The sequence below is a fragment of the Chryseobacterium sp. HMWF035 genome (assembly GCF_003094695.1).
Taxonomy (GTDB): domain Bacteria; phylum Bacteroidota; class Bacteroidia; order Flavobacteriales; family Weeksellaceae; genus Chryseobacterium; species Chryseobacterium gambrini.
On record NZ_QEHP01000043.1, the window covers coordinates 1 to 114,188 of the forward strand.

Genomic DNA, 114,188 nt, shown 5'->3' on the forward strand with positions numbered 1-114,188 from the left:
AAAAACCAAAACAGAAATACAATTAATTGGAAATCAAATAGTTAAATTAAAAAAACATTATTCAAAATAATAAAAAAAATCTTCCGACCATGACTAGCTTCGCCACCGCCGAAATCCAGAAAAAGCGAGTAGCGAAAGCGGGAAACAGCTTCTAAAAATAAAAAAGACTATCTTATGTTCAGGATAGTCTTTTAAGGGATCGCATTTTTAGAGAATTAACACCCACACATTCCTTTTTCAGAATAGAGATAGGCTTTTTTCTTGTAAATAATTTTTATTGAATAGACTTTATTTTCAATACAGGATTCTCCATCCTTTAGCGACTTGGTTTCGCGGATGTAAATTTTATAGGTTTTGTTTCCAAAGGCTTCGGGATATTCTTTTGTTCCTTTGATGGAAGGAAAAATTTCATCTTTTCCGTTAAGATTAAATAAAGCGCCTTCGTCTTCGGATAAATTGGCAACCGGATTATTTTTTCCGTGGATATAGCAACCCGCATGCATTTTAGGATCTTTCAGATCGTGAAGAACCAGCTTCTGCGCAGAGAAATTAGTAATCAGGAAAAAGATGATTAAGAATAATATATTTTTCATGGCCAAACATTTTTAGTTAAAGGAAATAACTTAACCCTGCTTTATAACGGTTTAGTCTGTCGGGCAAGCCGTTGTATCCTCCGTTAATGGTTTTTGTGATTTTTTTGAAAACAACCAGATTATTTCCGGTATCAATGCTTTTGGTAATGTCAATCTGATCTGCCAAAGCATTTAATTTTCTGCTGTTCCAGAACCAACCCGCACTTTCTGCGGCATTCTTCAGTTGTGTATCATTGCATTTTGTCACATTTTTGCCTCCTAAGAATGTAGGATTTGTTACAAAATCAGTTCCCAAAGCTAAGGACACCGACTTATAATTTGCTCTTCCGGTAATCTGAATAAGCCCTCTTCCTTTAAATTTCACGCCATCTCCTTTCTGGGTATTTCCCAAATCTGCTCTTCCTTCATAGGCACTTCCGCTAGCAAGTTCTTCGGTGTAAAACAATCCGCCGCTTTCGTGGCCGACCTGTGCCAGAAAATTAAGCATTCGTGAAGGCGTGTTAATGGAAAACTTATCACATGTTGCTATAACGTACGGTAAGAATTTTGAAGCATAAGCAGATTTTGAGCAGGTAGCTTCTTTAAGTTGTCCCAATGTAAGCATGATTATTGTTTTTTAGATTGATAGTGTAAAGCTATTTCTAAAAAACAATAATTATTACAGTGAAATCACTATTTCCGGGTAAGGGTTTTTACGGAAATTGTAAATGATTACTCTTCGCAGGCTCTCCAAACGGCATCATTTTGAGGAACCTGAGCAACAATCTGAATATTCTCTTTGGTAACAGGATGGATGAATTCCAGTTTTCTGGCGTGAAGATTAATTCCGCCATCGGGATTGGAACGCGGTGATCCATATTTCAGATCGCCTTTGATGGGAACTCCTGTTTTTGACAACTGCGCCCTGATCTGGTGATGCCTTCCGGTTTCAAGATCAATTTCAAGAAGAAGATAATTGTCTAACGTTTTAATTACATTGTACGTAAGAATAGCTTCTTTTGCTCCTTCGGTTGCTTTTGGAAAAACAATGGCTTTGTTATTTTTTTCGTTTTTCTTTAAATAGTGAACCAGTCTCTGCGTTTTGGGAATCATCTCTTTTGCAACAACTGCCCAATATGTTTTTTTCACTTCACGGTTTTTCACCATTTGCGTGAGACGGGAAAGTGCTTTGGAAGTTTTAGCATAAATCACAAGACCCGAAGTCGGTCTGTCGATGCGATGAACCAAACCGAGAAACACATTTCCCGGCTTTTCATCTCTTTTTTTTATAAAATCTTTAATTAATTCTAATAAAGAATCATCGCCGGTTTTGTCGCCCTGTACAAGCTGTCCGACTTTTTTATTGATTACAAGAAGATGGTTGTCTTCATAAACAATCTGTTCCTCCATTTTTCTACTGACGATAATTGGATCTGTTGGCAAAAGAAATAATTACCCCTGCCAAAAGACCGATGGTTTTCATTCCTGTAAGATTCGATTCATAAGGTAAAAATGCTCCGATAATGCAAAGTGCAGCAGCGGCATACATCGGATAAACAAATTTCCTGTTAAGCAATAAAGAAGCCTGCAAAATGAAACTCACTCCTACGATGATGTAAAATATTCTCTTGGAAAGAAGTTCGTTAATATCCGGAGAAAAAAGATTAAACCATCCTACCGCAAGACAAACTACGGCTAGAATAGAAATAACCCCCTGAATGGTCTGAAGTTTCTGATGATCCATTAATAGCTTTCGTTTTGGTTAGGAAATTCCTGAGTTTTCACATCTTTTACGTATTGCGCAACTGCTCCGGTGATTTCTGTATACAAATCCAGATATCTTCTTAAAAATTTTGGGCTGAAGCCTTTGTTCATTCCTACCATATCATGGTACACCAAAACTTGTCCGTCGCAATGCGCTCCAGCTCCGATTCCGATGGTTGGAATAGAAATAGATTCGGTTACTTTTTTAGCTAAATCTGCCGGTATTTTTTCCAAAACCACAGCAAAACACCCCAATTCTTCCAAAAGTTGCGCATCAGCAATTAATTTTTCTGCTTCTGCCTCTTCTTTGGCTCTTACTTTATATGTTCCGAATTTATAGATCGACTGTGGTGTTAATCCCAAATGTCCCATCACAGGAATTCCTGCGTTGATAATTTTTTTGATTGATTTTGAAATTTCTTTCCCGCCTTCAATTTTCACTGCATGAGCTCCTCCTTCTTTCATCATTCTTACGGCAGATTCCAAAGCTTTTTCGGGATTACTCTGATACGTTCCGAAAGGTAAATCGGCAACTACCAAAGCTCTGTCGGTTCCTCTGACTACACTTTGAGAATGGTAAATCATCTGATCCAGAGTAATTGGCAATGTGGTTTCAAAACCCGCCATTACGTTTGCCGCAGAATCTCCGATCAAAACCGCATCAATTCCTCCCGCATCCACCATTTTCGCAGTGGTATAATCGTATGCCGTAAGCATCGTTATTTTTTCCTTGTCGAATTTCATTTTACGCAAGGTTTCAGTTGTAACTTTTTTAATTTCAGAATGAACAGACATAATGTATCTATTTTTTAAAAGTTAAAAGTCGGCATTTAGCCGACTTCAAGTTTGTATGATTTATAAAACTACGTGACCTAGTTTCATTAATTTGTCGTGGTTGAGAATTTTGATGTTTCTTCCGTCTACCTCGATGAGATGGTCTCCTTTGAATTCGGAGATCAGACGGATTGCACTTTCGGTTGCAGTACCTATGATATTGGCGATCTCTTCTCTTGTTAAAGAAATTTTGATAAATCCTTCCGGATCGACCCCTAATTTCTGTTCCAATAACAGAAGAATTTCCGCGAGTCTTTCTCTTACGGTTTTCTGAGCAAGGAAAGTAATGGTATTGGAAGATTCTCCCAGTTCATAAGCGATTTTCTGAAGCATCACGAAGGAAAGTTGGGAATCTACCTCCAACAGATACATAAAAATATCCGCCGGTAAAAAAGTAGCTTCAATATCCGTCATTGCTTCTGCTTTCGCCTGAAAATTTTCACCGCAAAGCAAAGAACGGTAACCGATGATGTCGCCTTCTTTAATGAATCTCAGAATCTGATCTTTCCCGAAAGCTCCCGATTTTGATAACTTCGCTGCTCCTTTTTCCAGAACGAACACGCCTTTTGGCGTTTCCCCGTCTTCGAAAATAGTTTCGTGTTTTTGAAAACTTAGTTTCTTTTTAGCGTTAATGTATTTTTCAAAATCAGCACTGGAAAGCCTTTCCTTGAATGATTTATCATTAAAAACTCTTGCGAACCTCTCCTCGATTGCAATTTGTTGTTCCTGCGACATTTTATATGACATTTATCACAAAAATAGAACTTTTTAACTCGATAAACAAAAAAAATTGTTATAATTTTGTAGTTCAATAATTTATGAAGGTGAGCGAGAACTGTTTTCATTGTGGTCAAGGGATCGAAAAAGAAAGAATTTTGTTTGATGAAAAGACTTTCTGCTGCAACGGTTGCAAATCTGTTTATGAAATTCTGAATACGAACAACTTAAGTAATTTTTATGAATTAAATAAACGTGCAGGAATCCGTCCGGACGAAAGTTCTTCACAGTTTGAATATCTCGACACTCCTGAAATTTTTGAAAAGGTAACAGATTTTTCTGAAGGAAGCACAAGTTTAGTCACCTTTAAAATTCCTGTAATCCACTGTTCTTCTTGTATATGGCTTTTGGAAAGTCTTCATACATTAAATAAAAACATCAAATATTCTCAGGTTAACTTCACCAGAAAAACCTTACAGATCTCTTTTAATCACAACGATTTAAAATTAAGCGAATTAGCTAATTTTTTAACGAATTTAGGCTACAAACCGGTTATCAGTCTGGAAACCGCCGATAAAAACGTTGAAAATTTAGACAAATCATTACTTGTAAAATTTGCCATCGCGGCTTTTGCCTTTGGAAACGGGATGTTCCTAGCTTTTCCTGAGTATGTAGGCGGAGAAGATTACTGGATGGAGCATTATAAAGGACTTTTCAGAGCTTTGATGTGTCTTTTGGCAATTCCTGTCGTAGTGTATTCTGCATCAGATTATTACAAATCGGCTTGGTACGGTCTGAAAAATAAAATCGTGAATATTGATGTTCCGATTGTTTTGGGAATTATTGTGCTTTTCGGACGAAGTTTATATGAAGTTGCCACGAATTACGGTCCCGGATATTTTGATACTTTGTGCGGACTTTTGTTCTTCATGCTTTTGGGTAAAATCTTTCAGAAAAGAACGTACAACGCGCTTTCATACGACAGAGATTACAAATCCTTCTATCCGATTGCCGTTACAAAAGTTGATTTTGAAGGAAAACAGGAAAATATTCTGCTTTCTGAGGTTAAAGTCGGCGATCGGATTTTGGTAAGAAATCAGGAGATTATTCCGGTAGATGCTATTCTGATTAATGGTGAAGGGAATATCGACAACAGTTTCATTACCGGAGAAAGCGAAAGCATCAGCAAACAGCCGGGAGATAAAATTTTTGCCGGAGGAAAACAGATCGGATCTTCGCTGGAACTTGAAGTGATTAAAAATGTCGACCAAAGTTATCTTACGCAGCTTTGGAATAAGGAAGCCTTCAAAAAACATGAAACCGGACTTGATACTTTAACCAACAACATCAGTAAATATTTCACTTTCATTATTTTAGGAATTGCACTGCTTTCGGCAATCTACTGGTACACTGTAGATCTGGAGAAAATGTTTCAGGTGATCTCTGCGATTCTTATCATCGCTTGTCCGTGTGCGTTGGCGTTGTCCGCTCCGTTTACATTCGGGCACATTATGAGAATTCTGGGCAGAAATAAATTTTACGTAAAAGACACTTTAACAATTGAGAAAATTGCTAAATTAGACACGATTGTTTTTGATAAAACCGGAACTATTACGCACAGAAAAAAATCAAATATCAAATTTGAGGGCGCTGAAATAAAAGAATTTGACTTACTGAATATCAAAACATTACTAAAAAACTCCAACCACCCGCTTTCAAAATCGCTGTACGAATTCATTGAGGTAAAAGATGAATATTTCCCGGTTGAAAATTTTCAGGAAATTTCAGGAAAAGGTTACGAAGCAAACGTACGGGGAAATGTTTACAAAATCGGTTCTGCGAGATATAACAATCAGGAATCAAAAAATCTTGAAACCGCAGTTTACATCAGTAAAAACAACGAATTTTTAGGAAAATTCATCTTTAAAAATGAATACCGCGAGAACTTAAAAGATTTGTTTAAAAAACTTACCCATTATAAAGTTTTTATTCTGAGTGGAGACAATTCTTCGGAGGAAAATCAATTAAAGGAATTGATTCCGAATTACAAAGGAATGGCTTTCAACCAAAATCCCGAAGACAAGCTGAACTATATCCAAAACCTTCAGAATCAGAACATGAAAGTTGCAATGCTTGGAGACGGGCTGAATGATGCCGGAGCTTTAAAACAAAGCAATGTAGGAATTGCGATTGCAGATGATTCCAACAGTTTTACTCCTTCTTCCGATGTTATTATGAATGGAGAAAAAGTTGTAAGCTTAGATAAATACCTGAATGTCTGCAAAGGATCTATCACGATTGTGAAAATCACATTTATAATCAGTTTTCTTTACAACATTGTTGGTTTAAGTTACGCAGTTACAGGACACATGCATCCTCTTTTCGCTGCTTTAATTATGCCTGCAAGTTCTATTACAGTGGTTTCATTCACTACACTTTCGACCTGGATTCTGGGAAGAAAATACTTCAAAAAAGGGGCTTAAAACAACTTATTTAGATTCGTTTTAAATTAGCCAAAAGCCGTATTTCGTGATGAAAGTCATTATTTTTCACTAAATTTGAAACCCGAAAATACGTTAATTTTGTTGTCTAATGGATATTCTATATTTAATGATCCTATGCAGTGTTTCTTTGGCTGCAGTTTTCCTGGTCGTGTTTATAGTGTATGCCAGAAAAGGACAGTTTGAAGATGATGAATCTCCGGCTGTACGAATACTCTTCGACTCCGATGAGATAAAGGAAAAAGAAGAATCTGGCAACAAAGAGGGCGATGATGAAAAAGGAGAAAATAAAAAAATTGAAGAAAAAAGTGAATAGTTGATATGGAAACACAAAAGTTTAGTTATGACAACAGTATTGTTCGGGCATTCCTCTATGCGACCGTTGCTTTCGGGATCATAGGATTTCTGTTCGGACTTACGGCGGCATTAATGCTTTTCTATCCTGAGCTTCCGGAATTCTTTTTTGGAACAGACGATACAACCATTAATAGTTTAGGTGGAAGTATCCAGGGATTGATTAATACTCATGGAGCGTTCGGGTTCGGAAGAATCAGAATGTTGCACACAACCACTGTAATCTTTGCGTTCGTAATGAATATCGTTTATGTGGGAGTTTATTACTCTTTACAGCGATTACTGAAAACTAGAATGTACAGTGATACATTGTCCTGGATCCACTTCTGGACATGGCAGATTATGATTCTTGTAACGTACGTTACGTTCTTTATGGGAATCAACACTTCTAAGGAATACGCAGAACACGAATGGCCGATTGATATCTTGATCGCATTCTCATGGATCATTTTCGGAGCCAATATGTTCTTAACGATTGCAAGAAGAAGAGTAAGACACCTTTATGTAGCCATCTGGTTCTACATCGGTACATGGATCGCAGTTGCAATGCTGCACATTTTCAATAACCTTGAGGTACCATTATCTTTCACAGGATGGAAATCTTATTCTGCTTATGCAGGGGTAAAAGATGCCATCGTACAATGGTGGTATGGTCACAATGCGGTAGCATTCGTATTGACGACTCCGGTTCTTGGTTTGATGTATTACTTCTTACCAAAAGCTGCAGACAGACCAGTTTTCTCGTATAAACTGTCTATCATTCACTTCTGGTCATTAATTTTCGTTTATATCTGGGCTGGTCCTCACCACCTTCAGTATACGGCTTTACCGGCTTGGGCACAGGCGGTGGGAACAGGTTTCTCTATCATGCTTATTGCTCCGTCTTGGGGAGGTATGCTTAACGGTCTTCTTACCTTAAGAGGAGCTTGGGATAAAGTAAGAGAAAATCCTATTCTTAAGTTCTTTGTTGTGGCAGTAACATGCTATGGTATGGCAACTTTTGAAGGTCCGCTTTTGGCGACAAAAAACATTAACAAAATCGGTCACTTTACAGACTGGGTTATCGGTCACGTACACTTAGGTGCATTAGGATGGAATGGTTTCATGGCATTCGGTGTAATCTATTACCTGATCCCAATCTTATGGAGAACGAAATTATATTCTACAAAATTAGCTAACTGGCATTTCTGGTTAGGAACATTAGGTATCATTTTCTATGCAGTACCAATGTATATTTCAGGTTTCACTCAGGGGTTAATGTGGAAACAGTTCAACCCAGACGGAACTTTGGTTTGGAAAAACTGGTTAGATACTGTAACAGCGGTTATTCCTTACTTCAAAATGAGATTCGTAGGAGGATTATTCTATCTTTCAGGAGCAATCTTAATGGTAGTAAACTTAGTGGCTACGGTAAGAAAAGGATCATTCCAGAAAGATGTACCTGCTGAAGCACCTGCATTGGCAAACATCAGCGGAAAACGTAAAGAAGGAGAAGGAACTCACCTTTGGTTAGAAAGAACTCCTGTATTATTAGGTATTTTATCTTTATTAACGATTTCAATCGGTAGTATGGTAGAAATTATCCCTACCCTGTCTCTTAAGAAAAGTGTACCTACTATTTCAGCAGTAAAACCATATTCTCCATTAGAATTAGAAGGTAGAGATATCTATATCAGAGAAGGATGTAACGCTTGTCACTCGCAAATGGTAAGACCATTCAGAGATGAGATCGTAAGATTTAACGGTAAAAACGGACAGTACTCTAAAGCAGGGGAATTCGTATACGACAGACCGTTCCTTTGGGGATCTAAGAGAACTGGACCGGATTTGCATAGAGAGGGTGGTAAAAACCCAAGTTCTTGGCACTACAAACATATGTATAACCCAAGATCTACTTCTGCAGGTTCTATCATGCCTCGTTACCCTTGGTTAATTGCAACTGATTTAGACAGATCTAAAATGGTTGACAAGATGAAGCTGATGAAGAGTGCTTTCGAAGTACCTTACACAAAAGCTGAAATTGATTCTGCCAACTCTTGGGCAAACAATCAGGCTTCAAAAATCGTAAGAGATATTATGTCTGAAGCACCGGATTTGAAGGAGGCTTATGCGAAGAGACCTAAAGGAGAATTAGAGAAAAAAGAAGTTGTAGCGCTTATCTCTTATCTTCAAAGATTAGGAACAGATATTAAGACAACTGAAATCAAAACAGCAAGTAATAACTAACATATTAAAAGGTTCACATCATGATACCTCAGAATTTTAAAGACATCTTATCCAATACCGAAAATGCTGGTTTTTACCAGACTTTGGCTCTGATTTTCTTTATGCTGTTCTTCATCGCTCTGGTAATCTATGTTTTTAGCAAGCCTAAAAAGTATTATAAAGAGGAAGAGGAAGCACCTCTGCAGGATGACAATGATGACGATTTTAATTTAAAAAATTAAACTACTTATTATGAAACAAAGAACACCGGTTGTTATAAACATTCTAATAATAATTGGACTTTTAATAGTTTTTTATTATCTGTTTGTACAAAGCTATGATTTCCTATCTTCTCCTTATTTCTGGGGAACTGTAGTAATCGGAGGTATTTTAGCTTATATCCACAGTGCAATCGGAGATTTAATTGAGAACAATAAATTCAAAAAATTATCTCCTGAAGAAAAGGCTGCTTATTTAGCTGAAAAGAAAGTACCTTACTTTACAAGATTATATAATGCAGCATTCAAGAAGCAATCTGCAGCAGAAGAAAAAGATATCCTTATCGACCACGGTTTCGACGGAATCATGGAGCTGGATAACCAATTGCCAAAATGGTGGGTAGGTTTATTCTATTTTGGGACTGCTTTTTGTATTGTGTATGTAGCAGCATTCTCTTTTACAGATTTCGCACATCCATTGAGCGAATATGAAAAGGAATACAAAGAACAATTGGCAGCAATTGAGAAATACAACAGTGAGCAGCCTCCGGTAACGATTGAGACCGCTAAATATTCTGCTGACAATATTGCTGAAGGAAAAGAATTGTTCAAAACAAACTGTGCATCTTGTCACAAGGAAGACGGTAGTGGAGGTATTGGTCCAAACCTTACGGATAACTACTGGATCAACCAGCCGGAGAAAACGTTATTCAAAAACGTATTCCATATGGACTGGAATGGTTCTCCTAACAATCCTGCGATGAGAGCATTTGGTAAGAACGGAGAGGTTTCGGGTGCTGAAATTGAAAAGATTGCAGCATATGTATATCACATCAACCAGGAATTACCTCCGGTAACACAGGCTCAAGGTGGTGCAGCTCCTCAGGGAACAGAGGCACATTGGGAAAAAGAATAATTTAACTTAAATAAATTAAAGCATATGAAAAACATAGTTTGTTATTAAATAAAAAATAGTAACGAATTATGTTTTTCTTTTTTTAAAAACTATCACAAATGTCAGATATAGAAGAAACAGAAGTACGCGGCGGACAGGGACAAGTTCTGGACCCTGAAACTTACAGAGATTCTATCGGGACAATGGAACAATCCGGTAAGAGGAAGTGGGTTTTTCCCAGAAAACCAAAAGGGAAATACACCAACTATAGAAACATTGTAAGCTATGTTTTACTGCTCATTTATTTTGCAGTGCCATTCATCAAGATTAATGGCAATCCTCTTATTTTATTTAATGTAATTGACAGGGAGTTCTTCATCTTTGGACAGCCTTTTTATCCACAGGACTTTTTCATCCTTACGCTCGGAGCAATTACTTCTTTAATATTCATCATCATTTTTACGATGGCCTTCGGAAGAATTTTCTGCGGATGGATCTGTCCTCAGACAATTTTTTTAGAATTTATCTTCCGTAAAATAGATTATCTTATTGAGGGAGACCGAAACAAGCAGATGAAGCTTGACCGACAGGAGTGGAACAGCGAAAAGATCTGGAAAAGAAGTCTTAAATGGACGATCTTCATGGTAATTTCATTAATCATTACCCACTTCATGTTTATGTATATTGTGGGATATGAAGAAGTGTTCAGAATAGTTTCTGAAGGACCGTTTGCCAATCCTACCAACTTTATTGTGATGATTCTTCTGACGGCAGCATTTTACTTTGTATTTGCATGGTTCAGAGAACAGGTTTGTACGCTGGTTTGTCCTTACGGAAGATTACAGGGAGTTTTAATTGATAAAGATACCATTAATGTTTTCTACGATTTTAAAAGAGGTGAAAACAGAGCGAAATGGAGAAAAGGAGAAGACAGAAAAGCCGCCGGAAAAGGGGACTGTATAGACTGCCATCAATGTGTGGTGGTTTGTCCTACAGGGATTGACATCAGAGACGGACAACAGCTGGAATGTGTAAACTGTACAGCCTGTATTGATGCCTGTGATGAAGTTATGGAAAAAGTAGGTCTTCCTAAAGGATTGATAAGATATGCCACTGAAAATGAAATAGAAAAAGAGGCCGAGTTTAAATTTACCGGCAGAATGAAAGGCTTTGCGGTGGTTCTTTTACTGCTTACAGGATTTTTAGGATATCTTCTGACGAGCAGAGCCGAATTGGAAGCCAAATTCATTAAGCCCGCGGGAAGTACTTTCTTCGTGAGAGACGGAAAAATTACCAATACTTACAATTATACCTTTTTAAATAAAACCAACGAGAAAAAAATTGTAACCATCAAAGTTATTGAGCCGAAACATGGAGAGGTGATCTACAGTGCATCTAGCAAGATTCCGGTAGACAGAGATAAAATTACCAAAGGAACCATCAATATCAGTTTTCCTGAGAATGAAATGACGCTGTCCAAGCAGAATATTACGATCGGGGTTTATGATATGAAGGGCAATCTGGTAGATTCATACAAAACATATTTTGAAGGACCATTCAAATTACAATTTTAATTTTTAGAAATGAAAAACTTTAATTGGGGACACGGTGTAATTATCGCTTTAGCGTCATTTATGATCTTTATTTTATCCATGATGTTTCTTTTTCCGAACGGACAGAAGAACTCTGAAATGGTAACCGATAATTACTATGAAGAAGAACTGAAATATCAGGACGTGATTGATGCTAAAAAACGGGCAGATGAATTAAAGGAAAAACCTGCTTACAGCCAAAATCCATCAGGGATCAGAATCACTTTTCCGAAAGACTACAATAATTCTAATACCAAAGTGAAATTTGTGCTGAACAGAACCGACGATCAGAATCTGGATGTTCACAAAACAGTTCAGCTCGATGCCAATCAGTCTTTTTTAATTCCTGCACAGGTTCTGAAATTGGGGAACTATACCCTTCGTTTGAACTGGACAAAAGATAAAACGGACTACAGAATGGATTATGATGTGATATGGAAATAGCACTTGTAATATCGGCAATCGGACTGGGTTTTGCATCAGGATTCCACTGTATCGGAATGTGCGGACCTATTGCATTGTCGATGGGATTAACAAAAAAACAGGCAACCAACTTTTATCTTCAGAATTTTACTTACCAGTTCGGGAGAATTTTTACCTATTCCCTTTTGGGAGCAATTCTGGGAATTATCGGGGAAGGTTTTGAAATGGCTGGTTTTCAGAGATATCTTACGATTGCTGTAGGAATTCTGCTAATCGTTATGGCTGTTTTTTCATTTGGGGGAAAAGATTTTGCTTCAAAAATTCCGTTTTTCTCGAAATTTTTATTCAAAGTAAAATCCAATCTGGGAAGACTGCTTCAAAAGGCAGACTACCGCTCAAGATTCACAACAGGTCTTCTGAACGGATTTTTACCCTGCGGAATGGTGTATATGGCTTTAACGGCAAGTTTAGCAAGCGGAGGAATATGGCAGGGCGCTTTATATATGGCTTTATTTGGTTTGGGAACACTTCCGTTTATGTTTGCAGTTGTTTTGGTCGGAAATCTCATGAATCAGGCTTTTAGGGTAAAAGTTTTAAAAGTGATTCCGATTGTGATGATTATTCTGGGCGGACTTTTTATTGTGAGAGGAATGGAACTGGGAATTCCCTACATTTCCCCAAGAGCGGAAGCCATGACCATTTCAAAAGATAATCAGGGAGACTGTCATTTGCCGGGAGATCACAGTACTCACGATCACGATAATACGAATTGTCATTAGTAGTAAATAATGGCTAAATTTAAAAGATTAAACCCTCTGGAGTCTATCCGGAGGGTTTTTAATTATAACTCTAAAAAGGATCAAACCGAAGATTAACATTATACAAATAATATACATAACAATTTATTAACACAAAAATTCTATTAAATACTTAATACAATTACTAATATTATTTTTTAAATACGATTTCATTATACAATCAATTTCGTATCTTTATTGTAACTAAAAATTTAATATATGTATATAAAGCTACATTTTCCCTCATTTCAGAAAATTCAAAAACATCAAACACTAGGCTACCTCCGTAAAATGGCATGTCATGCGTTTACAGTTGGTGCTATTTTATATTTCTCTGCAACGAAAGCCCAAACTTCAGTAACTGTTCCTAATTTGACTTCAACAGCAGCTTTTACAGGACCGTTTGCCAATTCTACCAGAACTTATCAACTGATTATTGATGACTCTCAGCTTACTGCTTTATCAGGAAAGTATCTTACTTCAATATCACTTAGGATTCCTACAAGCGCAGCCTCTGCATGGCCTGCCTCAAATACAACCTATCCAGATTATCAGATTTACCTTAGTAACGGCGTTGAGCCGGCTAACAGACAGCTTAATTTTGCAGCCAACGTAGTAGGAACGCAGACACAGGTTCGTTCGGGAAGTCTTTTAATACCATCAGGTGCCGTTACGAACAATGGAAGTTTCAGTTTTGATATAAATTTCAATACTCCTTATTTATATACAGGTACTAATCTTGTAATAGAAATACGTCATACCGGAAGCAACGGAACAACAACTTCTGTTGATGCAGTAGGAACAGGTGTTTCGGGATATGGTACACTTTTTACCGCTTGCTGGTCGAGCTCAACCTCTGTACTGCAAGGAAACTTTTCTTATGTGAAAATTAATTCCGGAAGCGTGCTAGGTGTGAAGTCTGTTGAAATAGATGGAGGCTCCTCTGTTTATCCTAATCCTGTTAAAGATCAGTTATATGTAAAATCAGCTAACGATATAGTGGAATTAAATATTTTCAATATGGTTGGCCAAAAAATTTATTCGCAAAAAAATTCAGTTAAAAATCCACAGCTGAATGCATCAGGTTTAGCCAAAGGAAATTATATTTTACAAATGATTGATAAAAACGGAAACTCAACGTCAACACGATTCATTAAAGATTAATCATGAATTCATTTCAAATGAAATCGTTTAGATAAACCAAATAAAAAAAAACCACTGAACAACAGTGGTTTTTATTGTATATAGACAAAAATTTTCTTTAGCTGATCAAATCAAACTTCGCATATTCAGCGACTTTCTTCGGAAGTTTAATTCCTTCCTCTGTCTGATTATTTTCCAGCAAAGCTGCCATAATTCTTGGTAATGCCATTGCGGAACCGTTCAGTGTGTGTACCAATTGAGATTTTCCGTCTGCTTTATAACGGCATTTCAGTCTGTTTGCCTGGAAGGTTTCGAAATTAGAAACAGAGCTTACCTCAAGCCATTTTTCCTGAGCTGCACTCCAAACTTCAAAATCATACGTCATGGCAGAAGCAAAACCAGTGTCTCCACCACAAAGTCTTAAAACTCTATATGGCAATTCAAGGTCGCTTAAGATTTCTTTGATGTGTTCTACCATTTCTTCTAATACTGCATAAGAATTTTCCGGTTTTTCAATTCTTACGATCTCTACTTTTTCAAACTGGTGAAGACGGTTCAAACCTCTTACATGTGATCCGTAACTTCCCGCTTCTCTTCTGTAGCATTGAGAGAATGCTGTATTTTTTACCGGCAGATCTTTTTCCTCAAATAATACATCGCGGTACAAATTCGTTACCGGAACTTCTGCGGTAGGAATCAGATATAAATCATCTAATCCGATATGATACATCTGCCCTTCTTTATCCGGCAACTGTCCTGTTCCGTATCCAGAAGCTTCATTTACAACGTGGGGAGGATTCACTTCCATGTATCCTTTTTCAATATTTTTATCAAGGAAATACTGAACCAAAGCTCTCTGCAATCTTGCACCTTTTCCTAAATATACCGGAAAACCTGCTCCGGCAATCTTTACGCCCAATTCAAAATCGATAAGATTGTATTTTTTTGCCAGTTCCCAGTGAGGAATTGCTCCTTCGCCAAGACCTTCCACATCGTGAGACTGATAAATGATTTCATTGTCATCCGCAGAAGCACCATTTTTCACTTTTTCATGAGGAATGTTCGGCAATTGATACAAAATATCCAGTAATGCTTTTTCTTTTACATCTAACTGTGCTTTCAATTCCGACGTCGACTCTTTGTACTGTGCTGTTTTAGATTTTGCGGATTCTGCTTCTTCTTTTTTTCCTTCTTTCATTAAAAGCCCGATTTCTTTGGAGATTTTATTGATTTCGGAAAGTTGGGAATCCAATTCAAACTGAATTTTCTTTCTTTCTTCGTCGGTAGCAATAGCCTCGTCTACCAACTCAAGATTCTTGAATTGTCTTTTTTTAAGACCTTCTAAAACGCGCTCTTTATTGTCGCGCAAAAAATTGACTTGTAACATTTTATTTAGATGTTAGTTATTAGAATGTTGAACATCAGAATGTCAACAGTTTTGCAAATGTATAAAATTATTTTACGATAGTAACAACATTCGGGGAACCCGGTGTTTTTGTAAACCTTAAAGTATCGTTGTAATAGACTTTCGAGACCTCAAAAACCGAAGGCGTCATATGATACTGGATTTTCAGGGTTTCGTTAATGGTATCCAAAATGGTATTATTAAGTCTTTTCACCAGTGAAACCGTGATCACCGACTGATAGGTCTTGTTATTCGGATCTAATGTATCCAGCCCTACTCTTTTGGCGCCTGCAATATATTCAATAAAAAGCGTGGAATCTGCCGTTGCCCGCAAAGTACTGCTTACCGGAGAAACATCTTTAGATCCATTAACATCGTTCAGAGAGTACGTAAAATAGGTCTGATCTTTTTTAGCATGAAACAGATCTCGTCCTGCTCCGTTCTTCATATAAACATTCAAAATCTGATCGATTTTCTGCAAATCTTCATCATCCGTTCTGCAGCTCAGAAAGGCACAAAAAATGACCAGAAATCCAAAAACAATATTTCTCATTTCCAACAAAGATAAAAACTTATTTTTATTTAGAACTTTAATTTTTTCTTTAAGAATTTATTTAAAAGCAAATTAATTTCAACTTTTGAAAGAATAAAATCCTGAAAACGAAATTCTGTCATCTGATAAAATCTCCAGAATAGAATCCCGGAAGAAATACAATATGAGACAGAAGTAATAATACATGCACCACGAATTCCCCATTTGGGAATGATGCAAAAAGAAGAAATTATTGTGAAAACAAGTCCTATTAAAGATTTTACATTTAAAATTCTTAATTTATTGATACCCGCAAAATAATGACCAATAATATTGCTTACCGCAATTGCCAGAATCCCTGGAGAGAGAAAAAGGATAATTTCTTTGGTCTGACTGAAATCTTTTCCAAAAATCATGGAATATAACTGCCCAGGAATAAGCAACATGGCTAAAATAAATGATAATGTAACTAAAAAACTAATTTTTAAAGAAACTTTGGTCTTTTCTATAGCTTCGTCTGCATTACTATTATTTAAAACATCCGAATAAAGAACTACCGATAGACTTCTGCTTACCGTCCATATTGCTTCGGAAAATGCTATTCCAACAGAGAAAATTCCCACGCTTACTACTCCTTTGAAATATTCGAGAAAATAAAAGGATAGTCTGTTATTTAAAAATTGTAAGAAAGCGCTAAGCTGAGTTTTCCAGCCATAATTGAATAATTTCCCGCCAATTTTTTTAGAGAATGAAATTCGTTTTAAGTCGCAAGTTTTAAAAACTTGAAAACTGCTTCCTAACAACAGAATGCCAAAACTCCCTATTTGTGCCAAAAAATAAGCATCTACTGAGGTTATTTTAATCAGATAAACTATAATCAGAATAAAAATAACATGTACAATCTGCTGTAATGCCGTATATATATTGAACATTCTGATATTTTGCTGACCTACAAATAAATTTACATTTGCAGCCAAAATGGATGATAAGACAGAGAGCATAATCAGATACCCAAAATATGCCGAAGCATTGTTAAATCTAAAGATTAAAGGAACTAAAATCCCAACTAAAACCGACCATAAATAAGCAAACGGTAAGATTTCCTCTGTTTTAAACTTTGAAGCGAAATAGCTCATGCTGCTCCCTACAAAAATATTCGCAAAAAAACTGATGACCGTAAGATCTGCGATTACTAAAGAAATGAAGCCTTTTCCTTCACTCCCCCACATATTTGTAGAGTAAATGACTAATCCGAAATTTAATATCAAAATTAAAAACCGTGATGCAAAGGTTTTAAGAATAGTATTTTGCTTCATCTTATTTTATTGAAGTTTTGATGAAGTTTAAGAATAAACTTTTAATAATATTCCAGTTATATTTTTTTTCATAAGCCAATCTTGCATTTTTTGCATGAAGCGAATATAATTCAGGATTATTAATATAAGTAAGAATACTATTCGCAATAGCATCAGAATCTTCAGGATTAACCAGAAAACCAAATTCTGAAACATTCAGATGTTTGCGTATGGCTTTAAGATCTGTATAAATTACAGGCTTTCCCGATGCCAAATAATAAAATATTTTTATTGGCAGACAATGATGATTTTCAGAATTCATCGTTCGAAGATCAAAACAAATATCGGCTTCGGAATACGCTTCTGTAAAAGTTTCGAATGAAGCAGATTTCTCTATTTTAATATGTTCAAACTGATATTTTTTAAGCTGCTCTGAGAAGTACTGTTCATCTTTTTCTTTTCTTGAACCTCCAATTAAAAGAATTGAAATCTCAAGTTCAGGTTTTTTCTTTCTTAAACAATCCACAGCGAGGAAAAAATTTCCCATGCCTTTTTCTTCTGAAAACTGACCGGTATAACAAAGTGTGATTTTACTGGGATCTAGTTTTTTAATATTCTGATGGATGTAAATTTCATCCGGATAATAAGGCAAAATAATTGCTTTTTTAAAAGGAAAAAAATAAGCCAGAGGAAATTTTTTGGTATCCTCTCCAAAAATAAAATAAGTACTCAAAAATCCTGCATATAACTGAATTAAAAAGAATTTAAAAGCGTGGAGGATATTTAAAGGAAAGGAAAAATTCTCTACCATCCTCATCGATGGATACCACTCCGTTATATCATATGCAATACTGATTTTTTTGCCTTTTTGGAACTTTTTAGCTGTAATCACCGCCAAAGGCTCAGAACAAATAATACAATCCGGCTGAAAAGAATTGCAAACTTTCTCAAAAGCTTTTCTCTTCTCTTCTATACTTTTTTCTAAGATGGAATAAGACTCTATTTCAATACCATCGATAATCCCTTTAAATTCTGAAGAAAGACTGCAAATTTTAACCTGATTTCCGTCATTAAGCAAAGCTTTTGCCTGATGATAGAAAATTCTGTCATCATCATAACGGTGAGCGGTTGTTAAGAATAGTATTTTATGCATCCTTTTTCAATCAGTTTCCAAAAGTTATCAAATATACACAAAGCAAAAAAAGTGGAGGAGCTCCACTTTCTATTTTATTAATGCTAATGAATTTTTATTTAATTCCAGCCGCCCAACTTCTATCGAATGGCAAAAGAAAATTCCCTATAAATTCGAGATAGGTATTTTTAGAAAAATCAAAAACCTGAATGTCTTTAGCAATTTCTCCGTTTCTTACTTTTGACTTAAAATCATTCAGTTTTAAAGTTTTCACTTCTCCGTTTTCTATAAAACTCGCTTTCATTCTATCGAATAATCCCAATTGATATTCTTCATCAATTTCTCTCATTACTTTCCCAAGCGCATCGATACTGCATCCGGAAGCCATTTCTTTCTCTTCATCCACACAGATGATGATAAACTGATTTTTTTCAATTTTAAAAGACGATGAAAGCGGTTTTCCGTGTGCTGCCCAAGTTGCCAGAAAATCAAAAAGTTTCTCTGTTATCTGTTTTGCTTCTTTTGTTTCAAAAGGTCTTGATGCGGGATATATTATTACTCTGTAGTCGTTTGCTTCTACGATATTAGATTCTTCAATCTTCATTTTAATCAATTTAAAAGGTAAAATTACGCAATTTTCCTGAGTTTGAAACCATTATACTTTTTACTTAAAGCATATAAGAATAATATTAACAGAAGCATAATATATCCGAAGAAAAATCTTAAGCCCGATGAATGTGGGAAAAATAAAAATCTAATATAGATATTTATTAATAAAAAAACAGCAAGTATTCTTATCCAGGAATCTTTTGAGAAATAAAATATCAGTCCAAAAAGTCCAAAAACCGTTAGCGTAACTTTTTTGAAATGAATAATTTTATCAAAAATCACAGTAAGATATTCCTTCAGTGTAAAATCTGGTGATGGATGAGAGATAAAAGCTCTTCTACGAATAAAAGTGTCATAAAACAAATGTTTCCAGCCTGGATATTGACATAGCTTAATAATTATAAGATATAAAATTAAAAGAACTATTCCCTGAATTATTAGACTAAAATCCAGCTTTTTATTGATGAAATATTCATAAAGAAAAAGAATTCCAAGATAACTTAAAGTGAAAGGAATATAATCCGGTCTTGTGAAAATTATGAAAAAAAGGATTAAAAACATAATCCAGTTATTCCATTTTTTTAATATTCCGATCATGAAAACCAATAAGATCTGGAAAATAAACATATCCGGTGTTGCGACTCTTGACATGTAGGTCATTGGAGGTAAAAGCATTATTCCTACGCATAATACAAAGGCAAAAATATAATTTTCAGGAAATATAATTTTCAGAATGTAAAAGAGCAACAATCCAGAAACAAAATAAGCAATAATACTTAAAAATGTCACTGAATCTGGCGAAGAAAAACCTGATTCATACAAAAGTAAGATTCCAAGATTATAACCAATTTTGATTTTGAAGTAGGGCAACTGTTCACTAAAAGCCTGTGTATTATTGGCAAAAGCCTGTCGCGCTTTGTCGGCAGGCTTTAATGTTCCTAAAATATCTTTAAATTGAAATTCAGGAGCTTTTTTCTGAATTTCTTCATAAGTGAGTATTCTGATTTTATTGGCAGAATCGGGGAATTTTAAGGAGTACAAACATCCGATATAGCCAGGCATATCCCAATCGTAAATCCTATTTTTATAGTTCCAAAAACTAAGGAAAATAAAAATAATAATTATCAAAAAAAAGGAGATCTTCCATTTTATTTTCATGGAAATATGAATTTTTAAAGCTTCTTATTTAAGATTATTATTATAAATCTTCGGCTTCCGCTAAAAGTTCTACAATATCTTTCACGGCAACTTCATCATTTTTATTGAAATGTTTTACACCGTCCGTCATCATCGTATTACAGAAAGGACATCCTGTTGCGATTACTTTAGGCTCGAAAGACAGAGCTTCTTCAGTTCTTTCGATATTGATGTCTTTTTTTCCTTTTTCAGGTTCTTTAAACATTTGTGCTCCTCCTGCTCCACAGCAAAGACCATTGGTCTTGCAACGTTTCATTTCTACCAGTTCGGCATCCAGTTTTTCCAATAAAAGTCTCGGCGCTTCATATTCTTCATTGGCTCTTCCCAGATAACAAGGATCATGAAAGGTAATTTTTTTACCGCTGAATGCGCCGCCTTCAATTTTCAGACGTCCTTCTTCCATTAATTTTTTAAGGAATTGGGTGTGATGCATTACTTCATAGTTCCCTCCTAAATTCGGATATTCATTTTTAAGCGTATTAAAGCAGTGTGGACAAGCCGTAACGATTCTTTTTACTTCGTAAGCGTTCAGAATTTCGATATTTGTTAATGCCATCATCTGGAAAACGAACTCATTTCCTGCACGTTTTGCAGGATCTCCTGTACAGCTTTCTTCCTGTCCGAGTACCGCGAATTCAACGCCTATTTTATTTAAAATTTTGCAAAATGCTTTCGTGATTTTTTTAGCGCGGTCGTCGAAACTTCCGGCACAACCTACCCAAAATAAAACTTCAGGCGATTTTCCTTCGGCAGCATATTCTGCCATTGTTTTTATATTGAAATCCATTTTATATCAGTTTATCAATATCACAATGTAACAGTTTTCAATGAAAAGATTGCTACATTGTTAAATTTTAGATTGTTACATTAATTAGTCTTTTGCCCAGTTCAGACGGTCTGCCTGATTGTATTGCCAAGGTGCAGCGTTGTTTTCTACATTTGTCATCATCAGGTTTAATTCCTGCGGTGCAGCAGATTGCTCCATAACAAGGAATCTTCTCATTTCGAAAATGATAGAAAGCGGATCCAGCAATACAGGACAAGCTTCTGTACATGCGTTACAGGTGGTACAAGCCCATAATTCTTCTTTGGTGATGTAGTCGTTCAACAGTTTTTTTCCGTCGTCTACAAACTTTCCGTTTTTATCAATGTTTTTGCCGACTTCTTCAAGACGGTCTCTTGTCTTCATTAAAATGGCTCTCGGAGACAATTTTTTGCCGGTAATATTTGCCGGACAAACCGCAGTACAACGACCGCATTCTGTACATGAATAAGCATTTAACAACTGAACCTGATTAAGATCAAAAATATCTTCTGCTCCGAATTTCGCAGGCGTTTCTGCCTCTCCTTCTGCCGGAGCTGCGTAAGGATCTGCATTCGGATCCATCATCAGTTTAATTTCTTTCGTTACAGATTCAAGATTATTGAATTTTCCTTTCTCTTCAAGGTTTGCATACCAGGTGCTCGGGAAAGCAAGAATGATGTGTAAATGTTTTGAATAATAAAGATAATTCATGAAGAATAATATCCCTACAAAGTGGAACCACCAAGCTGCTCTTTCAACGCCGAATAAGAATCCGTTATCAAAACTGAAAACTTCAAGGAACGGAACGAAAGTCATTTCGCTGATCGGGAAAGATCCTACTTTTACAAAATGACCGTAACCATTTGACTGGAGAATAAAGTCTGAAGCGTTCATGGTAAAGAAAGCCATCATCAAAGCAAATTCGATAATCAGAATCCAGTTTGCATCTTCTTTTGGCCAGCCTAAAAGTTCTTTCATCGTTAATCTTTTTACTCCGTAAAAATTTCTACGAATAAAAAATACAACAACGCCAATTACCACTAAAAGTGCCAAAACTTCTAAAGTAGCGGTAAAGAAACCATAAACGGTGCTTCCTAAAATGGTTGATAAAAATCTGTGTGTTCCGAAGATTCCATCCACTACAATTTCGATAAGCTCGATATTGATGATGATGAAGCCTACATACACAAAAAGGTGTAAAATTCCGGCTACAGGACGTTTTGTCATCTTACTCTGCCCCATTGCAACAGTTGCCATTGTTGCCCATCTTTCTCCTCTTCTGTCGCTGCGATTGATCTCACGTCCTAATCTGATGTTTCTATATATCTTCTGCAGACTTTTTACAAAAAGTCCAAAACCTGCAATTAATAAAATCAGAAAAATAATATTAGGGATATAATGCATGGTTTAAAAAATTAGTCTTTATTATTTTTTCCGAAAACGGAGAAGTTAACATATTTTTTTGGGTGCGCTTTCAAATCTTCGATCAAAGAATTAAGATTGTTTGAAGCGGCATTCAGGTTGTTGTAAAGCTGATCGTCTTTCATAATTTTCCCTAAACTTCCTTCCCCTCTGTCGATTCCTGAAACCACATTATTTAACTGTCCTACTGTAGCATCTAAATTAGCGATGGTAGCATTCAGTTTTTTAGTATCAATGCTTTCTGCTAAATTTCCATATTTATCCAAAGTAACTTTTCCGCTCTGCATGGTAAGACTTGCATCGTCCAATACTTTCTGAAGTTTAGGATCGTTGTGACCCACTAAGGAATTTACGCTTCCTGCCGTAGTCTGTAAAGCGGCAACCGTTTTGTTAAGATTAGCCAGTAATAATTTAATTTCCTGTCTGTTCTGCGCATCAACAAGCTGATTGGCATTCGTCATCAGAGAGTCTACTCTGTGTAAAACAACCTGTAATTGATCTTTTACAGGACCTACCTGTGAAGAAAGGCTTCCTAAAGTTCCTAATTTAAATGCCCCTTTTAAAGTATCTCCGTCTTTTGCCGTTGGACCTCCGTACATCAAGTTAATTCTCATTTCTTTTCCTCCCATTAAACTCGGTTCAAAAATTTCCAATGTTGAATTTTTTGAGAACTCAAAATTGCTATCAACCGTAATTTTTACAAGAAAATCGATTTTACCGTCCTTAGATGTATGAGGAATAATTTTATCAACCTGTCCTACCTTTAATCCGTTAATGGAAACAGGGGAAGATTGTGCCAATCCCTCGACGTTATCATATTGTGCGTAAAATATATTATCGGTAGTAAAAAGGCTTCTGCCTTTCATAAATTGAAAAAGCACCACAAAGCCGACAATGGCCAATAGTGCGATTACACCAGCTTTTAATTCTTTACTGAACTTCACTTGCTAAATTTTTTCTAATGAGCAAATATACTACATTTAAATGAATGTTTTTCTCTATTGCTCTGCGTTACACACAAAAAAAGCGGCAAAAACTTTGCCGCTTTTTATCTATCTGAAAAATTATTTTTATTGTTGCTGAGAACCTAGCTTGTTCCAGATCTCGATTCTGTAATCTTCGATATCCGAATTGTCTTGTAAGCTCTTTAACCAAGCCTGCCCGAACATTCCGCCGTTTCTCTGGGTAACAGATTCTGTAAACTGTTTAAGATCTCCGGGCTGCTTGTTTGTAATTTCGTTCTTTTTAACAAGAACATACACTCCTGTTCCTCCTTCAACCGGCTTAGAAAGTTGTCCTTTCTTCACTCCGAATGCAGCTCCGGCAACTTTTGGCTCCATAGAACCTGCTACTGAAGGATTTAATAAGTTAACCTGTGCAGATTGTTTTGTAGTTCCGAACTGCTTAGCGATCTGATCTAAATTTCCTGCTTTCGCGATTTTCTCAGAAATCTGTTTTGCAGCCAGTTTATTTTTAACCACTACTTCAATCTGATCTCTTACAGATTCCGGATCTGCAGTTCCTTTTTCCTGCTTCCCGTTTAAGTAAACTACAATTTTATCTCCTGTTCCGTCTACTGTAAACAATTCAGTATCTCCTTTTTCTCTTTTCTTGTCAAAAGCCCATGCAAGGATTTCCGGATCTTTGTCTGTTCCTAATCCCTGAAGCTGTCCGTCGAATCTCTTCGCCTGTTTAGGATTAGAGAACTGATAGTTTGCTTTTTTAGCAATATTCACGAAATCGTTGAAAGATTTCCCCTGAACCTGCTGAACGAATCTGCTTGCTTTTTTGTTTACTTCTGCTTCCGTAGCATCAGAAGGTTTAACCGCTTTTACCAAGTTTGCCACTTTATAAGCCATTGCTCCCGGTTTTTTATCTTCAATGTTGATGATATGATACCCGAACTGTGTTTCTACAACACCTGTCGCACCTTTAGGGTTTTCAGACAGGTATTTTAAGAACTCAGGAACGAAAGGTGTTTCAGGAGTTGTCCATCCTAAGCTACCACCTTGTGCAGCAGAATTTGGATCGTTTGATAATTTAAGGAATTCTGTAAATTTCCCCGGATTAGCTTTTACAATTGCTCCGATAGAATCTGCCAGTTTCTTAGCCTGTTCTTTGGATCTTGTAACTCCTTCTCCCGCAGGACTTCCTTTGAAAGCGATTAGAATATGTCTTGACAGTGTAGAATCTGAAGTCTTTTTATCTAAAAGTTTAGAAACTACATAAAAATTCTGCTCTTTGTAAGGACCAAAAGTCTGACCGATCGCTGCTGTCGGAAGCTGTGCCTGAATGGTCTGAGGCAATTGGTTTGGCTTCAGATACTGTGGATTGAATGGCATATCAGAATTCGCCATGATGAACATAGAGTCATTCTTTGTATTCTGGAAGTTTTCAGAACCTCCGCTTGCATCGCTTCCTACAGAGAATAATTTATTGATTTCTTTCTGAGCCGCCGCATCATCTGCAGGGCTTGGCTGAGAAGGGAAATAAACGATTCCTATATTTCTGCTTTCTTCCGCTTTGAACATTATCGGATGCTGCTTGATATAATTTGTTAAATCTTCAGTGGTAACTTTAATGTTGTTTTTTTGAAGATAAGCTGCATAATCTACTTTTACGAAATCGATATCAGCTAACTGATCTCTTTCTCTCATCAACTCTTCAGCTTCTTTTTTACCTGTAGTAATTCCTGTAGAAACATTAGCAAATACCTGTCTCGCCATCAATCTGTACTCGATTGATTTTCTGGTTTTCAACCATTGGTTGTACCCTTCCGGCGAAGCCGCTTTCATATCTTCTATCTGTTTTTTAAGCTCCTGGGTTTTGAAATTACCTTTCTCATCAAAAAACTGCTTCTGCTGTGCAAACATCTGATCGTACTGGATCTGGTTCCAGAAGTAATCGTCCGTCATTTCGAAGCCCATTTTCTCGAATTGCTGTTTGATCAGCTTCGATTGCACAAGCAATTGCCAAGCCTGCTCTTCAAGACCATTTTTTGGTTGACCTTGCTGTTCAGCCTGTTGTTGCAGTACGAAAAGTTGATCGTTAAACTCTTCACGGGTAATTTTCTCACCATTCACTTTTCCTAAAACATCAGGATTTTTACCAAAAACCTTATCAATACTGTCGGGGTTTACAAGGAACGCCAAAAGCGCCAGTGCAATTACTCCCATCAAAAGCCAAGGTCTACTCCTAATTTGTCCTAAAATTGCCATTATATAAATTATAGTTTTTTATCAGTTTGCGAAAATACACATTTTTAAGAAATTACGGAAATACAAGACCTTTATTTTAATTTTTAAAATTTAATTTTTATAAAAAAGGAAATTTTGACCGTATTTTTTAGTAAAAAACAAATGGCATAAGTCTTGTGCATTTTAAGCACACATAATATGGATTGCCTTTTCAAAACATATTATGAAATTTCACGTTAACGAATTAAAACGATAATGACAATTTGTCATTCGATTTACTATGACAGAATTTGAAGATATTAGTTTAGAAGAAATGATAAGCGACGGATTTGATATTGTAGCTCAGGAAATCAACATTGATGATCTTGCGGAAACAGAAAAAAATTCGGAGCAAAAGATATTCCCGATCCTTCCTGTAAGAAATATGGTGATGTTCCCCAATGTTGTGATCCCGATTACTGCCGGAAGAAAAGCATCTATCCAACTGTTGGAAGAAGCCCAGAAAAATGGCGATTTCATCGGAATCGTAAGCCAGAAAAATTCTGATCTTGAGCAGCCTTCCGAAAAAGATTTATACCAGACCGGAACTTTAGCAAAGATTATTAAAATCATCAAACTTCCGGAAGGAAATATTACTGCGATTACGAAAGGTTTTCACCGATTCAAAATCAAGAAAGTGATTGAAACACAGCCTTATTTTAAAGCAGAAATATCAAAATTAAAGGATTCCAAGCCTAAAAATAAAGAAGAATACGAAGCTTTACTGGAAAATGTAAAAGATCTTGCCCTGAAAATCATTGAGCTGGATCCTAACATTCCGAATGCCGCGAATTTTGCCATAAAAAACATCAACAACAATGATGACCTGTTGAATTTCATCTGCACAAATGCTAATTTCCCTTCTTCTGACAAGCAAAAGCTTCTGGAAGAAAAGAATCTGATGGAAAGAGCCAACAAGTGCTACGAGATGATGCATGAGGATTTCAGAAAGCTGGAACTGAGAAACCAGATCCATCAGAAAACTTCGAAGGATCTTGATAAACAGCAGAGAGAATATTTCCTGAACCAGCAAATCAGAACGATTCAGGAAGAATTGGGAGGCGGTACAGAAGGCGACATAGAAGATCTTATTAAAAAGGCGAGAGAAAAAAAATGGAGCGATGAAGTAGAAGAACATTTCCAGAAGGAAATCAACCGTTTGCAGCGTCAGAATCCTAATTCGCCGGATTACAATGTTCAGAGAAATTACTTGGATTTCTTTACGGATCTTCCTTGGGAAACATACACCAAAGATGTTTTTGATATTGCCAAAGCGGAGAAAATTTTAGATAAAGCCCATTTCGGTTTAGAAGATATCAAGAAAAGAATTCTGGAGCATATGGCTGTTTTAAAGCTTAAAAACAACATGAAATCCCCTATTCTTTTGCTTGTGGGACCTCCCGGAGTCGGTAAAACGTCACTGGGAAAATCTGTTGCAGATGCACTGGGAAGAAAATATGTAAGACTTTCTTTGGGCGGTCTTCACGATGAAAGTGAAATCCGTGGTCACAGAAAAACCTACATTGGTGCAATGGCGGGAAGAATTCTTCAGTCGATTAAAAAATCCGGAACTTCCAATCCTGTTATTGTTTTAGATGAAATGGATAAAATCGGACAGGGATTGCATGGTGATCCAAGTTCGGCGCTTTTAGAAGTTCTTGATCCTGAACAAAATAAGTCTTTCTACGATAATTTCTTGGAAATGGGGTATGATCTGTCTAAAGTAATGTTTATTGCAACGGCAAATTCATTATCTACCATTCAGACTCCTTTGTTAGACAGAACTGAAATCATTCAGATTGCAGGCTATACTTTAGAGGAAAAAATTGAAATCGCCAAAAGACATTTAATTAAAAAACAGCAGGAGGAAAACGGTTTGGATGCTAAATCTTTTAAACTCGGAAATACTGAATTAAAACATATTATCGAAGCACACACTTCGGAAAGCGGCGTAAGATCTCTGGAAAAAAGAATTGCAGGAATCGCGCGTTGGGTAGCTTTGCAGACGGCTTTGGTTAAAGATTACGATCCTAAAATCTCGATCGAAAAAGTGGATGAAATTTTAGGTGTTCCGAGACCGAAAAGCTTATCTGAAATTACAGGAGTTCCAGGGGTTGTTACAGGTCTCGCATGGACGAGCGTTGGCGGAGATATTTTATTCATTGAAAGTATTTTGAGCAACGGAAAAGGATCATTATCCATGACCGGAAATTTAGGAACCGTGATGAAAGAATCTGCGACCATTGCGCTGGAATATATTAAAGCGAAACATGATGAACTGGGAATTTCTCAGGATGACATCGAAAAGAAAAACATCCACGTTCACGTTCCGGAAGGCGCAACGCCAAAAGACGGACCTTCTGCGGGAATTGCTATGCTGACTTCTATGGTTTCTTCATTTAAAAATAAAAAAGTAAAACCTCATCTTGCCATGACAGGAGAGATTACTTTAAGAGGAAAAGTTCTTCCGGTGGGAGGAATTAAAGAAAAACTTCTTGCAGCTACAAGAGCGGGAATTAAAGAGGTTATTCTTTGTGAAGCCAACAGAAAAGATGTGGAAGAAATTAAAAAAGATTATCTGAAAAACCTGAATGTACATTATGTAAACAGAATGGAAGAAGTTATCGAAATCGCATTGGAGAAATAAATTCTTTTTCAATAAAATTTTAGAGTAAAAGAAAGTAATCTTTAAAAATAAATTTAACAGGCCATAGCAAAAACTCAATTGCTATGGCTTTTTTTCTTGTGTACACGGATAATTTTGAATTACATAAGTTCAGCAACAACTAATTAAAATTACAAATTCCTTAACTATAGAGAAAACAGATTAGAGGATTATTTAAAATATCGAAATTTTAAACAATTATTATCTACAGAACAACGAAATATTTCATAATTTTGTATTACACAAACACAAAATAATCGTATAAAAAAACATAATGTTACTAAAATTATATTCGGAAAAAAGATGTATAATAAATTTATTTCATATTTGAATGGATTGTTAGCTTCGCCTCTCAATCCCGAAGAAATTAAGATCATCAAAGAGGTTTTCAAACCTAAGACTTTATTAAAGAACCAGTATTTTCTTCAGCAAGGTGAAATATGTAAATTAACCGGATTTATCGTTAAGGGAGCTATCAAACAGTATTCTCTTGATGAAAAAGGTAAAGAAAAGGTTCTGGGTTTACTTATAGACAACTGGTGGGTCGGAGACAGGGAAAGTATGTTGAAAAATACACCTTCATCATATTATATTCAGGCATATCAGCGTTCCGAGCTGTTGATATTTACAAAAGAAGATTTTGAAGAGCATCTTATCAATCAGCCCTTTATTCTTGAAGCGCGCAGGATTCTTTTTGAAAGACAGTCTTTACAGCTTTTAAAACGGCTTTATGCGACCAATATGCTGCCTGCAAAACAAAGAATACAGGAACTTGAAAACTGTTATCCGGATTTTTTTCAGAAATTTCCGCAACATCTTATTGCTTCTTATCTTGGTTTAACCAAAGAAACTTACAGCAGGATTAAAAGCAATATGCTGAAAAACCAGTAAATTCTTGTAAATTTTATTCAGCATTATAAAAAACGTTGATTTAGATCAACGTTTTTTATTGATCTAAATCAACAATAATTTTTCTTTTTTATAAGCAACTTTGTGTAAGCAAAAACATTTTAAAGTTTCAGCTTTCAGTTAAAAACTTTAAAAATCTTACAGATTTTCACCAGCCACCAGACCCGACATTTAAGAAATTACCATCATCCATTGTTGGACGAAGCCCAAGTAGGTATTTGGCTGTATCAGATTATTTATAACAAATTGAAAAACTAGCGATGAAAACAAAAATTATTTTATTGTTCTTTGGTCTTCTTTCGTTTTTGCCAAACGCTCAAATAGGGATTTCGAAAGACACTTCTTTTCAACCGGATTCAAGAGCAATGCTGCATATTAAGCAGGATAATTTCGCGGCAAGAATTCCGAGATCCAATACAGCATTATCTTTGCCCGTCTCCGAAACGGCAACTACCGGAACAGGAACTCAGGGATCGATAATATTCAACCGAGAAACCGGAAGTATTGTACAGAATGACGGCACAACCTGGAAGATATCGGATCCTATTGTAAGCACCATGAAGAGCAATAAAATGGCAAGATTCATAAGATCCGGCGTTGTAACTTCATCATGCGGAACGTGCGGATTAGCCTGCGCGCTTACCGTAAGAACCTGCTCTACGGAAAATATTCTTTTTACAAACAGCAGTCCTGTTTTTAATGATATTTCTTCGAGTGTTGCTCTTGCCTCTACGAACAGCAATGTGATTAATATAAATGAAAAAGGTCTTTATAAGATTTCTTTTAAAAGCGGTGCGATTGATATAAGTACGCCTTTGTGTGCAGGAGTTGTTATCAATCTTCAATCGAGGGTAAATCTGGAATTAAGTTCTTCTACAGATGCAACGTGGAGACCTATTAATAATAATTCAAGCAGCTCAACATCCGGAGCCTTATCGGTAACTACCTTAGCTCCGGGTGCTATTGACGTGGGACAGGCACTTTCTTTTACCTACGTAGGCGTTTTCAATGCAGGTGATAAACTGAGACTGACAATGAACGGTACACAAAACATCGGAACGGGCGTGTGTACAGGAGTATTGGGAGGAAACAATATGTTTTTCTCTATGGATAAAACAGGAAACTCTGTTTCTGAAATTATTATAGAAAAAATAAACATGTAATGATGAAAAAAAATTTATTATTTGCCGTAATATTTTCCCTCCAGCTATTTCATGGACAAATAGTAATCGGCGGAAATGATATCAGTACAAAAAACATTGTAAAAATCGTGGATGGATCTAAAGGCGTTATTCTTCCCTTTTCCAATACCTATACAACCTTCCCGAAATACAATGTGTCTGCAACGGATATTTTTGATGATTATCCTAATCTTACAGGAAGTCTGATCTACAGTAAAAATGATGATCAGTACTATAAATACGACGGATATTCCTGGAATCCTGCAAGACAGATTCAGGCGATCTATCAGCCGAAAGCTTCCCGTTTAGGAGTCTCTTCAGGGACTACGATTCCCTGCATTTCATTTGGGATCGGATTCTGCTTCGCCGGAAACACGCCTACTTATCTGGCTGCAGATAACAGAAGCCAGGTGCTCGTAGACAATTTAACATTAAAAAACACAGGAAATGTAACTATAAAACAATCCGGCATCTACGATATTGCTGTTGCCTTAGGCTTTACAGGAGGTAGTTTCGGATTACAGGCAGGAATTACAGAATTTAAAATGAGTCTTCAGGTAAAATATACCTCAACATCAGATTGGGAAACGGTAGTTACCAAGACCAATTATTCTATTGTTTTTGTAATCGACACACAGGGAAACAAGACTTCAAGCTTTTCGCAAACCGTCTACTTACCTTCAGGAGCAGAGCTCAGAGTGGTTCCGGAAATCAGCTCAAATGCTATTTCGGGAGGCTCTTTATCTGCTTACGGAACAGATTCTAATGCTCTTTACTCGTATTTGGCAGCGCGTTTAATTAAAAACTATTAATGATGAAAAAAAATATTTATTTACTATTTATCTTTTTACTGAATATTTGCAGCGCTCAGATTAATTTCACCACCCTTACCAATCCCGACTCAAACGCGAACGGCTCTGATCAGGTAATGCTGTACATCACCAATGCTAGTGAAGCGACAGGAGTAAAAGGATTTGGTCTTCCCGCTGTAGATACTGAGATGGATCTGCCTTTTACAGGAAGTAACGCACCTTCTGCCAGAATAGAAAACCTGAGAGGAATGCTCTTATTTGTAAAGAGTACAGGACAGACGATGGTTTTTGACGGATTGGCATGGAGCAAAGCATTTGAAGTGGAATCTGATAATATTTCAAGATTTCAGATTAATTCTGTAAGTACAACTTCAGGATCAACTCTGCTTCCGATAAATTCTTTAATTGATAAACCGAATTTTCTTGCAGATCCGCTAAAGCTGAAAACGAATGTGGGAACTACAGGAGCCAATATCAACCGATTGTATATTCGGCAGACCGGATTATACAGAATTAATCTTAATCTTACCTTCACAGGTCCTGCAGGAACTTTCAGCAACAGACTCGGAGCAGGATTGTTTGTAAATGATGCGCTCCGATGCCAGTTGCTTGAAAATACAGTTAACTTCGACGGAACAAACAGGAAAATAAACCTTGATTTTTCCGTATACATGGTTCAGGGACAGTATATTACCCTGGAAACAGTTTCAGAAATAGGAGGAACTGTATCTTATACCGTAACCAATAACAGTTACGTTACCGTTGAAAAAGTTTTATAAATATCATTAAAATTATCACAAGTTCTCATTTTTGGGAACAAATTAAGGACAGAGACTTATTTCTGTCCTTTTTTCTTTGGTAAACTTAAGAATACAGAATCCAATAATAGTGATCTTATACATGGAATAATCAAGAACAATGAATTGAAATTATCTTAAACAAATTGAAAAATAACCCTTCTGTTACAAGTGTTTTTACTAATTTTATAGAAGTAAGATTTTAAATTATGAATACAGTTCGGCTCCCTTTTCTTGTAAAACTCACGCTGGTTATTATTTCCATCATTGGATTGGGATATCTTCTTGCTTTGGGACAGAGTATTTTAGCTCCGTTTTTTCTGGCATTTTTAATGGCGATGCTGTTTCTGCCGGTTGCCAATTTTCTGGAGAAAAGATTAAGATTTACAAGATCGATGTCGACCATTGCTTCTGTTTTAATGATGCTGTTCATTTTAACGGGGTTAATTTACTTTTTCGGATCACAGCTTTCGGATTTCAGTAAAGATATTCCACACCTTAAAAAGCAGTTTACCTCGGTTGCGGAAGATATTCAGCACTGGGTTTCCAGAACTTTTCACGTAAAAATAGATGAGCAGCTTAATTATATTGATCAGGGACTGAATAAACTTCTTTCTTCATCCGGCGTTATTCTGGGATTTACTTTTGGGATTTTTTCCTCGAGTTTAGGATTCTTTGTGTTTTTTATTCTGTTTTTTATCTTCATCTTGAATTACAGAAGAGTTTTAAACAACTTTATTATTACCGTTTTTAATGAAAAACATAAAGCCAGCGTTCAGGAAGTGGTAGGCGAAGTAAGAGTGATGACCAAAAAGTACATTATCGGATTGTGTCTTCAGATTTTAATCGTTTCCGTCCTTACTTCTATTGTTCTTACGATTCTGGGAGTAAAATACGCCATTCTTTTAGGAGTTCTTACGGGCTTGTTAAATGTAATTCCGTATCTGGGAATCTGCATCAGTCTTTTGATTTCATGCTTTATCGCTTTCGCAACCTCTACTCCATCTACCTGCATCTATGTGGCAATCGGCTATATTGCGGTTCATGTTGTAGACGGAAATATTGTTCTGCCATTTGTGGTGGGTTCCAAAGTAAAAATCAATGCTTTATTTTCATTTATAGGAATTCTTATCGGAGAACATCTTTGGGGAATTGCGGGGATGTTTCTGTGCATTCCGGCTATCGCCATCATTAAAATAATTTTCGAAAGAGTTCAGGGACTTCAGCCTTGGGGAAAATTGCTGGGTGAAGAAGAAAAGCCCGATAAAAAGAAAAAAACCTATAAAATTTCTAAGAACATTACTTTAAAGGAAATGGATTGATTATCAAGCATTAACTATAAAAAAGAAAGCCTTCAAAATCGAAGGCTTTTATTTTTACAATGCACAAAGCGGCTGTAATCCATTTGGGCAGGTTTCTGTACAGTAGATATACTGACCGCTGTCCGGACAATACCCTACAGGATCGCCAGGATTTCCCGGATCTCCTCCTCCACCTAAACAAGGATCGCCCGGCGGAATTTTACAAGGACATCCAACAGGTCCGATATCGCACTTTTCTGCGCCTCCGCCTCCTTTAATTTCTCTTAAATCTGCACGATTTAGTTTTTTAAGATTTTTCAGCATAATATTTAGTTTTATTTGTCTTGCACAACAAATATATTAAATCAATCCATATAATTCAATAAATATTTCTCAAAACCGAGAATTTATTTAAATTTTATTTCCTTTTTAATCAGCCGATTATATTTTTATTTAACTTTAATAAAAAATCATAACATGAAAATCGTAAAATTTATCCTTTCCCTTCTTTTCGGATTGATGTTCATTAATGCCGGATTAAACAAATTCTTCAATTATATGCCGATGGAAAAGCCGACTCCCGAACAAATGAAACTTTTTGCCGCATTTGGAGAAATCAGTTGGCTGATGCCGCTTACCGGAGTAGTTGAAGTTATCGGCGGATTGCTTTTTATTTTTCCTAAAACAAGGGCTTTAGGTGCCGTTATTATTCTACCGGTAATGATCGGAATTGTCTGTCATATCTTCACCTTAGACAAATCTCCCATGGGAATGTCAATTGCCGGAGTCCTTTTTCTGATCAATCTCTGGATGATTATCGACAATAAAGAAAAATATAAAACCTTAGTGAAATAAAAGATTGAATGGTCAATAGTGAATTTTGCTGCGCAAGTGAATTTTAAAATTGCCAAACAAAACGAATTGATCATTGATCATTCACTTTTATCATCATACAAATGCACTGAAACCTGTAATTGATCTTCCTACAATCAGGGAGTTGATTTCTTTTGTGCCCTCGTAAGAATAAATAGCCGGAGTCCTTTTCCTTATCAATCTCTGGATCATTATCGATAATAAAGAAAAATATAAAACTTTAGTGAAATAAAAGGCTGAATGGTCAATAGTGAATTTTGCTGCGCAAGTGAATTTAATCCATTGCCAAGCAAAGCGAATTGACCATTGACCATTGACCATTCTCTTTTAGATCATCATACAAATGCACTGAAACCTGTAATTGATCTTCCTACAATCAGGGAGTTGATTTCTTTTGTGCCTTCGTAAGAATAAATAGCTTCTGCATCAGCTACAAATCTTGCCACATCATATTCGAGCAGAATTCCGTTTCCGCCCATCACTTCACGCGCTCTGGAAACAATATCTCTGGTTCTCATGGTACAGAAAACTTTTGCCAGAGAAGCGTGTTCATCTTTTAAAATTCCTTCATCCTGCATTTCAGAAAGCCTGAAAACCATGGCCTGCATTGCCGTAAGATTAGAAAGCATCTCTACTAAATGTCCCTGAATCATCTGGAAGGAAGCAATCGGTTTTCCGAACTGTTCTCTTTTTCTGGTGTAATCCAAGGCACTTTCGTACGCTCCTCTTGCGCATCCTGTAGCCATCCATGCAACTCCCGCCCTTGTCATTCTTAAAACTTTTGCGGTGTCTTTAAAGGATTTGGCATTCTGCAACCTGTTTTCTTCTGTCACCAAACAATCTTTCAGCGTAATCAAACCATTCTGAACAATTCTCAATGCCATTTTTCCTCTGATTTTCTCAACGGAATACCCCGGATTGTCTTTTTCAACAATAAATCCTTTTACTTCGCCGTCATCTAAATCTCTTGCCCAGATAATAATTAAATCCGCAAACGTTGCATTTCCGATCCATTTTTTCTGTCCGTTCAGAATCCAGCCTTCAGATGTTTTTTTGCAGGTTACCGTTAATCCTCCCGCTGCTCCGGAACCTACTTCGGGTTCTGTTAATCCAAAGGCTCCGATTTTTTCAAACTTCTGCATCTGTGGAAGCCATTTCTGTTTTTGCTCTTCGGAACCGCAGATATATATGGAACCCATCGACAAACCGGACTGCACTCCGAAAAAAGTAGCAATAGAAGCATCAATTCTAGCCATTTCCATCGCAATAACACCTTCCATTAGAAAAGGCATTCCGGGACAGCCGTACCCTTCGTAAGTAACTCCGCAGATATTCAGTTTTTGAAATTTTGGAATCAGTTCGTGAGGAAATTCATCACGCAGCCAGTAGTGATTAACAAGCGGTTTTACTTCTTTTTCCATGAACGCTCTCACTTTTAACTGAATTTCCCGCTGTTCAGGACTTAATGTGTGATAGATGTCGTAGAAATCGCCGTCTATATCAGGAAGCTCTTTCTTCTTTTTATTCGGATCGAGCATTTTCATCATTCCGTTAAGCTGTTTATCGTCTAATTTGGAGAAATTTTCCATCAGCTTGGGAAGATTTACTTTTTGAGAAATAGCACTCAACTGATCAAAATCTATGAATCTGAATAATTCTATGGCGTTTCGGATTTTGGAAAAAGTATTTGACATAATAATTTGTTGTGTTTGATTTGTAAAAGAACAGCAAAAATTACTCCGAAAATGAGGTAGCTGAATAGCCCACAATTTACAAAACAATGAATTACAACCACTTAAAACAGAATTTCTCTTTACAGAATTTTTACGTTCCATTTTCAAATATTACAAACGATTCTGTCTGAACTTTGGGATAAGCAAAACATTAAAAAATCTATATCTATGAAAACGAAGTACATCGGACTAAGCATCGCAACAGCACTTTTACTGGGAATTTATTCATGCAAAAAAGGAGAAGTTTCTTCCGAAAATCTTGAAAAATATGCATCTGCTGATTCGGCAATAGCAATATCTTCGGACAGTGTTTCTTCTGTGGCAACCATGAAGGTAAAAGACAAGCAGTTCATTAAAACCGCAGACGTGAATATGGAAGTAAAAGATGTCTATGACGCGACCATATCCATTGAAAAATCCGTTCAGGAATTGGGAGGCTTCGTAACGCACAGCGACCTGAAAAGCAATGTGGTTTCTGAGGAAACCTACAATACATCGGATGAACAGGCAATGCTGATAAAAAAATATCAGTCTGAAAACACAATACAGGTAAGAGTTCCCACAGAAAAACTGGGCGAACTGCTGACTTTAATTAATAATAAAAAACTGTTCCTGAATGCAAGATCAATTAATGCGGAAGATGTAACAGCAAATATAAAATATTCGGCACTGGAAGCTCAGCGCAATAAGAAAACAACCAACAATATTGCTCAGATGAATGTAAATAAAGACAAAGTAACCATGAGCGATGAAAATATGAAGGAAGGAAATAGCCAGCAACTGGAAAGCATGAATATGACCGATATGCTGAAATACAGCATTGTTGACATTTACATTAAAGAACCCAAAATAAGAGTCGCAGAAATTGCAGTTACCAACACACAAAGCATAGACGATAAGTACAAATTTGATTTTCTGTACAGCGCAAAATCAGCTTTCGTGGAAGGATATTATCTGATCCAGAAAATTGTAGTAGGACTCATCACAGTCTGGCCAATTGTATTAATAGGAATTGCCGCTGTTTATTTTGTAAGAAAAAGAAAACCTGCTAAAAAACAGCCTACCACAGAAATTTAGCGATCCTAACTTCGGTTATCTATATATATTTTAAATTTTACAATAAACCTTCGGCAAATCCGGAGGTTTTTATGTTGAAAACTTTCTTTTCAGGATTTCCGGTTTTGTTGTATGGAGATGAAGAATCAATTCTCCGAATAATGTATTTGCCCATGCAAACCAAGCTCTTGTAAAGTCTTTCGGGTTATCTACATCAAAAGATTCGTGAATAAATCCGGTTCCGGCATGAGTGGCTTTCAGCATTTTAAGGCAGGAAATAATCTCCTCATCATTATCCGTTGTCAAAGCCTGCATAATCAAACCCAAAGGCCAGATTTTATGCTCTCCGATGTGCGGTCCGCCAATTCCTTTTGCAAATTTACCTTCGCTGAACCACGGATTCGCCTTGCTCAGAGAAAATTTTCGGGTATTTTTATAGATCTCGTCTTCTTTGGATCTGTAACCCAAATACGGAATGGATAATAAATTCGGGACATTGGCATCATCCATAAATAAAGCATTTCCGAAACCGTCGATTTCCAAGGCATAAATTTTCCCAGCTTCCGGATGATTTAAAACTGCATATTTCTGAATGGCTTCATCTACTTCTTTAGCTAAATTTTTAAATTGATCCGAAGAATTTTCATCTTTAAAAATTTCAGAAAAAATTTCCGCAGTTTCCCTCAAAGAAACTACCGCAAACATATTGGAAGAAATTAAAAAAGGATAAAAAGTCGCATCGTCCGAAGGTCTGAACATTGAATGAATCAGTCCAACTTTCTTTGTAGGATTTCCATAACCTCCGGCAAATTGTGTGTCCAGAGGATTTCCGTTGGATCGTTGAAATTTGTACGGACCTTTTGAATCTTTTCTTTGCTGTTCTTTAAAAGTCTGCAAAATTAAAAGCATCGCTTTTTTCCAGTCGGCATCAAAAACGGAAGAAAATCTCCTGTTATTTTACAATAGTTGTAAGATAATCTCATAACATAGCAAAGTGAATCGATCTCCCATTTTCTCTCATGAATTCCGGGTTTCATTTGGGTAGAATCATTTTTCCATTCACTTACTTTATTGGCATCATTGAAAAATGCATTGGCATAAGGATCAAGAAGAACGCATTCAACCTGCTTATTAATGACGCCTTTCAGAAGATTTTTCAGTTTTTCATCTTCGTTAGCGAGACTTAAATACGGATAAACCTGCGCGGAAGAATCCCGAAGCCACATCGCATCAATATCTCCCGTAATCACATACGTGTAAGGTTTATTGTTTTTCCGGTAAAATTTTACGGTTGTATCAAGCGTATTTGGAAAACAGTTTTCAAACATCCACGCCAATTCTTCATCAGCAATTGATTTTTTGATGGTCTTGATGGTTTTCTCAACAGCCTCAGAAGTGAATTTTCTTTCGCTCAAGGGCGGTCTTTTAGAAACGTAATCGTTTGCAAATAAAAATCTTGCAGAAACAGGCAAAGCAAAAAATCCTACTCCCAAAGATGACTTTTTAATAAAATTTCTTCTGTTCAGCATGATGTCATGAAATATTATGCCTAAAAATAAGCATTTTAAATTTTAAAAATTCATTTGTTACTCAACATACATTTGATTTTTAATCATCCATTAATATGATTGAACTAAAATTCCGTAAATTTGCAAATCAATAATTTTACATGAGGATTTGGAATTCAACAATCCTGAATCCGAAGTCACAAAACCTTAATTTCTAAAGATATGCTATCAAAAATAAATCCTACTCAAACCAATAGCTGGAAAGCACTTGACGACCAATTTGCGAATAATGATTTCGATTTAAGAAGCCTTTTTCAGTATAATCCGAATCGTTTCAATGAATTTTCAATCAAAAGACCTAATTTTTTGTTTGATTATTCTAAAAATTTAATCGATTCCAAAACGAAAAACCTCCTTTTAAATCTTGCGGAAGAATGCGAATTGAAAGATGCGATTTCCAAAATGTTTTCGGGAGATAAAATTAACGAAACGGAAGGAAGAGCAGTTTTGCACACTGCTTTGAGGGATTTTTCAGATAAAGAAATTCTGGTTGACGGCGAAAATATCAAGCCTCAGATCAAAAGAGTTCTGGATCATATGAAATCTTTTTCCGAAAGCATTATTTCAGGTGAACATAAAGGTTTTACAGGAAAAGAAATTACAGATGTGGTGAACATCGGAATCGGAGGTTCAGACTTGGGACCTGTGATGGTCGTTTCAGCTTTGAAGCATTTTAAAACAAGGTTAAACGTTCATTTTGTTTCCAATGTAGACGGAAATCATCTGGCGGAAACTGTGAAAACTTTAAATCCTGAAACAACATTATTTATCATTGCTTCCAAGACATTTACCACTCAGGAAACAATGACGAATGCCAACTCAGCCAAAGACTGGTTCTTAAAAGCCGGAAAACAGGAAGATGTGGCAAAACACTTTGTCGCTTTATCCACTAACGCACAGGCAGTTAAAGACTTCGGAATTGCAGAGGAAAACATATTCGAGTTCTGGGATTGGGTTGGCGGAAGATACTCATTGTGGAGTGCGATTGGCTTAAGTATCGTTCTTGCAGTGGGTTACGAAAATTTTGAACAATTATTAAGAGGAGCTTACGATACAGACCAACATTTCCAGACGGCAGATTTTGGAGAAAACATTCCTGTTTTAATGGGACTGATCGGAATCTGGTACAGAAATTTCTATGCAGCAACTACTCATGCGATTCTTCCATATTCTCAGTATTTAGACCGTTTTCCGGCATATTTTCAGCAGGGTGATATGGAAAGTAACGGAAAATGTGTGGACAGAAACGGTGAGTTTGTAGAATATGAAACCGGACCGATTATCTGGGGAGAGCCGGGAACAAACGGACAGCACGCTTTCTATCAGTTGATTCACCAAGGAACAGAATTGATTCCCGCGGATTTTATTGCGTATGCGAAAAGTCCGAATAAAGTTTCTGACCATCAGGATAAATTGTTGGCTAACTTTTTCGCTCAGACTGAAGCACTTGCCTTCGGAAAAACAGAAGAAGAAGTTGAGGAAGAATTAAGAAATTCAGGAAAATCTGATGAGGAAATTGATTTCTTGTTAAACTATAAAGTCTTCCACGGAAACACTCCAACTAACTCAATACTAATCAATGAATTAACTCCTTTTTCATTAGGACAGTTAATTGCGTTATATGAGCATAAAATTTTCGTTCAGGGGGTGATCTGGAATATTTTCAGTTTCGACCAGTTCGGTGTGGAATTAGGAAAAGTTTTAGCCAATAAAATTTTACCGGAACTTGAAAGCAACGAAACAGTTAGTTCACATGATTCTTCAACCAACGGATTGATTAATTATTATAAAGCAAACAAATAAATTATAGCTGATTTTCGTTAATTTTGATTAAAAATACAAAGATATGAGTACTATTACCATTCATCTTAAAAATAAAGAAGAAGAAACTTTAATGGAAAATCTTTTGAAAAAGATGAAAATCAGCTTTGAAAAAAATGAGGATGATTTTGAACTGACGGATGAAATGAAAAGGGTGATTGATGAAGCTTTAAAACAAGACCGATCAAAAGCAATAGATGGCAAAGAATCTTTAAAAAGAATCAGAGCTAAATATGGACTTTAATTATAAATTCTTGCCCACTGCCGAAAAAGATATTGAAGAAGCAACAAAGTATTATGCTGATATCTCGGTAAAAGTTTTAAAAAACTTCAATAAACAATTAGATCTGGCAATTGATAGAATAATTACAAATCCGTATTTTCAGAAAAGGCATAGAAATGTAAGAGCTTTCACTGTAAAGAAATTTCCTTACATTATTTTCTATGAAATTAGTGAAGATGAAAAAATGATTTATATCCTCTCCGTCTTCTGCACACACCAGAATCCGGAAAAATATCCATAAAAATCTAATAAAAAGTAATAAAAGTAAAAATGGCAGAAATTCTTGACGGATTAAAAGTATCCAAAGAAATAAAACAGGAAATCAAAGCTGAAGTAGAAAAAATTCTTGCCAGCAAGAGAAGAGCGCCGCATTTGGTAGCCATTCTTGTGGGAAACAACGGAGCAAGTAAGGCTTACGTAAATGCAAAAGTAAAAGATTGTGAAGAAGTTGGATTTCAATCGAGCTTAATTAAATTTCCAAGCACCGTTTCAGAATCTGAATTATTGGAAAAGATCGATGAATTAAATAAGTCGAAAGCAGTAGACGGATTTATCGTTCAGTTGCCTTTACCAAAGCAGATTGATCAGGAAAAAATCATCAACGCAATTGATCCGAGAAAAGATGTTGACGGTTTCCACCCTGAAAATTTCGGAAAAATGGCTTTGGAAATGGATACGTTCTTACCGGCAACACCGTTTGGAATTTTAACATTACTAGAAAGATATAATATTGAAACAAAAGGTAAAGACTGTGTAATTATCGGAAGAAGTAAAATTGTAGGAAGACCGATGAGCATTCTGATGGGAAGAAAAGATTTCCCGGGAAATTCTACGGTAACGTTAACGCATTCTTACACAAAAGACATCGAAGAATATACTAAAAAAGCAGACATCGTAATTACCGCTTTAGGTGATCCTCACTTTTTAAAAGGTGAAATGATAAAAGAAGGAGCTGTAATTGTGGATGTAGGTATTACAAGAGTAGACGACGATTCTCCAAAAGGATATTATTTGGCGGGTGACGTCGATTTCGACAGCTGTGCAGCAAAAGCAAGCTGGATCACGCCGGTTCCGGGAGGAGTTGGACCTATGACGAGAGCGATGCTGATGAAAAATACCATCATTGCTTATAAAACTTCGGTCTATAACGACTAATTTTAAAATGAATTTAACAGAAGAAATATTATTAAAAGAAGGTAAAATGCTCCCTGTAATGGAGCATTTTTACACTCTTCAGGGAGAAGGAGCGCATACCGGAAAAGCAGCCTATTTCATCAGATTAGGTGGTTGCGATGTCGGTTGCCATTGGTGTGATGTAAAAGAAAGCTGGGATCCGAATCTGCATCCGTTAATGAATGCAGAAGAGATTGCCGAAACCGCAGCTAAACACTGTAAAACGATTGTTTTGACGGGCGGTGAACCTTTGATGTGGAATCTTGATATTTTAACCGGAAAGTTAAAAGAATTAGGCTGTTCCATCCATATTGAGACTTCGGGCGCTTATCCTATGAGCGGACAAATCGACTGGGTTACGCTTTCGCCAAAGAAAACAGGACTTCCGAAAGAAGAAATTTACGCCAAAGCTCATGAGCTTAAAGTGATCGTTTTCAATAACAATGATTTTAAATTTGCAGAGGAACAGGCCGCAAAAGTTTCGGAAAACTGTACTTTGTATCTTCAGAGTGAATGGAGCAAAAGAGATGAAATGTATCCTAAAATTACAGACTTCATTTTAGAACATCCGGAATGGAGAGCCTCAGTTCAGACCCATAAGTACCTGAATATCCCGTAAAAAATATGTAACTTAGCCTTTCGTATCCGAAATACTGATAGATGCAGAGAATTCGATACTCCAGATACCTGAAATCGATCATCGTTTTGCTTGACCTTATGGTTATTGCATCTATTTTTATATTCTTTTTTCTGAGCAGAAATGAAAATTTAAAATACAATCAGGAAACCTGGTATCAGAATTTATTTTCTCTGGCATTATTATTTCTGTTCTGGATGCTTCTCAGCGGCAGGACAAAGATTTATAATATTCCGAGAAACCTTACTTATACTTTATTCTTAGAAAGGCTTTTAATTCATTTTTTGCTGTTTATTATCGGAGTTTTACTCATCGGAAAAGTTAGTTATAATGTATTTTTCAATTCAGATATTTACTGGCTTTCGTTTTACCTGTTCTTCTTTATTTTCCTTGCGAAATCTTTAATTTATTTTGGAATTAAATACTTCAGAAGTCTCGGAATCAACCACAGGAACGTCATGTTCCTGAGCGAAAACAGCTCTACAGAAGTTTTAAAGAATATTTTAAAGGAGAGAAGAGATTACGGTTATAAAATATTCGACTATAAAAATTCTGAAATTAAAGCTGAAGAACTGATTGATTTCTGGAAGACAAACGGAATTCATACCTTATTTATTCCGACCGAAAATATATACAACGAAAAACAGGAAAGAGAGATTTTCAGATTGGCAGAAGCCAATAAAGTACACATTTCCCTTATTCCAAGCATTGTTCAGAACAATTTTTTTCTGTATGATATTGGCTATATTCAGACGCAGCCTGTCCTCAATCAGGCAAAATATCCTTTAGATTATCATTCCAATTTTTTACTGAAAAGAACTTTCGATGTTATTTTTTCAGTAATTGTTTTGGTGGGAATCTGTTCTTGGCTTTTTCCGATCATTGCCATATTAATCCGTTCATCTTCTAAAGGTCCGGTTTTTTTCATACAGGAAAGATATGGTTTCCATGAAGAAGTTTTCAGATGCATCAAATTCAGAACAATGGTTGTGAACGATGAATCGTCTACCAAAACCACTTCGGAAAATGATTCCAGAATTACGAAAATCGGGAAATTTTTAAGAAAAACAAGCCTCGATGAAATGCCTCAGTTCCTGAATGTTTTGAAAGGTGAAATGTCTATTGTAGGGCCGCGACCGCATATGTTGGCTGTAGACGATTATTACAAACCTAAAATCGGAAGATACAGTTTAAGAAGTATGGTAAGTCCCGGAATTACGGGTCTTGCGCAGGTAAACGGACTTCGCGGTGATGCAGGAGATGTGGAAGTGGAAATGAACAAAAGAGTTTTGGCAGATGCTTTCTACGTAAGAAACTGGAGTTTCTTACTGGATCTTGTCATTATTTTGAAAACAATTTTATTGGTGGTAGGCGGAGATAAAAATGCAAAATAATGTTTTTGGTCTACATTATGATATACTAAATTTAATATTAAAACAGAGCTTCAGTCTTAGTCTCAAGTTTAATTTAATTCAATAAAAAAAGTCTAATTTAGCAGAATGTTAAAAAAGTTTTTTACAGCAGTCGGAGAATACATTCTTCTTCTTGGTAAATCTATTCAGAAGCCTCAGAAAATGAAGGTTTTCTGGAAGCTGTTCATGAGAGAAATCAACGATTTGGGCGTCAACTCTTTCGGGTTGGTGATCTTTACTTCAATATTCGTGGGAGCTGTTGTTGCCATTCAGATGTTCAACAATTTTGATGCTTCCGATTTCCCTATTCCTCCATCATTTGTAGGATATGCTACGAAAGCAGTATTAGTTCTGGAGTTTTCTCCAACCATCATCAGTTTGATCCTTGCCGGAAAAGTAGGTTCCTATATTGCTTCAAGTATCGGAACGATGAGGGTTTCCGAGCAGATCGACGCACTGGACATTATGGGAGTAAATTCCCCAAACTTTCTTATTTTACCTAAAATTATTGCCTGTGTTATTTTTAATCCTCTGTTAATCGCCATCAGTATTGTTTTTGGTATCGGAGGCGGTTATGTGGCTGGAATTTTAACGGGAAACTGGACAACCAATGATTATGTTGTGGGGATCCAGATGTATATGCCTAATCTGTTTATTTATTATGCATTTACCAAAACAATTGTTTTTGCCTTTATTATTGCTACAGTTCCATCCTATTTCGGATATAATGTAAAAGGAGGTTCTCTGGAAGTAGGTAGAGCGAGTACTCAGGCGGTAGTCTGGACGATGGTATTTATTATTCTTTCGGAATTATTATTAACCCAATTAATTTTAAGCTGATGATTGAGGTAAAAGATCTTAAAAAGAGTTTTGATGAAGTTGAAGTACTTAAAGGAATTTCAACAACTTTCGATAAAGGAAAGGTAAATTTAATTATCGGGCAGAGTGGTTCCGGAAAAACGGTTTTCCTTAAAAGTTTACTGAATGTTTATCAGCCGACATCGGGAGAGATTCTTTTCGACGGAAAAGACATCAATGTAATGACGCGTGAGGAAAAACAGCATCTTCGTTCAGAAATCGGGACTGTATTTCAGGGAAGTGCTTTGTTTGATTCTTTAACGGTGGAAGAAAATATTATGTTTCCACTGGATATGTTTACCAATTTAACATTCAGAGAAAAGAAAAAAAGGGTTTTTGATGTTATCGGAAGAGTACATCTGGATAAAGCCAACCGAAAATTCCCTTCTGAAATCTCGGGAGGGATGCAGAAACGTGTGGCAATTGCAAGAGCTATTGTCAACAATCCGAAATACCTTTTCTGTGATGAGCCAAATTCCGGACTGGATCCTTATACATCGAACGTCATCGATGATCTTTTGCTTGAAATTACCAAGGAATATAACACAACAACGATCATCAATACCCACGATATGAATTCGGTAATGACGATTGGAGAAAAAATTGTCTATCTGAGACTGGGAATTAAAGAATGGGAAGGAAATAAAGACGTTCTGATTACGGCAGGCAATAAAAACCTTATTGATTTCGTTTATTCATCAGAATTATTTAAAGAACTGAGAGAATATCTGCTTGAGAATAATAAAACTATTGATAATACCATTACAAAAATAGAAGATAATGAAAAAGGCACTTAGTATCGCATTAATAGGTTTTTCTATGTTTGCTTCTGCACAAATTTCCCTTGCAGGAAAAGCAAATTTAATTTTTCCTACGGGATCTCCTTCATGGAAAAACATTAAAGGAACCGTAAACCAGGCAATTGAAGGAGAAGGTAAAAATAATGTAGGCTTCAATATTGGTCTTTCTTTAAAAGCGAATCTTCCTGCATCGTTCTTTCTAATGCCGGAATTGTATTATACGACTTTTAAAAGTGATTTTACAGATCCTGCATCCAATACCACTTTCGATATTAAAAACAACCGTCTGGACTTACCTGTATTAATCGGACATAAAGTTTTAGGTGACTTTTTAGGAGTGTATGTAGGTCCTGTTGCAAGTTATAATTTAAGCAAAGAAGATACTTTTAACGATTTTCAGGAAAATGCAAAGGATAATTTTACAGTAGGCTATCAATTCGGGGCACAGCTTGAAATTAAAAAATTTCTTGTCAATGCCAAATATGAAGGAGCTTTCAGTAAAGATTCCAGAAACTTTATTAATAAGGTTTCCGGTCAGGAAATCAGATACGATAACAGACCTAACTTATTTATGGTAGGTGTGGGATATAAATTTTAACCGGCGAAAATAACAACTGATAAAAAAATCCTCAGATCATTAGATTTGAGGATTTTGATTTTCACGACTGCGAAGTTCTGCTTCACGTCTTGCAATTTCTGCAGCCTGCTGTTCAAGATCTTCCTTATCTTTCTGCAACTGCTTAAATTCTTTTCTTTTCTGCTCAGCTTTTATGGCACTTCCTTTACTTACATACCCTACCATTCCGCCGATAATTAAACCGATTCCAATCCCTCCTAAGATTCCCATAATATGAGACATCTGAAGATCATTAATGGTAAAATTATTAGACGTTAAATAAAAAAGCAGAATAGATAAGGCTAAAAGTACAAGCCCGATAATGGTTAAATTTTTCATAGTGTTGTGTTTAAGTGTTTAATTAAAAAGCCCCATCAAATTTATTAAAATTCAACAAGGCTTTTACTCAAGATTAAATTCTTTATGATTTATATTTTTCCACCTGCAGCCTTGTAATATTCTAAAGCTTTAGGCAAATTTTTATTAATATCCGAGATTCTTGTTTCAGGATTCGGGTGAGTGGAAAGGAATTCCGGTTGTCTTGCTCCTGTAGATGCAGCTTCCATTCTATTCCAGAAAGGAATTGCTTCTCTTGGATCGTAACCTGCCATTCCCATTAAATATAATCCCATCTGATCTGCCTCAGACTCCTGATTTCTTCCGTATTTCAATAAAGCAACCTGAGATCCAATTGGGTAAACCTGCTGGAAAACGCTCGCCCATTGAGAATTGGAAATAGATCCTCCCAAAATTTGTCCGCCATATTGTGCGATCATAGCCTGAGAAATTCTTTCGTTTCCGTGTCCTGCCAAAGCATGAGAAACTTCGTGTCCCATTACCACAGCCAAACCGTTCTCATTTTTTGTAACCGGTAAAATTCCTGTATATACGGCAACTTTTCCGCCCGGCATACACCATGCATTGAGCTCGTTGCTTTGAAGAAGATTAAATTCCCAATTGTAGTTCGCAAGATCTGCGGAACGCCCGATTTGCTGATAATATCTTTCGGCAGCAGATTTTATTCTGGAACCTACACTTACCACTTTTTTCGCATCTGCAGTTCCGGAAATCACTTTAGATTTTCCTAATGTTGTTTTGTATTCCTGAGCAGACATGGTCATAATTTCTGAGTTATTTGCCAGCTGCAGAGAAGATCTGCCCGTAATTGGGTTTGTAGTACAAGCAGCAACCGACAGGGCAACGGCTCCAATTCCAAAAATGTGTTTTATTTTCATAGTGCGAGTGTATACGTTCAACCTTTACAATTTTTGTTCCAAAATAATTTTAAACAATATATTTGCATATAATTTGCTATATAAATTTAACAATTATTTTAGTATTATGAAAAAGTATATTTCGATTATATTTGTTTTTGGATTTCTGATGATCTTCCAAAACTGCTCTTCTCAAACCGCTACAGATCCTTCCGCTGTAACAGCACTTGTGAATTCCGAAGACTTCTCGTTTCATGCAGAAAGAGCTACACCCACGAATTATGACGTTATTAATGTGATGGGTTCTCTTCCCAACGCTACAGCGTCGAGAATTCTTGATCTTTCGGGAAGCAATTATTCTATTGATCTGAGAAAAGATAAACTTGAGGTTGTACTGCCTTATTTCGGAAGAGTTTTTAATCCTACTTACGGAAATACGACCCAAAACAGTTACAGATTTACTTCAAAAGATTTTACCGTGACAAAGTCTCAGGGAAAAAAGGGAAAATGGATCGTAAAAATTAAAGTGAATGACCAAAGTTCTGTTGATGAAATCAATATTGAGGTTTTCAAAAACGGAAAGGCTTTTACTTCTATCAGAAGCAACGACAGACAGCCAATTTCGTATGACGGATATATTACGAAAAATGAAGAGGAGAAAGAAAAGCTTTAATTGAACTATTCTTTAGACAAAAATTTATCCACAAATAATTTTGCTTCGGTACTTGGATTTGAAATCATGGCTGAAGCATTTTTTTTGTGCAGAAGATATGCTTCTTCCACGGAATTATTTTTTTTCATCATGGACAGAATATATTCCTGAACCCAATATTCAAACCGTTTTTCTGCCTGTTGGATTCTTACCTCTTCGAAACGGTTGGTTTTCTTTTTAAGATTAATAAAATCATCAATCTTTTCAAAAACATCATTCAGACCTTCATTACTTAAAGCAGACCCCAGTAAAACAGGAATTTTCCAGTCTTTTTCTTTTGGTGGCATAAAATCTAAGGCTCTTTTTAATTCCAGTCTAGTATTTTTGGCTTTCTGAAGGTTGTCCTGATCGACTTTATTGATGAAAATAACATCCACCATTTCCATAATTCCGCGCTTGATGCCCTGAAGTTCATCTCCGCCGCCAATGATTTTTAAGAATAAAAAAACATCCGTAATATCGGCAACCAAAACTTCAGACTGCCCTACTCCAACGGTTTCTATTAAAATATAATCGTAACCTGCCGCTTCGCAGATCATCATGGTTTCAAAAGTTGTGTTTGCCACTCCGCCCAGAAATCCGGAACTCGGGGAAGGTCGGATAAATGCATTTTCTTCTTTGGCAAGTTCTTCCATGCGGGTTTTATCGCCCAAAATGCTTCCTTTATTGATGGCTGAACTTGGATCAATGGCTAAAACTGCCACTTTTTTGCCATTGGCAATGGCAAGTCTTCCGAAATTTTCAATGAAAGTTGATTTTCCGGCTCCCGGAACACCCGTAACTCCTACTCTGGTTGAGTTTCCGGTAAAAGGCATGATTTGTTTGAGGAGTTCTTCTGCCTGTATTCTGTGTTCGGCTTTTTTACTTTCAACTAATGTAATGGCTTTTGCGATCAGGCGTTTGTTTCCCGATCTTATTCCTTCTATTAGCTCTTCTGTAGAAAATTTCATTGTTTCAAAAATAGACAATTAAACGGGAATGGTCAAGAGGGAATTTATTGGATTACGGAATGTTTAAGTTGAGTTTTTAGGTTTGTCTTTCATTACAATGCATCAGAAATATTGTAACTGAACTCTGACCTAGCCCCGATTGGAGTATTTGTCTGAGCTCATTTTAGGGTTTCGGCGGCAGCTTCGCTGCCGCCGAAACCCTAAAATAGCGAGTACGGAAAGCGGGAAACAGCTTCAGATAAAATATTTAGAATTTAATTTACTCTAAACACCCCGTCAAAAATTCTTCCGAATTTTTGACTCCCCTCCCCTGGAGGGGAATTTCTTCGAATACTTTTTATTCATTTTATTATTAATAATTAAACATTGAAAATAAACTTTCTGACTCGTGTTGTAATTTTTATTTCTTCTAAATTATGTACAATTTTATCAATGGAAACGGTAATTTGCTACATTTGTTTGAATAAACAGTTAAAAAACATGAAAAAACTTATCGCTGTAGCATCATTTGCTGCCGTTTTACTGGCATCCTGTACTCCAAAAGCTTCAACAGCAACGGCTCCTGTAGCTTCGACTTCTACAGCAGAACAAATTGCACAAGGAAAAACAATTTTCGAAAACTCTTGCGGAAGATGTCACAAATTACCGAATCCGGCTTCCCATACTTCTGTTCAGTGGGTAGGAATTATGAATTCAATGGCTCCGAAAGCAAGACTTACCGATGAACAGCATCAGTGGGTGTACGATTATATCGTATCTGCAAAAAAATAAATCACAACAAAAAATAGTAATATGAAAAAACTGATTTTGGGTATGACGTTAGCTTCTGCAACCATCGTTGTATCGTGCGGACCAAAAAGTGTAGCGGTAACCGGACCAAAATACACCTCATCCGAACAATTGGCTCAGGGAAAAACCATCTTTGAAAATTCCTGCAACAGATGCCACAAATTGCCGGATCCTGCAAAACACGACGATCAGGGCTGGATAAAAACATTAAGCAGAATGGCTCCGAAAGCGAAATTATCGGAAGATCAGCATCAAATGGTTTATGATTATCTGATTTCAGCAAACAAAAAATAGGCTTCTTTTGAAGTCTATTTTTGTTTTGCGACTATGAGCTAAATGCTAATTGCAAAGATTTTTAAAAATTCAATGACAAAGTGTAATTGACGATTCATTATTCACTTATTTAATCATGATTCCCAAACCTGATTCTAAAGATAAAATAATTTTTCCGCTTTTCACAAAACTTCCTGCTGCATAATCATTTGAGATCAAATTAGCTCCGTCTAAATCGGCGTAATCTGCCATTCCTGTTAAATTACAGGCTGCAGAAATTCCCACGGTAGATTCCGTCATACAGCCGATCATGATTTTGTAATTCAATGCTCTTGCTTTTCTGATCATTTCTAAAGCAGGGGTTAATCCGCCACATTTCATTAATTTGATGTTGATGCTTTTATAATAGGAAATTAACTTGTCTAATGAATCCAAATTCTGACAATCTTCATCTGCCATCCAGTTTGCAAAAGATTGTTTTTCTAAAATTCTATAATTATCAATTGGTCTCGGCTGTTCCAGGTAAGAAAACTTCTGAACCTCATCATTTTCCTGAAGCCAGATACAATCTTCATCCGTAAAACTTGCATTGGAATCAAGAGCGATATGTCTGTTAAGTTTTAATAATTTTTCAACGTTGTTTTTATCTAAGCCTTTGCATTTCACTTTGAATTTATTCCATGAACTTTTTTCGATTTTTTCAATCTGATGATCGATTTCACCGACAGAAATGGTGATGGAACTTTCAACTAAATGATCTGATGGAAGATTATTTAATTCAATAAAACTTTTATTTTCCAGTTTGCCGAAAAGATCCCAATAAGCGCAATCTAATGCAGAGAGTAAAAACGGATGCAGATTTAAATTCAACAGATATTTGAAAAATTCTTCCGGATGAATAATTTTACAGTTTTGAATCTGAGGCTGAATTTCATTTAATCTTAAAACAAAGCTCCAAAGATCAATATTATAATAATCGATTGCGACACTTTCTCCGTAACCTTTACATTTATGATGAGATAATTCTATGAGCAAGGCTTCTCTTTTATCATAGTTCCCGTAAGCAATTGAAAATGTTTCTTTTAAATATAACGGTCTGCGTTCAAATCTTAATTCCATTATTAAATGTACAAAAAAGGAAGCCTAAATGACTTCCTTATTAAAATTATTTGATTGAATAATTTATCTAACAATCAGTTTTTCTGTCTGAGTTTTTTCACCCTGTCTGATGTTTACCATATAAACTCCTTTTTGTAATCCTCTGGTTGAAAATGCCTTTTTGGAAGTATTTTCACGCGTATCGGAGAATACTAATTTTCCTGACATATCGAAAAGTTTTACCTTAACGTCTTCCTTGGATTTATCAATATTTCCTACAAAGAATTCATCATAGGTAGGATTTGGAAAAACGACATATTTTGTTTCTGCGTTTCCGGCTTCCTGAGTTGCCAGTACAATATCACATTCTGCAGGATAGGTAAAACTTTCTACCTGATCTGTTCCTACGGTTTTGCTTCCGGCAGAAGCTCCTGTTCCCAAACCTCTTTTAGCAAAGGCTTTCCAGATCATACATTTGTCTGCTCCTCCTGTTTTAACCTGATCTGCCTGAAGAATGGCATCTCTTCCGTCAATAAATGTAGGACTGCAGGCCTGAAGTTTCAGCCCGTCCATTACCAATTGCAAAATTCTGGCATTTCCTGAATTCGGATTGGCTAAAACATCACTGTTATACCCATATTTTTCTACATATTTCCACGTAAGATCCCAAAGCATGGAAGCCCATACAAATCCTATCGAGTGAGAATCTGTCATAGAATTTGTATTGTTATATGTGTATCCGTTTACTGTAAAGTCCGGTGAATATTTTGCGGGTCTGATTCCGTTTCCTGTTGTTGCCTGTTCCGCAACATAGGTTGCCATTCCTCTTGCCAGAGAAGAAGTATCTCCCGGTCTGGTTGTAAGCATCAAGGCAAAATAATCTGACCATCCTTCTCCCATCTGTTCAGTAGAGTTGGTTGAAGAAAGACAACTGTATCCCTGTCCTGTTAGTCTGTTGGAAATTCCGTGACCGTATTCATGGGCAACAACTCCATTGTCTAAACTTGAATGTTTAAATCCGTTAAAATCATTAATTAAGGTAGCGTTTATTGTATTTCCTCCCGAAATCTGTGCTACTAAAAATTCTCCTTCGGTTTTCCCCATGTTAATTGAAGGAATTGTAACCTGATTTCCATAGGTTCCTGCTCCCATAGTTGTTGGAGTATCTGTACTTGGTCTGTAAACAATAACGCCTACTGCACCTGCATTCTGAGCGTTTAGAACTTTAAGACTGTATTCGCAGGTAGTACTGGTTACAACGGCGATTTTTCCTGTAAGACTTCCTGCTGCAGGTTGTGTACAGGCATCCGCCGGTGAAGAAACAGCAAGATTTCCTGTTACGGACTGACCTTCGAACAGCAAAGGGCCAAAAGAAGCGGCACCGGTTAAAACTTTTGGACGGCTTGCAACGGTAGAGGGAGAATTATACTGATAACGTGAAATAGGATCTGCGCTTGTCTGTGCTCTTGACCAAAGATACATCTGCATTCTTGGCGCAAGAAGGTAAGTTGTTCCGCTGATTACCGTTTCATATCCTGAATTGAAATTGGCGTTATTCAAGCCGCTTCCGTCGAATGCTTCTGCATTTACTGCATCTCCGCTAATTCCTCCGTTTCCAAAATTATTTGTTTGAAAATTTCTTGCCGACTCTGTAAACCCAAACTTGTAAAATACATCATGAACCTTATTGTTCATGTAAAAAAGATTGGTAATGGCTGCATCTTTATGCGTAAACGGATTGATGTATCTTCCTTCTGCGAATGTGAAGTCAAAATTTCTTGCAGCTCCGCCGTCCGGAGAATATCCCGGTGTGTTTGCATTTGCCTGATCGGAGTAAGCGTACACATTATTTCCTCTTGTATTGGTATAGCTTGCTGTGCCTGTAGAATGCCATCCTTCAGGTGACGCCGTGAGATCCCAAGGATTGTTTAAAACAGCGCGCGATCCGAAACTTGGAGCTTCTACCGGTAGAGGAAAAACATTATAAGTGGCATTAGACGGAACTAATAATGAAGTCGTTTTCTGAGAATCTGAGCTTTCAGTAGTAAATTTTACCGGTTCTGAATAAGAGTTCTCTTCACTGCTTTCGTTATGATCAAAATTACAGCTTACCGTAAGATTGTCTTTAGTAAGTATTTCTCCTGTGGAAGCATCTGCAATTACGTGCCATACATCTGAAGATTTCTTGTCTGATACAAAAATTTCTTTAGCCAGTACAAATACATTATTCTTTTCAAAATAAACATTGGGTAAGTACTCTATTCTTGAAATTTCCTTCAAGTTTAAATTTTGCTTCAGCGTTTCTTCAGGAATTCTTTCCTTCGGACTTCCCTGATTTCCGATAACAATCTCTTTTTTAAAATCATTTTTTTCAGAGATAATTTTTTCGTCTTTTATCAGAACCTTGCCTAAAGCATTGTACACACGAAGACCGTCGTAAGTCTGCTGTACGTTTACAATATTTGCACCAAGGCTTTTGGAATTGTCTTCATTAAGAATAATAAATCCGAGCTTATTATCAAAATTATTTTTCTGAGTAAGCTGCGCATTTTTTTTATAGTAATCCTGAATTAGTGATTTAGAATTTTGCGCATTTACTGTACTGTAAGCGAACATTACCGCTACAGAGAGTGGTATATAAAATATATTTTTATTCATGTGATTGATTTTAAGCAAATCTAAGATTTTTTATGAATGGCTGTCAAAAAAATATATTATGTTAAAAAGGAGACTTATTTCGTCTCCTTCTCTTTTTTCATCTTCTTTTTCTTCGGCATTTTCGATTTGATGAATTTCTTACGGTTCTTTACCACATTCAAACTGTATTCTGTAAAACAGTACTTTGCAGATTCATCTAAAAATTTCAGGGCATTCACAAAACTGCCGCGCTTTTCAGAAAGTAAAGATCTGTAAAACCATAAGGTTGCTTTGTCAATTCCCTTGATTTTCAAAGAATAATCGATCAGTTTTTCGGCTTCGTGATAATCTTCGTTATCCAGAAGACATTTAATATAATATTGCGGTGTATTAAGATTCGTCACATCACACTGCATGGCTTCTTCAAAGTACAGCTTTGCCTTTTCATAATAGGATAACATTTCGCTGTATATTCTTCCCATAAGACAAAGGCTGTCTGCATCTTCAGGATCGTATGACAGCGCATAGTTCAATGCTTCCAGACATTCCGGCAAACTGTACGGATAATTGTCTAAAGCCTCAAAATAGTATTTATTTTTAGTTAAGGTCATTGTTATAGTTTTTTAATTCATTTTTGAGCTGACTTCTCTGTTTTTTAAAAGATTTGTCTTCATAACTCTTTTTAAATCGGTTCCGGAAAATGTACGGATCGGATTTCCGCGCTGAACATTCAGATGATTGTTCCATGTTTCCTGCATTCTTTTTTGAAGCTGAATAATATTCTGTTCCAATACTTTTCCTTTTAATCTTGTGATGGAAAGTTTCTTATTCTCCAGTTGCGAACGCGAATCCTGAACGAAAACACTTTGTCCTGTCGGAATGTGCGTTGCGCGTACCGCCGTATTCACTTTGTTTACATTTTGTCCGCCGCTTCCCTGACTTCTGGTTGTCTGAAACTGAATGTCCTTTTCATTAAAATTGATTTTCTCCAATCCCTCCAGTTCAAAAACGCCGATAAACCAGTTGCTTCTTTTATGCAGTTTCCGGAATGTACTTTTGCCAATCCAGCAAATGCTTCCTAACCATGTACTTAAAAATTCATTGAGATTTTTTGATTGTAAAAGCAAAGTCACCGATTTCAAAGTAAGGTTTTCATCGCCATTTTCACGGTGAATAATTTCGTAATCTATGTTGTTATCTTTTGCCTCTTGAAGAAAATGTTTCAGAACTTTTGCCACCACCCATTGGCATTCTAAAGGTCCTCTTCCTGAGGTTATTTGTATGAGTTTTTCCATTTTTGTAAAATTTTTAAAATTGCCTCTCTGTTTTTGGCTTCTTTAATAAATGTCGGTAATCGTTCTACCATTCGCATTCTGTAAGGTAATCTTGTTCTTAAATCTGATGAAACATAATTTTCCATTTCCAACAGATGCTCTCTGTTTCTCGCCCAGAATAATTTCCCTTTAAAATCTGCCTGAAAATAATACGGACAACCGAAAACAGGATCGTGAATTAAACCTTCTTCTTTAGGAAAAGAATTCAAATACTTTTCAGTTTTTGGCTGAATCTGAAACCGGGAATCACAAGCATCACATTTTACATTACTGATTTTAGGCTTTTCTTTTAAGTTGCCTTGCTCATAACGAACGGGATGTGCACAAATCGGGCAGTAAAGATTGACAAAAGCTTTGTACACCACAAGATCTAATGCATTCTTCTGTAAATCGCAATGTCTGCATTTCAGAGCTGCCCGTTTATAATTGTGTTCATTTTCCACGACAGCATATTCACCGCAATCCGGACAGACTACGAGAAGGTTTTCGTAATATTTGAAATGTTCCTGCTTGTATATTTTTTTCATTTTGTGTAATTATTTCTAAAATGAGCGGGATAAATAAGATCTGAAAACAGACAATCAAAAACAGTCGGATCATCATTACAATCTGTAGAAACTGACTCTGCTTTTAACAGAGCCAAATCATCTTTAACTTCTTCGTAACCGTTTTGTTTCAATACTTTTAAAATTGAACTGTGTTTTTCTTTTTCATAAGGATCAACAATTATTAAAACTCGCTCTGTTTCATCTTCTCCTTTTCTAATTATTTCAAAGTTTTGGATATAATAAAGCTTTAAAAACCAATTAATCCAAACCTTACAACAGTGAAGAGGTTTTCCTGATTCTAAATATGTATCAAAATCCCAATCCTCATAACCTTTACTTTTATCTACCTCATCGATATCTTCATTCAAATAAAAATTCCAGACATCTGAAATGTCTCCCATTTCTTCTTTGGAAAATTTATCAGTTTCTGAAGACAAAGACTGAAAATGCACGACAATATTTAATTTTTCAAATTCATTTAAAAACAAATTGGTTACATTAGGGTTTTTCAAAAATTCGTTTGCTTTTTCTCTTAATAATTTTCTGTTATCAGAAAAATTCTGATTTATAAATTCGAATATTTCTTTTCTAATCTCGTCTTCCATCTTAATTTATTTCGGCATTTCACTTAATTTCGGATGACCAATAGGATCAATCCTTTTCTCCAGTAAATCTTTTGCAGCCATAACTGCCCAACATTTATCGCTGGAATGAATGTTTCTGTAAAACGTGAGCAAAACTTCAGGCTTTACGACGGTAAATCCGTTAGCTTCAACAGTTTCAAGATCATTTCTTTCAAAGAAATCGATTGTGATCCTGTGGAATTTTCCGTTTTCCAGCTCAACTGTTTTCTCATATCTTCGGAAATTCTCTTCGCTCTGAAGATGATCGTACCTTGTCCAGACTTTCTGAAAACCTTCCTGTTGAAGGATTATCACTACTTCTGCTACGTTTTCTTTTTTCACAAAGACATCAATATCCTTATGGTCGTGCGCGTGTTTGTATTCTTTATGCCCGATTTCAGACATAAAATGCCACGCCCAACCTCCTGAAATAATAATTTTATCTTTTAATTTTTCTAAAATTTCGAGTCCGCTCTGAATTCTGAATTCCGGCCAGACTTCACCGTATCTTTTTATATTATGTGGTGCTCCCATTTTTTTATTTTTGTTTTGTTGATGGTTGATAGTTTGTAGTTAAAATCCATCAACTAACAACCACAACCTATCAAACAATTCATTTATCCATTCTTACCATTCTCGGCTGAAAAGTTCCCAGAATATCCACCAGTTCACTTTGTGCATTCATCACTTCGTTGATGTCTTTGTACGCCATCGGTGCTTCTTCTGCATTTCCGCCTATTAAGGTGACATTCTTTAATTTTAATTCTTTTTTAATATCATTTTGAGTAAAAAGGCTTCTGCATTCGCCTCTTGAATGGGCTCTTCCGGCTCCGTGAGAAGCGGAATTCAGAGAATCCGGATTTCCTTTTCCGCGAACGATGAATCCTTTCGCCGTCATGGAACCGGGAATCATTCCCAATTCGTTTTCATTTGCCGGAGTTGCTCCTTTTCGGTGAACGATTACTTCTTTCCCGTTATGGATTTCTTTCCATGCAAAATTGTGATGGTTTTCGATCTTTGCTTTTACTCTTCCTCCGACTGCTTTTACCAGTCTTCTGTGAATATCGTCATGACACGCAGAAGCGTAATCTCCTGCAAGATTCATTGCGGTCCAATATTCTAATCCGAGGTGGGTATTCAGATCCAGCCATGCAAATTGTTGAGCTTCTTTTGGTAAAGGACACTGTTCTGCCGCAACTCTGGAATAATACTGAGCGATTTCTGCTCCCAATCCACGCGAACCGCTGTGCGAAAGGATTCCGAGGTATTTTCCTTTCGGAAGCCCGATCTGTTGGTCTTCTTCCGTAATTTCCACTTCTCCGAATTCCACAAAGTGGTTTCCGCCGCCGGAAGTTCCCATCTGTTTGATGGCTTTTCCTTTTAATCTTCTCAAAACCGGAATGAGATCGAAGGTGTCTCTGTCGAAAATCTCGTGGTCGACATGAGATTTGTGTGTTTCGTACATTCCGAATTTGGTATGTTCAGCAAGTGCTTTTTCATATTTGTCTCTTGCTCCTTCAAGATATGAAATGGGCGTATCCAAAATGCTGAGGCTCATTCGGCAACCAATATCCATCCCGACTCCGTAAGGAATTACGGCATTTTCTACCGCGAGAACGCCTCCGATCGGAAGTCCGTATCCGCTGTGTGCATCGGGCATTAAAGCTCCCTGTGTTGAAATTGGAAGCTTGAGTGCGGTGTATAACTGATTTTTTGCTTCATCTGAAATATTGTTTCCGAAAATATTGAATGTCGCCCGATGTGTATTGAGCATTCTTTTCTCGGTTTTCTTGGATGAAAGCAAAGCTTCCGCAATCTGTCCGAAGGTTAAATCTTTTTCAAAGTTTTCGGGATTCACCAGAATATCTTTTAGAATAGATTTTACGTGATGGATGTTTTTTGTGGCAAAGTTCCTTTTCATAACTTCCAGCGCGATGTTGACACTCTGGTTGTTCGGATAGCCTAATTTTAATATATCTTTTCCTTTAAGTTTTAAATTTCCCATTGTTTTTGTTTTAAAATTTTCGGACGTAGTCGTCCTCTAAACTTTCTGCAATCTCAGTTGCAGACATTTTGTAGTGAAAGTATCTTATACTTTTTATAAGATCAGTTTTATATTCTGTTTTCCATGAATTCGACTTTCCATAAAATTTTTTCTGAATAATTCCCTGAACTTTATATTGCTTTATATAATATTCTACTTCTGCATATTCTTTTTCCAGCTCTGCATTTACCGGTTTGTAATGCGTTATCATGTTGGGTTTTATTCTTAATATAAATCTCCATGGCTCGATAAAATCGTAATAGTCGTAATACATTTTACGAAAAGGACAATATTCTTTTCTTTTTAAAAAGTATTGTCTTTCCCGCTGAGTCAATTGGATCTTTGGATTGTTCCATTCATATGAAGAAAGAGACTTTAATTTTTGGTCTTTTTCTACATATATTCTGCGACCAAACTTTTTTTTCTTTTTTAAAAAATGCCGAACTTCCGAATACATGAATGTGTTTATCTTTTTTAGAATGCCTTCAAAGAATTCTGCATCTTTCGTTTGCTTTACATCTTCCGTTATGGCGAAAAATCTTACAAATCCTCTTTGATATGGTTCTTCTAAAGGAATCCAAGGAATATCTCTTTTAATTTTCCAAAGCTCATTCTTACGTTTATATTTTTTTCTGATCTGTTTTTCTACATCTTTTTTTATAATTCTTTTCCTGCTTCTCAGACTTCTTATTCGAGAATACAGAAGATGATCTTTTTCCATTTGTTTGCCGGATTTCAGAATTTCTGAACCATTTTTTGCATTAAACCATCTCCAACTAAAACTATAGTTGAATTTACTTTTACCATTCCTCGGTAAGATTTTTCTTACGATGAAATGATGATACGGATCCTTTTTTTAGCCCAGATTGCAGCGGCATCCTTTTTTGTTGCGATCGGAGCGAAGCGCAGGTCGTAATAAAAAAGATACAGCGGAAAGCTGGAAATAGCTTCAGATAAAAATCATCTGCTAATTCGAAAGAAATCCTAAATACTAAAAAGATTTTTCGGGAAAACTGTTTTTGAGTTTGAAATATTGCGCAATAAAAAACCCGAAATCTCTACGACTTCGGGTTTTGATATTTCATTGTACTGTTATTCTAAGAGTGTACCAAACCACGAAGCCTTGCCTTTGCAAAAGGCAATCCTACTGTTGAAAGCTGATTGGATATAAACATTACTTCGTTGTTTTTAAATGGTTAAACTTTATTTTACGTTGCAAATATATACATTTTTCTGAATATCAAAATTATTTTTCGGTTTTTTTATCGAATCTGTAATTTTTTTTTCATGGAGACTGCTCTTTTCAACAATCTCTCTTTGTGGCTTGAGAGCTAAAATGACAAAAAATAAAATTAATTTTACTAAAATAAATAAAAAGGTATAATATTTGCCTATAAAATTTTACATCTTAACAAATAATATTATGAAAAATTTCTTTAAACCTCTACTATTTTCGGGAGTTGCCATGCTGTGCATTATCTCCTGCGACGACAATGATGACAACATGATGACTGAGAAGACCACGTATGAACTGGTTTCTTCAGACAGTAATTTAAGCAGTTTAAAAGCTGCCATCGACAAAGCAGGTCTTTCTGCAACTCTTAACCAAAGCGGAACTTTTACATTATTCGCCCCAACAAATGCCGCTTTTGCAACTTTTTTACAGGCAAACGGATATGCAAGTCTTAATGACGTTCCTACGGCGGCATTAAAAACTTTGCTGATGAACCACGTTTTGAATTCTGAAGTAAAAGCATCAGCAATTTCTACCGGCTATGTTTCTACTCTTGCTATGGGATCTGCTTCTTCCACAAGACCGATCAGTATGTTTATCAATACGAATGGCGGTGTAAAAATTAATGGGGTATCGAATGTTGTTGCCACAGATATTGATGCCAACAACGGAGTGATCCACAAAGTAGATGCGGTAATCGGTTTGCCAACTATTGTTACTCATGCAACGGCAAATCCTCAGTTTACGTCTTTGGTTTCTGCTCTTACAAGAAGTGATATGCCGAATTTTGTTGGAATTTTAAGCGGAACTGCCAATTCTCCGTTTACGGTTTTCGCACCTACCAACAGTGCTTTCTCTTCTCTTCTTACTGAAATCGGAGCGGCTAATCTTGCAGCGATTCCAAAAACGACTTTGGAAAATACTTTGAAATACCACGTAGTTACCGGAGCCAATGTAGGATCTAATAATCTTACAAACAATATGATGGTTCCAACTTTCCAGGGTGGAAGTTTTAAGATTACCACAACGGGCGGTGCTAAGATTACAGATAACAACAACAGAGTTTCTAATATTATTGTAACCGACGTACAATGCAGCAACGGAATTATCCATGCAATTGATAAAGTTTTGCTACCCTAATTGTTTTTTTTTCATATAATATTTAGCAAAATAGGCTGCCTCATTTCTGAAGCAGCCTATCTTATTTTTTAATTTTTACATTTAATCTTTAGATCCCAGATCATCCATCGGATCGTCCATTCCTTTGATGATATTGGAATGGTAAACTCTTTCTGATCCTAAGAAGTAAATATTGTGTCTTGCTTTTGCTATAATTCCGTTATACTCTTCTTCCGTCATTCCTTCAGGAATATCTGTTTTTTCTTCCGCTGGTTTTCTGTATACCTGCAAAGCTCCGTTCTTATTCAGCACTGAATTTGCGGAAACCGCCTGTTCGAGATTATCGGCATAAACGATAACATTATTTTTTCCGATGCTGTGCTTTCTGTAAGCATTAAGCATTTCGTCGTCGTGGGCAAAAGTATATTCGAAAAATCCTTTGGTCTGCTCATCTTCCTGATAATTGTCGGTTGACAGTCCGCTTTCAAGGTTTGATCTGGAAATAATGATATTTGCTTCATCAAAGCCGTTTTCTTTTAAATCTTTTTTAATTTCTTCTGTATCTACCGTTACAGGAAATACGGAAACTACTGTATAAGCCATAATATTTTGTTTTGATTATGGAGTACAGTACAAAAGCTGTGCAACTTATCTGGTGAAAAGGTTAATTTAATTTAAAAATTTATCCAGAATATCTACTGCACACTTCGGAAGGTTGGTTCCCGGACCAAAAATGAAATCGGCACCGTTTGCATAGAGAAATTCGTAATCCTGCTGCGGAATTACACCTCCGACAACGATGGTAATATCGTCTGCCCCGAGTTTTTTAAGCTCTTCAACCACCTGCGGAACCAAAGTTTTATGACCTGCCGCCAAAGAAGAAACTCCTAAAATATGAATGTCATTTTCTACCGCCTGTTTTGCTACTTCTTCCGGAGTCTGGAATAATGGTGCCACATCCACATCAAATCCCATATCTGCAAATGCTGTTGCTACGACTTTTGCTCCTCTGTCGTGACCGTCCTGTCCCATTTTGGCAACCATTAATCGTGGACGGCGCCCTTCTTCTTCCTCAAATTTCTGAGTAAGATGTAAGGCTTTTTCAAAATATTCGTTTTTCCCTGCGTTCATGGCGTAAACTCCTGAAATTGTTCTGATGTTGGCTTTGTATCTTCCGAAGCTTTCTTCCATCGCATCGCTCATTTCTCCCAGCGTTACTCTTCTTCTTGCCGCTTCAATACATAAGGCTAAAAGATTTCCTTTTCCTGATTTGGCACTTTCACGGATCTCATTTAAAATCTGATGCACCGCCTCAGAATTTCTTTCTGCCTTTATTTTATTTAATCTTTCGATCTGCTTTCTGCGGACTTCCGTGTTATCGATGTCTAAAATTTCAATAGCATCCTGCTTTAATTCTGATCTGAAAGAATTAACCCCGATGATAAATTCTTCCCCGCTGTCAATTTTTGCCTGTTTTCTCGCTGCCGCTTCTTCAATCCTCATCTTCGGAATTCCGGCTTCAATGGCTTTTGTCATTCCGCCTTCCTGCTCTACCTCATCGATGTATTTCATCGCTTCTTCAATCATTTGCTGCGTTAAAGATTCAACCAGATTGCTTCCGCCCATCGGATCTACGACATCGCAGATTCCGCTTTCCTGCTGAAGAATAATCTGTGTATTTCTTGCAATTTTTGCTGAATAATCTGTAGGAAGTGCAATCGCTTCATCCAAAGCATTGGTATGAAGAGACTGTGTTCCGCCCAACGCTGAGGATAATGCTTCAATTGCGGTTCTGGTAATATTATTGAAAGGTTCCTGTTCCGTTAAAGACCAGCCTGAAGTCTGTGAGTGGGTTCTTAAAGCTAAAGATTTCGGATTCTGAGGGTTAAACTGCTTTAATAATTCAGCCCAGATATATCTTGCCGCTCTCATCTTTGCAATTTCCATGAAGTGATTCATCCCGATTGCCCAAAAAAATGAGAGTCTCGGTGCAAAATCATCAACATTCATTCCTGCTTTTATTCCTGTTCTTACGTATTCCAGACCATCGGCAAGTGTATAAGCCATTTCCAGAACCGGAGTCGCTCCTGCTTCCTGCATATGATAACCGGAAATTGAGATGGAATTGAATTTCGGAATATTCTGAGAAGTATATTCAAAAATATCGGCAATGATCTTCATGGAAGGTGCAGGTGGATAAATGTAGGTATTTCTCACCATGAATTCCTTCAAAATATCATTCTGGATGGTTCCTGAAAGCAAATCCTGAGAAACGCCCTGTTCTTCTGCCGCTACAATATAGAATGAAAGAATCGGCAGAACGGCTCCGTTCATCGTCATGGAAACTGAAATCTGATCCAAAGGGATTTCATTGAATAAAATTTTCATATCCTCCACAGAATCAATTGCTACTCCCGCTTTTCCAACATCGCCCACAACTCTCGCGTGATCGGAATCATATCCTCTGTGTGTCGCCAGATCGAAGGCAACGGAAAGACCTTTTTGTCCCGCCGCCAGATTTCTTCTGTAAAAAGCATTGGATTCTTCTGCCGTGGAAAAACCCGCATACTGACGGATCGTCCATGGTTTCTGAACGTACATCGTGGAATACGGACCTCTTAAATAAGGAGCAATTCCCGGAGAAGTCTGCGTTAATTCCTGATTTTTAACGTCTTCTGCCGTATAAGAAGATTTTAACTGTAAGCCGTCTTTCTCAAAAGGATAGACCTCTGTTTTCTTTTCGGTAATAGTGAATTGAGGAGTTTTATTCTGAACTGCCCTTCTCATAATTTCAGATTTAATAGATGGCTAAAATTACACATTTTTGAGGGAATATTTTTTAAATAAAAAAAGCGAAACTGCAAAACTGCAAAATTGCTTTTTATGTACTCACTAATCGTAATTTTTCAATATCAATTAAAGAAATAAGTACAAACTACAAATAACTGCTAAAACCTTCTTCTGAAATTTAATGAAGGGGAAAAACATTTCCATTCTGCAATGGCGGTTTTCATATCTGTACGTTATATTCTTCCAACTGTAAATTACATTCTTTCAACTGAAAGTAATATTTTAGCCCCTGTAAGTTATATTTTAGCCCCTGTAAGTTATATTCTTGCGCCTGTATTTTATATTCTCGCGTCTGTAAGTTATATTCTTCCTACTGTAAATTACATTCTTGCAACTGAAAGAAGTGTTTTAGCACTTGTAAGTTATATTTTTATACCTGTAAACCATATTGAGATATACAGAAGTATGGTTTTCATTAGATTCTATATTATTTAATACACTTTTTTACATTTTCAGGAATGTTAGATAAAAAAATAATCCGGATAAAGTTTATCCGGATCATTATTAGTTTTATGTTGAGACCATTATTTTTTGATCAACTTAGTACTGTAAGATTTTTCGCCATTTTTAATTGCAATTACATACACTCCTTTAACTAAACTGGATACATTAATAATCTGATTGCTAAGATCTCCCTGAAGTACCAATCTTCCATCGGCACTGTAGATTTTATATTCTGCTTTACCTTTGATATTCTTCACCCCAACAAAGTCTTCTGCCGGATTCGGATATATAGAGATATCGGATTCTGCATTATTTTTAACTTCATCCGTAGCAAGAACTGTATCGGTAATCTTCACTCTGAAGTCCATTGTTCCTCCTGCAGGACTTACAGAACCACAAGCTGAAGTAAGAGGCGTATTAAAATTACCCGCAACTCTCATTAAAGTCGTTTTATCTCCTGAATAAGCAGTTGTAGGAACTGTAAAGCTAGCAGAAACCGCTCTTACACCGGAAGCATTAGGCGTACCACTGTTTGAAAGAACTTTTTCTGAAGCTTCGAATACACCATTTCTGTTATAATCGATCCAAACATTAAGTCCCATCGGATTACTAACATAATCTGAAGTAGACAAACCATATACTGCTACAGAATATGCTGTTCCTTTCACAAGATTAATGACATTGGCAGGAACCTCAGTAATATCTTTATAAGATCTGAAAGTAGCATCTACATAATTAACATTCGCCAACTGAACACGCCCTATTGCTCCAAAGTAAGGAAGCGGACTGTTCAGTACGCAATAATCATATCCTGTTCTAAGACCTTTTGTTTTGAAAGTATAAACTCCTGAGAAAGTTCCGGGAACAGTATTTACCACTGCAGCAACTCTTACTTCATAGCTGGTTTCATCCTCAAGTCCAGTTAAAGAAATTGAATTAACACCGCTTGAAGCTGTCGTCCAGTTTGTATCGCCTACTTTTCTGTAGTTTACTGAATATGTTGCTCCGGGTACTGCATTCCATCCTACAATAGCCGATGTTCTCAGTACGTCCAGATCTCTTGTTTTCAAGCCTGTAGGCGCATTTGTAGTAGAGGTCGGCGCAGCCGCCACTGTAATTTGTGGAGAAACCGCATAGAATACATTTCCAATTGCGGAAATTCTTAATTTAACAGCACCAGTTAAACTTGCAGGCATTTGCCCTGTATAACTTCCAGTATTTGATGTTGATGCAACCAAATCCGTCCATGTAGTTCCATTATCCGTTGTATAATCTATCTTTACATTTGATACATTATATGGTGCAGCATTTGTATTTACCGCATCCCACAAGATTGTATTTGAAGCATTGTTGTAAAGTACTGTAGCATCAGTAATTCCATTAAATTTAAATGGTCCGTCGTTACCCACTGTAACTGTTGTTTCTGAAGAAGAAACCATTGGTCTTACCGGGTTTTCGTCTCTTACAGTAACTGCGTATTTTAAAACTCGGGGAATATAAGATACTGTTTCCCAATCAGTTTTATTAATTAAATTACCTGTCATTACAGTAGATAATTTAGGGAAATATCTTCTTCCGCTGGTTGTTCCAAAGTATGATCTTGTTAATGCTCCCACCGGATTGAATCCCCATCCGCTGTCTCCGGAAATAGAATTGGTTGTTCCTACAGTATCATACTGCTCCCAATTGTATTTAAACACATCATTCTGTGCATCAGTAGCTGAAGCTTCCAAATAATAAGCTGTTCCTTTAGGAATGGTGTAAGCTGTAAGAGGTGCAATAACCGGAGCTGTGTTTGTAGTGATCGTCTGTTCCGTACCACAAGCACTTTTGCTATCAAGATTTGTTAGAATCTGATCAATTGATGAATAGTGAAAATAAGCATCAGAATTCATCTGAACATTATCCGGAGTTATCCCTGCATATCCCATAATGGTTGTTCCTCCTCCGGGTTCAACATTTACAGCCGTTCCTTCCGTAATATTAGAAAACGTATGGTTTCCTCCAAGCTGATGTCCCATTTCGTGTGCAACATAATCGATATCAAATGTATCTCCTACAGGATTTGTATTTTGAGTGAATGCTGATCCTTTTGCTAAAGTAGTGCTTGTTGCAGGATCTGTACAAATACATCCTATACATCCTGCATTCCCATTTCCTCCTGCCGCATTGAAAACGTGACCGATGTCATAATTTGCATTCCCAACTTGGGAAGTTAGGGTTTGCTGTAAATTTAAATTTAAATTACCGGTATAAGGATCTGTCGTTGGATCTGTATAAATAATTCCCGGTAAATTCTGAACAAGTAATTTTATACCAAATTCTTTTTCGAAAACACCATTCACACGGGTCATTGTTGCATTCATTTGGGTTACTGTATTTGTAATTCCTCCTGAAGGATCAAACAGTTTTGTATATTCTCCTGTTGTAGAAAGCGCCAAACGATACGTTCTGTATTTTGTAATAGAAGGTCTGTTTGTAATTCCTACACTAGAAAGATTTTTTTTTCCGTTTTCTAAAAGAGATTTAATATCCTTGATGTTTTTTTCTTCTGTACCACATTCAAACCCTTGGTCGCTCTGTGTTCTCTTGGATTTATAAAAAACGCCGTATGTTTTTTTATCCTTAGTAATAGGTTCTATAAACTGAAATACACCATCTTTAATAATCATTGTCTGGATTTCAGTAGGCGATGTACTGAATCTAAGGTATTTTGAAGGATCATCCACTCCTACACCTACGTAAGATCCAAGTCCGTAGGTATCTGCCATAGATTTTTCCATAACAGGATTGCTATATACCGCAAACTTTTCAACTTTACCCTCTACAGTCGGTAAAGAAATAATAACAGGTTTTGCTCCGTTTCCTGTTTCCACAGCATCTTTCAAAAGGTCTCTGAGCGATGTTAAGTCTACCTTATAAGCATACTTCACCTCCACTTCTTTTCTAATTTCAGAAACTTTCTGAGAAGACGGCTCCCATCTCTGTGCATAAGCAGAGGTAGCAATACCCGCTAAAGCACAAACCAGTAAAATTCTTTTTTTCATAATAGCCAATTAATATTTTTAAATATTCTAAACAAATATAACTTGAGTGGAAAATTACAAAAAAAATGGCTAACATTTAATATATCAGCCATTTTTAACATTTTGATTATTTTTTCAGGTTTTTAACCCCCATTTCATACAACGCAAAAGAAATCAGATCTGCGTTTTCTCCGATCACCTGTTCCGTAGATCTTCCGGCTCCATGACCTGCGTTTTTCTCAATTCTTAGTAAAATCGGGTTGTTACAAGCCTGTTTTTCCTGTAATTCTGCACCAAATTTAAAAGAATGCGCCGGAACTACTCTGTCATCGTGATCACTCGTGATAATCATGGTTGATGGATAACACGTTCCCGCTTTTACATTATGAACCGGAGAATAAGATTTTAAATAGTCAAACATTTCCTTGTTGTCTTCCGCAGTTCCGTAATCATAAGACCAGCCTGCTCCTGCGGTAAATTTATTATACCTCAACATATCCAGAACACCTACTCCCGGAAAGGCAACTTTGGCTAAATCCGGACGCATCGTCATCGTAGCTCCTACCAGCAAACCACCGTTTGATCTTCCTGAAAGCGCCATGAACTGTTTGGAAGTATAGCCTTTGCTCTGTAAATATTCTCCTGCTGCGATGAAATCTTCAAAAACATTTTTCTTCTGCATCTTCGTTCCTGCATCATGCCATTTTTTACCGTATTCTCCGCCACCACGAATGTTCGGAACGGCATAGATTCCGCCGTTTTCCATCCAGATTGCATTTACAACAGAGAAAGCGGGCTGCAAACTGATGTTGAATCCTCCATAAGAATAAAGGATCGTAGGATTTTTACCGTTAAGTTTTGTTCCTTTTTTGTAATTGATCATCATCGGAATTTTTGTTCCGTCTTTTGAAGTGTAGAAAACCTGTTCTGAAACATAATCTTCCGGATTGAATTTCACTTTTGGCTTCTGATACACTTCTGATTTTCCTGAGTCTGCGTTAAATTTATACGTCGTTCCGGGAGTGATGTAATTGGTAAATGAAAAATACAGCTCTTTTTCTGTTTCCTTGCCTCCAAATCCGGAAACATTTCCTTTTCCGGGAAGGGAAATTTCACGGATCAGTTTTCCGGTTCTGTCATATTGTTTTACCTGATCAATGGCATCAATCATGTAAGTTGCGAAGAAATATCCTCCTCCTGTTGTAATTCCTAAAACATTTTCGGTCTGAGGAATAACATCTTTCCATGTTTCAGGAGCCGGATTTTTGATGGAAGTTTTTACCAGACGCATATTCGGAGCATCTTTATCCGTAAAAATATAAAGATCATCGCCCTGCGTATCAACAATGCTTACATTGATATCAAAACCTTTATTAATCTGAACAAAATCGCCGCCGTTTTTCAGATCCTTTATATACATTTCATTTCCGTTGGTTGCGTTGGCTGCGGAAATAATCAGATATCTTTGATCTTCGGAAACTCCCGCTCCTAAATATCTTCTCGGTGTTTTTTCTCCGCCAAAAATCAACTGATCATCGGATTGTTTGGTTCCCAGTTTATGAAAATACACTTTGTGTTTATCCGTCATTCCCGAAAGTACGGTTCCTTCTTTTGGTTTGTCATAGCTTGAATAATAGAAACCTTCATCACCCTGCCATGAAATTCCGCTGAATTTTACATCAACAAGGGTTTCATCAATCTGTTTTTTTGTAACAGCATCGATGATGATGATTTTGTTCCAGTCGCTTCCTCCTTCCGAAATAGAATACGCAGCCAGATTTCCTTTTTTGTTGAAAGAAAGCTGTGAAAGTGAAGTGGTTCCTTTTTCTGAAAATTTATTCGGATCCAGAAAAACTTCGGTTGCTTTTGTTTTGTTGTTGATTCTGTATAATACCGACTGCGCCTGCAATCCGTCATTTTTATAATAATAGGTATACTCACCTTCTTTGAAAGGTGCCGAAATTTTTTCATAATTCCAGATGTCTCTCAACTGGTTTTTAATTTCATCTCTGAAGGGAATTTTCGAAAGGTAATCCTGACTGTGCTTTACCTCATCATCTACCCACTTTCTGGTGGCTTCCGAATCATTTTCCAAATCTCGGTACGGATCTGCAACGGCAGTTCCGAAATACGTATCGGTTTGGTTTCCTTTGACTGCTTTTGGATAATTCATTTTTTGTGAATAAAATGTTGCCGAAAAAAGAACTCCGGCTGTGAATAAAATGGGTGTGAATTTCATATTAAGCTATTTTCCCAAAAGTAAGGAATCTGTTTTGAATAAAAAAAGCCGTCTAAAAGACAGCCTGAATTTTTAATTGAGATTTTTCAGATAAAATTCATTCAGCTTCCAGTTTAATTCCTGTGGTCCGCCGTTCCAGTAGTAAATGGTTTCGCCAATTTTAACCTGATAAAGATTTAATTTCTGTTCTGTGGAAACAATTTTATCTGCTTTTTTAATCTGATTGGTAACATCAATGAGATATTTTTTCATTTCTCCCGCACCAATATTTTTAATGTCTCCTATATTGAGCATCAGACGATGAGAAGGCACCTTAAAACTTGCTTCGTATGTAACTTCGGAGAACCCGTTTTCTTTAAATCTTTCATCATTTACGGTTTTAATTTCTTTTACTCTATATTTCGCATTGGTAAAATTCTGCATCAAAGCACTGAAATAATTTTTAACCTCAACCGAACATTCAGATGCCACATTTGCAGGAAGACCGGCAAGAAAAAGTCTGGTATAATCGTCTATCTTTTCGTTATAAGTGTCTTTAAGTTTGATTCTGTGGGTACTTTCTTTTCCCAGAAAATTAATAAGATAACTGTTGAGTTCTTTTACAGATTCATCATCATATTTTACAAAAGAATTAAAGTAAAGATTAAAAACATTTTCAGGCTTTAGAATATTTTGGGATTTTAAGCTTTGAAAAGAGAAAAGAAGTATTGCCAGAAAGGCAATGTTAAGCATTTTCATAAGTATAGTTCATTTTCAATTTTAGTGTATAAAAAAGCTCTTAAAAAATTAAGAGCTTATATAAATGTACATTATTTATGTGATCAAAAAAGCTTTTGAGGAAATTATTTTTAAACAGGCATTAAAAATCAGTTATAATAAACTGATTTAAAACAATTTAAAAAATTTACATTTTAAACATTCAATTAATATAAAAATAAAAGTCTCCGAAATACTCCGGAGACTTACAAAAGATTTTATGGTAAAGATTTTATAAACTTTCTTCTTCGCCTTTCATTTTTTCGGCGTTTTCGGCCATGATAACGGCATCGATCATTTCAGAAATATCTCCGTTCATGTACGCATCTAAGTTATACATGGATTTGTTGATTCTGTGATCGGTAACTCTTCCCTGAGGATAATTATAGGTCTTAATTTTCGCTGAACGGTCTCCCGTAGAAACCATTGTTTTTCTCTGTGCCGCAATATCTCCCTGAACTTCCTGCAACTTAATGTCGTATAATTTCGCACGAAGCATTTCCATCGCCAGTTCACGGTTAGCTAACTGGGAACGTGCCTGCTGACAAACCACCACCAATCCTGAAGGTTTGTGTGTAAGCTGCACTTTAGTTTCAACCTTGTTAACGTTCTGTCCTCCTGCTCCACCTGAACGTGAAGTCTGCATTTCGATATCTGCCGGATTAATTTCCACATCCACTTCTTCGGCTTCCGGAAGAACCGCAATGGTAATTGCCGAAGTGTGAACCCTTCCCTGAGATTCTGTCTCAGGAACACGCTGTACACGGTGAACTCCGGATTCGAATTTCATGATTCCGTACACGCCTTCTCCTTCCACTTTCATGATGAGTTCTTTGTACCCTTTCGCCGCTTCGTTAGAATCTGTGATCTCGTGTCTCCATCCTTTCGTTTTGAAATACATGGAATACATCCTGTAAATATCTTCCACGAAGATGGCTGCTTCATCACCTCCTGTTCCGGCACGAAGTTCCACGATAACGTTTTTGTCGTCTGCAGGATCTTTAGGAATTAATAAAACTTTTAATTCTTCCTCAAGTCCCGGAATTTTTTCCAGTGCTTCGTTTTTCTCGATTTTTGCCAGTTCCACGAAATCTCTGTCGGATCCGTCGGCAATAATTTCGTCGGACTCTTCAATCGTATCCAACGCTCCTTTATATTGATCGTAAACTTTTACAATTTTCCCCAAATCGCTATATTCTTTGTTCAAAGAAGAATATCTTTTTTGGTCTGAAATAACATCAGGCTGTATAATAAGGTCTGCCACCTCATTATATCTCTGTTTTATAGCTTCTAATTTTGGAATTAATGATTTAGACATTATGAAAATTTTGTGGGTGCAAAGATACGGATTATTAATTCAATTTTAAAACTAATAGTTTGTTGTTCTGAATGAAGCGTATGCGTATTGAAGAATCTTTTTTTAACGCAATGTTCCCAATAGTTGTTGAGTTAAGCGTTTTTTTAAGCGCAATGTTCGCAAGGATTTTATTTTAAATGATTGCAATTACTTTTCGGTCGCAACGGCGTTTCACTCAGCGAATGATAAAAATGTGTAAATGATTTCTTACGTAATAGCTTGGTGAAATTAAGGCGTCTCCAAACGATATCAAAAATATAATTCTGCTATCATTTGCTGAGTGAAACGCCCTTGCGAACGGATTTTTTTCAAAGCTAATTCAATTATCCTTGCGAACTCTGCGTTAAAAACAATATTTGGTTGTATGGATTTAATACTAAGATTAGAAATTAAGAGTTCAAATAATCTTCACAAAACTTAACTTCTTAAATAATCTTAATGGTTCAATTATTCCTGCGAACTCTGCGTTAAAAACAACTTTTGATTGTTTTACGATTAATTTAAATCAGCGGGATAATTTCTTATCAATTAAATACAAAACAATTCCCACCGCAACAATTCCTAATCCGATGATGCTTTCTTTTGGATTATGAATGAACGTGAAATACAGAATGTAGATACTGAACAATAAAAAAAACGTAGGAAAAATATAAAAAAGATTGGATTTGAATATTTTCCGGTCTTCTTTTTTAATGAAATATGCCGTAGAAATTGCCAGACTGGCAAACAACTGAAGAATGAATGCTGTGTAAACAAAGATTTCCTTAAAACTTCCTGTGAGAATAATCAACGTTGCAATCACGGCATGGGCAAAAATGGCACGAACAGGAATTCCTTTTTTATTTCCGACCGATAAGGATTTCCAGAGCCTGTTTTCTTTTGCAAAAGCCTGTGTCAAACGGGAACCTACCCATAAATAACCGCTGATGGTGGCGACTAACTGTAAAGCAATAAAAATATTAACGACTTTACCGAAAGTATTTCCCAGCATATTATTGGCAGCTTCCCCCATTACATCTTCTTTTCCCGCCAATTGATTTACCGGAGCGTGTTTCAGCATGATAAAATTAACCAAGAGATAACTTACGGTTACGAAAACAGTTCCTACAATGAGTGATTTCGGTAAATTTTTCTGAACATCTTTTATTTCTCCCGCAATGTAGGAAGCAGAATTCCAACCTGTGTAAGAATACGTTACGAAAACCAGAGACGTCGCAAAAGCAGGAAGCATAATTTCCTTTTGCCATGAATCATCTAATTTCAGGCTGTTCCCAATTGTTTCTGAGTCTGAAATTCCGATTCCTATTATGATGAGAACAATGATGAACGCAATTTTTATCAGTGTAAAAAAATTATGAAATCTGCTTGAAGCCTGTAAGCTGAATGACAAAAAAACGGAAACCAGAAAGATAATTCCGATGGCAAAGCTGTTTCCAAAAGAAACATCGAAAGCAGAAAGGTATTTCGACATCGCCAAAGCAGCCAATGCAACGGGAGAGGAAAACCCGATGATGAGGGAAATCCAGCTCACGAGATAGCCTAAAAGCGGGTGATAGGTTTCTTTCAGATAAATAAAATCTCCGCCGTTTCCTTTGAAATGGGAACCTAATTCGGCATAGCAAAAGGCTCCGAACAAAGCAAGAATTCCTCCAATGAAACAAAGGAGGAATATGCTGTAAGCATTCGTAATGTCGGTAAGCTGAAAACCGAGTGTTGTAAAAATTCCGGTTCCGATCATATTCGAAACGACAATTGCCACTGCGGTTTTCCAGCCGATCTGATGTGAAGTTGAATTCATTAATTAAAATGTAAAATTAAGCCTTCCGAAGAAATAGTTTCCGAGAGTTCCCATCTGCACCGGAGCATATTTGAAAACCCCAAAATACGAATTTTCATACATCTGAAGATCCGGAAAGACATCAAACACATTATTGGCTCCGACGGTTAAATTAATATTTTTTGTGAAATCATATCCTACACTCACATCGGTGACTACTTTCGGATTAAATTCCTGAACTCCTCCAAACGGATATCCGTCGCGGATTACTTTCCCGAAGTAAGTATTTCTCACCAGAAAATTAAATTTTCCGACTCCGTAATTCAGTCCTAAAGAAGCTTTGGTTTTGGGCGAGAGACTTTCGATGATATTGATCTGATCCGGTCCGAAAAATTCATTCTGCGGTGTCTGAAGATTAGCCGGGAAATGAAAATCTGTAATTTTTGTTTCGGTATAATTTCCGGCAAGATTGATATTTAAATTACCGCCTCCAATTTTCCAGTCGTAAGCAACTACCAGATCTACTCCTTTGGTTTCCGTATCAACGGCATTGGCAAAAAATCTTCCGCTTTCCACACCATAAACCGCCAGTCGATCGTCTGTAATATTACTTGTAATCACGATTCGGTCTTTCACTTTGATTAAATATCCGTCTAAAGTGATTGACAGCTTATTGATCGGCTTTAAAGTAAATCCAACGCTTCCGTTCACCGAAGTTTCCTGTTTTAATTTGTCGAAACCAAGTGCTTTTGCAGCTTCGCTGTCGTTGTTAAAAATTCCTTTGGTAACAATTGAATTTCCTGTGGTGGAAATATCTGCATAAGAATTGTTAAAATACTGCTGCTGAAGAGATGGTGCTCTGAAGCCGGTTCCCACCGCAGCACGGATTGCATAATTTTTTGCGAATTCGTACCTCACTGCTAATTTTCCGTTCAGTGTACTTCCAAAATCTGAATAGTTTTCGAATCTTCCAGCAAGGTCTACATTTAATTTTTTATCCAGATCATAAGAAACGTCGGCATAAACTGCAGTTGAATGTCTTGATTTTGAAAGTGCGTTTTGTGGTGAAAATCCAATAAACGACTGCGCTCCTCCTGCTCCGGAGATATTATCCGGATTGGTAGTCGCCGTCACAGGATTTCCGAAAATATCATATCTCATATAGGAAGCCTGATCTCCTGCTTTAATTTCGTACTGCTCAAACCTGAATTCCCCACCGAATGCGATATTGAAGTTCCTGATGTTTTTTGAAACATCAAGATTAACAGTATTCTGAAGAAAACTGTGTGCTCCCGCATAAAAATCTGTTGGTGACTTGGCTCCTAAAGATGCATTGACGGTGTTGCTTACATCATAATTGAATGTATTGCTTCCGAATGTATTGCTAAGGTCAAAAAACCAATCGTTTTTATTATATTTTGCTCCGACTGCATAAGAAATGTCATAGATTTTCGAGCCTAAAGTCGGCTGAAAACCGTTCGGATAAATAGAATAAACATTGTTTGAAGTTTCACTCGGCAATCTTCTGAAACCGTAACCCTGCCCTTCTTTGATACTGAAACCTCCGAAGGAATATATTTTAAACTGATCGTTCAAAGGATATTCGGAATTAAAAAATAACTGTGCCTGCTTTATTTTTGCATCACCGATCTGGAAATTAAAATCATCCCGTGTTAAACCATTGGCAAGAATTTTCTGATAGTCCAGAGCTTTTGCAGCATTAAAATCCGGAGCAAAATCATACGCGAAATTATCACCGTAAATATCAAGATTATGATTCTGCGTTCTTGTTGTTTTTCCTCTTTGGTTTAATTGCAGGGATAAACTGATATAGCCGTCTTTTTTCCCTAAAGAAGTTCCGTAGTTCGCTGCTGCCTGATACGTTTCGCCATCATTTCTTCCGGAAATTCCGTAATTAAGACTGGCTGTTCCGCCGATATTTTTTTTAAGAATAATATTGATGACTCCTGCAATGGCATCAGAACCGTATTGTGCCGCCGCGCCATCTCTCAGAACTTCAATTCTGTCGATTGCGATTACCGGAATAGTACTTAAATCTGTACCTACAGAACCGTTTCCGACTGTATTCTGATAATTAACTAAAGAAGTAGTATGTCTTCTTTTTCCGTTAACGAGAACCAGAACCTGATCAGGTCCCATTCCTCTCAAAGTAACAGGATCGATATGTTCTGTACCGTCTGAAGCCGACTGCCGGACTGAGTTGAAAGACGGGATAACATAATTCAGTAAATCCTGAACGGTAGTTTGCGGTGAAGACTGCTGTATTTTTTCGATGTTGATGATGTCTACCGGAACCGGAGTTTCCAGTTTTGTGCGTTTTGCATTTCGGTTTCCTACAATGACCACATCTTCTATCTGCTGTTCTTTTTCCTGTGCCGATAAAAATCCTATTGCTAAAAGGAGTACGCTTACGCTGAGTTTTTTCATTCTATTCAGTGCTTTAAAAAAATTAATTTAAAATGGTTTGCCGAAACAAACATAAAGACCTTCAAGAAGCTGGAATTCATACGGAATACTGACTCACTTATCTTCCCCCAATCGGGTTGGAATTAGCACCTTTTCATCAGAAAATGTCGGTTGCTAAGGTTTCTCAGGGCCAAATCCCTCCACCTTTCTCGATAAATCTACCGCAAAGGTAGACTAATAATTTTAATCTGCAAAAAAATTTGAATTTTGAATTTTTAAGGAATATAAAAATTGTGAATAAGATGTGGATAACGCGTGAATTACCTATTAGGAACGTATTAATTTGATGTTAGTATACAAAAATTAATTGTCGATAAACAATTTTTCAATTGTGAGTAAAATATGAATAACGTATGAGTAAGGTATGAATAAGATATGGACAACCTTCTATTTTAATGTGGAAAACAATGTGAATAAAGTATTGAAAAGCCGTTAGTATCGTATTGACAACCTTGATTTTTATTGCGGATAAAATATGAATAAGCAAAAAAAGAGACCGCTTTCGCGATCTCTCAATATAAACTTTTGAAGTTATCCACAGGTTATTTTACCATCATTTTCTGAATCGAAACTCCCGTATCTGATTTCAAATGAACCAAATACGTTCCTACCGGATAATTTGTTTTTAATTCGTAGGTCCCGTTTTCATTATTTAATTTAAATGAATCCATTTTTTTACCGCTCATATCGTAGATAAAGATTTCCCCATTCTTCGCTTTGTGGTAAATTAATTTTGCCAGACCATTTTTTACAGGGTTATCCGCAATTTGCAATGAAAGCTTATTTTCAGCATTCACATCTGCTGTGGATAAACTTCCCACATAATTTCCGAAAATTCTGAATTCTCCCGGCTGAAGAGTAATCGGAGCCGTTGTAGAAGTTACATTAGAAACAGAGTTATCCATTAGATTCTGCCACTGACCCACATACGGGAAATACGGAACCACGCTTTGAGCTGCCGTTGTGTAATTTGCTAACACCACTACATTTTTCACTCCGTTCGTAATTGCGTTGTCGTAAACGTAAATTCTCGTAATTAATCCATTTAGATCGTTTGCTAAATTATTTGATTCAACAGTATAGGTTTTTGACTTGAAAACCGGATATATATTTTTGAAATTAATAATTTTCGCCCAGGTATCATAAACTGCTTTTCTATTGATATCTGTATCATATCCCAAAGTAAACGCAATTGGCTTTTCATCGGTTCTGCATGCGTTATTAATGGTTCCGTTCGTACATCTGTTGATGCTGAATTCGTATCCAAGTTCTCCGAACTGCCAGATCATTTTCGGACCGGGAATAGTGAAGAACGTCGCTCCGAAAGCTTTCATTCTGTCTAAAGCTGTATTAAGGTTTTTAACATCATAGCTTCCGTTCACCGCTCCGTAAGCAAGGTTTTTGAACATTAATCTTTCTTCATCGTGACTTTCTCCGTAACCTACCGCTCTCATTTCAGAGAATCCATGCAGCGTATGATTCATTCTGTCGAAATTACTGTTCTCTTTATAGCCCATCGTATTCTGGTTATATGATCCGTTCTGGTTGTTCCACATCATCACTCCTTTTCCTTCTGCAACTCTGTAGTTTGCCCACTGCTGTTCTTCGGCATCGGTTCCCAAATGTTCAAAAATCATGTAAGAATTCGGATCAAGAGCCCATTGCTTATCTGCATAGTATTTCAGGATATCTACTCTGTCCTGCTGATAAGAGTTTGTACAGGCTTCATCGTTTTCAGTACAGCTTTGTGTAAATCCTTTTGTTAAATCCCAACGGAAACCGTCTACATGATATTCCGTTAACCATTGCTGAAGACATCTTTCAACGTAATATTTCGTTGAAGTACTTGTATGGTTAAAATCATTGAATACATTATAAGAATGTTTAGGAACCTGATTGAAGTAAGGATTATTGGCTGCAATATCTCCGTAACCGTCTCCATCCGGATCAACATTCCAAAGTCTCGCGAGCGGAGAACGACCTGTTGCATGATTAAAAGCAATATCCAGAATTACAGCAATTCCGTTCTGATGACACAGATCTACAAATTCTTTGAATTTTTCCGGTGTTCCGTACGCTTTGTCTAATGCATAATGGAAAGAAGTATTGTATCCCCATGAAAGATTTCCTTCGAATTCCATGATAGGAAGCAATTCAATTGCATTAATATTCAGATTTTTCAGGTATGAAATCTTACTAATTAAAGACTGCCAGTTTTTTTCCTGCGTAAAGTCTCTTAACAGCAATTCATACACCACAAGATTTTCTTTTGCCGGACGCTGGAAATTCGTAACCTGCCAGTTGTAAGGAGTTTGTCCTGTTTTAAACATAGAAACCTCAAAACCCTGTCCGGCAGGAAACGCCGGTAAATTCGGATAAGTCGTAGAAGAAATGTACTGATCGTCATAAGAAGAAAGAATCTGTGGAGAGTAAGGATCTGCCACTTTTCTTAAATCATTGGTTCTGTACTGGAAAGTATACAATTGCTGAGGCGTTAATCCGCTTAACTCAATCCAATATAAATCGGGATTTGCAGTATCTCTTTTCATCAGATAAGCATCATTCACCGTCCAGTTGTTGAAACTTCCGATGACATGAACGAAATTTTTAGACGGAGCATACAAAGCCAATCCTACTTTTGTGTTATCGGTTGGATGATAATTGATCCCCTGTCTTATCCATGACGGAATTGCTTCCGAAATCACATTTCTCGGAACCTGCAAAATAAAAGTTGAGCTTTTTGAAGCCGAACCCTGCGTTGCAATCAGCTCCATATTAGCATCTCCTGTTACCGTGTAGTTATAAGAATATGAAGTTGATGCTGTAGAAGTAGAATGTACAACCGTTCCGTTGGCTTTAAGCTGAAAAGTTGCATTTACATTGGTGGTAGCCGTAATGTTAATAGAATTCCCTGTAGGAACAGAAGTTAAACTGTTAGCCGCCGGATTTGTCATCGTTAAATTCAAAATCCCTACATTAACAAAAATATCAGGAGTCGTCTGATGCGCACCGGTTTTATCTTTCAGCAAAAAGCCGAATCTTCCGATGCCTGTTCTTGCATAAAAAGTTGTCGGTGTAAAAGATAAAGAATAAGTGTCTGTGGCAGCATTATAATTTAATCGATTAGATTCATTGGAATTGTTCCAACTGCCATTTGTCGGGCAATCCTGACTGTTCTGATAATTGGTATCCAGAGACCACGTCCAGATATAAATGGCATTGTTTGAAACTCCCCACGCCGATTCATCAATCTGATTTCCGGGCACAGTTAACGTTATTGCATCCGTCTCATTAAACGGATTCGGGGTAATTGTATAGCTTATCTGCCCAAAAATATGAGCTATGACAAACAACAAAATACTGGAATAGAATTTTTTCATATAATTCATCCTTTTAAGGTTAATTCAATACTAAAGTAAATTATTTTTCGAAAAAAAAATCAACTTTTGTTGAAAAACAGAACTTTACCCCAATTAAATAGTATGCTTTGAATAATACTTAACTGATTGAATTATAGAAACAAAAAAACCACTTAAAAAATTAAGTGGTTTAATATATGTTGTTTTGCTTTGATATTGCTTTCTCAGAATTCAGGTGAGAAAACAATGACAATCAATTAATGATGTCCGTGTCCGTGACTGTCGTGTAAGAAAGGTCCGTTTCCTTTAGGATTGCTGTAGATTACTTCTACCCCTTCCTGCTCGTTCAGCTGTTTGCTTCTGATGTCTTCCGGATTAAAAGGTTTTACTTTTCCGAAATACTCTTTCAAACCTTCTGTCAACCACATTGGAATTACCAACCCGAAGAACATAAAGATACACCAAAATCCTACAAGGAACATTGTAATGAAGAAAATTGTCCAAAGGAACTGGTAAAACGGCCAAAATGCTGATAAAATCGTTATCATTTTCTTAAAGATTTTAGGCAAAAATAGGACTTTTTATTTTTTTACACAAAAGATATACGTCCTATTTTATTATTTATTTTGATTTTAAACTATTATACCATTACTTCACGCTGCTAATTTGACTATTTAAAACTAATTGAGCGATATCTTTTGTAAGCTGTGTTGGGGAATGACAGTCGCAATTGCTGAATCCTAATACATATATGTCTGCATCGGGAATATATACTCCCATAGATTTGAATCCAAAAATACTGCCACCATGCTCTCTTGTAGGAGTTCCGTTGATCTCTTTTAAATGCCATCCATATCCATAGGTAAACTCTTCTCCGCTGTTTAGTTTATTTTTTGTATAAAGTTTTTTAGTATGTATTTCATCAAGAATAGTATATCGATTAATAGCATCTTGCCATTTCAGCATATCTTCAACGGTTGACATTAAAGATCCGGAAGCGAATGGAACACTGTAGTTGATAATTGTCTTGTTTACAAACCCATCTTTCTTTTCATGATATCCATAAGCTCTGTTTTTGATTATCTTTCTGTCTGTAGCATAAAAAGAGTTGTTCATCCCAATTTTTTCAAAAATATTTTTCTTCACGAAATCTTCATATGTTTCTCCGGAAACTAACTCAATTAAATATCCAAGCAATACATAACCGGAATTATTATAATCAAACTTTTCTCCGGGATTAAAATCAACAGGTTCATTTTTAAAAAAATCAATCATCATTTTGGGAGTCATTTCCTTTTGTGCGATTTCTGAGATTGATTTCATTTTCGTAAAATCTTTGATTCCAGAAGTGTGGGTAAGCAAATGATGAATGGTGATAGACTTTCCATTCGGATAATCGGGAATATACTTAGAAATAGGATCTTTTATATTTAATTTACCTTTGGATTCTAAAAGTAAAATAGAAAAAGCTGTAAACTGCTTGGTCATTGAGCCTATCTGGAATACATTTTGGACAGTCATATCCGTATTCAGTTCCAAATTAGACTTACCAAATGCTTTCTCATAGATAATTTCTCCTTTTTTAGAAACCAGGAAAACACCGCCGGGAGCATCTGAATCTTTAAACTCTTTTTGTATCAAACTGTCAATCTTTGCATCCGTCTGAGCAAAAGATATACTGAAAACAGTTGTACTAAATATAAATGTAAGTAAAAAATTTTTCATAATACTATTTTGTATTGCAAAGATAACTTTAAATAAAGTACCATGCAATACAAAGTAGTAATTATTTATAAACTAATTTTAGTGCGCAAGATCTGCAAAGAAATCATTTCCTTTATCATCCGTAATGATGAACGCAGGGAAATCTTTCACTTCAATTTTTCTTACGGCTTCCATTCCCAATTCCGGAAAATCCACCACTTCAACAGAAAGAATATTGTCTTTCGCTAAAATAGCAGCCGGACCTCCGATGGAACCTAAATAAAAACCTCCGTATTTGTTGCAGGCATTGGTAACGTCTTTTGTTCTGTTTCCTTTTGCCAGCATAATCATACTTCCGCCGTGGCTCTGGAATTCATCTACATAAACATCCATTCTTCCCGCCGTAGTCGGTCCGAAACTTCCTGAAGCCATTCCTTCCGGAGTTTTTGCTGGTCCCGCGTAATAAATCGGGTGATTTTTGAAGTATTCAGGCATTGGCTGTCCTGCATCCAGTAATTCTTTGATTTTTGCGTGGGCAATATCTCTGGCTACAATTAAAGTACCGTTCAGCTTCAGTCTCGTTTTGATCGGATATTTTGAAAGTTCTGCTAAAATATCAGACATCGGCTGATTCAGGTTGATTTCTACTGCTTCTTCCAGATGTGGCGGTGTTGCCGGTAAAAATCTCTTCGGATCCTGCTCCAGTTGTTCTAAGAAAATTCCGTCTTTCGTAATTTTTCCTTTGATATTTCGGTCTGCTGAACAGGAAACTCCCATTCCAACCGGACAGGAAGCGGCGTGACGCGGTAATCTGATTACTCTCACATCGTGTGTTAAATATTTTCCGCCAAACTGTGCTCCGATAGCACTTTCCTGACAGATTTTCTGAACTTTCGCTTCCCACTCCAAGTCTCTGAAAGCCTGTCCTGCTTCATTTCCTTCTGTCGGAAGATTGTCATAATATTTTGCTGATGCTTTTTTTACCGCTGCAAGATTGGCTTCCGCGGAAGTTCCACCAATTACCAAAGCCAAATGGTAAGGCGGACAAGCAGCCGTTCCCAAATCTGAAATTTTTTCTTTGATAAATTCTTCCAGAGATTTTTCGTTCAGTAAAGATTTTGTTTTTTGATACAAGAATGTCTTGTTTGCCGAACCTCCTCCTTTCGTTAAAAATAAAAACTCATAATAATCTCCTTTTTTAGCATAAATATCGATCTGTGCCGGAAGATTGGAACCTGAATTTTTCTCATCAAACATTGTTAGAGGAACCACCTGAGAATATCTTAAATTTCTTTTTTGGTACGTATTGTAAATTCCTTTGCTTAAATATTCTCCATCATCAACGCCTGTGTAAACGTTTTCTCCTTTTTTACCCATCACAATTGCAGTTCCGGTATCCTGACACGAAGGCAAAGCTCCTTCCACAGCAACCGCGGCATTCTGTAATAAATTGTAAGCCACAAATCTGTCGTTGTCCGTAGCTTCTGGATCATCAATAATTCTTCTCAAGCTTTCAAGATGCGAAGAACGAAGCATGAAAGAAACGTCTGCCATTGCTTCTTCTGCCAAAAGCTCAAGCCCTTTCGGATCAATGGTTAAAATTTCTCTGTCTCCTAATTTTTCAACTTTTACGTAGTCTGAAGTCAATTTTTTGTATACCGTATCATCCTTTAGAATCGGATACGGATCCTGATATCTGAAATCCATTTTACTTTTTTCTTTGGGTGCAAAAATACGGCTTACTCAAAAATGCATGAGTAAAATCAGTAACTTAGATCGATATTTATAATGATTATAAATTGCGAGAGTTTTCTTTTCTCATTAACTTTATACGAAGATATTTTAACCACAAAAGACACAAAAGCTTTTAAACACTTTAGTTATTTTAAGTTTAATAAATAATGCTTTAGAAGAACATATTAGTTTTAAAAATCTTCGATTTTCATTTTGTGAAATTTGATTTTTATAAAATTTAATAAATCTCTTTGCTTTTGGGGCTAAATCAAAACTAAACAAATTTCAATCACATGAATTACAGAATAGAAAAAGACACGATGGGCGAAGTGCAGGTTCCTACAGATAAGTTTTGGGGAGCCCAAACGGAACGTTCAAGAAATAATTTTAAGATGGGTCCGGAAGGTTCCATGCCTCATGAAATCATCGAAGCTTTTGCTTATCTTAAAAAAGCGGCGGCATTTACCAATACAGATTTAGGAGTTCTTCCTGCAGAAAAGAGAGATATGATCGCGAAAGTCTGTGACGAAATTTTAGAAGGAAAACTTAACGATCAGTTTCCTTTGGTGATCTGGCAAACCGGTTCCGGAACACAGTCCAACATGAATGTAAATGAGGTAATCTCCAATAAAGCACACGTTAACAACGGTGGAAATTTAGGCGAAAAATCAGAAATCCATGCAAATGACGATGTGAATAAATCGCAATCTTCCAACGATACTTATCCAACTGCGATGCACATCGCGGCTTATAAAAAAGTGGTGGAAACTACTATTCCGGCTGTCGAAAAATTAAGAGATACTTTAAAAGAAAAATCAGAAGCGTTTAAAGATATTGTAAAAATCGGAAGAACACATTTGATGGACGCAACGCCTTTAACGTTAGGTCAGGAATTCTCAGGGTATGTCGCCCAACTCAATTACGGTTTAAAAGCATTAAAAAATACTTTACCTCATCTTTCTGAGCTGGCTTTAGGCGGAACTGCGGTTGGAACCGGCTTAAATACTCCCCAAGGTTATGATGTAAAAGTGGCAGAATATATTTCGAAATTTACGAATCTTCCTTTTGTAACCGCAGAAAATAAATTTGAAGCTTTGGCGGCTCATGATGCGATTGTAGAATCTCACGGAGCTTTAAAACAACTTTCGGTTTCTTTATTTAAAATTGCTCAGGATATCCGATTATTAGCTTCCGGACCTCGTTCGGGAATTGGAGAAATTCATATTCCGGAAAATGAGCCGGGATCATCTATTATGCCGGGAAAAGTTAATCCTACCCAAAATGAAGCAATGACCATGGTTTGCGCTCAGGTTTTAGGAAATGACACGACTATTTCTTTTGCAGGAACGCAGGGAAATTATGAACTGAATGTTTTCAAACCTGTAATGGCTTATAATTTTTTACAGTCCGCCCAACTGATTGCCGATGCATGTATTTCCTTTAACGATCACTGTGCGGTCGGAATTGAACCGAACTATGAAAGAATTAAAGAACTGGTTGATAAATCTCTGATGCTGGTAACGGCTTTGAACACGCACATTGGTTATGAAAATGCTGCAAAAATTGCCAAAACCGCCCATAAAAACGGAACTACCTTAAAAGAAGAAGCGTTGAATCTGGGACTTTTAACCGCCGAACAATTTGACGAGTGGGTAAAACCTGAAGATATGGTGGGAAGCCTGAAATAAACTAAGAATTAAATTATTAAATATTGCAAAACCGCATGACAAATTTGTCCTGCGGTTTCCTGTTATATATAAATGTTACGTGTTTTTACCATTTGTAAGCAAGACCTATAACCAGAGCTTTGTCATTTTCAAATTGATTATCCTTGAAAAAATTACCGAAATCTTTCTTCACGAAAATGCTGAAATCGCTGTACGAAACGGTAAACTGCGCTCCATAAATGAAAGGATTTACCTGATAATTTCCTCTTTCTCTCTGGCTGATTTCTTCGCCTTTAATAATGTTGTTTGTCGACATTCTTACTCCTCCATAAACATTTGCGCCTACTTTAAAGCCTTTCTGATAATCTCTGTACTGGATATCCATTCCTGCACTTTTCAGTTTAGAAAAATTGTACTGCAAACCTAAAGGAACGATGACATAGCCTGTTCGCAATTTGCTTTTGCTTAAATTTTTATCATACGCTGAAAGGTAAATATCCGAATTCATGTCTTTAGCAAAAAACCGGTTATTATCAATATTTAAGGTTCTCCATGAAAATCCAAGCCCGGAAATTAATCCCCAATGACTGGTTCTGCTGAACTGATAATTGAATTTCAACCCAAATTCAAGATTTCCTGCGTATCCTAAATTTTTATCCAGATCATTATCTGCTTTATTATTGGTGAGAATCATGGCTCCGTAAGAAAAATAGGCGGTGAAGTTCTTAGTCGGACGGAATTTCCTTAGAAGTTTTTCTTTAATTTCTTCGTTGGAAGTTACATCAGAATTCAGAAGAGAATATCTTACCTGCTTTTGAATCACAGAATCCAGATCAAAACCGAGCTCTTCAATTCTCTGATCAATTTTTTCCGAAAAGCGGTCGGCAACAAGCGCCTTTTGTTTGTCAAATTCAGCTTTATCAAGATTCTTAGCCTGAAGAATCAGCAGTTCTGCTTCCATCTGCTTTTTTTCTTCCTGAATAATCGAATCAATTTTTCGGGCATATTCATCTACTTTTTCTTTTACAATCGGGCTTACTTCTGTATCTTCTTTAGACTGAAGATTTAAGGTAAGATTTTTCTGAGAATAGGCTGTACCTGATAAAAGGCACAATAGTCCCATCATGATCATTTTTTTAATCATAGTATTATTTTTTATTTGTTAAAATTTGAAGTATTATTTTCCGTTCAGATCAATGGTTGCCACGTTGCTTTCTTTGGTTTTCATGATAACATCTTTATGCTCTACCGAGAACAGTAATGTGGAAGGATCAACATATCTTTTTCTTTTTCCCTGAGTTTTTGCAGAATCTGACTTTGCCATGATTTTTTCAGGCTCGATTTTAGAAATAGTACCGATAATTTCCGGAGCATTTTCTTTTGTTAAAGGTATTTGTTTTTGCTCAATCATGATCTGCGACTCTACCGCTTCATTCTTTTTCTCACTCGGAATATTTTCTATAGCAACAGATTCTGTTTGTTTCTGCTTTACAATTTCAGGAGATGGTACTGTTAGTTCCTGCTCTTTATTTTGAATAACCGGCTTTTTAACCTCAGCAACAATTTCAGATTTTTCAGTTTCCTTATTTTCTTTATTAAAAAACAAAACTGCTCCCAAACTGAACGTTAAAACCAGACAAGCCGCCACCAAATACCAATTTATTTTTGTTTTTGAGTTTCTTCGTTCCGACTGGGTTTCAATTTCAGACCACAAATTTCTAGAAGGAGCAATTTCTCTTTCTGAAATCTGTTTTTTGATATGATGTTCTATATTATTTTTAGTAGTGTTCATTTTTCAGTGCTTTTTGTTGTTGAAAGTAAATTTTTCTCATTTTTTCTTTTGCCCGAAACAGTTGTGTCTTACTTACGGCAACAGAAATCTGCAAAGTATCTGCAATTTCCTGATGCGAATAATCTTCGAGAACATAGAGGTTAAAAACCATCCTGTAAGCATCCGGAAGCTGATCCAGAAGTTCCTGTGCATTGAAATCAAAAGCAATATCCTCTTCATAAATTTCTTCCAGATAAGACTGGTTGATGTCGTCCAGATAAAAAACGGTTTTGCGGCTTTTAATAAAGTTCAGACATTCGTTCACCACAATTCTTCTTGCCCAGCCTTCAAAACTTCCGTCATTTCTAAAGGTCTCAATACTTTTAAAAATTTTACAGAACGCTTTTATTACACAATCTTCAGCCTGATACAAATCTGTAACGTAACTTCTGCCGATGCTCAGAAATTTCTTTACATTCTGATCATAAAAAACTTTCTGCGCTGCCGGTTCCTGCCTTTTGAGGCGGCTCAGCAAATCATCTTTTTTATTTCCAAACAGAAGCTTCATAATTATTTGTTTCTATTAGTAAGACAATTAAAAACGGAAAAGGTTACACCGAAGGAAATTATTTTTTGAAATTTATTAAAAAATATCATTTTAAATATTTTTCATACCTTAGAGACTTATTACAAACTACTATAAAACAAAACATTATGAAAAATCTAAAAAAAATCCAAAGAGAGAACTTAAAACAGGTTTTAGGCGGTCATACCTGTCCTGCCAATACGTACCACATCACATATAACGGATATCATGCGTGCTGTCTTCAGATTCCGAGCGGAAACCCATGTCTTTCTACAAAATGTCTGGTTCCGATGGAAATGTGCGATTCAGAATTGAATTAATAGTCCATACAAAAAGAAAACGGTCAGAAATTTCTCTGACCGTTTTGTATCTTAAAAAATCTAAGTCTAACTTAGCATTTTCTGTGCTTTTTTTACGCCTTCTACCAAAGCATCAATTTCACTGAATGTATTGTACACCGCAAAACTGGCTCTTACGGTTCCTGCAATATTGAAAAAATCCATAATCGGCTGTGTACAATGATGCCCCGTTCTTACAGCAATTCCTAATTTATCCAGAATCATTCCTACATCCGAAGCAATTCCGACTCCTTCAAGATTGAAAGAAACGACGCCGGTTCTGTTGGCTTTTTCACCATAAATTTTAATGCCTTCCAATTCCAGAAGCTGTCTCTGCGCATATTCCAGCAAAGCATTTTCATGGTTCTGAATATTTTCCTGCCCAACTTTCAGAATAAAATCCACGGCAGCTCCCAAAGCAATGTTTCCACCTACATTTGGTGTTCCTGCTTCATATTTAAAAGGAAGACCTGCGTAAGTGGTGCTGCCAAAAGAACAGGTGGCAATCATTTCTCCGCCTCCGTGAAATGGTGGCAAGTCTTCAAGAATCTGCTGTTTTCCGTACAAAATTCCCGTTCCCATCGGAGCGTACATTTTGTGCCCCGAGAAAACAAAAAAGTCGCAGTCCATTTTCTGAACATCAAGGGTAAAATGAGGCGCAGACTGAGCTCCGTCGATAACGATGTAAGCATTGGTATTCTTTCTTGTTTTTGCAATGATTTCTTCAATCGGATTAATAATTCCTAAAGCATTGGAAACCTGATTAACAGAAACAATTTTTGTTTTTTCACTTAAAAATTTTTCAAACTGATCGAGTTGAAGAATTCCGTTTTCATCCATAGGAATGACTCTCAGCTTCGCTCCGGTTCTTTCACATAGCATCTGCCAAGGAACAATATTGGAATGGTGTTCCAGATAAGAGATAATAATTTCATCGTCCTTTTTTAATTTTTGGGTTAAAATATAGGCGATCAAATTGATTCCTTCGGTAGTTCCTTTGGTAAAAATAACCTCAAAATCATGTTCAGCATTGATGAATTTCTGGATTTTTCTTCTGGAAAGCTCCATTTCTTCAGTTGCCAACTGGCTCAGCGTGTGAATTCCACGATGTACATTCGCATTGATTTCTGTGTAATATTTGTTCCAGACTTCCAAAACGGAATCCGGTTTTTGAGAGGTGGCTGCATTATCGAGATAAACCAGTGGTTTACCGTTCACTTTCTGATCTAATATAGAAAACTGACTTCTGATTTCCTGAATGTCAAACATTTATTAAATTTTTAATTAAAACGTTCTTATTTAGAACTCTTCAAATTTACGGCTTTTTTTCTAAAGCAAAGATGATGGATGTTGTGTTGTTGGGCAACAGGCAATAGAAAGATTCAATTACTCAGACAAAAAAAGTTTTATCGGATAGAATAATAAAAAAACCTGCCAAAAAATTGACAGGTTTTCTATATCTCAATAAGAAATTCTTATTCTGCTGCTGCTTCAGTCGCTTCAGGAGCTGCTCCTTCTTCAGTTGCAACTTCTTCTTCATCTTCATCGTCCATTGCTGCTGCACCACCTTTCATTGCATTTCTAGACATCTTAACAGCTACTACAACTGCGTTGTCAGGGTGCATGAAAGAGTATCCTTCAGTTTTGATACTTCCTACATAAAGTTTGTTACCAATTCTTAACGGAGTAACGTCTACAACGATCTCATCCGGTAAGTTTGCAGGGATCGCTTTTACTTTCAGCTTTCTGAAAGACTGACGAAGAACACCACCAGCTACAACACCTTTAGAACGACCAGTGATTCTTACAGGAACTTCCATGATAACTGGCTTATCATCAGATAACTGATAGAAATCTGCGTGAAGAATTTTGTCTGTAATCGGGTGAAACTGAATATCCTGAAGAACAGCCGGAATTGTTTGACCATCAACCTCAATAGATACCGTGTGTGCTTCAGGAGTGTATACTAACCCTTTGAAAGATTTCTCAGTAGCAGAGAAATTCAAAGGAGCTTCACCTCCGTAAACAACACAAGGAACTAATTCAGCATCACGTAAAGCTTTTGTAGACTTTTTGCCCACGCTTTCTCTTTTTGTACCTTGAATTGTAATAGATTTCATTTATAAAAAATTTAAAAAATTGTTTCAAATTAAATTTGCAAACTTCTAAAAATCAGTTAAATAACAAATTTACTGCTAATCGACTGATGTTCATGAACCATCTTCATAACGTCCGCAAATAATGGGGCGCAAGATAGCACTTTTATTTTAGATGACAAATTATTTTTAACAGGAATTGAGTCAGTTACAATAACTTCCAATAATTTTGATTTCTCAATATTTTCGTAAGCCTTTCCTGAAAGCACTCCGTGCGTTGCCATTGCTCTTACAGATTTCGCTCCTTTTTCCATTAAGATGTCTGCCGCTTTACAAAGTGTTCCGGCGGTATCTATCATATCATCAATAAGGATAACATTCTTCCCGTCCACATCTCCGATAAGGAACATTTCTTCTACAACGTTTGCTTTTTTTCTTTCCTTATAAGCAATTACTACATCTGCACCCAAGTGACCTGCATAGTTTTTCGCTCTTTTTGCACCTCCCATATCTGGAGAGGCAATCGTAAGATTTTCCAGATTGAGATCTCTGATGTAATCTACGAAAATAGTAGAAGCATACAGATGATCTACCGGAATTTCGAAGAATCCCTGAATCTGATCTGCGTGAAGATCCATTGTCATGATTCTTGTAGCTCCTGCTGCCGTTAAAAGGTTTGCCACCAACTTAGCACCGATTGGCGCTCTGGGCTGGTCTTTTCTGTCCTGCCTTGCAAGTCCGAAATATGGAAGCACTACGGTAATACTCTTAGCAGAAGCTCTTTTGGCAGCATCAATCATCAGAAGAAGCTCTAATAAATTGTCTGCCGGCGGAAACGTAGATCCAATCAGGAAAACTCTTCCCCCTCTTACGGATTCGTCTAAAACAGGTTCGAATTCTCCGTCGCTGAATGTCTGAAAGTTGATTTTTCCTAATTCTTTCCCATAATTTTGGGCAATTTTCTCTGCCAAGTCCTTACTCGTCCTTGTAGAAAATAGATAACTTAACTGATCGGCCATTTTTACTTTTTAAAGATTTTGCAAATTTAAAAAAAAACCACAAGAATTACTCTTGTGGTTTCTAAGTTTTTATTTATCCAGTTATTATGGGAATTTTACTCCGGAATAATTATTTGGATTTACCTGTGGTAAGGTAGATTTATATTTAGCATTGATTGCTTTAATAAATTCATTGGCAATAATTGCATAGCCTCTTCCTGTAAGGTGAACCCCGTCCAGAGAGAAAGCTCCCCCGGTTACGAATTTTGCAGTGTATCTTATCCCATCATACAAAATTCCGGATTGAGAATTAAGTTCTACCATTTTAGCATTTGCATCTACAAATGCAAGTCCTTTAGCATCTGCAATAGACTTAATTGAAGTATTATAGGCAGTCATAGCTGTTGTGACATTTGCTGCTTCAGTTTTTGAAAGCACATGCTGGTTTTCTAATGGATAAGAAATACCGTATACATTAATGGAAGCCGGAGCATTCGGATTAGTAGATCCGATTACCGCTCTGGTCGTAAGAAGGATATAATCTTCTGCGGTTGCCTGTCTCGCCTGTCCGTAAATCTGTCCGAAAGCAGCAGCTGTAGCCGCTCCTAAAGACGGCGTAAGTGCCGCAGTAAGCTGTGCTGATAAATTCGTTAAAGAAACATCTCTGATCAAAACAGGGTTTGATGAAGTAGAAGATAAAAGATTGATTCTATCCCCCGCTCCAAAAGCTGTAAGCGCCTGTTTAAGCGGGCCGTACAAACTTGTGTTTAGCGTATTAAGATTAGCACCTAAAGCAGCCGGAGTTAACGGATTGTAAGGAACCGTTGTAAAGAAAGGAATTGCTGTTACACTTGGAATATTGGCAATAACTCCTTTCGCACCGTTCGCTGTAAGCGCTGTTACATAAGAATTAATACTTGACGCTACCACGTTAGGATCAGAAATATCATTAGATCCATAAGTTGCAGGATTAATATTTCCTGTCTGAACAACAGCAGGTGTATATGTTGTAACGCCTCCTGTTGTTGTAGAATTTGTTCCTCCACTGGTTGCGTAGCTTAAAATATCGTTATTTCCGATCCATAGAGAGAAGAAAGTAGGATTTTGAGCTACTGCCGCCGCTACAGGACTTACCCCTGTAGAAAATCTTGCATAAAACGGATTAAGAGATCCATAGCTCGCAATACCCAAATGGAAAGATTTCGCTCCCGGAATCCCTAAATTTTGATAAGGTGCACCTGAAGAAATGTTATCTAACGCCGCTGCCGGAGCAGATGGCACCGGTGTAAGTGACCCATTTACTACACTAAGAACCAGTTTACCTGAAAATCCCGGAAGATTATTAAATCCACCAACGTTATTTGGCATTAAAGGCTGTTTAAAATCACCTCCTCCTGCAAGTTTCATCTGCATTGCAATCATTGAAGGATAAGATTCATTTTGTCCATCCAAATAAAGAGCTCCGTCTCTATATCCCGAAGTAAGAGAATTTCCTAAAGATACATATTTGGAAAAATTGGCTTCTCCGGAAGTTACTACCACATCCTTTACATCAGTATCGAAGTCTGTATCACAACTTACATTTAACAACAACGCTGAAATAGCGAATGTAGAAATTAATATTTTTTTCATAATTCTTGATTAAAAATTAAAATGCGTTATAAGACAAACCTAACCCAAAGTAAAATGCTTGTGCTTTAGCCTGCCCGTAAAGGTTATAAAATGCATTGTTTATATTTCTTGACTTCTGGAAGTTGTAAGCTCCTGAAAGGTCTACTCCTAATTTATTGAGTTTAAATCCAATCCCTCCGGTAATTACATTAGCATCAAAAGATGGTGTTTCCGGACTGAAGTGTGCGTCGTCATAAGGTGATTCGTCATGATAATATCCTAATCTTCCTGCAACTTTATCTGTAATCATATATTGCGTTCCGATTCTGAAAGCTTTAGAATTGTGGAAGTTTTTCGGCGTTACATTTTTGGTAGGATCATCTGCCTGATTTCCTGCCAATGCGTTTTCAAAATCCAATGTAAGTTTATTATACTTCTCCCATCCGTAGTAATTGAAATCTCCGGACACCTGCCATTTCGGTGTTATTTTATAGGTAACCCCAATTGTATATTCATCCACCAAAGGAAGAACAGCCTTAAAGTTATCCTGTCCGTTAGCGTCTAATCTTACTGAAGAATATAATGCCTGAGAAATATTAAATGTAGCTTTTCCTTTATCTGCATTCATATAAACCGGCGATCTGTAAGCAATACTTACATCCAGTTTTTCTTCTGGTCTGAAATAGAAACCTAAACCAAAACCGTGTCCTGAAGCCTTATCATCTTTTAGATTTAAATTTCCTCCTAATTGAGTAACTGCTTTCGTCCAGTCTACACTTCCTTTAGCATAGATATAGCTCGCTCCGAAAGAAACCCAAGGTGATAATTTCACAGAAACCATCGGCTGAAAATAAAATGCCTTCAGTTCTATATTCTCTACAATTTCTTTTCCAGCCCAGTTATCTGGCCATTCTACCGTACTTCCGTAAGGCGTTGAAAAATTAAAACCTAAAGAAAGATTATCTAACACTTTGTAAGCTACCGCAGCATAAATAGGAGTTCCCATAGGATTATCCGTAGAATAAGATTCCAAAGTAGTAAGATTCTGATAGGTAACTTTAGAACTTATCCCGAATCCACCCGCAGCAACACTAAGTTTTGAGGGAATGAAAGACATTCCCGCAGGGTTAAAGAACGTAACACTCGCATCTTCAGCATGTGCACTGGTATGCGCCATTGCCAACTGCTTCACCCCTTGCAGAGAAACCCTGAAGCCTCCTGCATAAGATAATACACCTGCCAATAAAGCTGTTGATATCAATATTTTTTTCATAGACTATTATTATATAATCCAAATATAAAATTATTTTAGATACATCTGTTAATAAATCATAAAATTTTAAACATCAACGCAAAAGAAAACTATGTTTAAAATAGCACTTTAAATAAAATAAGCTTTAAAAACATCATTATTAAATGATTAATTCAAACTATCTTCATAAAATAACATTTTGTTTAGTCTTAAACAAAACGATTCCCGAATATTTGATTATTTTAGACCTCATAAAGATAAAAATCATAAATTTGCAAATTAAATATATAATATATGAGTTGTGGATGTAAAACATCCGGCGATTCTGCACATTCTTGCGGACCCAAGAAGACCGCGAATGGCTGTGAAAATGTAAATACCTGTGGTAATAGTTATAAATTAAGTGTTTTTGACTGGCTTTCTAACATCAACAATCCCGCACCGAACAGATGTGATTTTGTAGAAGTTAGATTTAAAAATGACAGAAAATCGTTTTATAAAAATGTAAACAATATCCCTTTACACATAGGTAGTGTAGTAACAGTAGAATCGAGTCCCGGACACGATGTAGGTGTGGTAAGTCTCACCGGAGAATTGGTAAAGATTCAGATGAAAAAGAAAAAATGTTCTGAAGAATCGGCACTAAAAATATACAGACAGGCCAATCAGAAAGATCTTGAAGTTTGGCAGGAAGCAAGAAAAAAAGAAGACAGCGTAAAAATAGACGCCCGAAAAATAGCGCACAGATTAGGTCTTGAAATGAAGATCACCGATGTGGAATATCAGGGAGACGCCTCTAAAGTCACTTTTTATTATACGGCAGATAACCGTGTAGATTTCAGACAGTTGATTAAAGAATACGCCGGAGCTTTCCGTACAAAAATCGATATGAAACAGATCGGTTTCAGACAGGAAGCCGCAAAAGTAGGCGGAATCGGATCTTGTGGAAGAGAACTTTGCTGTTCGACTTGGTTAACGGATTTCAGATCTGTAAATACCAACGTGGCAAGATATCAGCAACTGAGTATCAATCCTCAGAAACTTGCCGGGCAATGTGGTAAACTTAAATGTTGTCTTAATTATGAATTAGACAGTTATCTGGATGCTTTAAGCAATTTCCCGTCTTCTTCCACCACTCTGGATACCGAGAAAGGAAGAGCTTTCTGCATTAAAATCGACGTTTTCAAAAAGAAAATGTGGTTTGCTTATGTAGAAAATTCAATTGCGTGGTACGATTTTGATATTGATCTGGTTAAAAAGCTGATCTCCAAGAATAAACGCGGAGAAAAAACACTTCCACTGGAAGAGCTGAAACAGCCGGAAACTCCTTTTGCAAGCATCGACCTGATTCAGGAGAACAACGTAGACCGTTTCGAAAAGAAAAACAGAGGCAACAGAAATAAAAACCAAAACAGACCGAATAGCAACAATCAGAACAGCCAGAATCAGCAAGGTCAGAAGAAAAACAATACCCGACCTGAGAGACAGGAACGTCCTGAAAGAAATGAAAAATCTGTTGAAAAACCTCAAAGACAGGAAAAACAGCAGCAAAATCCAAAAGCCAATTCTAATAACAACCAACCGAGACCGCAAAAGCCTCAACAGCCAAAACCTCAGTTGGAAAAAGCAGAAGCTGCTGCAGGTGCTGAAACTGATAAAAAACCCAATCCAAACAAAAAGAAATTTAAAAAGAAGTTTCCTCCAAAAAAAGATAACAATGCGTAAAATTTTAGGATTATTTACTCTTATTCTTTTCTTTAGCTGTAATTCTTCCACCGAAGGAGAAGTTTTTATGAATTCTGTTGATAACAAATGGAATAAGAAAAGTGAACAAAAATTTAATCTTGAAATTTCAGATCCGCAAAATCCTAAAAATATTATATTTGTTGTAAGAAATAATAACAATTATCCTTACAGCAATATAAGGTTTATTGTCAATTTTACCGACCTTCAAAGCAAGAAAAAGCAAACGGATACGTTAAATTATGTATTGGCAAAACCTAACGGAGAATGGCTCGGAACAGGATTCGGAGATACGAAGGAAACTTTGTTTCAATATAAACTGAATTATAAATTTCCCGCAAAAGGAAAATATGAAATCGGTCTTACTCAGGCGATGAGAAACGACAACCTTCCGGGAATTGAAGACATTGGAGTAAAAATAGAAACGGCTAAACCGTAATCATCAATGGAAGTGAACAAACAAAATACTGGGAACAAAGGGAAAACCTTCCCTCTTCCTCCTAAAAAGAAAGACACTGCCTGGAAAAGGTGGGTTAAATTTATCTGGATCGGATTCTTTGCTTTGGTTTTAGGAATTTCAGGGCTATTCTTTGCCGTATCGCAAGGTTTCGTAGGAGAAATGCCGGATGTAAAAGAGCTTGAAAATCCGGATATATATGTTGCCTCACAAATCTACTCTTCAGACGGAGTTCTTTTGGGTAAATTTGAAAAAGAGAAAACACAGCCTATCATTTATAAAGATCTCCCGCCTTACTTAATCTATGCTTTACAGGCAAAAGAGGACGAACGTTTTAAAGAACACTCAGGAATTGATTTACAATCAGTTGTAAGAGCGGTAGCTTATGGAGGTAAAAGAGGCGGTGGATCCACAATAACCCAACAGCTTGCAAAATTACTTTTCACCGGAAATGCTTCTCAAAACAGAATTGAAAGAGCATTCCAGAAATTAAAAGAATGGGTTGTTGCCGTAAGTCTTGAAAAAAGATATACGAAAGAAGAAATCATAACACTGTATTTCAATAAGTTTGATTTCTTATTTAATGCTAACGGAATTGAAATGGCTTCGAAGATTTATTTTAATAAAAAAACTTCTGAGCTTACTTTACCGGAGGCTGCAACATTTGTTGCCATGCTTGAAAATCCAAGAAAAAATAATCCATACAGAAATCCTGAAAGAGCAAAAACAAGAAGAGATGTTGTTTTGGATCAAATGCTGAAAACAGGATATATCGATCAGGCAACATTTGATAAAGCTACAGCAACGCCAATTACAGTTGATTTTCATCCTATAAGTAATATTACAGAAGGCTATTCCGCTTATTATAAGTTTTATCTGAAAAAAGAAATCGACAAATATCTTGACGATTACGAAAAAGAAACCGGTAAAAAATTAAATCTTTACAAAGACGGTTTAAAAATATATGTAACTCTTGATTCCAGAATGCAGAAATATGCAGAAGATGCAATCAGAGAGCATTTAACGGATCTTCAGAAAAGATTTGACGCTGAGCAGAGAGGAAGAAAAAACTGGCCATTCTATTACCTGAATGATAAGCAGGTGAATAATCTGATGCTTCAGGCAATGAGAAGAACAGGACGCTACAAACTTCTTAAAGCAGACGGAATGCCGGAAGATTCTATTTTAATGGAATTTAAAAAACCTGTTAAAACCTCAAGATTTACATGGGCTGGAGAAGAAGAAGTAGAAATGTCTCCTTGGGATTCTATCAGATGGCACAAGAAAGTTGCTCAGGCAGGATTGATGTCTGTAATTCCGGGAACAGGAGAAATTAAAGCCTGGGTTGGAGGAATCGATTGGCAGCATTTCCAGTATGACCACATTAAGCAGGGTAAAAGACAGGTAGGTTCAACATTTAAGCCTTTCGTTTACGCAACTGCGATTATGAAACTAGGTTTAACACCTTGTTCTACTATTTCTAATGCAAGCTTTAACAAAGGAACTTATCACGTTCCGGGAAGAGGCGGAATGCTTACTTTAAAAGATGCATTGGCGCACTCACAAAACCCTGTTGCACTTCGTCTTGCCGAAATGACGGGAACACAAAGCGTAATACAAACCGCGAGAGATTTGGGAGTAACAGAAGAAATCTCCACAAGCTTACCAATGGCTTTAGGAGCTTCGGATATTACCATCTACGAAATGGTAGGAGCTTACAGTACTTTTGCAAACTACGGAAACTACAACAAACCGGAGATGATCTGGAGAATTGAAGATGCCAACAGCCGCGTAATTAAGGAAGTAAATGTAGAACCTAAAGAAGTGATGAATCCGCTGTACGCTTATACCATGATTGAACTGATGAAAGGTGTGGCACAATACGGAACCGCTTCTGGAGAACTGGGAAGAAAAGGAATTTCAAAAGATATCGAAATTGCTGGTAAAACAGGAACTACCCAGAACAACTCAGACGGTTGGTTTATGGGAATCGTACCGAAACTGGCAACCGGAGCATGGGTTGGATGGGAAGACAGAGCCACCCACTTCTACGGAACAGGAGAAGGACAGGGAGCTAAAATGGCATTACCAATCTGGGCAATCTACATGAAGAAAGTATGGGCAGATAAAAGCTTAAAAATCTCTCCGGATGATAAATTCGTGAAACCTTCGGAATGGAAAGACGGCTGTTCAAACCTTAAGGGATTAGGCGCAGGTTACGGAGATGATGGCGGATTACAGACGCTTGATGAGATCAAAAATCCGAAACCGGCAGATCCAAGCGGACAAAAAACATCCGGTAAAAAAGAAGAAAATGTAAACGAAAACCTGAATACTGGCGAAGACATAGACTTCAATAATAAATAAATTCTTTTTTAGAAATATACAAGACCTTTCAATCATTTGGAAGGTCTTTTCTTTTTAATTAATACCTTTGAATTATGAATCTTGAAAACATACAACAACCCTTTATAAAAAAGTTTCCCGGAGATTTTTCCGGCAATACCCTACAGAGAAATACTCCGAAGGTTTTATTTTCCACTGTCCAGCCGGTTGGTTTCGATCATCCAGAGTTAATTGCTTTTAACGAAAAACTTTCAGAAGAAATCGGACTTGGAGGGCTTGAAGAAAAAGATCTTAATTTTTTGGCAGCAACACATCTTCCCGAAAATATCAAAACCTACTCCACTGCTTATGCAGGGCATCAGTTCGGAAACTGGGCAGGACAATTAGGAGACGGAAGAGCCATTCTTGCCGGAGAAATTGAAAACAATTCAGGAAAGAAAAACGAAATACAGTGGAAAGGAGCCGGAGCAACGCCTTATTCCAGACACGCAGATGGAAGAGCCGTATTAAGGTCGTCTGTTCGTGAATATCTGATGAGCGAAGCGATGTTTCACTTAGGAGTTCCTACAACCAGAGCATTGAGTTTAGCATTTACCGGAGAAGACGTCGTAAGAGATATCATGTACAGCGGAAATCCTGAACTGGAAAAAGGAGCGGTAGTCATCAGAATCGCAGAAAGCTTTCTTAGATTCGGGCATTTTGAATTGATGTCTGCCCAACAGGAATACAAAACATTGCAGGAACTTGCAGATTATACCATTCATCATTATTTCAAAGAAATTTCTTCGGAGGGGATTCAGAAGTACAAAGATTTCTTCGAAAATGTATGCAGAAGAACAGCAGATCTTATGGTAGAATGGTATCGTGTAGGATTTGTTCATGGGGTAATGAACACAGATAATATGTCGATTTTAGGTTTAACGATCGATTATGGACCTTATTCGATGATGGATGAATACGATTTAAATTTTACCCCAAATACCACCGATCTTCCAGGAAGAAGATATGCTTTCGGAAAACAGGGACAGATTTCCCAATGGAACCTATGGCAATTGGCAAATGCCCTTCATCCTTTAATTAAAGATGAAAAATTCTTGGAAGATGTTTTAAATGATTACGGAAGCTATTTCTGGGAATCGCACGACAGAATGCTGTGCAGAAAATTCGGTTTTGATCAGTTACTAACAAGCGATGAAAAATTCTTTACCACATGGCAAAGTCTGATGCAGGATCTTCAATTAGATTATACCTTATTTTTCAACGAACTCGAAAAATATGATGACCAGAAAGATCTCAGACAGCAATTTGAAAACGTTTCTTACACATTTTTAAATGATGAGAAACTTTCGAAACTGGAAGATTTTATGAAAGCTTATCAGTCAAGACTAGAAAAAAATATTATTTCAAGGGAAAAATCTTTGGAAATCATGCATAAAGCCAATCCTAAATTTATTTTAAGAAATTATCTTCTCTACCAGTGCATTGAGGAAATTAATGAAGGAAAAACAGAAATGCTGAAAAAATTAACCCACGCTTTAGAAAATCCGTACCACACTGTTTATCCGGAATTTTCAGCAAAAAGACCTTCAGATTATGATGATGTATCGGGATGTTCAACGCTTTCGTGCAGTTCGTAATTTTAAAATCATAAAAATCAATACAAAAACTCATCAGATTTGGTGGGTTTTTTATTTTACTTTTGCAGAAAGTTTTTGCAGGTGTCAAAATTCAAAACAAAATTTATCCATTTTTTCAAATTGCTTTTTCCGTCAACGGGAATTGAACTTATTGTTTTTCTTTTCTTTCTCGTCGCTTACGGATATATGGGATCATATATTGCGATTCATCACAAAATTATCTTTGACGGAAGAATTCCCTGGGATGCGTATTTCAGCTTCGATAACAAATCTATTGTAATGACTGGCGGAAGTTTTGAAAGACACCCGCTTTCCTACTATTTTTTTAACTGGATCCGAGAACTGGCTTTAATTTTCTCCAACGGAAAAATGGATGGAAATTTCCGTTTCGCTTTAGCCTGGCTGAGTAATCTCGCGGTAAGCTTAAGCATTCTTCAGGTGTTTAAATATCTTAAAAACATTATCCGTCTTCCTTTAGTTTTGAACCTCATACTAATTCTGTTTTTCGGAGCATTTTCAACAAATATTCTCCTTTCTTTCACTCCGGAAAACTTTACCTACACTTTATTTTTCCTGACCCTCTTTCATCATTATTCAGCTATAAAATTAAAGAAAGAGGAGAAAATTCAGGCTTTAGCTTTGGCTTTTTCAGGAGTTACCATCGGAGGCTTAACGGTAACGAACATTGTTAAAATCTTCATTCCCGTCGCTTTTGAAAAGGGAGTTTTCAGAAACTGGAAAAAATTTGGGAATGCGGTTTTCAGAGGACTTTTTACCTGCGTCTGTTTTGTTTTATTATACTTAAACCGAATCGATTTTAAATATCAGAATATATTCAGCAAAACCAATGAACAGTACGAAAAATTCTCCAATGTAAATTCTACTCCGACATGGGATATGATCCTTTCGTACTTTTTCGGGGGAAATATACTTTTTTCAAATTTTCTGATCCGCGATAAACATAATATGAGCGGTTACCACTATAAAGGGATTATAATGACTGTTTATTCATCATGGATTCCTTATATCTTTATTGCCGTTTTATTGATCCTGATTTGTTGGAGTTATTTTAAAAATTTCAGAAATAAACTCGTTCAGGTTTTAATGATTTCATTCCTGTTTGACGTTATCATTCACTGCGTTATGAGATTCGGACTTCACACGTCATACATCTACGGAGGTCATTTTGTTTTTGTGTATCCACTGTTATTAGGATGGCTATTTCATCACTACAGGCAATCGCCAAAAATTCTATCTTTTTTAACGGTGATCTTCCTCATTTTATTCGCTTATCTCATCACAAATAATTATTTAAGGATGACTGAATTCTTTTGGTTTTTAAATAAATTTTATTAAAATTTTACTTTTAATTTTTCAAAATTAAAAGTAAAAATCAATAAAAAAAAGCTGAGAAATAATTTTTCCCAGCTTTTTACTTTATGCTAAATAATTTCTACTATTTTGCTTCCGCACAGAAAATTCTGTACTGTACTGCAAGTGCAGATTTAAAATATTCTCTCACTCTGGAAAGATCAGAAGCCGCACTTTGTTTTGTGAAATAACTCCCCGCTAAAATTTTATAATTCGGTCTTAAAGAAGCATCCGTTTCCACTTTCAGGTTAGGAAATCTTTTTCTGAAATAAGCCTTTACCTCATTGGCTTCCTCATTACTTTTTACCGTTGTAATCTGAATTTTATACCCTAAAATTCTTGGATTTTTTCTGCATATCTCAGCGTTGGTAAGTTCCCTGTTCGGAACATAAATTTTAGTTGGTTTTGAAGGGCTGTAATCTTCGTCATCTTCCCTTGAAGAAGTTGCCAAAGTTGTTTTGGAACACTTATCCTCTATGCTTTCCAAAGCCGCATTCACCTTAGAATCCATCGTCATGGTAAGTTCTGTTCCCGCCAAAGTATCTTTTCTTACAACTTGTTGTGCATCAACACCATAAAATGCAAGCACAGACAGCATCGAAATTATTTTGATTAAATTTTTCATTTAAACTTGTTTGCGCAAATTTATACAAATTAAAAAATTATACCAAACATGGTTATTTAGAATAATTACAAATTAAACGGAAATGACATTTTCCCCTTTCCATATACCGTTAAATTCCTGTTAAAAATATTATTTTTGCGGGATTGATTGAATGTTCAATATTTACTAACATAAGATAATTTAAATGATTAGTTGGAGAAAGCATTATAGACAGACGTTGATCGCAATAGGCTTATTGCTATCGACCAGTGCTTCAATTTACGGGCAGGACGGCGATCCTAAGAATGGTGAGAAGCTTTTCAAAGCGAATTGTACTGCATGTCACGCACTAGACAAGAAACTGGTAGGTCCTGCTCTTGGAGGAGTAGTTGAAAGACTGAAAAAAGATCAAAATCTAGACATTGACTGGTTTCAAAAATGGATAACCAACAATGAAAAACTTAGAGCTTCCGGAGACAAGTATGCCAATGAAGTATACGAAGCCAACGGAAAAGCGGCAATGCAGGTTTTTGAAGGGAAACTTTCAGAAAAAGATATCAACGATATCTTGGCATACACCTCAAATCCTCCGGCTGAAGAGCCTAAAAAGGATGATGCAAAAGCAACAGCAGCAGCAGCAACTGATCAGGCTGCTCCTGCAAACAACACTACAACAAGCGTAGTAATCATTTCACTTTTAGCAATCGCAGCGCTATTGGTTTGGATCCTGGTAAAATTAAGACAGTTGGTAAAACTGGGTCAGTCTGAGGACTTAGCCGGTCTTAATGAAACAAGAGTAAAATCTTTCAGCGAAATCTATGCAAAATACCACTATGTAGGAAAAGGATTAATCGCAATCCTTGCACTTCTGGCAACTTACGGAATCTGGAACTGGATCATGTGGATCGGGGTTTACAAAGGATATAAGCCGGAACAGCCTATTTATTTCTCCCACAAAATTCACGCTGGAGAACAGAAAATCGACTGTCAGTTGTGTCACTCCAGTGCCAAATACGGAAAAGTATCTGAAATCCCTTCTATGAACGTTTGTATGAACTGCCACAGAACAATTTCTGAATACAACGCAGATCACTACATGGAGCCAGGAAAAGATAAGGCTTTCTATGACGGAGAGATCAAGAAAATCTATGCCGCTACAGGTTGGGATCCTGAAAAACAACAGTACACAGGAAAAACTCAGCCGGTTGAATGGACAAGAATCCACAATATGCCGGACTTTGTATACTTTAACCACGCACAGCACGTAGTAGCAGGTGAACAGGCGATCATCAATTCTTTCAACAAAAAGAATCCAAACAACAAAATTGATGTTGTATGTAAAGCTTGTCACGGAAAAATCGACACAATGAATGTTGTTCAGATGGCTAACGACTTTACAATGGGATGGTGTATCGAGTGTCACAGAACTACAGAAGTTGACATGAACAACGGTTATAATAAAGAATACTTCAAAAATCTACACGACAAGTTGAAAAAACAATACCCTAAAGATGGTGGTAAGATTACGGTAGATGCTATTGGAGGTCTTGAGTGTGGTAAATGTCATTATTAATAACTAAAAATTAGAAGTATCAAATGGCTTCAAACAAAATACAATTCAGAAGTATTCACGAACTTAAAGATCCGGCTTTAAACAATAAGCTGGCTCAGAAAGAGTTCCAGGAAGAAATTCCGGTAGAAGATTTCCTTGATGATGCGGAAAAAAACGGTTCCGCAACCTCAAGAAGAGATTTCTTAAAACTATTAGGTTTCTCTACTGCAGCAGTAACACTGGCTGCCTGTGAAGCTCCGGTAATCAAAACGATTCCTTATGTGGTAAAGCCGCATGAAATCATTCCGGGGATTCCAAACTATTACGCTTCAACGTATTTCGACGGTTTCGATTTCGCAAGCGTATTGGTAAAAACAAGAGAAGGAAGACCTATCAAAATTGAACCAAACCCGGCAGCAGGAGATTTAGGTAAAACGAATGCAAGAGCTCAGGCAAGTGTACTTTCTCTTTATGATAACGATAAAGTAAAGCAGCCTAAATTTGAAGGAAAAGACGAAACTTTCGACAAAGTAGACAGCTTCGTTATCAAAGGACTGGATGAGGCTAAAGCAGCAGGTAAAAGAATTGTTTTACTATCTCATTCTTTTGCATCCCCTACTTTCAAAAAATTATTTGCTGAATTTAAAGCTAAATATCCTACAGCAGAATTAGTAACATATGATGCTTATCCTTATGCTGCAGCATTAGACGCGGCTCAGGAAGTTTTCGGAACAAGAGCATTACCAATTTACGATCTTAAAGGAACTGAATTGGTGGTTGCATTCCAGGCTGATTTCTTAGGAGACTACAACGCGGGAGGCTTAGAATCTTCTTACGCAGCGGCAAGAACTCCGGGAAAAAATATGTTGAGACACGTTCAGGTTGAATCCAATATGTCTTTAACAGGAGCAAACGCAGATTCAAGAATCAGACTGAAACCAAGCCAGGTAAATAAAACGTTAGTTGAAGTTTACAATGCAATCGTTGGTGGTGGTACTTCTGACAAAGCTGCATCTGAAATCGCAAAAGAATTATTGGCAAAAGGAAGCAAAGCAGTTGTTTTCGCTGATGGTTCTAAAGGAGCTCAGGTTTTAGCTCACTTAATTAACCAAAAATTAGGATCAGTAGCTTTCACCGGGAAAGCAAACTTCTTAAAAGATTTTGACAAAGCAAGATTCGAGGAATTCCTTGGATGGGTAAACGGAGGACAGGTTGGTGTATTGATCGCTAACAATGTAGATCCTATTTACTCTTACCATAAAGGAGAAGATTTCAAAAAATCGTTATCTAAAGTTCCTTATGTAATCGCTGTTGCAGATAAGAAAAATGAAATGTACAAAGCAGCGAAAGCTGTAATTCCTGTAGCCAACTGGCTGGAATCTTGGGGAGATATCGAACCACAGACAGGAGTATATTCATTAATGCAGCCTACGATCCAGAAAATCTACAAATCAAGACAGATTGAAGAATCTTTATTGGTTTGGAAAAACGGTAAAAACAATGCTGCTAATAATTATTATGATTATTTAAAAGCAAATGCTACTTCTATCTTAGGAGCAACTTCTTTCAACAAAGCTTTATATAACGGTATCAATGCTTCATCAAATGCGACAACATTATCGTACGCAGGAGGAAACGGTGCACAGGCTGTTGCTGAATTAAGCGGTTTCAAACCTTCAGATTTAGAATTGGTATTGTATACGAAGACAGCAATGGGAGACGGAACTCAGGCAAACAACCCTTGGTTGCAGGAATTACCCGATCCAATCACAAGAATGTCTTGGGATAACTACTTAACAATGTCTCCGAAAGACGCAGAAAGATTGGGTATTGATAACGATCTTAACGCGAGAATGCAGTTAGACGGTTCTCTTGTAAACCTTACTGTAAACGGAGTAACAATAAAAGACGTTCCTGTATTTGTACAACCGGGACAGGCAGACGGATCAGTAGGTCTTGCGCTTGGATACGGTAAGAAAAACTCAGGAGCTACAGCAGATACCGGTGTAAATGCTTATCCTTTATTCGATGGTTCTAACTTAGTTGTTTCTAATGTTAAAATCGAAAAAACAGGAGAAGATCACGAATTTGCAGGTATCCAGCTTCAGAATACATTAATGGGACGTTACGAAATTGCTAAAGAAGTACCTTTGGCTGATTTCTTAAACGTAGCATTTGATGATGAACACGACGGATGGAACAAACCTTTGGAGTATCACACCATCAGCGGAGCTCTTCCAGCAAGAAAAATTGACCTTTGGGATGCTTTTGATGATACAGACGGACCTCACTTTAACTTATCAATTGACCTGAACTCTTGTACTGGTTGTGGAGCATGTATCATTGCTTGTCAGGCAGAAAACAACGTTCCGGTTGTAGGGAAAGAAGAAATGAGAATGTCGAGAGATATGTACTGGTTAAGAATTGACCGTTACTATTCATCAAGACAGAAGGTAGAAGTTTATGAAGGATTAAAAGAAGGAATGGCTGTGCCGGAACTGTATGGTACTGCTTTTGGAGACGGTGGAGCATTGAACCATCCGGCTGACAATCCTGATGTAATCTTCCAGCCGGTAATGTGTCAGCACTGTAACCATGCTCCTTGTGAAACAGTATGTCCGGTAGCGGCAACTTCACACGGTAAGCAGGGACAAAACCACATGGCTTACAACAGATGTATTGGTACAAGATACTGTGCAAACAACTGTCCTTATAAAGTAAGACGTTTCAACTGGTTTACTTATAACCTTAATGACAAGTTCGACTTCAACATGAATAACGATCTTGGAAGAATGGTTCTAAACCCGGATGTTGTGGTAAGAACGAGAGGGGTTATGGAGAAATGTTCTATGTGTATCCAGATGACTCAGACTACTATTCTTGAAGCTAAAAAAGAGAATAGAATCGTGAAGGACGGAGAGTTCCAGACAGCTTGTTCTAAAGCTTGTTCTACAGGTTCAATCAAGTTCGGAGATATGAATGACAAAGAATCTGAAGTTAGAAAGCAGTACGCTTCAAACAGAAGATATTATTTACTAGAGGAGATCGGAACAAAACCAAATGTGTTCTATCACACTAAAGTAAGAAACAGAGTAGAAAAATAAAGTTTAAATAATAAATAGGTAAAAAATGTCAGGACATTACGAAGCTCCGATAAGGGAACCTCTAATTATTGGTCACAAAACTTATCACGATATCACGGAAGATATTGCACGACCTATCGAAGAAAGAGCAGGTAAATTATGGTGGATTTCATTATATGCAGCCTTAGTTCTATTCATCTATGGATTCGGATGTATCGCTTACACTATCGGAACAGGTATTGGAGCATGGGGACTAAACAGAACTATTAACTGGGGATGGGATATTACTAACTTCGTATGGTGGGTTGGTATCGGTCACGCCGGAACCCTAATCTCAGCGGTATTATTATTATTTAGACAGAGATGGAGAATGTCTGTAAACAGATCTGCAGAGGCGATGACGATCTTTGCGGTTGTACAGGCGGCAATCTTCCCGGTTATCCACATGGGTAGAGTTTGGGTAGGATATTGGGTATTCCCTTTACCAAACCAGTTCGGTTCTCTTTGGGGGAACTTCAACTCTCCTCTACTTTGGGACGTATTTGCGATCTCTACGTATTTCTCGGTATCAACAGTATTCTGGTTCATGGGATTGATCCCTGACTTTGCAATGATCAGAGACAGAGCGAAAACGCCTTGGACTAAGAAAATTTATACTTTCCTTGCATTCGGTTGGGGTGGTAAAGCAAAACACTGGCAAAGATTCGAAGAACTATCTTTGGTTCTTGCAGGTTTGGCAACTCCGCTTGTATTCTCAGTACACACTACCGTATCTTTTGACTTCGCAACTTCGGTTATTAAAGGATGGCACTCTACAATCTACCCTCCTTACTTCGTTGCCGGTGCGATCTTCTCAGGATTCGCAATGGTACAGACACTATTGTTAGTTGCAAGAAAAGTATGTCACCTTGAAGATTACATCACTATGTATCATATCGAAATTATGAACATCGTAATCATCTTAACAGGTGGTATGGTAACGGTAGCTTATGCCACTGAATATTTCATCGGATGGTATTCAGGATCAAGATTTGAAGATTTCACATATCTTTCTCCTGGTGCTGCTGTTGGACCTTACTGGTGGGCTTTCTGGTCACTAATTATCTGTAACCTTGTTGTTCCTGCTTCTTTCTGGTTCAAGAGACTAAGAACGAACATTATCTGGACATTCATCGTTGCATTAATCATCAACATCGGTATGTGGTTTGAGCGTTTTGACATTATCGTTATCAACCTTTCAAGAGATTACTTGCCGGGTTCTTGGACGATGTTTAAGCCAACAATCATTGATGTGGGAGTATATTTAGGAACAATCGGATTCTTCTCTGTATTATTCTTATTATACGCAAGAACATTCCCTGTAATTGCACAGGCTGAATTAAAATCGATTTTGAAAATCTCAGGTGAAACTTATAAAGCAAAAGAAGGAGATGAGCACCACTAAAATTGTATACGGACTTTATGCGGACGACGACGATTTAATGAACGGCGTTAAAGCATTCAACGATAAAGGAATCAAAATAAACGAAGTGTATACTCCGTTTCCGGTTCACGGACTAGATAAAGCTTTAGGGTTAAAGAAAACAAGAATTTCTGATGCCGCTTTTATCTACGCTTGTTATGGAGTTACAATCGGTGCTACTCTTACATGGTATGTAATGAACCACGACTGGCCTCAGAACATTGGGGGTAAACCAGCTTTCGACTGGGCTCACAATATGCCGGCTTTCGTAGTACCTATGTTCGAGCTTATGGTATTCTGCGCAGCACACATGATGTCATTAACTTTCTTGGTAAGAAACAAAATGTATCCTGGAGCGCCTGCACAAAACCCAGATCCAAGAACAACGGATGATAAATTCATGATGGAATTTGTAACTGAAGATGTAGAATCTGTAAAGCAGTTGCTTATTGAAACTGGAGTTGAAGAAATAACTGTTAAAGATGCTTAAAATGAAAAAGAATGTATTAAAAATTACAGCAGTTTTAGGTTTAACAACAGTTTTACTTAACTCTTGCGGACCAAAAGAGAATACTCCGCTGGTATATTTTCCGGATATGTATTTTCCGGTAGCTTACGATCCATTAATGAAAGCTCAGGATGCTTATTCAGACCATGAAAATGAAATTCCTGCTTTTGTAAAAAATAACGGTGCGACAGGTCTTTCTCCGGTAGAAGGATCAGTAGCTCAGAATAAAGACGGTATTTTCGAAGAAGGATTACTTCCAAAAACACCGGATGAATACAATGCTGGTTATGATGCTTCTAAAACAGTAACTGCTTCTCCTTTAAATCCTGCCAATACAGCAAAAGATCTTGAAAGAGGAAAAAGTCTTTTCGAGAAAACATGTTCAGCTTGTCATGGTGTCGGAGGAGACGGACAGGGACCAATCGTTCAGTCCGGAGCATTCTCTGGTGTACCCAACTATGCAGACAGAGATATTACTGTAGGATCTGTTCATTATGTAATAACCAACGGTAGAAACGCAATGGGATCTTATGCAGGGCAACTTAACGCTGGAGACAGATGGAGAGTAGCCATGTATGTGATGAATGCTTTCAAAAAAGGAGCTGCAGCACCCGCTACAGCTACGACAGCAGCTGCTCCTGCTAAATCTGAAACGATGACTACCGAAACTAAAAAATAAGAAAAGAAATGTATAGTTTTTCACCAAAATTAAAATCAACTTCTATAATCCTTCTTGTTGTAGGTTTAGTTCTTTTTGCTGTTGGTTTCTTTATGAATAAAGGAATCACTACTGAAAAAATAGAACATATGATGGAGGCGGTTCATGCTTCTGGTCATACGGCGCCTACACATTCTAGTGAAATGGTAGGACCTCAAGATCACGCAGCTCACCTTGAGCATGCTACTCTTCAGGTTCACAACCAGCCTTTAGCGGCAATACATTTTGTAGCTGTATTTTTCTTTGGAGTAAGCTGCTGCGTATTATTCTTTTATTCTATTCAGCACGCTGCACACGCAGGTTGGCCAATTATCATTACAAGAGTAATGGAAGCTATTGCTTCTTATATTCCTTACGGTGGTGCTATTTTAATCATCTTAATGATTTTAAACATCACTCACCAAGGTCACCTCTTCCATTGGATGGATCCGGAATTAACAGACCCAAATTCTGCTCATTTCGATGTGATCTTATTTGAAAAAAGAATTTTCTTAAATATCCCTTTCTATGCAGTAAGAACTTTCATCTATGTATTAGGTGCTTCTTTCTTCGCTTGGAAACTGAAAGCTCAGTCTAAAAAAGTAGACGAAACAAAATCAAGAGTAGAATATCAAATGCTTTACAGATGGGCAGTGGGATATATTGCATTCTTCGGTTTTGCTTCTGCAGCTTGGGCTTGGGACTGGTTGATGTCTATTGATCCTCACTGGTATTCTACCATGTATATCTGGTATTCAATGGTAAGCTGCCTTTCAAGTGGTATTGCGGTAATTATTCTTTTAAGTGTATATTTAAAGAAAAACGGATTCCTTCCGCAGTTCAATGATAACCACTTACACGATTTAGGAGTATTCCTATTTGCAACAAGTATGCTTTGGACGTATACATGGTTTGCACAGTTCATGTTATACTGGTATGCAAACATTCCGGAAGAGGTTAACTATTTCTTCGGAAGATTCCAGCACTACTCTCCTACTTTCTTGCCAATGCTTATTGTAAACTTCTTATTACCGTTATTGGTATTAGTAAGCAGCAGCATCAAGAGAAACTACAAAGTGGTTACAACAATGGCAGTAGTCGTAATTTGTGGTCACATCTTAGATTACTTCAACATGGTAATGCCGGGAACTGTAGGACCATATTGGAAAACTCCTGAAGTATTTATCTTAATCTTAGGAGCAATCTTATTCGTAGTTGGATTATTTATGTTCACTGTGCTTTCAGCATTATCTAAACTTAAACTGATCCCTACAGGTAACCCTTACCTTCACGAATCTGAAATTTATGAATATCCTTTCTAAGGAATTTGTAACAAGATAAAAACAAAAAAGACTGATTGTAATGATCAGTCTTTTTTTTGCTTTTTTGTGCAGAAATAAAAAAACAATGCAACCTTTTTAAGTTTTCGTTGTCATATAATCAAAGAATGATTTAAACTTAAAAAAACATTAATTGTATCAATCATGAAAAAAAATCTCCTGTTATTATTTTTAACAATCCTCGTAAACTTCATCAATGCACAAAGTATCACTTTCGTTTCAGAAAAAACCAATAAGCCCCTTCCTAAGGTTTCTGTGTTTGGGAAAGACGGGAGCATTTTAGCTTATTCGGATATCGACGGAAAAATCGACAGGCAGTCCATAAAACCGGATCAGGAAAAGTTTCAGCTCATCTACGATAATATGTCTGTTGCTACTTTGTCCTATGCGGATTTCGACAAAGAAATTATTAAAGTGGATGACAGGGTAAAAGATATCGAACGTGTTGTCATAAAAAATAACAAACCCGCAAAATACATTTTTGTAAAAGGAAACTTTAACACTTACGTTACCGTAAACAATAAACTAAACTGCTACACAGACGGAATCATTACTTATATTTTTGATAATAAAACAAAAAAACTGAAAAGTGCCAATGTAGAACAGTACAGAGCATTCAGGATTGAAGACAAAAATGTTGACAAAAAACTGACAGCTTCCTTTGATTATGGTAAAATGATGAATGTTCCTGAGATGAAAGATGTCGGAAATATTCAGGAATATAAAAAAAAGAATGCCGTCATTAAAGAACTGAAAGGAGACCGGAAAGATCAGATCGAAATTGCTCACAGTGCTTTACAGGAAAAAGAAGTAAATTTTTTAGGATACCGTTTTTACGATGTAAGAGTAATCTCAAATGCTTCTTACGAAAAAGAAAGCAGTAAGACCTTAAGAGAGCTTCTGGAATTTAACGACATTCGATTTATCAAATTAAAACACAAAAGTGAACCAGACTACAATCAGTTGATTTACTACAGCAATTTTTATCCCGCAGAAATAGAATTCAGAGACGATAATGATATCGAAAGTGTAAATTTTAATACCAATAAAAGCAGCTATACAAAAAAATACTGGGAAGATTCATCTTTTCCGAATATGCAGACTGTTTTCAGCTCGTTTTTCAGAGATCAGCTCAAAGAGCAACAAAATAAAAAATAAAACCCGCTATTAATAAAGGTTTTATTATTTTTGTGGTAAACCGAAAAAAAATGAAAAAGTTTTCTTTTCTACTAATTTTCAGCCTGTTGCTTTTCACAGCATGCAAGAAAGATCATGTAGATGCTACCAATACTAAAACCTTGCAGTCGAGTATCAACGATATGACGGCAAGTTTACCTACCATTAAACAGATTAAATTTAACGAAGCCCTTTACATCCTAAAAACTTTCGGAGTGGAAGCCGATGGCGATGTTGCCGAACTGAAAGCTTTAGGACAATTGATTGACGGTAAAAAAGTGCCCGAAATTATGGCAATGGCAGATCAGGTAGCCCAGAAAAACGGAATTGAATGGGCAAGTACAGCACCGCCTTCATTAGGAGAAATGAATATCTTCGGAAACGAAACAGCTAAAGAAAGCGACCCGAATGACGTAAAAGCAAACTCATTAAGCATTTCTACAAGACCGACTGGAGATGACGGAACTGGTGCGCCTACTGCACTTCAGATCGTTCCGAGATTAGTTGATAACGCAGGAAATCCTGTATCCTTTACAGGAGCAGGTCTGGAAGCAACGCTGGAAGTTTTCAGCAATGGAGTAAAGCTTTCTACGGCTAAAAATTTAATGCAGGATAACAATTTCAAAGGATTTAATTTAAAATTCTCTTCACTTCCTGCAGCTCAGGTTGTTGATAATAAAATCGACATCACGGTTTCTGTAAAAACAACGGCTAAAACTTTCAAAATGACAAAAATCGGACTGGATGTTAATCCTCTTTTACTGAAAGTTCCGGCTGCACCGAAAGTAGATTCAACAGCAGTTATTCAGGATCCCGCTGTAATCGATCCGAATAATCCGAATGCAACGGTTCCTTCCACAACAGATCCAAATGCTGCCACACCAACAACTCCAGCAGCGCCAAAACAGCCAGCTTCAGATCCGAAAAGTACCGTTTCAGGATTTTTAAATAACGTAAGCGCTCAAAACCTAAAAGCTGCGTACAACTCTGCAAGCAACCCGAGCTGGGGAAGCTATGAATCATTCTCGAACCCGACTTCAGGATTTGGTTCGGTGAAAAATGTAAGCGTAAAAAACATCACCACCAATGCTTCCAATACAACTTCTGCAAGTGTGAGTGCAACGTATGATGTAACGGATAAAAGTGGAAAAACAACTTCACTGAGAGCAACTTTCGGACTTAAAAATGTAAACGGAGACTGGAAAATTTCCAGCTACAAAATCAATCCATAAAAAATGGCATCGCAGCAGCTCATCACAAAACTGGAAGAAACCATTGAAAATATACCTGATTTTCCGATTCCGGGAATTCAGTTTAAGGACATCTCTCCTATTTTCCTGAACCCGAAACTGTATGAAGAGGTGATTGCAGATCTGGTACAATTCAGCAAAGGAAAAGTTGATGTAGTCTGCGGAATTGAAAGCAGAGGTTATCTTTTCGGGATTGCCATCGCTGTTGCATTAGAAGTTCCTTTTATTTTAATCCGAAAAGCAGGAAAACTTCCGCCACCCGTCATTTCAGAAAAATATGATCTGGAATATGGAAGTGCTGTTATTGAAACCCGTGAAGGACAGTTAAAATCCGGACAAAGAGTTCTGATTCATGATGATCTTTTAGCAACCGGAGGAACAACGGAAGCCGCCGCTAAATTGGTTGAAAAACAAGGCGCAACCGTTTCTCAGTTCAGTTTCCTAATTGGATTAAAAGATTTAAAAGGCAAAGAAAAACTGAAAAAGTTTAATGCGGAAGTATATCATATTTTAGAATATTAAACTGAATTAAATATCGATGCTTCGACAAGCTCAGCATGACAATGCTAATAATTTAACGTTACATTAATGCATATAGTATTAGAGATGTCATGCTGAGCTTGTCGAAGCATCTCTTTTTAGTAAGTTCACGATTCATAATTAACAATTCTACTTGATTAATTCAAATAAAATCAACAATACGCACAAAGTATTTTGTAAATCATTCAGAAACAATTAAATTTGCATTTCAATTTTTAATAATTTATGGCAAAAATTACAAACGAGCAGGAAGGTAAAGAAACGGTTGAGTTTTTTAAAGATCTTGACAGAGAAGCTTTAAACACAGAAAGGTTCCTTGAAAAATATTCAAAACCTTTGGGAATTGTTTTCGGACTACTTATTTTAGGGGTTCTTGGTTTCTTCGGTTACAAACAATTTGTTGTAGCTCCTAAAAATGCAGAAGCTGTAAAAAGTTTCCTGGCTGCTCAGAAAAATCTTGCTGACGGTAAAGATAAAGAAGCTTTAGGCGGAAAATCTGCTGCAAATCCGGGTTTCTTAGGAACTTATAACGAATATTCTGCAACCAACGTAGGAAAGCTTTCCGCTTACAACGCTGGATTGGTGAAATTCAAGGAAGGAAAATTTCAGGAAGCTTATGATCTTTTAGACAGTTTTTCATCCGACAACAAAACGTTGATGGCAATGAAATACGGAGCAATGGCAGATGCAAAATCCGGTCTTAACAAAAATGATGAAGCCCTTCAGTTATTAGACAAAGCGGCTTCAGCTTCAGACGATCCTTACACAACGTATTATTTTATAAGAAAAGCAGGTATTTTAGCTTTAGGATTAAAGAAAAATGCAGAAGCTAAAAAGTATTTTGCAACAATCGACGAAAAATATCAGGACTACGACAACGGAATGTCTGATTCTTATATTGAAATGACTAAATATTACTAAACAATGGCAACAGTTAATCTTTCTGATTACAAGCCACTTAACATAACCAATGCCGATGATTTTTCTATCGGCATTGTTTTTTCTGAGTGGAATGATTTTGTAACCTACAATCTTCGTGATGCAGCTCTGGAAATCCTTCAAAAAGAGGGAGTAAAATCTGAAAAAATTTCTCTTTTTCCGGTTCCGGGAGCGTTTGAGTTAAGCTACGCAAGTATGCAGCTTTGTAAAGAACGAACCTTTGATGCAGTAATTGCGATCGGATGTGTGATCCGTGGCGAAACGCCGCATTTCGACTATGTCTGTTCGGCGGTTGCACAGGGAATTAAAGATTGTAATATTTTGACGGATACTCCGACGATTTTCTGTGTTTTAACAGACGATACAAAAGAGCAGTCGATTGCGAGAAGCGGCGGCGATCTTGGGAACAAAGGAGTTGAAGCGGCAGTTACTGCTTTGCAAATGATTGATTTTAAAAAGAATCTTTCCGGCAGAAAAGGAAATATCGGATTTGGAAATTCGTAATTTTCAAAATAAAAAATATTTGAAAGAACTATTGAAGAATAGTTCTTTTTTTGTCCCCGAACAGTTACCTCCTGAATATTATATTGTTAAAATAATTTTAAATATTTATAAACTTTCTAATTATTGTGGTATTTTAAAAAAATATACGCTCAAATAATATTCAATACTTATTTTTGTAAGAATTCATATTCAAATCATAACAATGTTTG

The 114,188-nt window shown here is 36.7% G+C and carries 101 protein-coding genes, 1 pseudogene and 1 riboswitch; of the genes and pseudogenes, 49 read left to right on the forward strand and 53 right to left on the reverse strand.

The window, feature by feature from the left end:
* Positions 1 to 215: 215 nt before the first annotated feature.
* The 6 genes from DD829_RS06640 to DD829_RS06665 form a co-directional block, all read right to left on the reverse strand.
* Positions 216 to 593 (reverse strand): hypothetical protein, encoded by a 378-nt coding sequence (locus tag DD829_RS06640; protein ID WP_108411600.1) that lies wholly within the window; start codon positions 591 to 593, stop codon positions 216 to 218.
* A 16-nt stretch (positions 594 to 609) separates the two neighbouring features.
* On the reverse strand, positions 610 to 1,197 hold the full coding sequence (locus DD829_RS06645) for a glycoside hydrolase family 19 protein (protein ID WP_108411601.1): 588 nt from the start codon (positions 1,195 to 1,197) through the stop codon (positions 610 to 612).
* Between the two features lie 107 nt (positions 1,198 to 1,304).
* The gene (locus DD829_RS06650) at positions 1,305 to 1,982 is read right to left on the reverse strand and encodes an RluA family pseudouridine synthase (RefSeq protein WP_108411602.1); all 678 of its coding nucleotides are present in this window, start codon (positions 1,980 to 1,982) and stop codon (positions 1,305 to 1,307) included.
* A gap of 4 nt (positions 1,983 to 1,986) precedes the next feature.
* Entirely contained in the window at positions 1,987 to 2,316 is a 330-nt protein-coding gene (locus DD829_RS06655) for a hypothetical protein (RefSeq protein ID WP_076393735.1), read from the reverse strand.
* Positions 2,316 to 3,131: a 3-methyl-2-oxobutanoate hydroxymethyltransferase gene (panB, locus tag DD829_RS06660; protein ID WP_076393737.1), complete on the reverse strand. Its 816-nt coding sequence runs from the start codon at positions 3,129 to 3,131 to the stop codon at positions 2,316 to 2,318. Before panB ends, DD829_RS06655 begins: the two co-directional genes overlap by 1 nt.
* Before the next feature lie 60 nt (positions 3,132 to 3,191).
* Positions 3,192 to 3,905, reverse strand: a complete 714-nt coding sequence (locus tag DD829_RS06665; RefSeq protein WP_076393740.1) for a Crp/Fnr family transcriptional regulator — start codon at positions 3,903 to 3,905, stop codon at positions 3,192 to 3,194.
* 89 nt (positions 3,906 to 3,994) lie between these two features.
* Here DD829_RS06665 and DD829_RS06670 point away from each other — a divergent pair, with 89 nt between their 5' ends.
* The 9 genes from DD829_RS06670 to DD829_RS06710 all read left to right on the forward strand — a co-directional run bounded on the left by DD829_RS06670 (position 3,995) and on the right by DD829_RS06710 (position 14,036).
* The gene (locus tag DD829_RS06670; protein ID WP_185140310.1) at positions 3,995 to 6,370 is read left to right on the forward strand and encodes a heavy metal translocating P-type ATPase; all 2,376 of its coding nucleotides are present in this window, start codon (positions 3,995 to 3,997) and stop codon (positions 6,368 to 6,370) included.
* 109 nt (positions 6,371 to 6,479) lie between these two features.
* Positions 6,480 to 6,704: a cbb3-type cytochrome oxidase assembly protein CcoS gene (ccoS, locus tag DD829_RS06675; protein WP_076393744.1), complete on the forward strand. Its 225-nt coding sequence runs from the start codon at positions 6,480 to 6,482 to the stop codon at positions 6,702 to 6,704.
* Between the two features lie 5 nt (positions 6,705 to 6,709).
* On the forward strand, positions 6,710 to 8,968 hold the full coding sequence (gene ccoN, locus DD829_RS06680) for a cytochrome-c oxidase, cbb3-type subunit I (RefSeq protein ID WP_108409331.1): 2,259 nt from the start codon (positions 6,710 to 6,712) through the stop codon (positions 8,966 to 8,968).
* Positions 8,969 to 8,988: 20 nt separating this feature from the next.
* The gene (locus tag DD829_RS06685; protein ID WP_076393748.1) at positions 8,989 to 9,189 is read left to right on the forward strand and encodes a cbb3-type cytochrome oxidase subunit 3; all 201 of its coding nucleotides are present in this window, start codon (positions 8,989 to 8,991) and stop codon (positions 9,187 to 9,189) included.
* A gap of 10 nt (positions 9,190 to 9,199) precedes the next feature.
* Complete coding sequence (locus DD829_RS06690; RefSeq protein ID WP_108409332.1) at positions 9,200 to 10,081, forward strand: cbb3-type cytochrome c oxidase N-terminal domain-containing protein; 882 nt, start codon at positions 9,200 to 9,202, stop codon at positions 10,079 to 10,081.
* A gap of 98 nt (positions 10,082 to 10,179) precedes the next feature.
* Positions 10,180 to 11,634 carry a cytochrome c oxidase accessory protein CcoG gene (ccoG, locus tag DD829_RS06695; RefSeq protein WP_108409334.1) on the forward strand — a complete coding sequence of 485 codons (1,455 nt, stop codon included), beginning with the start codon at positions 10,180 to 10,182 and terminating at the stop codon, positions 11,632 to 11,634.
* 9 nt (positions 11,635 to 11,643) lie between these two features.
* Positions 11,644 to 12,096, forward strand: coding sequence for a FixH family protein (locus tag DD829_RS06700; RefSeq protein WP_076393756.1), 453 nt, complete (start codon positions 11,644 to 11,646; stop codon positions 12,094 to 12,096).
* Positions 12,087 to 12,854 (forward strand): sulfite exporter TauE/SafE family protein, encoded by a 768-nt coding sequence (locus DD829_RS06705; RefSeq protein ID WP_108409336.1) that lies wholly within the window; start codon positions 12,087 to 12,089, stop codon positions 12,852 to 12,854. Before DD829_RS06700 ends, DD829_RS06705 begins: the two co-directional genes overlap by 10 nt.
* A gap of 309 nt (positions 12,855 to 13,163) precedes the next feature.
* Positions 13,164 to 14,036 carry a T9SS type A sorting domain-containing protein gene (locus tag DD829_RS06710; protein WP_165796570.1) on the forward strand — a complete coding sequence of 291 codons (873 nt, stop codon included), beginning with the start codon at positions 13,164 to 13,166 and terminating at the stop codon, positions 14,034 to 14,036.
* 97 nt (positions 14,037 to 14,133) lie between these two features.
* Here the strand turns inward: DD829_RS06710 and serS are convergent, their stop codons facing one another.
* The 10 genes from serS to DD829_RS06760 all read right to left on the reverse strand — a co-directional run bounded on the left by serS (position 14,134) and on the right by DD829_RS06760 (position 25,630).
* A complete protein-coding gene (gene serS / locus DD829_RS06715; RefSeq protein WP_108409340.1) occupies positions 14,134 to 15,402 on the reverse strand; it encodes a serine--tRNA ligase in 1,269 nt (422 codons plus the stop codon).
* A gap of 67 nt (positions 15,403 to 15,469) precedes the next feature.
* Positions 15,470 to 15,973 carry a hypothetical protein gene (locus DD829_RS06720; protein WP_076393764.1) on the reverse strand — a complete coding sequence of 168 codons (504 nt, stop codon included), beginning with the start codon at positions 15,971 to 15,973 and terminating at the stop codon, positions 15,470 to 15,472.
* A gap of 29 nt (positions 15,974 to 16,002) precedes the next feature.
* Positions 16,003 to 17,268 (reverse strand): polysaccharide biosynthesis C-terminal domain-containing protein, encoded by a 1,266-nt coding sequence (locus DD829_RS06725; RefSeq protein WP_116547638.1) that lies wholly within the window; start codon positions 17,266 to 17,268, stop codon positions 16,003 to 16,005.
* 1 nt (position 17,269) lies between these two features.
* Positions 17,270 to 18,400 (reverse strand): glycosyltransferase, encoded by a 1,131-nt coding sequence (locus DD829_RS06730; RefSeq protein ID WP_108410898.1) that lies wholly within the window; start codon positions 18,398 to 18,400, stop codon positions 17,270 to 17,272.
* A gap of 94 nt (positions 18,401 to 18,494) precedes the next feature.
* On the reverse strand, positions 18,495 to 18,983 hold the full coding sequence (locus DD829_RS06735) for a hypothetical protein (protein ID WP_108410897.1): 489 nt from the start codon (positions 18,981 to 18,983) through the stop codon (positions 18,495 to 18,497).
* Between the two features lie 23 nt (positions 18,984 to 19,006).
* A complete protein-coding gene (locus DD829_RS06740; RefSeq protein ID WP_116547639.1) occupies positions 19,007 to 20,050 on the reverse strand; it encodes a hypothetical protein in 1,044 nt (347 codons plus the stop codon).
* A gap of 136 nt (positions 20,051 to 20,186) precedes the next feature.
* A complete protein-coding gene (locus tag DD829_RS06745) occupies positions 20,187 to 20,972 on the reverse strand; it encodes a (Fe-S)-binding protein (RefSeq protein WP_087708232.1) in 786 nt (261 codons plus the stop codon).
* A gap of 84 nt (positions 20,973 to 21,056) precedes the next feature.
* On the reverse strand, positions 21,057 to 22,394 hold the full coding sequence (locus tag DD829_RS06750; RefSeq protein ID WP_108410447.1) for a 4Fe-4S dicluster domain-containing protein: 1,338 nt from the start codon (positions 22,392 to 22,394) through the stop codon (positions 21,057 to 21,059).
* Positions 22,395 to 22,405: 11 nt separating this feature from the next.
* On the reverse strand, positions 22,406 to 23,356 hold the full coding sequence (locus DD829_RS06755; protein ID WP_108410448.1) for an MlaD family protein: 951 nt from the start codon (positions 23,354 to 23,356) through the stop codon (positions 22,406 to 22,408).
* A 126-nt stretch (positions 23,357 to 23,482) separates the two neighbouring features.
* Positions 23,483 to 25,630 carry a peptidylprolyl isomerase gene (locus tag DD829_RS06760; RefSeq protein WP_116547640.1) on the reverse strand — a complete coding sequence of 716 codons (2,148 nt, stop codon included), beginning with the start codon at positions 25,628 to 25,630 and terminating at the stop codon, positions 23,483 to 23,485.
* Between the two features lie 259 nt (positions 25,631 to 25,889).
* Between DD829_RS06760 and lon the strand changes: the two genes are divergently transcribed.
* The 6 genes from lon to DD829_RS06790 all read left to right on the forward strand — a co-directional run bounded on the left by lon (position 25,890) and on the right by DD829_RS06790 (position 33,334).
* Positions 25,890 to 28,295, forward strand: a complete 2,406-nt coding sequence (gene lon / locus DD829_RS06765; RefSeq protein ID WP_116547641.1) for an endopeptidase La — start codon at positions 25,890 to 25,892, stop codon at positions 28,293 to 28,295.
* Between the two features lie 321 nt (positions 28,296 to 28,616).
* Entirely contained in the window at positions 28,617 to 29,204 is a 588-nt protein-coding gene (locus DD829_RS06770) for a Crp/Fnr family transcriptional regulator (RefSeq protein WP_116547642.1), read from the forward strand.
* Positions 29,205 to 29,482: 278 nt separating this feature from the next.
* Complete coding sequence (locus DD829_RS06775; protein ID WP_108410126.1) at positions 29,483 to 30,385, forward strand: hypothetical protein; 903 nt, start codon at positions 29,483 to 29,485, stop codon at positions 30,383 to 30,385.
* A complete protein-coding gene (locus DD829_RS06780) occupies positions 30,385 to 31,215 on the forward strand; it encodes a hypothetical protein (RefSeq protein ID WP_108410127.1) in 831 nt (276 codons plus the stop codon). The genes DD829_RS06775 and DD829_RS06780 overlap by 1 nt, the downstream gene beginning before the upstream one ends.
* A 2-nt stretch (positions 31,216 to 31,217) precedes the next feature.
* Positions 31,218 to 31,994 (forward strand): hypothetical protein, encoded by a 777-nt coding sequence (locus DD829_RS06785; RefSeq protein WP_123906823.1) that lies wholly within the window; start codon positions 31,218 to 31,220, stop codon positions 31,992 to 31,994.
* A 227-nt stretch (positions 31,995 to 32,221) separates the two neighbouring features.
* The gene (locus DD829_RS06790) at positions 32,222 to 33,334 is read left to right on the forward strand and encodes an AI-2E family transporter (RefSeq protein WP_108410129.1); all 1,113 of its coding nucleotides are present in this window, start codon (positions 32,222 to 32,224) and stop codon (positions 33,332 to 33,334) included.
* Positions 33,335 to 33,388: 54 nt separating this feature from the next.
* On the opposite strand, the gene DD829_RS06795 is transcribed toward DD829_RS06790, so the two are convergent.
* Positions 33,389 to 33,637 (reverse strand): bacteriocin-like protein, encoded by a 249-nt coding sequence (locus DD829_RS06795; RefSeq protein WP_076393790.1) that lies wholly within the window; start codon positions 33,635 to 33,637, stop codon positions 33,389 to 33,391.
* Positions 33,638 to 33,790: 153 nt separating this feature from the next.
* Here DD829_RS06795 and DD829_RS06800 point away from each other — a divergent pair, with 153 nt between their 5' ends.
* Complete coding sequence (locus DD829_RS06800; RefSeq protein ID WP_108410130.1) at positions 33,791 to 34,168, forward strand: DoxX family protein; 378 nt, start codon at positions 33,791 to 33,793, stop codon at positions 34,166 to 34,168.
* A 353-nt stretch (positions 34,169 to 34,521) separates the two neighbouring features.
* On the opposite strand, the gene DD829_RS06810 is transcribed toward DD829_RS06800, so the two are convergent.
* Entirely contained in the window at positions 34,522 to 35,880 is a 1,359-nt protein-coding gene (locus DD829_RS06810; protein ID WP_108410132.1) for an acyl-CoA dehydrogenase family protein, read from the reverse strand.
* A gap of 207 nt (positions 35,881 to 36,087) precedes the next feature.
* Here DD829_RS06810 and DD829_RS06815 point away from each other — a divergent pair, with 207 nt between their 5' ends.
* Complete coding sequence (locus tag DD829_RS06815; protein WP_108410133.1) at positions 36,088 to 36,996, forward strand: DUF4349 domain-containing protein; 909 nt, start codon at positions 36,088 to 36,090, stop codon at positions 36,994 to 36,996.
* Positions 36,997 to 37,065: 69 nt separating this feature from the next.
* On the opposite strand, the gene DD829_RS24400 is transcribed toward DD829_RS06815, so the two are convergent.
* Complete coding sequence (locus tag DD829_RS24400; protein ID WP_317047705.1) at positions 37,066 to 37,884, reverse strand: glycoside hydrolase family 125 protein; 819 nt, start codon at positions 37,882 to 37,884, stop codon at positions 37,066 to 37,068.
* On the reverse strand, positions 37,875 to 38,504 hold the full coding sequence (locus DD829_RS24405) for a glycoside hydrolase family 125 protein (RefSeq protein WP_317047706.1): 630 nt from the start codon (positions 38,502 to 38,504) through the stop codon (positions 37,875 to 37,877). The genes DD829_RS24400 and DD829_RS24405 overlap by 10 nt, the downstream gene beginning before the upstream one ends.
* Before the next feature lie 201 nt (positions 38,505 to 38,705).
* Here DD829_RS24405 and pgi point away from each other — a divergent pair, with 201 nt between their 5' ends.
* The 9 genes from pgi (at position 38,706) to DD829_RS06865 (ending at position 46,125) form a co-directional block, all read left to right on the forward strand.
* The gene (gene pgi / locus DD829_RS06825; protein ID WP_108410134.1) at positions 38,706 to 40,346 is read left to right on the forward strand and encodes a glucose-6-phosphate isomerase; all 1,641 of its coding nucleotides are present in this window, start codon (positions 38,706 to 38,708) and stop codon (positions 40,344 to 40,346) included.
* Positions 40,347 to 40,389: 43 nt separating this feature from the next.
* Positions 40,390 to 40,608, forward strand: coding sequence for a hypothetical protein (locus tag DD829_RS06830; protein WP_056010943.1), 219 nt, complete (start codon positions 40,390 to 40,392; stop codon positions 40,606 to 40,608).
* Positions 40,598 to 40,888 carry a type II toxin-antitoxin system RelE/ParE family toxin gene (locus DD829_RS06835; RefSeq protein ID WP_108410135.1) on the forward strand — a complete coding sequence of 97 codons (291 nt, stop codon included), beginning with the start codon at positions 40,598 to 40,600 and terminating at the stop codon, positions 40,886 to 40,888. Before DD829_RS06830 ends, DD829_RS06835 begins: the two co-directional genes overlap by 11 nt.
* A gap of 29 nt (positions 40,889 to 40,917) precedes the next feature.
* Positions 40,918 to 41,802, forward strand: a complete 885-nt coding sequence (locus tag DD829_RS06840; protein WP_108410136.1) for a bifunctional 5,10-methylenetetrahydrofolate dehydrogenase/5,10-methenyltetrahydrofolate cyclohydrolase — start codon at positions 40,918 to 40,920, stop codon at positions 41,800 to 41,802.
* Positions 41,803 to 41,809: 7 nt separating this feature from the next.
* On the forward strand, positions 41,810 to 42,439 hold the full coding sequence (locus DD829_RS06845) for a 7-carboxy-7-deazaguanine synthase QueE (RefSeq protein ID WP_108410137.1): 630 nt from the start codon (positions 41,810 to 41,812) through the stop codon (positions 42,437 to 42,439).
* Between the two features lie 41 nt (positions 42,440 to 42,480).
* Positions 42,481 to 43,851 (forward strand): exopolysaccharide biosynthesis polyprenyl glycosylphosphotransferase, encoded by a 1,371-nt coding sequence (locus DD829_RS06850; protein WP_076393811.1) that lies wholly within the window; start codon positions 42,481 to 42,483, stop codon positions 43,849 to 43,851.
* A gap of 105 nt (positions 43,852 to 43,956) precedes the next feature.
* Positions 43,957 to 44,709 carry an MlaE family ABC transporter permease gene (locus DD829_RS06855; RefSeq protein ID WP_076393812.1) on the forward strand — a complete coding sequence of 251 codons (753 nt, stop codon included), beginning with the start codon at positions 43,957 to 43,959 and terminating at the stop codon, positions 44,707 to 44,709.
* A complete protein-coding gene (locus DD829_RS06860; RefSeq protein ID WP_076393813.1) occupies positions 44,709 to 45,524 on the forward strand; it encodes an ABC transporter ATP-binding protein in 816 nt (271 codons plus the stop codon). Before DD829_RS06855 ends, DD829_RS06860 begins: the two co-directional genes overlap by 1 nt.
* The gene (locus DD829_RS06865) at positions 45,508 to 46,125 is read left to right on the forward strand and encodes an outer membrane beta-barrel protein (protein WP_076393814.1); all 618 of its coding nucleotides are present in this window, start codon (positions 45,508 to 45,510) and stop codon (positions 46,123 to 46,125) included. The genes DD829_RS06860 and DD829_RS06865 overlap by 17 nt, the downstream gene beginning before the upstream one ends.
* Before the next feature lie 39 nt (positions 46,126 to 46,164).
* On the opposite strand, the gene DD829_RS06870 is transcribed toward DD829_RS06865, so the two are convergent.
* A complete protein-coding gene (locus tag DD829_RS06870) occupies positions 46,165 to 46,482 on the reverse strand; it encodes a hypothetical protein (RefSeq protein ID WP_076393815.1) in 318 nt (105 codons plus the stop codon).
* Between the two features lie 89 nt (positions 46,483 to 46,571).
* Positions 46,572 to 47,378: a M48 family metallopeptidase gene (locus DD829_RS06875; RefSeq protein ID WP_108410138.1), complete on the reverse strand. Its 807-nt coding sequence runs from the start codon at positions 47,376 to 47,378 to the stop codon at positions 46,572 to 46,574.
* A 106-nt stretch (positions 47,379 to 47,484) separates the two neighbouring features.
* Between DD829_RS06875 and DD829_RS06880 the strand changes: the two genes are divergently transcribed.
* Positions 47,485 to 48,030, forward strand: a complete 546-nt coding sequence (locus DD829_RS06880) for a DUF4251 domain-containing protein (RefSeq protein ID WP_108410139.1) — start codon at positions 47,485 to 47,487, stop codon at positions 48,028 to 48,030.
* A gap of 5 nt (positions 48,031 to 48,035) precedes the next feature.
* Here the strand turns inward: DD829_RS06880 and meaB are convergent, their stop codons facing one another.
* Positions 48,036 to 49,019, reverse strand: coding sequence for a methylmalonyl Co-A mutase-associated GTPase MeaB (meaB, locus tag DD829_RS06885; protein WP_108410140.1), 984 nt, complete (start codon positions 49,017 to 49,019; stop codon positions 48,036 to 48,038).
* Positions 49,020 to 49,499: 480 nt separating this feature from the next.
* Here meaB and DD829_RS06890 point away from each other — a divergent pair, with 480 nt between their 5' ends.
* Both DD829_RS06890 and DD829_RS06895 read left to right on the forward strand, forming a co-directional pair.
* Complete coding sequence (locus DD829_RS06890) at positions 49,500 to 49,790, forward strand: c-type cytochrome (RefSeq protein WP_108410143.1); 291 nt, start codon at positions 49,500 to 49,502, stop codon at positions 49,788 to 49,790.
* A gap of 21 nt (positions 49,791 to 49,811) precedes the next feature.
* Positions 49,812 to 50,102 carry a cytochrome C gene (locus tag DD829_RS06895; protein ID WP_108410141.1) on the forward strand — a complete coding sequence of 97 codons (291 nt, stop codon included), beginning with the start codon at positions 49,812 to 49,814 and terminating at the stop codon, positions 50,100 to 50,102.
* A 105-nt stretch (positions 50,103 to 50,207) separates the two neighbouring features.
* On the opposite strand, the gene DD829_RS06900 is transcribed toward DD829_RS06895, so the two are convergent.
* The 9 genes and pseudogenes from DD829_RS06900 to DD829_RS06940 all read right to left on the reverse strand — a co-directional run bounded on the left by DD829_RS06900 (position 50,208) and on the right by DD829_RS06940 (position 59,086).
* The gene (locus DD829_RS06900; protein ID WP_108410142.1) at positions 50,208 to 51,200 is read right to left on the reverse strand and encodes an enolase C-terminal domain-like protein; all 993 of its coding nucleotides are present in this window, start codon (positions 51,198 to 51,200) and stop codon (positions 50,208 to 50,210) included.
* Positions 51,201 to 51,263: 63 nt separating this feature from the next.
* The gene (locus DD829_RS06905; RefSeq protein ID WP_108411455.1) at positions 51,264 to 53,837 is read right to left on the reverse strand and encodes a T9SS-dependent M36 family metallopeptidase; all 2,574 of its coding nucleotides are present in this window, start codon (positions 53,835 to 53,837) and stop codon (positions 51,264 to 51,266) included.
* A gap of 74 nt (positions 53,838 to 53,911) precedes the next feature.
* Positions 53,912 to 54,427 carry a tetratricopeptide repeat protein gene (locus DD829_RS06910; protein ID WP_108411456.1) on the reverse strand — a complete coding sequence of 172 codons (516 nt, stop codon included), beginning with the start codon at positions 54,425 to 54,427 and terminating at the stop codon, positions 53,912 to 53,914.
* Positions 54,414 to 55,111: pseudogene (prfH, locus tag DD829_RS06915) on the reverse strand (peptide chain release factor H). The gene DD829_RS06910 and the pseudogene prfH overlap by 14 nt, the downstream one beginning before the upstream one ends.
* Entirely contained in the window at positions 55,090 to 55,677 is a 588-nt protein-coding gene (locus tag DD829_RS06920) for a hypothetical protein (protein WP_108411457.1), read from the reverse strand. The pseudogene prfH and the gene DD829_RS06920 overlap by 22 nt, the downstream one beginning before the upstream one ends.
* A complete protein-coding gene (locus DD829_RS06925; protein ID WP_123906824.1) occupies positions 55,674 to 56,210 on the reverse strand; it encodes a hypothetical protein in 537 nt (178 codons plus the stop codon). The genes DD829_RS06920 and DD829_RS06925 overlap by 4 nt, the downstream gene beginning before the upstream one ends.
* A gap of 99 nt (positions 56,211 to 56,309) precedes the next feature.
* Complete coding sequence (locus DD829_RS06930; RefSeq protein WP_108411459.1) at positions 56,310 to 56,855, reverse strand: nucleotidyltransferase domain-containing protein; 546 nt, start codon at positions 56,853 to 56,855, stop codon at positions 56,310 to 56,312.
* 79 nt (positions 56,856 to 56,934) lie between these two features.
* Positions 56,935 to 58,326 carry an RtcB family protein gene (locus tag DD829_RS06935; protein ID WP_108411460.1) on the reverse strand — a complete coding sequence of 464 codons (1,392 nt, stop codon included), beginning with the start codon at positions 58,324 to 58,326 and terminating at the stop codon, positions 56,935 to 56,937.
* A gap of 10 nt (positions 58,327 to 58,336) precedes the next feature.
* Positions 58,337 to 59,086 (reverse strand): hypothetical protein, encoded by a 750-nt coding sequence (locus DD829_RS06940; protein ID WP_108411461.1) that lies wholly within the window; start codon positions 59,084 to 59,086, stop codon positions 58,337 to 58,339.
* 702 nt (positions 59,087 to 59,788) lie between these two features.
* On the opposite strand from DD829_RS06940, the gene DD829_RS06945 reads away from it, so the two are divergent.
* A complete protein-coding gene (locus tag DD829_RS06945) occupies positions 59,789 to 60,739 on the forward strand; it encodes a fasciclin domain-containing protein (protein ID WP_108411462.1) in 951 nt (316 codons plus the stop codon).
* An 81-nt stretch (positions 60,740 to 60,820) separates the two neighbouring features.
* On the opposite strand, the gene DD829_RS06950 is transcribed toward DD829_RS06945, so the two are convergent.
* Both DD829_RS06950 and scpA read right to left on the reverse strand, forming a co-directional pair.
* A complete protein-coding gene (locus DD829_RS06950; protein WP_108411463.1) occupies positions 60,821 to 61,321 on the reverse strand; it encodes a hypothetical protein in 501 nt (166 codons plus the stop codon).
* Positions 61,322 to 61,387: 66 nt separating this feature from the next.
* A complete protein-coding gene (gene scpA, locus DD829_RS06955; RefSeq protein WP_108411464.1) occupies positions 61,388 to 63,505 on the reverse strand; it encodes a methylmalonyl-CoA mutase in 2,118 nt (705 codons plus the stop codon).
* 213 nt (positions 63,506 to 63,718) lie between these two features.
* Here scpA and DD829_RS06960 point away from each other — a divergent pair, with 213 nt between their 5' ends.
* Complete coding sequence (locus DD829_RS06960) at positions 63,719 to 64,003, forward strand: hypothetical protein (RefSeq protein WP_116547643.1); 285 nt, start codon at positions 63,719 to 63,721, stop codon at positions 64,001 to 64,003.
* Positions 64,004 to 64,092: 89 nt separating this feature from the next.
* Here the strand turns inward: DD829_RS06960 and DD829_RS06965 are convergent, their stop codons facing one another.
* From DD829_RS06965 to DD829_RS07010, 10 genes are all read right to left on the reverse strand, one after another.
* On the reverse strand, positions 64,093 to 67,059 hold the full coding sequence (locus tag DD829_RS06965) for a reprolysin-like metallopeptidase (protein ID WP_108409727.1): 2,967 nt from the start codon (positions 67,057 to 67,059) through the stop codon (positions 64,093 to 64,095).
* A gap of 106 nt (positions 67,060 to 67,165) precedes the next feature.
* Positions 67,166 to 69,277 carry a prolyl oligopeptidase family serine peptidase gene (locus tag DD829_RS06970; protein ID WP_108409726.1) on the reverse strand — a complete coding sequence of 704 codons (2,112 nt, stop codon included), beginning with the start codon at positions 69,275 to 69,277 and terminating at the stop codon, positions 67,166 to 67,168.
* 72 nt (positions 69,278 to 69,349) lie between these two features.
* On the reverse strand, positions 69,350 to 70,015 hold the full coding sequence (locus tag DD829_RS06975; RefSeq protein ID WP_108409725.1) for a hypothetical protein: 666 nt from the start codon (positions 70,013 to 70,015) through the stop codon (positions 69,350 to 69,352).
* Between the two features lie 250 nt (positions 70,016 to 70,265).
* Positions 70,266 to 71,351 carry a peptide chain release factor 1 gene (gene prfA, locus DD829_RS06980; protein ID WP_076393854.1) on the reverse strand — a complete coding sequence of 362 codons (1,086 nt, stop codon included), beginning with the start codon at positions 71,349 to 71,351 and terminating at the stop codon, positions 70,266 to 70,268.
* A gap of 544 nt (positions 71,352 to 71,895) precedes the next feature.
* The gene (locus tag DD829_RS06985; RefSeq protein ID WP_108408681.1) at positions 71,896 to 73,188 is read right to left on the reverse strand and encodes an APC family permease; all 1,293 of its coding nucleotides are present in this window, start codon (positions 73,186 to 73,188) and stop codon (positions 71,896 to 71,898) included.
* A gap of 3 nt (positions 73,189 to 73,191) precedes the next feature.
* Positions 73,192 to 75,615 (reverse strand): TonB-dependent receptor plug domain-containing protein, encoded by a 2,424-nt coding sequence (locus DD829_RS06990; RefSeq protein WP_108408682.1) that lies wholly within the window; start codon positions 75,613 to 75,615, stop codon positions 73,192 to 73,194.
* 94 nt (positions 75,616 to 75,709) lie between these two features.
* A riboswitch (SAM riboswitch) is annotated at positions 75,710 to 75,813 on the reverse strand.
* A gap of 383 nt (positions 75,814 to 76,196) precedes the next feature.
* On the reverse strand, positions 76,197 to 79,034 hold the full coding sequence (locus DD829_RS06995; RefSeq protein WP_108410846.1) for an alpha-amylase family glycosyl hydrolase: 2,838 nt from the start codon (positions 79,032 to 79,034) through the stop codon (positions 76,197 to 76,199).
* Between the two features lie 236 nt (positions 79,035 to 79,270).
* Positions 79,271 to 79,561 carry a hypothetical protein gene (locus DD829_RS07000; RefSeq protein ID WP_175608822.1) on the reverse strand — a complete coding sequence of 97 codons (291 nt, stop codon included), beginning with the start codon at positions 79,559 to 79,561 and terminating at the stop codon, positions 79,271 to 79,273.
* 100 nt (positions 79,562 to 79,661) lie between these two features.
* Positions 79,662 to 80,738, reverse strand: coding sequence for a serine hydrolase domain-containing protein (locus DD829_RS07005; RefSeq protein ID WP_108410832.1), 1,077 nt, complete (start codon positions 80,736 to 80,738; stop codon positions 79,662 to 79,664).
* 78 nt (positions 80,739 to 80,816) lie between these two features.
* Positions 80,817 to 82,424 carry a fumarate hydratase gene (locus DD829_RS07010; RefSeq protein ID WP_108410833.1) on the reverse strand — a complete coding sequence of 536 codons (1,608 nt, stop codon included), beginning with the start codon at positions 82,422 to 82,424 and terminating at the stop codon, positions 80,817 to 80,819.
* Positions 82,425 to 82,744: 320 nt separating this feature from the next.
* On the opposite strand from DD829_RS07010, the gene fumC reads away from it, so the two are divergent.
* Positions 82,745 to 84,139 (forward strand): class II fumarate hydratase, encoded by a 1,395-nt coding sequence (fumC, locus tag DD829_RS07015; protein WP_108410834.1) that lies wholly within the window; start codon positions 82,745 to 82,747, stop codon positions 84,137 to 84,139.
* Between the two features lie 85 nt (positions 84,140 to 84,224).
* On the opposite strand, the gene DD829_RS07020 is transcribed toward fumC, so the two are convergent.
* Genes DD829_RS07020 through DD829_RS07030 form a run of 3 tightly spaced genes read right to left on the reverse strand, consistent with a single transcriptional unit; the run spans position 84,225 to position 86,457 of the window.
* Complete coding sequence (locus DD829_RS07020; RefSeq protein WP_108410835.1) at positions 84,225 to 85,262, reverse strand: outer membrane beta-barrel protein; 1,038 nt, start codon at positions 85,260 to 85,262, stop codon at positions 84,225 to 84,227.
* A 33-nt stretch (positions 85,263 to 85,295) separates the two neighbouring features.
* Positions 85,296 to 85,910 (reverse strand): hypothetical protein, encoded by a 615-nt coding sequence (locus DD829_RS07025; protein ID WP_108410836.1) that lies wholly within the window; start codon positions 85,908 to 85,910, stop codon positions 85,296 to 85,298.
* The gene (locus DD829_RS07030; RefSeq protein ID WP_076393870.1) at positions 85,897 to 86,457 is read right to left on the reverse strand and encodes an RNA polymerase sigma factor; all 561 of its coding nucleotides are present in this window, start codon (positions 86,455 to 86,457) and stop codon (positions 85,897 to 85,899) included. Before DD829_RS07030 ends, DD829_RS07025 begins: the two co-directional genes overlap by 14 nt.
* A 146-nt stretch (positions 86,458 to 86,603) precedes the next feature.
* Here DD829_RS07030 and DD829_RS07035 point away from each other — a divergent pair, with 146 nt between their 5' ends.
* On the forward strand, positions 86,604 to 86,795 hold the full coding sequence (locus DD829_RS07035) for a bacteriocin-like protein (RefSeq protein ID WP_076393872.1): 192 nt from the start codon (positions 86,604 to 86,606) through the stop codon (positions 86,793 to 86,795).
* Between the two features lie 66 nt (positions 86,796 to 86,861).
* On the opposite strand, the gene DD829_RS07040 is transcribed toward DD829_RS07035, so the two are convergent.
* From DD829_RS07040 to DD829_RS07060, 5 genes are all read right to left on the reverse strand, one after another.
* The gene (locus tag DD829_RS07040; protein ID WP_108410837.1) at positions 86,862 to 88,082 is read right to left on the reverse strand and encodes an aminotransferase class V-fold PLP-dependent enzyme; all 1,221 of its coding nucleotides are present in this window, start codon (positions 88,080 to 88,082) and stop codon (positions 86,862 to 86,864) included.
* A gap of 206 nt (positions 88,083 to 88,288) precedes the next feature.
* Positions 88,289 to 88,933, reverse strand: a complete 645-nt coding sequence (locus DD829_RS07045; protein ID WP_076393876.1) for a 50S ribosomal protein L25/general stress protein Ctc — start codon at positions 88,931 to 88,933, stop codon at positions 88,289 to 88,291.
* Between the two features lie 56 nt (positions 88,934 to 88,989).
* Positions 88,990 to 89,928, reverse strand: a complete 939-nt coding sequence (locus DD829_RS07050) for a ribose-phosphate pyrophosphokinase (RefSeq protein WP_076393878.1) — start codon at positions 89,926 to 89,928, stop codon at positions 88,990 to 88,992.
* Positions 89,929 to 90,012: 84 nt separating this feature from the next.
* A complete protein-coding gene (locus DD829_RS07055; protein ID WP_076393880.1) occupies positions 90,013 to 91,539 on the reverse strand; it encodes a G-D-S-L family lipolytic protein in 1,527 nt (508 codons plus the stop codon).
* Positions 91,540 to 91,555: 16 nt separating this feature from the next.
* Entirely contained in the window at positions 91,556 to 92,791 is a 1,236-nt protein-coding gene (locus tag DD829_RS07060; RefSeq protein ID WP_076393882.1) for an OmpP1/FadL family transporter, read from the reverse strand.
* A 273-nt stretch (positions 92,792 to 93,064) separates the two neighbouring features.
* Between DD829_RS07060 and DD829_RS07065 the strand changes: the two genes are divergently transcribed.
* From DD829_RS07065 to DD829_RS07085, 5 genes are all read left to right on the forward strand, one after another.
* The gene (locus DD829_RS07065; RefSeq protein WP_108410838.1) at positions 93,065 to 94,495 is read left to right on the forward strand and encodes a stage 0 sporulation family protein; all 1,431 of its coding nucleotides are present in this window, start codon (positions 93,065 to 93,067) and stop codon (positions 94,493 to 94,495) included.
* Positions 94,488 to 94,952, forward strand: coding sequence for a gliding motility lipoprotein GldH (locus tag DD829_RS07070; protein WP_076393886.1), 465 nt, complete (start codon positions 94,488 to 94,490; stop codon positions 94,950 to 94,952). Before DD829_RS07065 ends, DD829_RS07070 begins: the two co-directional genes overlap by 8 nt.
* A gap of 6 nt (positions 94,953 to 94,958) precedes the next feature.
* Positions 94,959 to 97,337: a penicillin-binding protein 1A gene (locus DD829_RS07075; RefSeq protein ID WP_108410839.1), complete on the forward strand. Its 2,379-nt coding sequence runs from the start codon at positions 94,959 to 94,961 to the stop codon at positions 97,335 to 97,337.
* Between the two features lie 74 nt (positions 97,338 to 97,411).
* On the forward strand, positions 97,412 to 98,953 hold the full coding sequence (locus tag DD829_RS07080) for a protein adenylyltransferase SelO (RefSeq protein WP_108410840.1): 1,542 nt from the start codon (positions 97,412 to 97,414) through the stop codon (positions 98,951 to 98,953).
* An 81-nt stretch (positions 98,954 to 99,034) separates the two neighbouring features.
* Entirely contained in the window at positions 99,035 to 100,309 is a 1,275-nt protein-coding gene (locus DD829_RS07085) for a DUF6080 domain-containing protein (RefSeq protein WP_108410841.1), read from the forward strand.
* A gap of 100 nt (positions 100,310 to 100,409) precedes the next feature.
* Here the strand turns inward: DD829_RS07085 and DD829_RS07090 are convergent, their stop codons facing one another.
* Entirely contained in the window at positions 100,410 to 100,949 is a 540-nt protein-coding gene (locus tag DD829_RS07090; protein ID WP_076393892.1) for a sporulation protein, read from the reverse strand.
* Between the two features lie 184 nt (positions 100,950 to 101,133).
* On the opposite strand from DD829_RS07090, the gene DD829_RS07095 reads away from it, so the two are divergent.
* From DD829_RS07095 to ribH, 11 genes are all read left to right on the forward strand, one after another.
* A complete protein-coding gene (locus DD829_RS07095) occupies positions 101,134 to 102,501 on the forward strand; it encodes a c-type cytochrome (RefSeq protein WP_108410842.1) in 1,368 nt (455 codons plus the stop codon).
* Between the two features lie 23 nt (positions 102,502 to 102,524).
* Entirely contained in the window at positions 102,525 to 105,584 is a 3,060-nt protein-coding gene (locus DD829_RS07100) for a TAT-variant-translocated molybdopterin oxidoreductase (RefSeq protein ID WP_108410843.1), read from the forward strand.
* A gap of 25 nt (positions 105,585 to 105,609) precedes the next feature.
* A complete protein-coding gene (gene nrfD / locus DD829_RS07105) occupies positions 105,610 to 107,007 on the forward strand; it encodes an NrfD/PsrC family molybdoenzyme membrane anchor subunit (protein ID WP_027381049.1) in 1,398 nt (465 codons plus the stop codon).
* Positions 106,994 to 107,515: a DUF3341 domain-containing protein gene (locus DD829_RS07110; RefSeq protein ID WP_108410844.1), complete on the forward strand. Its 522-nt coding sequence runs from the start codon at positions 106,994 to 106,996 to the stop codon at positions 107,513 to 107,515. Before nrfD ends, DD829_RS07110 begins: the two co-directional genes overlap by 14 nt.
* Complete coding sequence (locus tag DD829_RS07115; RefSeq protein WP_108410845.1) at positions 107,508 to 108,212, forward strand: c-type cytochrome; 705 nt, start codon at positions 107,508 to 107,510, stop codon at positions 108,210 to 108,212. The genes DD829_RS07110 and DD829_RS07115 overlap by 8 nt, the downstream gene beginning before the upstream one ends.
* 8 nt (positions 108,213 to 108,220) lie before the next feature.
* Positions 108,221 to 109,552, forward strand: a complete 1,332-nt coding sequence (locus DD829_RS07120; RefSeq protein WP_076393902.1) for a quinol:cytochrome C oxidoreductase — start codon at positions 108,221 to 108,223, stop codon at positions 109,550 to 109,552.
* A 162-nt stretch (positions 109,553 to 109,714) separates the two neighbouring features.
* Positions 109,715 to 110,728 carry a hypothetical protein gene (locus DD829_RS07125; protein ID WP_108410875.1) on the forward strand — a complete coding sequence of 338 codons (1,014 nt, stop codon included), beginning with the start codon at positions 109,715 to 109,717 and terminating at the stop codon, positions 110,726 to 110,728.
* Positions 110,729 to 110,778: 50 nt separating this feature from the next.
* Positions 110,779 to 111,978, forward strand: coding sequence for a hypothetical protein (locus tag DD829_RS07130; protein WP_108410874.1), 1,200 nt, complete (start codon positions 110,779 to 110,781; stop codon positions 111,976 to 111,978).
* A gap of 3 nt (positions 111,979 to 111,981) precedes the next feature.
* Positions 111,982 to 112,518, forward strand: coding sequence for an adenine phosphoribosyltransferase (locus DD829_RS07135; protein WP_108410873.1), 537 nt, complete (start codon positions 111,982 to 111,984; stop codon positions 112,516 to 112,518).
* Between the two features lie 243 nt (positions 112,519 to 112,761).
* On the forward strand, positions 112,762 to 113,457 hold the full coding sequence (locus DD829_RS07140) for a hypothetical protein (protein WP_108411668.1): 696 nt from the start codon (positions 112,762 to 112,764) through the stop codon (positions 113,455 to 113,457).
* 3 nt (positions 113,458 to 113,460) lie between these two features.
* Positions 113,461 to 113,979 carry a 6,7-dimethyl-8-ribityllumazine synthase gene (ribH, locus tag DD829_RS07145; protein WP_108411667.1) on the forward strand — a complete coding sequence of 173 codons (519 nt, stop codon included), beginning with the start codon at positions 113,461 to 113,463 and terminating at the stop codon, positions 113,977 to 113,979.
* The last annotated feature ends 209 nt before the right edge of the window (positions 113,980 to 114,188 follow it).

Bases quoted from the DNA above. Each gene is read 5' to 3' on its own strand.
- DD829_RS06875 (WP_108410138.1), bottom strand. From the start codon at position 47,378: ATGAAAATAAAACACATTTTTGGAATTGGAGCCGTTGCCCTGTCGGTT.
- DD829_RS07065 (WP_108410838.1), top strand. From the start codon at position 93,065: ATGAGTTGTGGATGTAAAACATCCGGCGATTCTGCACATTCTTGCGGA.
- DD829_RS06705 (WP_108409336.1), top strand. From the start codon at position 12,087: ATGGAAATAGCACTTGTAATATCGGCAATCGGACTGGGTTTTGCATCA.
- DD829_RS06665 (WP_076393740.1), bottom strand. From the start codon at position 3,905: ATGTCGCAGGAACAACAAATTGCAATCGAGGAGAGGTTCGCAAGAGTT.
- DD829_RS07035 (WP_076393872.1), top strand. From the start codon at position 86,604: ATGAAAAATCTAAAAAAAATCCAAAGAGAGAACTTAAAACAGGTTTTA.
- DD829_RS06995 (WP_108410846.1), bottom strand. From the start codon at position 79,034: ATGAAAAAATTCTATTCCAGTATTTTGTTGTTTGTCATAGCTCATATT.
- DD829_RS06945 (WP_108411462.1), top strand. From the start codon at position 59,789: ATGAAAAATTTCTTTAAACCTCTACTATTTTCGGGAGTTGCCATGCTG.
- DD829_RS06895 (WP_108410141.1), top strand. From the start codon at position 49,812: ATGAAAAAACTGATTTTGGGTATGACGTTAGCTTCTGCAACCATCGTT.
- serS (WP_108409340.1), bottom strand. From the start codon at position 15,402: ATGTTACAAGTCAATTTTTTGCGCGACAATAAAGAGCGCGTTTTAGAA.
- DD829_RS07075 (WP_108410839.1), top strand. From the start codon at position 94,959: ATGGAAGTGAACAAACAAAATACTGGGAACAAAGGGAAAACCTTCCCT.
- DD829_RS06735 (WP_108410897.1), bottom strand. From the start codon at position 18,983: ATGAAGATTGAAGAATCTAATATCGTAGAAGCAAACGACTACAGAGTA.
- DD829_RS06645 (WP_108411601.1), bottom strand. From the start codon at position 1,197: ATGCTTACATTGGGACAACTTAAAGAAGCTACCTGCTCAAAATCTGCT.
- DD829_RS06640 (WP_108411600.1), bottom strand. From the start codon at position 593: ATGAAAAATATATTATTCTTAATCATCTTTTTCCTGATTACTAATTTC.
- DD829_RS06900 (WP_108410142.1), bottom strand. From the start codon at position 51,200: ATGGAATTAAGATTTGAACGCAGACCGTTATATTTAAAAGAAACATTT.
- DD829_RS06930 (WP_108411459.1), bottom strand. From the start codon at position 56,855: ATGGGAGCACCACATAATATAAAAAGATACGGTGAAGTCTGGCCGGAA.
- DD829_RS07100 (WP_108410843.1), top strand. From the start codon at position 102,525: ATGGCTTCAAACAAAATACAATTCAGAAGTATTCACGAACTTAAAGAT.
- DD829_RS07005 (WP_108410832.1), bottom strand. From the start codon at position 80,738: ATGAAAAATTTTTTACTTACATTTATATTTAGTACAACTGTTTTCAGT.
- DD829_RS07040 (WP_108410837.1), bottom strand. From the start codon at position 88,082: ATGTTTGACATTCAGGAAATCAGAAGTCAGTTTTCTATATTAGATCAG.
- DD829_RS06650 (WP_108411602.1), bottom strand. From the start codon at position 1,982: ATGGAGGAACAGATTGTTTATGAAGACAACCATCTTCTTGTAATCAAT.
- DD829_RS06935 (WP_108411460.1), bottom strand. From the start codon at position 58,326: ATGGGAAATTTAAAACTTAAAGGAAAAGATATATTAAAATTAGGCTAT.
- DD829_RS07060 (WP_076393882.1), bottom strand. From the start codon at position 92,791: ATGAAAAAAATATTGATATCAACAGCTTTATTGGCAGGTGTATTATCT.
- DD829_RS06950 (WP_108411463.1), bottom strand. From the start codon at position 61,321: ATGGCTTATACAGTAGTTTCCGTATTTCCTGTAACGGTAGATACAGAA.
- DD829_RS07110 (WP_108410844.1), top strand. From the start codon at position 106,994: ATGAGCACCACTAAAATTGTATACGGACTTTATGCGGACGACGACGAT.
- DD829_RS06730 (WP_108410898.1), bottom strand. From the start codon at position 18,400: ATGCATAAAATACTATTCTTAACAACCGCTCACCGTTATGATGATGAC.
- DD829_RS06860 (WP_076393813.1), top strand. From the start codon at position 44,709: ATGATTGAGGTAAAAGATCTTAAAAAGAGTTTTGATGAAGTTGAAGTA.
- prfA (WP_076393854.1), bottom strand. From the start codon at position 71,351: ATGTCTAAATCATTAATTCCAAAATTAGAAGCTATAAAACAGAGATAT.
- ccoG (WP_108409334.1), top strand. From the start codon at position 10,180: ATGTCAGATATAGAAGAAACAGAAGTACGCGGCGGACAGGGACAAGTT.
- DD829_RS06970 (WP_108409726.1), bottom strand. From the start codon at position 69,277: ATGAAATTCACACCCATTTTATTCACAGCCGGAGTTCTTTTTTCGGCA.
- DD829_RS07010 (WP_108410833.1), bottom strand. From the start codon at position 82,424: ATGGATTTCAGATATCAGGATCCGTATCCGATTCTAAAGGATGATACG.
- DD829_RS07135 (WP_108410873.1), top strand. From the start codon at position 111,982: ATGGCATCGCAGCAGCTCATCACAAAACTGGAAGAAACCATTGAAAAT.
- DD829_RS06835 (WP_108410135.1), top strand. From the start codon at position 40,598: ATGGACTTTAATTATAAATTCTTGCCCACTGCCGAAAAAGATATTGAA.
- scpA (WP_108411464.1), bottom strand. From the start codon at position 63,505: ATGAGAAGGGCAGTTCAGAATAAAACTCCTCAATTCACTATTACCGAA.
- pgi (WP_108410134.1), top strand. From the start codon at position 38,706: ATGCTATCAAAAATAAATCCTACTCAAACCAATAGCTGGAAAGCACTT.
- DD829_RS06960 (WP_116547643.1), top strand. From the start codon at position 63,719: ATGGCGGTTTTCATATCTGTACGTTATATTCTTCCAACTGTAAATTAC.
- DD829_RS06840 (WP_108410136.1), top strand. From the start codon at position 40,918: ATGGCAGAAATTCTTGACGGATTAAAAGTATCCAAAGAAATAAAACAG.
- DD829_RS07030 (WP_076393870.1), bottom strand. From the start codon at position 86,457: ATGAAGCTTCTGTTTGGAAATAAAAAAGATGATTTGCTGAGCCGCCTC.
- DD829_RS07140 (WP_108411668.1), top strand. From the start codon at position 112,762: ATGGCAAAAATTACAAACGAGCAGGAAGGTAAAGAAACGGTTGAGTTT.
- DD829_RS06830 (WP_056010943.1), top strand. From the start codon at position 40,390: ATGAGTACTATTACCATTCATCTTAAAAATAAAGAAGAAGAAACTTTA.
- DD829_RS06790 (WP_108410129.1), top strand. From the start codon at position 32,222: ATGAATACAGTTCGGCTCCCTTTTCTTGTAAAACTCACGCTGGTTATT.
- DD829_RS07050 (WP_076393878.1), bottom strand. From the start codon at position 89,928: ATGGCCGATCAGTTAAGTTATCTATTTTCTACAAGGACGAGTAAGGAC.
- ccoS (WP_076393744.1), top strand. From the start codon at position 6,480: ATGGATATTCTATATTTAATGATCCTATGCAGTGTTTCTTTGGCTGCA.
- DD829_RS06865 (WP_076393814.1), top strand. From the start codon at position 45,508: ATGAAAAAGGCACTTAGTATCGCATTAATAGGTTTTTCTATGTTTGCT.
- DD829_RS06740 (WP_116547639.1), bottom strand. From the start codon at position 20,050: ATGCCTGGCTATATCGGATGTTTGTACTCCTTAAAATTCCCCGATTCT.
- DD829_RS06760 (WP_116547640.1), bottom strand. From the start codon at position 25,630: ATGGCAATTTTAGGACAAATTAGGAGTAGACCTTGGCTTTTGATGGGA.
- DD829_RS06870 (WP_076393815.1), bottom strand. From the start codon at position 46,482: ATGAAAAATTTAACCATTATCGGGCTTGTACTTTTAGCCTTATCTATT.
- DD829_RS07095 (WP_108410842.1), top strand. From the start codon at position 101,134: ATGATTAGTTGGAGAAAGCATTATAGACAGACGTTGATCGCAATAGGC.
- DD829_RS07025 (WP_108410836.1), bottom strand. From the start codon at position 85,910: ATGAACACTACTAAAAATAATATAGAACATCATATCAAAAAACAGATT.
- DD829_RS06940 (WP_108411461.1), bottom strand. From the start codon at position 59,086: ATGGAAAAAGATCATCTTCTGTATTCTCGAATAAGAAGTCTGAGAAGC.
- DD829_RS06890 (WP_108410143.1), top strand. From the start codon at position 49,500: ATGAAAAAACTTATCGCTGTAGCATCATTTGCTGCCGTTTTACTGGCA.
- DD829_RS07125 (WP_108410875.1), top strand. From the start codon at position 109,715: ATGAAAAAAAATCTCCTGTTATTATTTTTAACAATCCTCGTAAACTTC.
- DD829_RS06880 (WP_108410139.1), top strand. From the start codon at position 47,485: ATGAAAAAGTATATTTCGATTATATTTGTTTTTGGATTTCTGATGATC.
- DD829_RS06975 (WP_108409725.1), bottom strand. From the start codon at position 70,015: ATGAAAATGCTTAACATTGCCTTTCTGGCAATACTTCTTTTCTCTTTT.
- DD829_RS06985 (WP_108408681.1), bottom strand. From the start codon at position 73,188: ATGAATTCAACTTCACATCAGATCGGCTGGAAAACCGCAGTGGCAATT.
- meaB (WP_108410140.1), bottom strand. From the start codon at position 49,019: ATGAAATTTTCTACAGAAGAGCTAATAGAAGGAATAAGATCGGGAAAC.
- DD829_RS06725 (WP_116547638.1), bottom strand. From the start codon at position 17,268: ATGAAGCAAAATACTATTCTTAAAACCTTTGCATCACGGTTTTTAATT.
- DD829_RS06775 (WP_108410126.1), top strand. From the start codon at position 29,483: ATGAAAACAAAAATTATTTTATTGTTCTTTGGTCTTCTTTCGTTTTTG.
- DD829_RS06785 (WP_123906823.1), top strand. From the start codon at position 31,218: ATGAAAAAAAATATTTATTTACTATTTATCTTTTTACTGAATATTTGC.
- DD829_RS06720 (WP_076393764.1), bottom strand. From the start codon at position 15,973: ATGAGAAATATTGTTTTTGGATTTCTGGTCATTTTTTGTGCCTTTCTG.
- DD829_RS06855 (WP_076393812.1), top strand. From the start codon at position 43,957: ATGTTAAAAAAGTTTTTTACAGCAGTCGGAGAATACATTCTTCTTCTT.
- DD829_RS07055 (WP_076393880.1), bottom strand. From the start codon at position 91,539: ATGAAAAAAATATTAATTTCTACATTCGCTATTTCAGCGTTGTTGTTA.
- DD829_RS06910 (WP_108411456.1), bottom strand. From the start codon at position 54,427: ATGACCTTAACTAAAAATAAATACTATTTTGAGGCTTTAGACAATTAT.
- DD829_RS07115 (WP_108410845.1), top strand. From the start codon at position 107,508: ATGCTTAAAATGAAAAAGAATGTATTAAAAATTACAGCAGTTTTAGGT.
- DD829_RS07045 (WP_076393876.1), bottom strand. From the start codon at position 88,933: ATGAAATCTATTACAATTCAAGGTACAAAAAGAGAAAGCGTGGGCAAA.
- DD829_RS06770 (WP_116547642.1), top strand. From the start codon at position 28,617: ATGTATAATAAATTTATTTCATATTTGAATGGATTGTTAGCTTCGCCT.
- DD829_RS07020 (WP_108410835.1), bottom strand. From the start codon at position 85,262: ATGATTAAAAAAATGATCATGATGGGACTATTGTGCCTTTTATCAGGT.
- lon (WP_116547641.1), top strand. From the start codon at position 25,890: ATGACAGAATTTGAAGATATTAGTTTAGAAGAAATGATAAGCGACGGA.
- DD829_RS06685 (WP_076393748.1), top strand. From the start codon at position 8,989: ATGATACCTCAGAATTTTAAAGACATCTTATCCAATACCGAAAATGCT.
- DD829_RS06690 (WP_108409332.1), top strand. From the start codon at position 9,200: ATGAAACAAAGAACACCGGTTGTTATAAACATTCTAATAATAATTGGA.
- DD829_RS06990 (WP_108408682.1), bottom strand. From the start codon at position 75,615: ATGAAAAAACTCAGCGTAAGCGTACTCCTTTTAGCAATAGGATTTTTA.
- DD829_RS06815 (WP_108410133.1), top strand. From the start codon at position 36,088: ATGAAAACGAAGTACATCGGACTAAGCATCGCAACAGCACTTTTACTG.
- panB (WP_076393737.1), bottom strand. From the start codon at position 3,131: ATGTCTGTTCATTCTGAAATTAAAAAAGTTACAACTGAAACCTTGCGT.
- DD829_RS06780 (WP_108410127.1), top strand. From the start codon at position 30,385: ATGATGAAAAAAAATTTATTATTTGCCGTAATATTTTCCCTCCAGCTA.
- DD829_RS07000 (WP_175608822.1), bottom strand. From the start codon at position 79,561: ATGATAACGATTTTATCAGCATTTTGGCCGTTTTACCAGTTCCTTTGG.
- DD829_RS06850 (WP_076393811.1), top strand. From the start codon at position 42,481: ATGCAGAGAATTCGATACTCCAGATACCTGAAATCGATCATCGTTTTG.
- nrfD (WP_027381049.1), top strand. From the start codon at position 105,610: ATGTCAGGACATTACGAAGCTCCGATAAGGGAACCTCTAATTATTGGT.
- DD829_RS06795 (WP_076393790.1), bottom strand. From the start codon at position 33,637: ATGCTGAAAAATCTTAAAAAACTAAATCGTGCAGATTTAAGAGAAATT.
- DD829_RS24400 (WP_317047705.1), bottom strand. From the start codon at position 37,884: ATGCTTTTAATTTTGCAGACTTTTAAAGAACAGCAAAGAAAAGATTCA.
- DD829_RS07130 (WP_108410874.1), top strand. From the start codon at position 110,779: ATGAAAAAGTTTTCTTTTCTACTAATTTTCAGCCTGTTGCTTTTCACA.
- ccoN (WP_108409331.1), top strand. From the start codon at position 6,710: ATGGAAACACAAAAGTTTAGTTATGACAACAGTATTGTTCGGGCATTC.
- DD829_RS06750 (WP_108410447.1), bottom strand. From the start codon at position 22,394: ATGCATTATATCCCTAATATTATTTTTCTGATTTTATTAATTGCAGGT.
- DD829_RS06745 (WP_087708232.1), bottom strand. From the start codon at position 20,972: ATGGATTTCAATATAAAAACAATGGCAGAATATGCTGCCGAAGGAAAA.
- DD829_RS07090 (WP_076393892.1), bottom strand. From the start codon at position 100,949: ATGAAAAATTTAATCAAAATAATTTCGATGCTGTCTGTGCTTGCATTT.
- DD829_RS07120 (WP_076393902.1), top strand. From the start codon at position 108,221: ATGTATAGTTTTTCACCAAAATTAAAATCAACTTCTATAATCCTTCTT.
- DD829_RS06655 (WP_076393735.1), bottom strand. From the start codon at position 2,316: ATGGATCATCAGAAACTTCAGACCATTCAGGGGGTTATTTCTATTCTA.
- DD829_RS07070 (WP_076393886.1), top strand. From the start codon at position 94,488: ATGCGTAAAATTTTAGGATTATTTACTCTTATTCTTTTCTTTAGCTGT.
- DD829_RS07080 (WP_108410840.1), top strand. From the start codon at position 97,412: ATGAATCTTGAAAACATACAACAACCCTTTATAAAAAAGTTTCCCGGA.
- DD829_RS06800 (WP_108410130.1), top strand. From the start codon at position 33,791: ATGAAAATCGTAAAATTTATCCTTTCCCTTCTTTTCGGATTGATGTTC.
- DD829_RS06905 (WP_108411455.1), bottom strand. From the start codon at position 53,837: ATGAATAAAAATATATTTTATATACCACTCTCTGTAGCGGTAATGTTC.
- DD829_RS06965 (WP_108409727.1), bottom strand. From the start codon at position 67,059: ATGAAAAAAAGAATTTTACTGGTTTGTGCTTTAGCGGGTATTGCTACC.
- DD829_RS06710 (WP_165796570.1), top strand. From the start codon at position 13,164: ATGGCATGTCATGCGTTTACAGTTGGTGCTATTTTATATTTCTCTGCA.
- fumC (WP_108410834.1), top strand. From the start codon at position 82,745: ATGAATTACAGAATAGAAAAAGACACGATGGGCGAAGTGCAGGTTCCT.
- ribH (WP_108411667.1), top strand. From the start codon at position 113,461: ATGGCAACAGTTAATCTTTCTGATTACAAGCCACTTAACATAACCAAT.
- DD829_RS06700 (WP_076393756.1), top strand. From the start codon at position 11,644: ATGAAAAACTTTAATTGGGGACACGGTGTAATTATCGCTTTAGCGTCA.
- DD829_RS06845 (WP_108410137.1), top strand. From the start codon at position 41,810: ATGAATTTAACAGAAGAAATATTATTAAAAGAAGGTAAAATGCTCCCT.
- DD829_RS06810 (WP_108410132.1), bottom strand. From the start codon at position 35,880: ATGTCAAATACTTTTTCCAAAATCCGAAACGCCATAGAATTATTCAGA.
- DD829_RS24405 (WP_317047706.1), bottom strand. From the start codon at position 38,504: ATGCTGAACAGAAGAAATTTTATTAAAAAGTCATCTTTGGGAGTAGGA.
- DD829_RS06920 (WP_108411457.1), bottom strand. From the start codon at position 55,677: ATGAAAAAAATATACAAGCAGGAACATTTCAAATATTACGAAAACCTT.